The sequence below is a fragment of the Actinomadura sp. 21ATH genome, assembly GCF_041951345.1.
Classification (GTDB): Bacteria; Actinomycetota; Actinomycetes; order Streptosporangiales; family Streptosporangiaceae; genus Spirillospora.
The window spans coordinates 112,273-222,859 of the sequence record NZ_JBGNUR010000010.1 but is presented as its reverse complement, the minus strand read 5'-3'; the positions used below and the strand labels follow the sequence as shown (position 1 = coordinate 222,859).

General features: G+C 73.7%; 107 protein-coding genes (1 of these 107 cut by a window edge). 37 read left to right on the top strand and 70 right to left on the bottom strand.

The annotated features are described in order from the left end of the window. Positions 1–85 precede the first annotated feature (85 nt). The 7 genes from ACA361_RS27205 to ACA361_RS27175 form a co-directional block, all read right to left on the bottom strand. Positions 86–1,234 carry an epoxide hydrolase family protein gene (locus tag ACA361_RS27205; RefSeq protein ID WP_375016371.1) on the bottom strand — a complete coding sequence of 383 codons (1,149 nt, stop codon included), beginning with the start codon at positions 1,232–1,234 and terminating at the stop codon, positions 86–88. Between the two features lie 163 nt (positions 1,235–1,397). After that, positions 1,398–2,288, bottom strand: coding sequence for an alpha/beta fold hydrolase (locus ACA361_RS27200; protein WP_375016369.1), 891 nt, complete (start codon positions 2,286–2,288; stop codon positions 1,398–1,400). Between the two features lie 71 nt (positions 2,289–2,359). After that, entirely contained in the window at positions 2,360–3,151 is a 792-nt protein-coding gene (locus ACA361_RS27195; RefSeq protein ID WP_375016367.1) for a GntR family transcriptional regulator, read from the bottom strand. A 16-nt stretch (positions 3,152–3,167) separates the two neighbouring features. Beyond that, positions 3,168–3,680, bottom strand: coding sequence for a cupin domain-containing protein (locus tag ACA361_RS27190; RefSeq protein ID WP_375016365.1), 513 nt, complete (start codon positions 3,678–3,680; stop codon positions 3,168–3,170). Beyond that, the gene (add, locus tag ACA361_RS27185) at positions 3,677–4,687 is read right to left on the bottom strand and encodes an adenosine deaminase (RefSeq protein WP_375016363.1); all 1,011 of its coding nucleotides are present in this window, start codon (positions 4,685–4,687) and stop codon (positions 3,677–3,679) included. The genes ACA361_RS27190 and add overlap by 4 nt, the downstream gene beginning before the upstream one ends. A gap of 223 nt (positions 4,688–4,910) precedes the next feature. Further along, a complete protein-coding gene (locus ACA361_RS27180; protein WP_375016361.1) occupies positions 4,911–5,549 on the bottom strand; it encodes a LysE family translocator in 639 nt (212 codons plus the stop codon). A 155-nt stretch (positions 5,550–5,704) separates the two neighbouring features. Next, positions 5,705–6,310 carry an NADPH-dependent FMN reductase gene (locus ACA361_RS27175; RefSeq protein WP_375016359.1) on the bottom strand — a complete coding sequence of 202 codons (606 nt, stop codon included), beginning with the start codon at positions 6,308–6,310 and terminating at the stop codon, positions 5,705–5,707. 193 nt (positions 6,311–6,503) lie between these two features. Between ACA361_RS27175 and ACA361_RS27170 the strand changes: the two genes are divergently transcribed. Next, positions 6,504–7,118 carry a TetR/AcrR family transcriptional regulator gene (locus ACA361_RS27170; RefSeq protein WP_375016356.1) on the top strand — a complete coding sequence of 205 codons (615 nt, stop codon included), beginning with the start codon at positions 6,504–6,506 and terminating at the stop codon, positions 7,116–7,118. Positions 7,119–7,385: 267 nt separating this feature from the next. Here the strand turns inward: ACA361_RS27170 and ACA361_RS27165 are convergent, their stop codons facing one another. From ACA361_RS27165 to ACA361_RS27145, 5 genes are all read right to left on the bottom strand, one after another. After that, entirely contained in the window at positions 7,386–7,733 is a 348-nt protein-coding gene (locus ACA361_RS27165; protein WP_375016354.1) for a DUF1330 domain-containing protein, read from the bottom strand. A 77-nt stretch (positions 7,734–7,810) separates the two neighbouring features. Further along, on the bottom strand, positions 7,811–8,179 hold the full coding sequence (locus tag ACA361_RS27160; protein ID WP_375016352.1) for a nuclear transport factor 2 family protein: 369 nt from the start codon (positions 8,177–8,179) through the stop codon (positions 7,811–7,813). A 292-nt stretch (positions 8,180–8,471) separates the two neighbouring features. Further along, positions 8,472–9,098 (bottom strand): DJ-1/PfpI family protein, encoded by a 627-nt coding sequence (locus ACA361_RS27155; RefSeq protein WP_375016351.1) that lies wholly within the window; start codon positions 9,096–9,098, stop codon positions 8,472–8,474. Positions 9,099–9,148: 50 nt separating this feature from the next. Then, complete coding sequence (locus ACA361_RS27150; protein ID WP_375016350.1) at positions 9,149–10,105, bottom strand: GlxA family transcriptional regulator; 957 nt, start codon at positions 10,103–10,105, stop codon at positions 9,149–9,151. Between the two features lie 243 nt (positions 10,106–10,348). Next, positions 10,349–10,699, bottom strand: coding sequence for a MerR family transcriptional regulator (locus ACA361_RS27145; protein WP_375016348.1), 351 nt, complete (start codon positions 10,697–10,699; stop codon positions 10,349–10,351). A 65-nt stretch (positions 10,700–10,764) separates the two neighbouring features. On the opposite strand from ACA361_RS27145, the gene ACA361_RS27140 reads away from it, so the two are divergent. After that, the gene (locus tag ACA361_RS27140; protein ID WP_375016346.1) at positions 10,765–11,082 is read left to right on the top strand and encodes a putative quinol monooxygenase; all 318 of its coding nucleotides are present in this window, start codon (positions 10,765–10,767) and stop codon (positions 11,080–11,082) included. A 335-nt stretch (positions 11,083–11,417) separates the two neighbouring features. Here the strand turns inward: ACA361_RS27140 and ACA361_RS27135 are convergent, their stop codons facing one another. The 9 genes from ACA361_RS27135 to ACA361_RS27095 form a co-directional block, all read right to left on the bottom strand. After that, positions 11,418–12,986: a multicopper oxidase family protein gene (locus ACA361_RS27135; protein WP_375016344.1), complete on the bottom strand. Its 1,569-nt coding sequence runs from the start codon at positions 12,984–12,986 to the stop codon at positions 11,418–11,420. After that, positions 12,983–13,354 (bottom strand): hypothetical protein, encoded by a 372-nt coding sequence (locus ACA361_RS27130; RefSeq protein WP_375016342.1) that lies wholly within the window; start codon positions 13,352–13,354, stop codon positions 12,983–12,985. The genes ACA361_RS27135 and ACA361_RS27130 overlap by 4 nt, the downstream gene beginning before the upstream one ends. Beyond that, positions 13,354–13,596 carry a hypothetical protein gene (locus tag ACA361_RS27125; protein ID WP_375016340.1) on the bottom strand — a complete coding sequence of 81 codons (243 nt, stop codon included), beginning with the start codon at positions 13,594–13,596 and terminating at the stop codon, positions 13,354–13,356. The genes ACA361_RS27130 and ACA361_RS27125 overlap by 1 nt, the downstream gene beginning before the upstream one ends. Before the next feature lie 85 nt (positions 13,597–13,681). Further along, a complete protein-coding gene (locus ACA361_RS27120) occupies positions 13,682–15,079 on the bottom strand; it encodes a carotenoid oxygenase family protein (protein ID WP_375016339.1) in 1,398 nt (465 codons plus the stop codon). Further along, the gene (locus ACA361_RS27115; protein ID WP_375016337.1) at positions 15,076–16,920 is read right to left on the bottom strand and encodes an MFS transporter; all 1,845 of its coding nucleotides are present in this window, start codon (positions 16,918–16,920) and stop codon (positions 15,076–15,078) included. Before ACA361_RS27115 ends, ACA361_RS27120 begins: the two co-directional genes overlap by 4 nt. A 103-nt stretch (positions 16,921–17,023) precedes the next feature. After that, positions 17,024–17,590, bottom strand: a complete 567-nt coding sequence (locus ACA361_RS27110; protein ID WP_375016336.1) for a TetR/AcrR family transcriptional regulator — start codon at positions 17,588–17,590, stop codon at positions 17,024–17,026. A gap of 553 nt (positions 17,591–18,143) precedes the next feature. Then, positions 18,144–18,848, bottom strand: coding sequence for a type 1 glutamine amidotransferase domain-containing protein (locus ACA361_RS27105; protein ID WP_375016335.1), 705 nt, complete (start codon positions 18,846–18,848; stop codon positions 18,144–18,146). 114 nt (positions 18,849–18,962) lie between these two features. Then, entirely contained in the window at positions 18,963–19,997 is a 1,035-nt protein-coding gene (locus tag ACA361_RS27100; protein ID WP_375016334.1) for a hypothetical protein, read from the bottom strand. Positions 19,998–20,289: 292 nt separating this feature from the next. Continuing rightward, on the bottom strand, positions 20,290–22,356 hold the full coding sequence (locus tag ACA361_RS27095; RefSeq protein WP_375016332.1) for an ATP-binding protein: 2,067 nt from the start codon (positions 22,354–22,356) through the stop codon (positions 20,290–20,292). 142 nt (positions 22,357–22,498) lie between these two features. On the opposite strand from ACA361_RS27095, the gene ACA361_RS27090 reads away from it, so the two are divergent. Then, on the top strand, positions 22,499–23,425 hold the full coding sequence (locus ACA361_RS27090; protein ID WP_375016330.1) for a LysR family transcriptional regulator: 927 nt from the start codon (positions 22,499–22,501) through the stop codon (positions 23,423–23,425). A gap of 106 nt (positions 23,426–23,531) precedes the next feature. On the opposite strand, the gene ACA361_RS27085 is transcribed toward ACA361_RS27090, so the two are convergent. From ACA361_RS27085 to ACA361_RS27075, 3 genes are all read right to left on the bottom strand, one after another. After that, a complete protein-coding gene (locus ACA361_RS27085; protein WP_375016475.1) occupies positions 23,532–23,918 on the bottom strand; it encodes a MerR family transcriptional regulator in 387 nt (128 codons plus the stop codon). 638 nt (positions 23,919–24,556) lie between these two features. Further along, positions 24,557–25,801: an alpha/beta hydrolase family protein gene (locus ACA361_RS27080; protein WP_375016327.1), complete on the bottom strand. Its 1,245-nt coding sequence runs from the start codon at positions 25,799–25,801 to the stop codon at positions 24,557–24,559. Between the two features lie 292 nt (positions 25,802–26,093). Next, a complete protein-coding gene (locus tag ACA361_RS27075; RefSeq protein ID WP_375016325.1) occupies positions 26,094–26,834 on the bottom strand; it encodes a hypothetical protein in 741 nt (246 codons plus the stop codon). A 326-nt stretch (positions 26,835–27,160) separates the two neighbouring features. On the opposite strand from ACA361_RS27075, the gene ACA361_RS27070 reads away from it, so the two are divergent. After that, the gene (locus ACA361_RS27070) at positions 27,161–27,985 is read left to right on the top strand and encodes an NAD(P)H-binding protein (RefSeq protein WP_375016323.1); all 825 of its coding nucleotides are present in this window, start codon (positions 27,161–27,163) and stop codon (positions 27,983–27,985) included. Between the two features lie 15 nt (positions 27,986–28,000). Further along, a complete protein-coding gene (locus ACA361_RS27065; RefSeq protein ID WP_375016321.1) occupies positions 28,001–28,504 on the top strand; it encodes a DUF1772 domain-containing protein in 504 nt (167 codons plus the stop codon). 98 nt (positions 28,505–28,602) lie between these two features. On the opposite strand, the gene ACA361_RS27060 is transcribed toward ACA361_RS27065, so the two are convergent. From ACA361_RS27060 to ACA361_RS27040, 5 genes are all read right to left on the bottom strand, one after another. After that, the gene (locus tag ACA361_RS27060) at positions 28,603–29,541 is read right to left on the bottom strand and encodes a superoxide dismutase (RefSeq protein WP_375016319.1); all 939 of its coding nucleotides are present in this window, start codon (positions 29,539–29,541) and stop codon (positions 28,603–28,605) included. Between the two features lie 102 nt (positions 29,542–29,643). Next, positions 29,644–30,564, bottom strand: coding sequence for an ADP-ribosylglycohydrolase family protein (locus ACA361_RS27055; protein WP_375016317.1), 921 nt, complete (start codon positions 30,562–30,564; stop codon positions 29,644–29,646). A 178-nt stretch (positions 30,565–30,742) separates the two neighbouring features. Next, the gene (locus ACA361_RS27050) at positions 30,743–31,249 is read right to left on the bottom strand and encodes an HPP family protein (protein ID WP_375016315.1); all 507 of its coding nucleotides are present in this window, start codon (positions 31,247–31,249) and stop codon (positions 30,743–30,745) included. Further along, positions 31,246–32,154: a pyridoxamine 5'-phosphate oxidase family protein gene (locus tag ACA361_RS27045; RefSeq protein ID WP_375016313.1), complete on the bottom strand. Its 909-nt coding sequence runs from the start codon at positions 32,152–32,154 to the stop codon at positions 31,246–31,248. The genes ACA361_RS27050 and ACA361_RS27045 overlap by 4 nt, the downstream gene beginning before the upstream one ends. 33 nt (positions 32,155–32,187) lie before the next feature. Next, on the bottom strand, positions 32,188–32,649 hold the full coding sequence (locus ACA361_RS27040; protein WP_375016311.1) for a VOC family protein: 462 nt from the start codon (positions 32,647–32,649) through the stop codon (positions 32,188–32,190). Between the two features lie 119 nt (positions 32,650–32,768). Here ACA361_RS27040 and ACA361_RS27035 point away from each other — a divergent pair, with 119 nt between their 5' ends. Then, positions 32,769–33,341, top strand: a complete 573-nt coding sequence (locus tag ACA361_RS27035) for a CGNR zinc finger domain-containing protein (RefSeq protein ID WP_375016310.1) — start codon at positions 32,769–32,771, stop codon at positions 33,339–33,341. A 56-nt stretch (positions 33,342–33,397) separates the two neighbouring features. Here ACA361_RS27035 and ACA361_RS27030 read toward each other — a convergent pair whose 3' ends face one another. Together ACA361_RS27030 and ACA361_RS27025 are read right to left on the bottom strand one after the other, a co-directional pair. Continuing rightward, positions 33,398–34,294, bottom strand: a complete 897-nt coding sequence (locus tag ACA361_RS27030; protein ID WP_375016309.1) for a virginiamycin B lyase — start codon at positions 34,292–34,294, stop codon at positions 33,398–33,400. Between the two features lie 126 nt (positions 34,295–34,420). After that, positions 34,421–34,804 (bottom strand): DUF5997 family protein, encoded by a 384-nt coding sequence (locus ACA361_RS27025; protein ID WP_375016307.1) that lies wholly within the window; start codon positions 34,802–34,804, stop codon positions 34,421–34,423. A 55-nt stretch (positions 34,805–34,859) separates the two neighbouring features. Here ACA361_RS27025 and ACA361_RS27020 point away from each other — a divergent pair, with 55 nt between their 5' ends. The 3 genes from ACA361_RS27020 to ACA361_RS27010 all read left to right on the top strand — a co-directional run bounded on the left by ACA361_RS27020 (position 34,860) and on the right by ACA361_RS27010 (position 36,719). Then, on the top strand, positions 34,860–35,546 hold the full coding sequence (locus tag ACA361_RS27020) for a LysR family transcriptional regulator substrate-binding protein (RefSeq protein ID WP_375016305.1): 687 nt from the start codon (positions 34,860–34,862) through the stop codon (positions 35,544–35,546). A 64-nt stretch (positions 35,547–35,610) separates the two neighbouring features. After that, complete coding sequence (locus ACA361_RS27015; protein ID WP_375016303.1) at positions 35,611–36,159, top strand: YciI family protein; 549 nt, start codon at positions 35,611–35,613, stop codon at positions 36,157–36,159. After that, the gene (locus tag ACA361_RS27010) at positions 36,156–36,719 is read left to right on the top strand and encodes a GNAT family N-acetyltransferase (protein WP_375016301.1); all 564 of its coding nucleotides are present in this window, start codon (positions 36,156–36,158) and stop codon (positions 36,717–36,719) included. Before ACA361_RS27015 ends, ACA361_RS27010 begins: the two co-directional genes overlap by 4 nt. 22 nt (positions 36,720–36,741) lie before the next feature. Here the strand turns inward: ACA361_RS27010 and ACA361_RS27005 are convergent, their stop codons facing one another. Next, entirely contained in the window at positions 36,742–37,965 is a 1,224-nt protein-coding gene (locus tag ACA361_RS27005; protein ID WP_375016299.1) for an ankyrin repeat domain-containing protein, read from the bottom strand. A gap of 75 nt (positions 37,966–38,040) precedes the next feature. Continuing rightward, positions 38,041–38,730, bottom strand: coding sequence for a sigma-70 family RNA polymerase sigma factor (locus tag ACA361_RS27000; protein ID WP_375016473.1), 690 nt, complete (start codon positions 38,728–38,730; stop codon positions 38,041–38,043). Positions 38,731–38,879: 149 nt separating this feature from the next. Here ACA361_RS27000 and ACA361_RS26995 point away from each other — a divergent pair, with 149 nt between their 5' ends. Continuing rightward, complete coding sequence (locus tag ACA361_RS26995; RefSeq protein WP_375016297.1) at positions 38,880–39,770, top strand: LysR family transcriptional regulator; 891 nt, start codon at positions 38,880–38,882, stop codon at positions 39,768–39,770. 12 nt (positions 39,771–39,782) lie between these two features. On the opposite strand, the gene ACA361_RS26990 is transcribed toward ACA361_RS26995, so the two are convergent. Beyond that, a complete protein-coding gene (locus ACA361_RS26990; RefSeq protein WP_375016296.1) occupies positions 39,783–40,661 on the bottom strand; it encodes a sigma-70 family RNA polymerase sigma factor in 879 nt (292 codons plus the stop codon). A 72-nt stretch (positions 40,662–40,733) separates the two neighbouring features. Here ACA361_RS26990 and ACA361_RS26985 point away from each other — a divergent pair, with 72 nt between their 5' ends. From ACA361_RS26985 to ACA361_RS26970, 4 genes are all read left to right on the top strand, one after another. Continuing rightward, positions 40,734–41,501, top strand: a complete 768-nt coding sequence (locus ACA361_RS26985; RefSeq protein ID WP_375016294.1) for an SDR family oxidoreductase — start codon at positions 40,734–40,736, stop codon at positions 41,499–41,501. Positions 41,502–41,632: 131 nt separating this feature from the next. Then, on the top strand, positions 41,633–42,286 hold the full coding sequence (locus ACA361_RS26980) for a hypothetical protein (protein WP_375016292.1): 654 nt from the start codon (positions 41,633–41,635) through the stop codon (positions 42,284–42,286). Positions 42,287–42,372: 86 nt separating this feature from the next. Further along, on the top strand, positions 42,373–44,148 hold the full coding sequence (locus ACA361_RS26975; protein ID WP_375016290.1) for a DUF6745 domain-containing protein: 1,776 nt from the start codon (positions 42,373–42,375) through the stop codon (positions 44,146–44,148). A 59-nt stretch (positions 44,149–44,207) separates the two neighbouring features. Further along, on the top strand, positions 44,208–44,624 hold the full coding sequence (locus ACA361_RS26970) for a DUF2809 domain-containing protein (protein ID WP_375016288.1): 417 nt from the start codon (positions 44,208–44,210) through the stop codon (positions 44,622–44,624). A 19-nt stretch (positions 44,625–44,643) separates the two neighbouring features. Here ACA361_RS26970 and ACA361_RS26965 read toward each other — a convergent pair whose 3' ends face one another. From ACA361_RS26965 to ACA361_RS26955, 3 genes are read right to left on the bottom strand one after another with little or no spacing between them, the layout of a single operon-like run. After that, positions 44,644–44,928 (bottom strand): hypothetical protein, encoded by a 285-nt coding sequence (locus tag ACA361_RS26965; protein ID WP_375016286.1) that lies wholly within the window; start codon positions 44,926–44,928, stop codon positions 44,644–44,646. Then, a complete protein-coding gene (locus tag ACA361_RS26960; protein WP_375016283.1) occupies positions 44,880–45,170 on the bottom strand; it encodes an NUDIX hydrolase in 291 nt (96 codons plus the stop codon). The genes ACA361_RS26965 and ACA361_RS26960 overlap by 49 nt, the downstream gene beginning before the upstream one ends. 30 nt (positions 45,171–45,200) lie before the next feature. After that, positions 45,201–45,773 (bottom strand): DUF4240 domain-containing protein, encoded by a 573-nt coding sequence (locus ACA361_RS26955; RefSeq protein WP_375016281.1) that lies wholly within the window; start codon positions 45,771–45,773, stop codon positions 45,201–45,203. 124 nt (positions 45,774–45,897) lie between these two features. Here ACA361_RS26955 and ACA361_RS26950 point away from each other — a divergent pair, with 124 nt between their 5' ends. Together ACA361_RS26950 and ACA361_RS26945 are read left to right on the top strand one after the other, a co-directional pair. Further along, positions 45,898–48,681, top strand: a complete 2,784-nt coding sequence (locus ACA361_RS26950) for an AAA family ATPase (protein WP_375016278.1) — start codon at positions 45,898–45,900, stop codon at positions 48,679–48,681. A gap of 31 nt (positions 48,682–48,712) precedes the next feature. Then, positions 48,713–49,975, top strand: coding sequence for a hypothetical protein (locus ACA361_RS26945; protein WP_375016276.1), 1,263 nt, complete (start codon positions 48,713–48,715; stop codon positions 49,973–49,975). Here the strand turns inward: ACA361_RS26945 and ACA361_RS26940 are convergent. From ACA361_RS26940 to ACA361_RS26930, 3 genes are all read right to left on the bottom strand, one after another. Continuing rightward, the gene (locus ACA361_RS26940; RefSeq protein ID WP_375016274.1) at positions 49,932–50,834 is read right to left on the bottom strand and encodes a hypothetical protein; all 903 of its coding nucleotides are present in this window, start codon (positions 50,832–50,834) and stop codon (positions 49,932–49,934) included. The genes ACA361_RS26945 and ACA361_RS26940 overlap by 44 nt on opposite strands. 167 nt (positions 50,835–51,001) lie before the next feature. Beyond that, on the bottom strand, positions 51,002–52,267 hold the full coding sequence (locus tag ACA361_RS26935) for an SGNH/GDSL hydrolase family protein (RefSeq protein WP_375016272.1): 1,266 nt from the start codon (positions 52,265–52,267) through the stop codon (positions 51,002–51,004). Positions 52,268–52,841: 574 nt separating this feature from the next. Continuing rightward, positions 52,842–53,357: a carboxymuconolactone decarboxylase family protein gene (locus tag ACA361_RS26930; protein ID WP_375016270.1), complete on the bottom strand. Its 516-nt coding sequence runs from the start codon at positions 53,355–53,357 to the stop codon at positions 52,842–52,844. A 205-nt stretch (positions 53,358–53,562) separates the two neighbouring features. On the opposite strand from ACA361_RS26930, the gene ACA361_RS26925 reads away from it, so the two are divergent. Together ACA361_RS26925 and ACA361_RS26920 are read left to right on the top strand one after the other, a co-directional pair. Then, a complete protein-coding gene (locus tag ACA361_RS26925; protein ID WP_375016269.1) occupies positions 53,563–54,150 on the top strand; it encodes a TetR/AcrR family transcriptional regulator in 588 nt (195 codons plus the stop codon). A gap of 105 nt (positions 54,151–54,255) precedes the next feature. Continuing rightward, positions 54,256–54,633, top strand: a complete 378-nt coding sequence (locus ACA361_RS26920) for a hypothetical protein (RefSeq protein WP_375016267.1) — start codon at positions 54,256–54,258, stop codon at positions 54,631–54,633. 12 nt (positions 54,634–54,645) lie between these two features. Here ACA361_RS26920 and ACA361_RS26915 read toward each other — a convergent pair whose 3' ends face one another. Next, positions 54,646–57,369: a DUF4132 domain-containing protein gene (locus ACA361_RS26915; RefSeq protein WP_375016265.1), complete on the bottom strand. Its 2,724-nt coding sequence runs from the start codon at positions 57,367–57,369 to the stop codon at positions 54,646–54,648. A gap of 123 nt (positions 57,370–57,492) precedes the next feature. After that, the gene (locus ACA361_RS26910) at positions 57,493–58,107 is read right to left on the bottom strand and encodes a TetR/AcrR family transcriptional regulator (RefSeq protein WP_375016263.1); all 615 of its coding nucleotides are present in this window, start codon (positions 58,105–58,107) and stop codon (positions 57,493–57,495) included. Positions 58,108–58,233: 126 nt separating this feature from the next. Here ACA361_RS26910 and ACA361_RS26905 point away from each other — a divergent pair, with 126 nt between their 5' ends. After that, on the top strand, positions 58,234–58,842 hold the full coding sequence (locus ACA361_RS26905) for a CatB-related O-acetyltransferase (protein ID WP_375016471.1): 609 nt from the start codon (positions 58,234–58,236) through the stop codon (positions 58,840–58,842). Between the two features lie 119 nt (positions 58,843–58,961). Next, positions 58,962–59,600 (top strand): TetR/AcrR family transcriptional regulator, encoded by a 639-nt coding sequence (locus ACA361_RS26900; RefSeq protein ID WP_375016261.1) that lies wholly within the window; start codon positions 58,962–58,964, stop codon positions 59,598–59,600. A gap of 51 nt (positions 59,601–59,651) precedes the next feature. On the opposite strand, the gene paaE is transcribed toward ACA361_RS26900, so the two are convergent. The 5 genes from paaE to paaA are packed head-to-tail and all read right to left on the bottom strand — an operon-like array spanning position 59,652 to position 63,463. Beyond that, positions 59,652–60,740, bottom strand: a complete 1,089-nt coding sequence (paaE, locus tag ACA361_RS26895) for a 1,2-phenylacetyl-CoA epoxidase subunit PaaE (protein WP_375016259.1) — start codon at positions 60,738–60,740, stop codon at positions 59,652–59,654. Beyond that, complete coding sequence (gene paaD, locus ACA361_RS26890) at positions 60,741–61,253, bottom strand: 1,2-phenylacetyl-CoA epoxidase subunit PaaD (protein ID WP_375016257.1); 513 nt, start codon at positions 61,251–61,253, stop codon at positions 60,741–60,743. Beyond that, positions 61,250–62,161, bottom strand: coding sequence for a 1,2-phenylacetyl-CoA epoxidase subunit PaaC (gene paaC, locus ACA361_RS26885; protein ID WP_375016255.1), 912 nt, complete (start codon positions 62,159–62,161; stop codon positions 61,250–61,252). The genes paaD and paaC overlap by 4 nt, the downstream gene beginning before the upstream one ends. Positions 62,162–62,174: 13 nt before the next feature. Beyond that, positions 62,175–62,480, bottom strand: coding sequence for a 1,2-phenylacetyl-CoA epoxidase subunit PaaB (gene paaB / locus ACA361_RS26880; protein ID WP_375016253.1), 306 nt, complete (start codon positions 62,478–62,480; stop codon positions 62,175–62,177). Beyond that, positions 62,477–63,463 (bottom strand): 1,2-phenylacetyl-CoA epoxidase subunit PaaA, encoded by a 987-nt coding sequence (paaA, locus tag ACA361_RS26875; protein ID WP_375016251.1) that lies wholly within the window; start codon positions 63,461–63,463, stop codon positions 62,477–62,479. The genes paaB and paaA overlap by 4 nt, the downstream gene beginning before the upstream one ends. Positions 63,464–63,571: 108 nt before the next feature. Here paaA and paaZ point away from each other — a divergent pair, with 108 nt between their 5' ends. Together paaZ and ACA361_RS26865 are read left to right on the top strand one after the other, a co-directional pair. After that, entirely contained in the window at positions 63,572–65,632 is a 2,061-nt protein-coding gene (gene paaZ, locus ACA361_RS26870; protein ID WP_375016249.1) for a phenylacetic acid degradation bifunctional protein PaaZ, read from the top strand. Between the two features lies 1 nt (position 65,633). After that, positions 65,634–65,939, top strand: a complete 306-nt coding sequence (locus ACA361_RS26865) for an EthD family reductase (RefSeq protein WP_375016247.1) — start codon at positions 65,634–65,636, stop codon at positions 65,937–65,939. A gap of 25 nt (positions 65,940–65,964) precedes the next feature. On the opposite strand, the gene ACA361_RS26860 is transcribed toward ACA361_RS26865, so the two are convergent. Then, the gene (locus ACA361_RS26860; RefSeq protein WP_375016245.1) at positions 65,965–66,486 is read right to left on the bottom strand and encodes an Lrp/AsnC family transcriptional regulator; all 522 of its coding nucleotides are present in this window, start codon (positions 66,484–66,486) and stop codon (positions 65,965–65,967) included. A gap of 120 nt (positions 66,487–66,606) precedes the next feature. Between ACA361_RS26860 and pdhA the strand changes: the two genes are divergently transcribed. Genes pdhA through ACA361_RS26845 form a run of 3 tightly spaced genes read left to right on the top strand, consistent with a single transcriptional unit; the run spans position 66,607 to position 70,017 of the window. Then, positions 66,607–67,713, top strand: coding sequence for a pyruvate dehydrogenase (acetyl-transferring) E1 component subunit alpha (gene pdhA / locus ACA361_RS26855; RefSeq protein ID WP_375016243.1), 1,107 nt, complete (start codon positions 66,607–66,609; stop codon positions 67,711–67,713). A gap of 1 nt (position 67,714) precedes the next feature. After that, entirely contained in the window at positions 67,715–68,764 is a 1,050-nt protein-coding gene (locus tag ACA361_RS26850; protein WP_375016241.1) for an alpha-ketoacid dehydrogenase subunit beta, read from the top strand. Continuing rightward, positions 68,761–70,017, top strand: coding sequence for a dihydrolipoamide acetyltransferase family protein (locus ACA361_RS26845; RefSeq protein WP_375016239.1), 1,257 nt, complete (start codon positions 68,761–68,763; stop codon positions 70,015–70,017). The genes ACA361_RS26850 and ACA361_RS26845 overlap by 4 nt, the downstream gene beginning before the upstream one ends. A 32-nt stretch (positions 70,018–70,049) precedes the next feature. On the opposite strand, the gene sigJ is transcribed toward ACA361_RS26845, so the two are convergent. The 4 genes from sigJ to ACA361_RS26825 form a co-directional block, all read right to left on the bottom strand. Beyond that, complete coding sequence (gene sigJ, locus ACA361_RS26840) at positions 70,050–70,937, bottom strand: RNA polymerase sigma factor SigJ (RefSeq protein ID WP_375016237.1); 888 nt, start codon at positions 70,935–70,937, stop codon at positions 70,050–70,052. Positions 70,938–71,015: 78 nt separating this feature from the next. Continuing rightward, entirely contained in the window at positions 71,016–71,675 is a 660-nt protein-coding gene (locus tag ACA361_RS26835; protein WP_375016235.1) for a response regulator, read from the bottom strand. Further along, positions 71,672–72,826: a sensor histidine kinase gene (locus ACA361_RS26830; RefSeq protein WP_375016233.1), complete on the bottom strand. Its 1,155-nt coding sequence runs from the start codon at positions 72,824–72,826 to the stop codon at positions 71,672–71,674. Before ACA361_RS26830 ends, ACA361_RS26835 begins: the two co-directional genes overlap by 4 nt. Continuing rightward, on the bottom strand, positions 72,823–73,656 hold the full coding sequence (locus tag ACA361_RS26825) for a lysostaphin resistance A-like protein (protein ID WP_375016231.1): 834 nt from the start codon (positions 73,654–73,656) through the stop codon (positions 72,823–72,825). Before ACA361_RS26825 ends, ACA361_RS26830 begins: the two co-directional genes overlap by 4 nt. A 197-nt stretch (positions 73,657–73,853) precedes the next feature. On the opposite strand from ACA361_RS26825, the gene ACA361_RS26820 reads away from it, so the two are divergent. Next, complete coding sequence (locus ACA361_RS26820; protein WP_375016229.1) at positions 73,854–74,576, top strand: CAP domain-containing protein; 723 nt, start codon at positions 73,854–73,856, stop codon at positions 74,574–74,576. A gap of 30 nt (positions 74,577–74,606) precedes the next feature. On the opposite strand, the gene ACA361_RS26815 is transcribed toward ACA361_RS26820, so the two are convergent. From ACA361_RS26815 to ACA361_RS26805, 3 genes are all read right to left on the bottom strand, one after another. Then, a complete protein-coding gene (locus ACA361_RS26815; RefSeq protein WP_375016227.1) occupies positions 74,607–76,097 on the bottom strand; it encodes a sigma-70 family RNA polymerase sigma factor in 1,491 nt (496 codons plus the stop codon). A gap of 137 nt (positions 76,098–76,234) precedes the next feature. After that, the gene (locus ACA361_RS26810; protein ID WP_375016225.1) at positions 76,235–79,630 is read right to left on the bottom strand and encodes a DUF4132 domain-containing protein; all 3,396 of its coding nucleotides are present in this window, start codon (positions 79,628–79,630) and stop codon (positions 76,235–76,237) included. A 49-nt stretch (positions 79,631–79,679) separates the two neighbouring features. Further along, the gene (locus ACA361_RS26805; RefSeq protein WP_375016224.1) at positions 79,680–80,762 is read right to left on the bottom strand and encodes a Clp protease N-terminal domain-containing protein; all 1,083 of its coding nucleotides are present in this window, start codon (positions 80,760–80,762) and stop codon (positions 79,680–79,682) included. A gap of 129 nt (positions 80,763–80,891) precedes the next feature. Between ACA361_RS26805 and ACA361_RS26800 the strand changes: the two genes are divergently transcribed. The 5 genes from ACA361_RS26800 (at position 80,892) to ACA361_RS26780 (ending at position 85,056) form a co-directional block, all read left to right on the top strand. After that, a complete protein-coding gene (locus ACA361_RS26800) occupies positions 80,892–82,250 on the top strand; it encodes a sensor histidine kinase (protein ID WP_375016222.1) in 1,359 nt (452 codons plus the stop codon). A 4-nt stretch (positions 82,251–82,254) separates the two neighbouring features. Continuing rightward, complete coding sequence (locus ACA361_RS26795; protein WP_375016221.1) at positions 82,255–82,905, top strand: response regulator; 651 nt, start codon at positions 82,255–82,257, stop codon at positions 82,903–82,905. Positions 82,906–82,948: 43 nt separating this feature from the next. After that, positions 82,949–83,569: a 5,6-dimethylbenzimidazole synthase gene (bluB, locus tag ACA361_RS26790; protein WP_375016219.1), complete on the top strand. Its 621-nt coding sequence runs from the start codon at positions 82,949–82,951 to the stop codon at positions 83,567–83,569. Positions 83,570–83,645: 76 nt separating this feature from the next. Then, on the top strand, positions 83,646–84,323 hold the full coding sequence (locus ACA361_RS26785; protein ID WP_375016217.1) for a DUF899 domain-containing protein: 678 nt from the start codon (positions 83,646–83,648) through the stop codon (positions 84,321–84,323). Between the two features lie 223 nt (positions 84,324–84,546). Continuing rightward, the gene (locus ACA361_RS26780) at positions 84,547–85,056 is read left to right on the top strand and encodes a hypothetical protein (protein WP_375016215.1); all 510 of its coding nucleotides are present in this window, start codon (positions 84,547–84,549) and stop codon (positions 85,054–85,056) included. 22 nt (positions 85,057–85,078) lie between these two features. Here ACA361_RS26780 and ACA361_RS26775 read toward each other — a convergent pair whose 3' ends face one another. Beyond that, the gene (locus ACA361_RS26775) at positions 85,079–86,707 is read right to left on the bottom strand and encodes a TerD family protein (RefSeq protein WP_375016213.1); all 1,629 of its coding nucleotides are present in this window, start codon (positions 86,705–86,707) and stop codon (positions 85,079–85,081) included. A 6-nt stretch (positions 86,708–86,713) separates the two neighbouring features. Beyond that, complete coding sequence (locus tag ACA361_RS26770; RefSeq protein WP_375016212.1) at positions 86,714–87,283, bottom strand: TerD family protein; 570 nt, start codon at positions 87,281–87,283, stop codon at positions 86,714–86,716. Between the two features lie 295 nt (positions 87,284–87,578). Here ACA361_RS26770 and ACA361_RS26765 point away from each other — a divergent pair, with 295 nt between their 5' ends. After that, the gene (locus ACA361_RS26765) at positions 87,579–89,162 is read left to right on the top strand and encodes a protein kinase (RefSeq protein WP_375016210.1); all 1,584 of its coding nucleotides are present in this window, start codon (positions 87,579–87,581) and stop codon (positions 89,160–89,162) included. Positions 89,163–89,177: 15 nt separating this feature from the next. Here the strand turns inward: ACA361_RS26765 and ACA361_RS26760 are convergent, their stop codons facing one another. The 8 genes from ACA361_RS26760 to ACA361_RS26725 all read right to left on the bottom strand — a co-directional run bounded on the left by ACA361_RS26760 (position 89,178) and on the right by ACA361_RS26725 (position 101,867). After that, positions 89,178–89,624: a hypothetical protein gene (locus ACA361_RS26760; protein ID WP_375016208.1), complete on the bottom strand. Its 447-nt coding sequence runs from the start codon at positions 89,622–89,624 to the stop codon at positions 89,178–89,180. Then, positions 89,614–90,141: a cation:proton antiporter regulatory subunit gene (locus ACA361_RS26755; protein ID WP_375016206.1), complete on the bottom strand. Its 528-nt coding sequence runs from the start codon at positions 90,139–90,141 to the stop codon at positions 89,614–89,616. The genes ACA361_RS26760 and ACA361_RS26755 overlap by 11 nt, the downstream gene beginning before the upstream one ends. Positions 90,142–90,489: 348 nt before the next feature. Then, entirely contained in the window at positions 90,490–94,251 is a 3,762-nt protein-coding gene (locus ACA361_RS26750; RefSeq protein WP_375016204.1) for a multicopper oxidase domain-containing protein, read from the bottom strand. 261 nt (positions 94,252–94,512) lie between these two features. Continuing rightward, positions 94,513–97,320, bottom strand: coding sequence for a hypothetical protein (locus ACA361_RS26745; protein WP_375016202.1), 2,808 nt, complete (start codon positions 97,318–97,320; stop codon positions 94,513–94,515). Continuing rightward, on the bottom strand, positions 97,317–98,432 hold the full coding sequence (locus tag ACA361_RS26740; RefSeq protein WP_375016200.1) for an AAA family ATPase: 1,116 nt from the start codon (positions 98,430–98,432) through the stop codon (positions 97,317–97,319). Before ACA361_RS26740 ends, ACA361_RS26745 begins: the two co-directional genes overlap by 4 nt. A 95-nt stretch (positions 98,433–98,527) precedes the next feature. After that, the gene (locus ACA361_RS26735) at positions 98,528–99,976 is read right to left on the bottom strand and encodes a VWA domain-containing protein (protein ID WP_375016198.1); all 1,449 of its coding nucleotides are present in this window, start codon (positions 99,974–99,976) and stop codon (positions 98,528–98,530) included. Then, positions 99,973–101,373 carry a hypothetical protein gene (locus tag ACA361_RS26730; protein WP_375016197.1) on the bottom strand — a complete coding sequence of 467 codons (1,401 nt, stop codon included), beginning with the start codon at positions 101,371–101,373 and terminating at the stop codon, positions 99,973–99,975. The genes ACA361_RS26735 and ACA361_RS26730 overlap by 4 nt, the downstream gene beginning before the upstream one ends. After that, positions 101,373–101,867, bottom strand: coding sequence for a hypothetical protein (locus ACA361_RS26725; RefSeq protein WP_375016195.1), 495 nt, complete (start codon positions 101,865–101,867; stop codon positions 101,373–101,375). Before ACA361_RS26725 ends, ACA361_RS26730 begins: the two co-directional genes overlap by 1 nt. Before the next feature lie 192 nt (positions 101,868–102,059). Here ACA361_RS26725 and ACA361_RS26720 point away from each other — a divergent pair, with 192 nt between their 5' ends. Then, positions 102,060–103,517 carry a sialidase family protein gene (locus ACA361_RS26720; protein ID WP_375016193.1) on the top strand — a complete coding sequence of 486 codons (1,458 nt, stop codon included), beginning with the start codon at positions 102,060–102,062 and terminating at the stop codon, positions 103,515–103,517. 9 nt (positions 103,518–103,526) lie between these two features. On the opposite strand, the gene ACA361_RS26715 is transcribed toward ACA361_RS26720, so the two are convergent. Further along, positions 103,527–103,898: a DUF4267 domain-containing protein gene (locus ACA361_RS26715; RefSeq protein ID WP_375016191.1), complete on the bottom strand. Its 372-nt coding sequence runs from the start codon at positions 103,896–103,898 to the stop codon at positions 103,527–103,529. Positions 103,899–103,988: 90 nt separating this feature from the next. Between ACA361_RS26715 and ACA361_RS26710 the strand changes: the two genes are divergently transcribed. From ACA361_RS26710 to ACA361_RS26700, 3 genes are all read left to right on the top strand, one after another. Next, positions 103,989–104,588, top strand: a complete 600-nt coding sequence (locus ACA361_RS26710) for a TetR/AcrR family transcriptional regulator (RefSeq protein ID WP_375016189.1) — start codon at positions 103,989–103,991, stop codon at positions 104,586–104,588. Between the two features lie 199 nt (positions 104,589–104,787). Beyond that, entirely contained in the window at positions 104,788–106,161 is a 1,374-nt protein-coding gene (locus tag ACA361_RS26705; RefSeq protein WP_375016187.1) for a hemolysin family protein, read from the top strand. Continuing rightward, positions 106,158–107,189: a CNNM domain-containing protein gene (locus ACA361_RS26700; protein ID WP_375016185.1), complete on the top strand. Its 1,032-nt coding sequence runs from the start codon at positions 106,158–106,160 to the stop codon at positions 107,187–107,189. Before ACA361_RS26705 ends, ACA361_RS26700 begins: the two co-directional genes overlap by 4 nt. A gap of 47 nt (positions 107,190–107,236) precedes the next feature. Here ACA361_RS26700 and ACA361_RS26695 read toward each other — a convergent pair whose 3' ends face one another. The 4 genes from ACA361_RS26695 to ACA361_RS26680 all read right to left on the bottom strand — a co-directional run bounded on the left by ACA361_RS26695 (position 107,237) and on the right by ACA361_RS26680 (position 110,236). Next, positions 107,237–107,602 carry an STAS domain-containing protein gene (locus ACA361_RS26695; RefSeq protein ID WP_375016183.1) on the bottom strand — a complete coding sequence of 122 codons (366 nt, stop codon included), beginning with the start codon at positions 107,600–107,602 and terminating at the stop codon, positions 107,237–107,239. 75 nt (positions 107,603–107,677) lie between these two features. Continuing rightward, positions 107,678–108,511: a cytochrome c oxidase assembly protein gene (locus ACA361_RS26690; RefSeq protein ID WP_375016182.1), complete on the bottom strand. Its 834-nt coding sequence runs from the start codon at positions 108,509–108,511 to the stop codon at positions 107,678–107,680. After that, entirely contained in the window at positions 108,511–109,080 is a 570-nt protein-coding gene (locus tag ACA361_RS26685; protein ID WP_375016180.1) for a DUF2243 domain-containing protein, read from the bottom strand. The genes ACA361_RS26690 and ACA361_RS26685 overlap by 1 nt, the downstream gene beginning before the upstream one ends. 28 nt (positions 109,081–109,108) lie before the next feature. Then, positions 109,109–110,236 carry a CaiB/BaiF CoA transferase family protein gene (locus ACA361_RS26680; protein WP_375016178.1) on the bottom strand — a complete coding sequence of 376 codons (1,128 nt, stop codon included), beginning with the start codon at positions 110,234–110,236 and terminating at the stop codon, positions 109,109–109,111. Positions 110,237–110,347: 111 nt separating this feature from the next. Between ACA361_RS26680 and ACA361_RS26675 the strand changes: the two genes are divergently transcribed. Then, positions 110,348–110,587, top strand: partial view of an acyl-CoA dehydrogenase family protein gene (locus tag ACA361_RS26675; RefSeq protein ID WP_375016176.1) — the beginning only. It continues 936 nt past the right edge of the window; the window shows 240 of its 1,176 coding nt (coding positions 1–240); the start codon lies at positions 110,348–110,350; the stop codon falls past the right edge of the window.

Genomic DNA, 110,587 nt, shown 5'->3' with positions numbered 1-110,587 from the left:
TATCGACCAGGAAGAACCGACACCGGAGACCTCCCGCGCCTGCACCCCTTCGTCTCCGTTCCGGGGAAATGGCGGGACCGTGGTGTCAGGCGGCGCGCAGCCCGTTGAAGAACGTGCGGATGTCTGCGGTGACCTCGCCGGGGGCCTCCATCGCGGCGAAGTGACCTGCCTTGGGGAACTCGCTCCAGTGGACGATGTTGGTGTTGTCGCGTGCGGCCAGGGACCTGATGGTCTGGAAGTCGTCGGCGAAGACCGCGACGCCCGTGGGGGCGGTGTTCACCGCGGGTTCGGCGTCCGCGCGGGCCTCTTCGTAGTAGTACCGGCTGGCGGTGGCCTGGGTGTTGGTGAACCAGTACAGGGATACCTGGAGCAGGATCTGGTCGATGGTGACGAGGCTGGTGCCGTTGCCGAAGGAGTTGAGCAGTTCGCTGTAGGCGAGCTGCCCGACGGGCGAGTCGGCGATCGCCGCGCCGATGGTCTGGGGCCGGGCGGCGTTCATGGCGTTGTAGCCGCCGACCGACTGGAACCACTGCATGTGCTCCAGCGCGGCGTGTTCCTTGGGGCCGAACCCGTCGAACTCGGCGGGGTCGCCGGAGGGGAAGGAGAACAGCTGCAGCACGTGCATGCCGAGGAATCCAGGCGGGTTGCGCAGGCCCAGTTCACGGCAGAGCATCGCGCCCATGTCGCTGCCGTGCGCGCCGTAGGAGTGGTAGCCCAGGCGGCGCATCAGGGTGTCGAAGACGCCGGCGACCCTGGCCTGGGTCCAGCCGCCGCCGTTGACCGGGGTGCTGAAGCCGAAGCCGGGGATCGACGGGACGACCACCGAGAACGCGTCCTCGGCCTGGCCGCCGTGGGCGACGGGGTCGGTGAGCGGGCCGATCATGTCGAGGAAGTCGGCGAACGAGCCGGGATAGGTGTGCAGCAACAGCAGCGGCGTGGCGTCCGCCTCCGGCGACGGCACGTGGACGAAGTGGATCCGCTGGCCGTCGATCTCGGTGAGGTAGTGCGGGAACGCGTTGATCCGCGCCTCTGCCGCGCGCCAGTCAAAGGAGGTGCGCCAGTACTCGACGGTCTCACGCAGGTAGCCGTTGGGGGTGCCCAGCGTCCAGTCGTCGCTCGCCGCGGGCCGGGGCAGCCGGGTGCGAGCCAGCCGCGCGCGCAGGTCGTCCAGCTCGGCCTGCTCGATCGCGACGGTGAAGGGACGGATCTCGGTGGACTGCCGCGTGTTCGTCATGTCCCTCACACTAGAGGGCGAATAGGCAGACCCCATTCCTATATGTCCCGGATGCTGAAGCAGTGTTGGACGTCCGCGCGCCGCAGCCGCAGTGCGGTCCCGCAGCCCCGCCCTGCGCTCGTCCTCGTTGTGGTCAGCTGCGTGTCAGGACGGTCCAGAGACCTCACCCTTGTGCGGGCGGATCGAGGTTGAGGCCGTCGAGGAAGATTCCCATCGCATCGGCGAGTTCGGCGGGTGCTTCCTCGGCCATGTGATGGCCGGAGTCGATGGGGTGGCCGCGCAGATCGGGCGCCCATGCGCGCCAGATCTCCCGGGGGTCGCCGTACAGGTCCTCCAGATCGTCCTTTTGTGACCACAGCACGAGCGTGGGGCACTGGACGCGGCGTCCCGCCGCGCGATCGGCCTCGTCGTGGCGCCGGTCGATGCCGAGTCCCGCCCGGTAGTCCTCCAGCATCCCGTGGACGGTCTCCGGGTCGTGCAGCGCGTTCTGCAGGTCGGCCCACGCCTCGGGGGCCATGTGCTCGTCCGTCGCGGTGTACCAGACGTCCGGGTCGGCGTTGATGATCCGCTCGGCGGGCTTGTCGGACTGCCCGAAGAAGAACCAGTGCCACCAAGCGGCCGCGAACCGGGCATCGCAGCGCTCCAGGTGCTCGACGACGGGCAGGCCGTCCATCGCCACCAGCGCGGTGACCTTCTCCGGGTGGTCCATCGCCGTCCGGAACGCCGCGAGGGCGCCCCGGTCGTGGCCGGCCACCGCGAACCGGTCATGTCCGAGCGTGCGCATGAGCGCGACGAAGTCGCGGGCCATCGCGCGTTTGGAGTACGGGGTGTGCTCGGCGTCCGTCACAGGCTTTGACGACTGTCCATATCCCCGCAGGTCCGGGCAGACCACGGTGTAGCGTTCGGCCAGGAGGGGCGCGACCTTGTGCCAGGTCGCGTGCGTCCGCGGATGCCCGTGCAAGAGCAGCACAGCCGCGCCCGCGCCGCCGTGCCGGACACGCAGCTCGGCCTCGCCGACATCGACACGATCCAGCGTGAACCCTTCGAAGAACATGGCCGCGCAATACCCGCAAACCCACCGGAGAACCAACGCCACGCGAGGTGGCCGCCCACGCCACCGGCCGGTCAGTGCTCGGCCAGGGCGATGTCGTGTCCGGCTGCCGGGTGGTCCGGGGTGGCGCGGGTCAGGTGCAGGCCGATGCCGTAACCGGTGATGACCGTCAGGGTGTAGGCGTCGTTGGGGACGCCGCCGGCGTCGTAAGCGACGCCGGTGATGGCCAGGGCCGGGTCGCCGGGGGACGCGCCGCAGCGTTCGGCGTCGGTGGCGTCCAGGACGGCGGGTTCCAGGCGCTGAAGGCTCTCGGTGACCCGGCTGCCGGCCAGCGCCAGCGCGTCCACGATGGTCGGGCTGGCGGCGAGCACCTCGGCGGTGATGCGGTCGGCCACCGGCCGGGGGACGATGTCGGTCGCGATCCCGTAGGGCTCGCCGTCGCGCAGCCGGGTGGCGCGGTACCGGACCACGGGTGCGCCCACCGGGATCTTCAGGCGTGCGGCCAGGTCCCGGTCGGCCGGGAGGTCCTCCTGGGTGCGCCCGAGTTCGCGGACGTGGTGGGCCTCGTTGTCCAGGTCGTCCAGGAACCCGGTGTAGACCGGTCCCGACCGCGGGGACAGCGGCTCGATGGGGAGCCGGTCGGCGACGTAGCTTCCCGAGCCGCGGCGGCTGGTGACATAGCCGGCCTCGCGGAGTTCGCCCAGCGCCTGGCGGATGGTGCTGCGGCTGGCCGCCATGGCCGCGGCGAGGTCGTCCTCGCTGGGCAGCCGCTGGCCGGGGGTGTAGTGCCCGGCCAGGATCCGGCTCTTGAGCGACATCGCGATGCGGACGTACAGCGGGCGGTCGGGTCTGGCCGGGCGGGTCATCCCCCGAACTTACCGGTCACAGGCCAGGCGGCATGGCCAGCTCGCCGCCGGGCCGGGTGAGCGCGGTGATGCGCTCGGCGGCGTCCGGCCAGCCGGCGGTCAGCTCGGCACGCTCGCCGCCCTCGTACAGGCCGCTGTGGAACCCGGGGGCCAGGGTGTTGCCGAACAGCGCGAAGCGTCCGCCCGGGGCCAGCGACGCCCCGAACCAGTACCCGGCGGGGACGACGAACTGGACGTGCTGCCCGCCCAGCACGTCCTGCCCCAGCCGGGGCGTCGAGTGCGTCCCGTCGGGGTGCAGCAGCAGCAGGTCGACGGGGTCGCCGAGGTAGAAGTGCCAGATCTCGTCGACCGGCAGCCGGTGCATCGCGGAGAAGGAGTCCGGGTCGTCGGTCAGCGCGGCGTAGGTCGCGGTGCCGGCCGGGGCGCCGCCCGGGTCGCTGCGCCAGGTCTGGACGAACAGCCCGCCTTCGACCGGCAGGGGACCCAGGCCGAGCCGGGTGATGATGGCGTCGGGGTCGAGGTGGTTCATGGGGTGATCTCCTTGAGTTCGCGGCGGATGGCGGTCTTCGTCGCGGCGGGGGCGTAGCAGGCGTCCAGTGCGGCCGCCTGGGTGTCCAGCAGTGCCCGGCGGTCGAGGCCGTGCAGGTCGTGGGCGGCGCGCAGCTCGTCGTTCAGCGTGGTCTGGAAGTAGGCCGGATCGTCGGTGTTGATCGTCACCACCAGCCCCGCACGGACGAGTTCGCCCAGCATGTGGCTCTGCCGGTCCGGGACGAGCTTGAGCGCGACGTTGGAGGTGGGCGACACCTCCAACGGGATCCGCCGCTCGGCCAGGTACGCGACCAGGGCGGGATCGTCCAGGCAGCGGATGCCGTGCCCGATCCGGTCGGCGCGCAGCGCCCGGAGCGCGCCCCAGACGCTGTCGGCGCCAGCGGTCTCCCCGGCGTGCGGCAGCGCGGCCAGCCCGTTGGCCTTGGCCTTGGCGAACGAGGAGGCGAACGGCTCGGGCGGGAAGCCGTGCTCGATTCCGCCCAGCCCCAGCCCGACCACCCCTTCGGGGGCCGTTCGGCCGAGCAGGAAGTCCACGGTGAAATGGGACTGCGGGTCCTCGCTCTCCCGGGAGATGTCGCAGATCCAGCCGATCTGCACCACGTGCTCGTCTCGGGCACGCCGCCGTCCCTCGTCGAGGCCGGCCGCGTAGTCCTCCAGCGCGACGCCGCGCCGGTGGTGCTGGAGCGGGGTGGTGGTGACCTCCGCGTACCGGACGTTCTGCGCCGCCAGCTCGGCGGCGAGCGCGGCGGTCGCGTCGGCGAAGTCCTCGGCGTCGCGCAGCACGTCCAGCCCGGCCAGAAACAGCCAGGCGAAGTCGTCGAAGCTGTCGAACCTGTACAGGTCGCCCAGCTCTTCCGCGCTCGCCGCACCCAGCGCGACGTCGTGCCGTTGCGCCAGCGAGAAGAGCGTCGCCGGCCGCAGTGAGCCCTCCAGATGCAGGTGCAACTCCACCTTGGGCAGCCCTTGGATCCAGTCCTCGATGTTCATCGGCCTCCAATCTGTATGGCCAACCATACAGCTTAATCTGTATGCCTGGCCATGCAGATTCGGAGCGTGGTCGAGCTCGAAGGACGGCCCCGCCATCCCGGGAAGCGACCGTTCACTTGGTGGCTCACAGTCCCCAGAGCAGGACGAGGCGGTCGAGGAAGACCGCCTCGCCAGGGAAAGGCATCAGCGGGCGCCGCCGCTGGTCGCGATGGATCGTCCGGAGTCAGTCCCGCACAGCCAGCGCGACGCCCAGGCCGATCAGTCCTGCGCCCGACAGCCCGGCGATGCCCTGCCGGAAACGCGGACGACGCAGCAGGATCTCGATCCGGGCCAGGAGCAATAGCACCAGCGCGTACCAGACCAGGGCCAGGAACCAGAAGAGTGCGGCCAGCAGGGTGTGCTCCACTGCCGGGGCCAGGCCCGGCAGGGTGAACTGCGGGAAGAGCGACAGGTAGAAGGCCGCCACCTTGGGGTTCAGGAGGTTGCTGATCAGCCCCTGCCGGAAGGAGACCCGCGCGCTGCGTGGTGCGGGATCGGCCTGGCGGCGCGGCTGAGCGTCCGCGGCACCGGTTCGGCGCAGGTGGACGAAGTCAGACAGGGCCCGAATCCCGAGGTAGACGAGGTAGACGGCACCCGCGACACGGAGGGCCGCATAGCCGAGTTCCGAGGCGGTCAGCAGGGCCGTGAGGCCGGCCACCGCGGCCGCCGCCAGCAGCGCGTTGCCCAGCATGATCCCCGTCACGGTGGCCATGCCCGCGCGCCGCCCCGCACGGGCCGTGTTGGCCAGCAGCAGGGCCAGGTCCGGGCCCGGCACCACGATGATGACCAAGGATACGACGGCAAAGGCGACCAGTTCCGACATGGATTCCTTTCCTTCAGGGGTAAGCGGCGCGCGGGCTGAGGGCAGGCACCGCTCCCTGCGGTCTCGCCCGCACGCACTGGGAAACGGGATCGGCAAGGTACACGTTCGGTCGGAGCACCCTCCACGACCTCCCGGTACGAACTGGTCAACAAGGATCAGGCGTTCTGGGGAGCAGCCTCGGCCGGGACCGCGGTCCTCAGGCGGGCGGCCTCCAGAAGCAGCGCGTCCAGCACGGCCAGGACCTGCTTCTGCCGGGACTCGCGCGGTGTGAACACAGAGAAGTTCTCGAAGTCCGCGGGGAGGGCCAGTTCGACGGTCGGCTCCACCCCGCGCACCTTCAGGTCGCCCAGGACGTCTCGCAGGTGGGCGACCGCCCGCGTCCCGCCCTCCATGCCGTAGCCGACGAAGCCTGCGGCTTTGCCGCCCCACTCCGCGCCCAGGTAGTCGATGGCGTTCTTGAGTACGCCGGGGACGGAGGCGTTGTATTCCGGGGTCACGAAGACGAACGCGTCGAAGGAGGCGATCTTCTCCGCCCAGGCTTGGGTGTGCGGCCTGGAGTACTCACCGGTGAGCGCCGGCATGGGCTCGTCGAGGTGAGGCAGGCCGAAGTCGGCGATGTCCACGACCTCGTAGACCGCGTCCTCCCTGCCAGCGGCGATGGCGTGCACCCAGCGGGCGACGGTGTCGGCCTTGCGGCCCGGACGTGTGGTGCCAACGATGATCGCGACCTTGAGCGGGGTCTGCTGGGCCGATGCGGTCATGGTGGTACTGCCCTTTCAAGCGAGTGTCGGTCATTTTGCGGGGGCTGCCCGGGTGTCGTTCGGTGGCGCGAGCGGCCGGTCAGCAGGGCGGCCGTCTCAAGGCCGGCGCGTCATCGTGGCGCGTCTCTCGCATCATTTAGGGTAACACTGTGTCTTTCGGAATACAGCTTGTCAAGTGAAGTAGCATGCTGCCATGGCAACCCGGAAGTACGAGCAGCGCCTGCGCGCCGAGGCGGCACAGGAGACCCGGCGCCGGATCCTCGACGCGGTCTACGACCAGCTTCGGACCACGCCGTCCAAGCCGGTCAGCATCGACCGGATCGCTCAGGCGGCGAAGGTGGCGCGCCCCACCGTGTACCTGGTCTTCGGTTCGCGTGCCGGCCTATTCGACGCCGTCGGGGCGGACCTGCTGCAGCGCGGCGGGTTCGAGTCCATGATCGAGAAGTCGGACCATCCTGACGCTCGCGAAGGCCTGCGGGGCGGCATCCGCGGCGTGGTCGAGATGTACGCCGCGAACCGGGACGTGCTCCGTGTGCTGTCCTCCATGGCGACGCTCGACTCGGCCGCCGTCGGCGGGGCGATCGAACGGCTCGAACAGGGCCGTGCGGCCGGCATGGCGCACCTGGCCGAGCGCCTGGACGAGCAGGGCGTGCTGCGCCCGGACACCACCGTCGACCGGGCCGCCGACGCGCTGTGGCTGCTGACCGGCTTCGACAGCTTCGACCTGCTGTACACCGGCCGCAGTGCCTCCGTCGACCATGTCGTCGACATCCTGGTGACGACCGCCGAGCGCAGCCTGTGCCGGTGACCCAGCGGGCTGACGCATTGAAGCTCGGCACTTCGCGGATGGGTGGCCGGCCGGGCAACCGGGTCGGCGGGTGGCCAGGTCCCGGCGACGTGGCGCCGGTACGCCGCGGCCGCGCCGTCAGGCCATGGACCCGCCCCGGGAGGGTTCGAGAGGAAACCCGTCCACCCGCCTGAAGGCGCAGCGGCTTCGATCAGAAGCCTTGGAGACCGGCGCCGCTCAGTCGGCCGTGATGAGCAGGTTGCGCAGCCCGCCTGCCCCGCCTGCGAGCTACCCGGCGGCCATCGACTCCCGCATGGCCTTGGCGGTGGCGGCCGGGTCGTAGCCGTCGGGGACGCCCTCGACCATGATGATGTCGCCCTCGATGTGCCGCGAGCGCAGCGGCGCGATCTCCTGGTACTCGGGCGAGTCCCACCAGGCCCGCGCCTCGGCGATCCCGGGGAAGCCGATCATCACGACGCTGCCGGGCCAGTGGCCCTCCTTCACCTCGTGCGGCGTGACGTGCACGAGGAAGCGGCCGCCGTACGGCTCGAAGGTGGTGGGCATGCGCTCGATGTACTCGGCGATCTCCGGGTGCGGGGCGGCGTCCCGCAGCTTCCCGATGACGTACGCGGTCATGGTTCCTCCTGTATTCCAAGGGATCGTATTCCAGGGACGGTGGGGGGCAGACGGACGGTCCGCCCCCCCGGGGACGTTCAGACTCCGGTCGGCACCTTGTCCAGGAAGCCGAGCACCTGCCGGATCCGCCCGTCGTCGCCGACCACCGCCACATCGAAGCCGACCACGACCGGCTCGCCGCCCTCGGGCCCCAGGTGCCAGGTGAAGCGCGCGATGTCATGGTGGGCGTCCACGGGCCCGCCGAGACTGAACACCAGCCCGCCGAACTGCGCCTGGACGGCCGCGATCGTGGCGTCCAGACCGTCCCTGCCCTGCACCGAGACCAGCGGGTCGGTGTACACCGCGTCCTCGGCGAAGACCTCCGCCAGGACCGCCTGCCGCGCGGCGGCGCCGGTCTCGTTCCACGCGGCGAGGTAGCGCTCGACCAGGTCGTTCATGTCACTCATGTCCGTCTCCCCAGTAGCCGTGCTCTTTTGTGCTTTCACCCAAACCGAAGGCAGCCCTGGACGCCCCTGGCGCCCTCGGTGACCTGCCGCGGAGCACCGCGCCCCTTCTCGACCGGCGGCTGATCCACCTCACCCCGACGGACACGACCAGCAGACCTGCCAAGCCGGGTGCTGCGACTGCGGGCCGCCGTCGCAACGCCTGGACCAAACCAGCCCGGCCGGGCGCGGTGCGTTCCGGATACGGAACGCGTCCTCGACCCTGTGTTCGCCGTTGGCGTCTTGTGGTGTCGTTCTACACGCCCGTCAACAGGGCCTTCGCCGTGGCGACCGTTTCGGGTGCGGCCTTGTCCGGGGAGCCGCTGTCGAACGGCGGCCGGGGATCGTATTCGAGGGCGAGCTGGATCGTCTTGGCCGTCGGTTCACCCCACAGGTCGGCGGCGAGGGTCAGGGCCATGTCGATGCCGGCCGAGACCCCGGCGCAGGTGATCACGTCCTGGTCGACGACCACCCGTTCGGTCCGGACGATCGCGCCGTATGCGGCGAGGTCGTCCCGCGCCGCCCAGTGGGTGGTCGCGGGCCGCCCGTTCAGGAGCCCCGCCTTGGCCAGCAGCGTGGAGCCCGTGCAGACCGATACGGTGCGTTCGGCCGTCGGGCAGGTGGCGGCCAGCCAGGCGATGAGGGTCTCGTCCTCCAGAGCCCTGCCCCAGCGTGAGCTGCCGGGCACGATGACGAGCTCGGGGCTGGGCACCTCCTCGAAGCCGACGTCGGCATGGAGTGTGAGCCCGTTGTCGCAGCTGATCCCGCCGGCTTTAGCGGCAGCGAAACAGGGACGCACCTGTGGATGACCGGCCAGCACCTCGTAGGGGCCGATGATGTCGAGAGCGGTCATCTGGTCATAAAGAACGAAGACCACATTCATCAGGAGATCTCCTCGTCGTCGGTATGAGCGCCTGGCGGCCCGCGGTGCGGTCAGAGCACTGCGGTGGTGCCGGTGAAGCGGTCACGGTAGGCACGGGGTGGGATGCCGATCTCCCTGATGAAGGCCCGGCGCATGTTCTCGGCGGTTCCGAAGCCGCACCGTCGGGCGATGCCGTCCACTGCGTCACGGCCGGTCTCCAGCATGACCCGGGCCGCCTCGACGCGGGCGCGCTCCACATACCGGCCAGGAGTCATGCCGACCTGACGGGTGAACAGGCGGCTGACGTGACGCTCGCTCACCGAGAGCCGCTCGGCCAGCGCCGCGACCGAGTGATCGGCCCCAGGGTCGGCGGCGATCTCCGCGAGCAGCCGACGGAGCGTCCCGCCCTCCGGCGCGCGGGACCGCGACCAGTGGCTGAACTGCGACTGCCCGCCCGGTCTCTGCAGGAACACCACCAGCCACCTGGCCACCCGGCGAGCCACGTCCGGTCCGTGATCCTCCTCGATCAGCGCGAGCGCCAGATCCAGCCCGGAGGTGACCCCGGCGGCGGTGCCGATGTTCCCGTCGCGGACGAAGATCGCATCCGGTTCCATGGTCACCGCCGGGTAGGCCGCGGCCAGCTCGGCGCAGTACGCCCAGTGCGTCGTGGCCCGCCGCCCGTCCAGCAGCCCGGTCTCGGCCAGCACGAACGCCCCCGTGCACACCGAGACGGTCCGGCGGGCCCGGGCGGACAACCGCCGCACCCGGTCGACCAGCTCACGATCGCCGGCCGCGTCGGCGTAGCCCCAGCCGCCCGCCACGAGCAGCGTGTCCAGCGGCCTCTCCACATCCGCCAGGTCGGTCTCGACCCCCAGACGCACGCCGGACGACGTGACCACATCCCGACCGCCGAGCGAGGCCAGCCGCACCAGGTACGACCCCGGCACGGCCCGAGCCGCTCCGTCGAACGCCTCCACCGGGCCCGTCACGTCGAGCAGTTGGACACCGTCATAGACCACCACCAGCACCTCAGCGCCGTTCATGGATCAAGCATGAACCGGCCGATGCAATGTCTGCAATGACAGGTATCCCACCGATACGGACCTCATGAGAGCGACAACGCGCGCCAACTGGTCGCGCAGGTCCGAGCGGGCGCGCCCTTCAAAGCGGCAGGCGTTCGCACCGCCGTAAACGGAACCATGCTCGGCCGTCCACCGGCGGGGTCGTATCTGGGTTCCCGGCCGGGAACTGGGCCGCAGGACGGGGTCCGCCTAATACGAGCTGAGCGGGGGTGCGGAGGCGATGAGAGCCGTCACGGTGGTGCGGGCCTTGGCCAGGTCGGCCATGCGGGCCTCCAGATCGGCCAGGTGGCCGGTCAGGTGGTCCTGGACGCAGGGCTGCAGGGCGTCGCCGTCGAAGCAGGGCATCAGGTCACGGATCGTCCGCGTGGGAAAGCCCGCGGACAGCAGGCGGCGGATGCGGGCGACGGTGGCGGGGGCGTCCGGGGCGTAGACGCGATGGCCGCCTTCCGTGCGTTCAGAGGCGAGAAGTCCCTGGGACTCGTAGTAGCGCAGCAGACGGACGGCGACGCCCGTCTCGCGGGACAGCCGGCCGATCTTCATGTGACCCACGCCACCGCGATCAAGAGTTGAAACTGACACCGATGTCACGTCCTAACCTCAGTCGCATGACAACTACGGCAGTACAAGCACCGGTTTCGCTCTATGGATTCCTCACCCCCAAGTCCGGCCACGCAGATGAGCTGCGGAGGCTGCTGGTCGATCTCGTCGAACCCTCGCGCGCGCACGAAGGCAACCTGGAGTACCACCTGCACGAGCAGGAGGACGGGCGGTTCTTCCTGTACGAGGTGTGGCGCTCCCAGGAGGACCTGGACCGGCACAACGCCACGGACGTGCTGAAGGCGTTCATGAAGGCCGTGCCCGAGCACCTGGAAGCGGCGCCGGAGGCCTATTTCGGGACGATGAGGAGCCGCTACCCCAGGTGAGCGCCCATCGCCGCCCACCAGCCTCGGCGCAGGCCCCCTCCACCGGAGCTGCTCCCCGCGTACGCGGGGATGGTTACGTAACGATGCCCGCCGACCTTGTCGGCTCGGTCTGCGCAGCGGCCGGGCGCAAGTACCGGGAAGTCTGCCCATGACCAACGCCACGATGGCCGCGGCCGCCGCGGTCCGTGCCGACTCAACGAGAATCCCGGGCGGGGATGGTCCCCGGAGCTCGCGGTTTCCCTCTGAAGGGCAGTCGACGGCCGCCCGGTGAAGATCGCGCCGCCCCGGACATCGAACTGTCCGCCTACGGGAGGCCCAGTGCGGGACTCTCCGAGCTATCCGACCTGGAGGGTGGCCATCATGGCCATGTCCTCGTGTTCGAGGTTGTGGCAGTGGGCGAGGTAGCGGCCTCGGTAGGCGTCGAAGCGGACGGCGAGGTGGAGTTCGGCGCCCGGGGCCATCTCCACGGTGTCCTTCCACCCCGCGTCGTAGGGGCCGGGACCGGCGGAGCCTCGGCCGAGGACTTGGAAGAACGCGCCGTGAAGGTGGAAGGGATGGCGTTCGACGCTGAGGATCGTCCAGCGTTCGGTGACGCCGAAGGCCGGTCGCAGGTGGGGAGTCGCCGGGTCGAAGGGCTTGCCGTTGATCTGCCACTGGGAGCCGTTGCGGGAGAAGACGAGTTGCCTGCGCGCTCCGTCGGGCATGAGCGCGGGGATGTCGGACAGCCGATCGGGGATTCTCGAGTCGTCGGTCGCCTTACGGACGACCTGGAAGCGCATGATCTTTCCGGCGCCGCCGGTGTCGGCGAGGTTGACGAGGGTGACGGCGGAACCGACCGGGTAGCGGGAGAAGTCGACGACGACGTCGAAACGTTCGGCCGGTGACATTCGCAGGGTGGTGTGGCGGACGGGCGTTGCCAGGAGGCCGCCGTCCCCGCCGATCTGCGTGAGAACGCTGTCGGCCGGGCCGTCGAGGCGGAGTTCGTACCTGCGGGCGTTCGAGCCGTTGACGAGGCGGAGCCGGTAGCGGGCGGCGTCGACTTCCAGGTAGGGCCAGGGCGTGCCGTTGACGAGGATGACGTCGCCTCGGGCACCGCCCATGATGGATTCGTCCATGCCGGGGGCGCCGAGCAGGCTGGCGTCGGTGGCGGGGTAGGCGAGCTGCCCGTCCGCGTCGAAGGCCCGGTCGCAGATGAGCAGGGGGATCTCGCGGTCGCCACGCGGCAGCGGGAGCGCGTCCTCTCGGTCGTCGCGGACGACGCACAGGCCGGCGAGGCCCTTCCAGACCTGGGCTCCGGTGAAGTCCATGCGGTGGTCGTGGTACCAGAGGGTGGCGGCGCGCTGCCGCATGGGGAAGGCGTAGGTGCGCTGGTGGACGCTGACCTGGGCGTGCGGGTCATGCATCGCGGCGTGGCCGCCGTGCCCGGCGTGGCCGCCGTGCGCCGTGTGGCCGGAGGCGAGGTGGGCGAGACCGCGGGGGTAGAGCAGGTCGGTGGGGAAGCCGTCCTGCGACGGCGGGGTGATCCCGCCGTGCAGGTGGGTGGCGGCGGGGACGGGCAGCAGGTTGGTCTGGCGGATGATCAGCGGGGTGCCGGAGCGGGCTTCCAGGTAGGTGCCGGGAAAGGTTCCGTCGTACCCCCAGATGGTGGTGGAGTAGCCGGGCAGGATCTCGGCGGCGCTCTCCTTGAGGGTCATGTCGTAGTGGTCGCCGTCGGCTCCGGAGCGGGCGGGCTTGGCGGGGACGGGGATCGGCAGGGGCAGCGTGTACGGCTGGGGCAGCCGTGCGGCGCTGGTGAGGGTTCCGGGCCCGACCGTCCCGCCGTTGCCCGCGCAGGCGGTGAGCGCGGCGGGGGCCAGGGCGAGGCCGGCGAGCTTGAACAGGTCGCGGCGGGTGGGGCCGGTCATGCGGAGTTCTCCTGGGTGGGCGGGGCGGCGAAGAGGAGCGGCAGCGTGGCGGTCACGGCGGCGAACAGGCCGACGCCCAGCGGGATGTGCAGCCACATGCGGTGATCCATGCCGGCGGTCAGCTGGACGATCTCCAGGACGAAGATCGCGGCCGTGAGCGGCAGGACCCGCGGCCCGACGAGGCGTCTGCGGCGGGCGACGGCGGTCATGACGGTCAGGGCGAGCGCGATCGTGGAGACGATGGCGGCGTTGTCTCCGTGGCTGCCGATGGCGTTGTCGCGGCCGGACAGGAACATGCCCGCGAGGATCGGCTGGAGGGCGAACGCGAGGGCGTGGCCGATGGCGGTGACGCGCAGGGCGATGAGCATCAGCGGGCTCCGGTCGGGCTCGGGTCGCGGCGGGCGGTGAGCTTGGCGGCGGCCAGGGAGCCGAGCCTGCCCCACACGCCGAAGGCGGCGGAGGCGGTCAGGGCCTTGAGACCTTCCCTGGCGTGGGCGGTCGTGGTGGCGCCCCGGAGGGCCAGGACGCCGATCCAGTCGGTGATCACGCTGGCGACGATGGTGAGGGCGGCGGCCACGTGGACGGCCAGGAGGATCCCGTTGAGGGGCATCGGATCGGTCCTTACTTGCGTGCAAGGGCGTGATGGCTGAGCGGGGCGGGCGGGGGGGCCCTCATGGGGCGCCCCGGAGGGTGGGCTAGCGGGTGGTGTCGGGGATCCAGGAGCCGTGGATGCCGCCGGTGACGCGGCGCGGGAGCTGGACCGCGGCGATCTGGTCGAGTCCGGAGGCGTCCAGGACCAGCAGGCGGGAGGAGTCCTGCTTGAGGTCGGAGACGACGGTCAGGAGGTAGCCGTCGTCCTCGTTCGCGGCGTCTTCGGCGGGGACGAAGACCGCTTCGCTGGGCAGGCGGGCGTCGCCGGCCTGGTGGACGCGGCGGGCTCCGGTGGCGCGGTCGTACTTGACGACGCCGTAGCCGCCTCTGCCGTCCTGGTCGGGGAAGGAGATGGCATAGGTGTAGCGGTTCTCGGCGCCGAGGTAGTCCTCGTTGAGCGTCGGGAACTCCACGGCGAGGTCGTCGATGACCTGCTCGTCCACCGACCCGCGCTCCAGGTCGATCCGCCAGCGGCGGGTGTAGGAGCGGGTGTTGGGCTCGGTGCCTCGGCCGGGCGCGCCGACCCACCAGTTCCAGGACAGCTGGAAGCCTTCGCGGTCGACGGACGGGCCTTCCAGGACGATGCCGCCGCCTTGCAGGTCCTCGTAGGCGTTGGAGGCGTGGAGCATGTTGCCGGGCTCGATGGCGAACCAGCGGATCTTCGTGGCGCCGTCGGCGGTGCGGGGCATGACACCGATCCGGGAGGGCTGCTCGTCGCTCCAGCCGTAGGGGATGCCGGAGTGCTCGCTCGGGTCGAAGGTGACCGAGCCCTCGATGAACACGATGTGCTGGCGGGTGATGGCGAAGTCGTGCTTGAGGGAGGCGGTCGCGCCGGGGATCTCCGCGCTGTGGACGATCCGGCCCTTGGCGTCGGCGATGTAGTAGATGAGGTAGGGCGGGAACGGCGAGGAGCCGAAGAAGTGCAGTTCGCCGGTGGCGGGGTCGGTCTTGGGGTGGGCGGTCATGGCGCTGCGCAGCTTGCCGTCGAAGTCGTAGGCGCCCACGGTCTCCAGGTCGGAGTCGAGCTCGAACGGGAGGTTCGCCTCGCACAGCGCCAGCAGCCGGCCCGCGTGCTCGATGACATGGGTGCCCGCGGTGCTCGCGGTCAGGTCCACGCCGCGCTCGGTCATGTAGGGGGCGCCTTCGAGGGCGGGCGTGCGGACCCAGCGGTTGCGGTACCACTCGGCCCGGCCGTCCCGGAGCCGGATGCCGTGGACCATGCCGCTGCCCTTGAACCAGTGGGTGGGGGTGACCCCCGGCTTGGGGTTGTGGCTGTTGCGGACGAGCCGTCCGTTCAGCTCCGGCGGCAGGTGGCCTTCGACGGTGAGGCCGGTCGCGGTGATCTCGTCGACGGCGGGGGTGTAGTGGCCGGTCAGGTACGGCTTGGCGGTCATGGCGGAGTCCTGTTCTTCGATGTGGTGCGTGGTGGGAGGGGTCGTCATCGGGCGGGCTGCTCGGCGCGGTCCTTGAGGGCCGCAAGCCAGGATTCGAGCGACTGCCGGAGGGCCTGGCCGAGTTGTTCGGCGGCGGCGTCGACGGGTGCCCCGGCCCAGGACTCCTCGGTGCGGACGGTGACGCGGTCGCCGTCGGCGGCGAAGGTCCAGACGTGCACGCCGTCGATGCCGCCGGCCGGGCCGCCCCACACGATCCGCTCGCCGGGCACGACCTCGTAGACCGTCGAGGTGATGTCCAGGCCGTGCGTCGTCCAGCGGAAGGAGCCGCCGGGCTCGACGGGGCCGTCCGAGACGGCGCTGTCGATGTCGCCGTTCCAGGCCGGCCAGGCGTCGATGCCGGTGTGCAGCGCCCAGACCCGCTCAAGCGGGGCGTCGATCGTGGTGGACAGGCGGACGATCACAGGGGCGGTCTCGTCGATGGTGCGCATCTCGTGGTTCCTTCCGGAGGTACGGGTGGTGCGGGTCAGGTAGGCGGCCAGGACGGCCGTGGCGATGAGGACGGCGGCCGAGGCGGCGAAGGCCGCGCGGTAGCCGTCGGTCAGGGCCTGGACGTGAGGAGGGGACGAGCGGGCGGTGAGCGATCCGGCGAGGGTGGCCAGGACGGCCAGGCCCACGGCCCCGCCCACCTGCCGGGTGGTGTTGACGAGGCCGCCCGCGGTGCCGGAGTCGGCCTTGGCGACACCGTCCATGGACAGGTCGGTGAGCTGGATGAAGGCGACGCTCAGGCCGAGCCCGATCAGGACGCTCGGGCCGAGCACGTCGGCGAGGTAGGAGCCGTCGGCGCTGATCCGCGACAGCCACAGCAGTCCGGCGGCCTCTGTGACCAGGGCGGCGAGCAGAGCTCGGGACGCGCCGATCCGGGCGGTGATCCGGGGCGACAGGGCGGAGCCGAGCATGATCGCGCCGGCGAGGGGGAGCTGCCCGAGTCCGGTGAGCAGCGGCCCTTCGCCCAGGACCTCCTGCTGGTAGAGCGGCAGGAAGAAGAACAGGGCGATCCACACCGACCCGAACAGGGCCATCAGCGTGTTGGCCGCGGCCACCCGGCCGCCCTGGAACAGCCGCGGCGGGACCAGCGGGTCGGGGTGGCGGCGTTCGGCGAGGACGAACAGCGCTCCGAAGACGAGGGCGCCGGTGAGCGCGCCCAGGACGCGGGGGTCGGTCCAGCCCTGCTCGCGGGCCGTGGTCAGCCCCCACACCAGGCCCGTCAGGGACAGGGTGATCGTGACGGTGCCGAGCAGGTCGAACCGGCCGGTGCCGCGTTCGGCGGACCGCGGCGCCGAGGCCGTGACGGCCGCCAGCACGGCGAAGGTCCCCGCGGCGACGGTGAGGAACAGCGCCCGCCAGCCCCACGCCTGGGTCAGGAGACCTCCCAGAAGGACTCCGGCGGCGCCTCCGGCCCCCGAGACCGCGCCCCACACCCCCAGCGCCCTGCCGCGCCCGGGGCCCGGCGGGAACAGGCCCATCACCACCGCCAGCGCGGCCGGTGCGACGGCCGCCGCGCCCATGCCCTGCACGGCCCGCGCCGCGATCAGCGGGCCCGCCGACGAGGCCAGCCCGGCCACCGCCGAGGCCGTTCCGAACATCGCCAGGCCGCCGAGCAGCACGCGGCGGTGGCCCAGGAGGTCCGCGGCCCGCCCGCCGGCCAGCAGCAGCGCGCCGAAGACCAGTCCGTAGGCGTTGACGACCCAGGTCGTGCCGCCGTCCGTCAGCCCGGCGCCCTCGCGGATCTGCGGGAGCGCCACGTTCACGATCGAATTGCCGAGCACGACGAGGAACTGCGCCGCGGCCAGCCCCGCGAGCGCGGGGCCCGTGGCTGTCTTACGCATCATCGACTCCAGATATGTGTGTGGTTGACCACTCACTCTTGCCGGGGAAAGAAGGCGGGGCCTGGGCCCCGCCGACGCGACCCCGGGCGGAACGCCCGGGATGGGCTCAGTAGTGCGTGATCCCCGCCGCGAGCGTCCGCGTCCAGGGCGCCTCGACCTCGTCGGCACCCGTGGACACCAGCAGGTGGCAGAGCATTCCGCGGGCGAAGAAGTCCTGGACCTGCGGCTCGCTGCCGCCCGAGGCGCCGCGCACGTACTCCACGAGCCGGGCATAGCCCTGCCGGACCGCCTCGCGGACGGCCTCCTCCGAGACGGCGGCGGCCTGGGCGTGCAGCTGGATCAGCATGAGGTCGTTGTCGCTGATCAACCGCGCGTAGGCGTCGCCCATTGCGCGCAGGACCACCTCGGCCGAGCTGCCCGCCGCCGCGGCGACGGCCTGCTCCAACGCGCCGCGCACCTGGACGAAGCATCGCTCGACGACGGCCACGAACAGCGACTCCTTGCTCGGGAACAGCCGGTAGACGTAAGCCTGGGAGATCCCGGCGGCCTTGGCCACCTCCGTCGTGGTGGTGCCCCAGTAGCCGCGCGCCGCGAAGGCGCCGATCGCGGTGGCGAGCACCGTCTCCCGGCGCTCGTCCGCGGTGGACAGCTGTCGCCCTCGGTTCGTCGTCATGTGAGTAATAAACCACTCACACTTCCGAATGTCAACCGGAGGGCCGCGCACCGCCCCCGGAGACCGAGGGCCAGCGCGGAGGTGATCTCTGCATGAAGCCACAGTGCCGCGGATCGGCGCCCAGTTCCCAGACCAACCACTGCCCACAATCTGCTCAGCGCCGCCAGGCACACAGCTTCCCTGGTCGGCGTCGACCTCCCATGGCGCAGCCCGGCTACCGCGGCCAAGCTTCTGGTCATCTTGGACGGCGCGCAGGTCCTGGCGGCCGCCATGGGCTCAACGGAGCCTGGTGAGCACATGGTCGAGTTGGCGCAGCAACTCCTGGACTCCAGGCTGCCGGTCCGCGTCTGACTTCAGCCCCGTCCCGCCCACCGGCTTCGCGCATCAGGAAGATGGCCGGGCCCGCTTCTCCGGCGCGACCAAGAGGCCCATGAGAGGCATGAGCATCTTCTTCTGGGCGAGCCTGTGGGGCCCCTCTGGTCCGGAACGGGGACGGAATGGTGGGAAGGGGGCCGGCGGGGTGCGGGAGGCCGGGCCTCCCGCGCCCGTTCGGTCACCTGCCGTCGAGGGCCTTGAGGACGGCCTGCGCGGTGGAGGCGCTCGACTGCGGATTCTGGCCGGTGATGAGGTCGCCGTCGCGCACGACCGTGTCGCTCCATGCGGCACCGGTCCGGAGCAGCGCTCCGCGTTCGCGCAGACGGCTCTCCACCAGGTACGGGGAGGTCTCGCCGAGGCCGCCCTGGTACTCCTCCTCGTCGGTGAAGGACGTGATCGCCCGTCCGGCGAAGGTGAAGGAGCCGTCCCGGGCGGTGGCGCTCAGCAGGCCCGCCACCCCGTGGCACAGCGCGGCCACGACCTTGCCGCCGGCGTGCGCGGTGTTCAGCAGCCGGCCGAGGTCGGCGTCGCGGTCGAGGTCGGCCATCGGCCCGTGCCCGCCGGGCAGGTAGATCGCGTCGTAGTCCTCGGCGTTCGCCTGCGCCAGCGCGAGCGGGTGCGCCAACCGGTCGGCGAGCCCGTCGAGGTACGAGCGGTACGTCTGCGCGGCCTTGGCGGGGACGCCGCCGCGCTCGTCCAGACTGAGCACGTCGACGGTCGGCCGTACGCCGCCCGGCGTCGCGAACACGACCTCGGCGCCCGCTTCGGTGAGGATCCGGTGGGACTCGGCGACCTCCTCGGCCCAGTACCCGGTCGGGTGGGAGGAGCCGTCGGCCAGGGTCAGCGTGCTCGCGCCCGAGATGACCATCAGGATTTTCGGCATGGTGAGAACTCCTTGTCAGTGCTGATGCGATGAGTGAGGAATCGGGAAGCGCCGCTCATGGCCACGGGCGAGCGCGGCGGGAACCGCTCGCCGGCCGGCGGCCGTGCCCGGTCGTCATTCCAGGTAGGCGATGCCGTGGGCTCTCTGGTTCCTGTCCGGCTGCTCCGGGTCGATGTCCAGGGTGCGGATCTCGGTTCCGGATTCCAGGTCGACGACGGTGACGGTCCCGGAGCGCAGGTTGGCGACGAAGGCGCGGTCGCCGGCCGGGGTCGTTCGGATGGTGATCGGGCTTCTGCCCGTCGGCACGCTGTATTGGAGAAGGTGGGCGTCCGGGGAGTAGACGGCCAGCCGGCCGTCAGCGGGGCCGCCGTCGCGATCCGTCCGGACCAGACCGACCAGGACGCGGCCGTCCGGCGCGACGTGGACCGGGCGGCCCGGCGCCTCGAGGGGGATGCGGTCGACGACCTCGTCGGTGGCCGTGTCGATCACGATGAGCATCGCCGCGCCGGAGGGCGCGGTCCGCCTGTTCCGCAGGGCGGGCCCGGCCACGTAGGCGTACCGCCCGTCCCTGGAGATGGCGACCTCTTCCGTGCCGAACGGGGCCGGAATACGGCCGACGAGCCTGCCGCCGGCGAGGTCGACGACGGAGATGAAGGGGTCGGCCTTGTTGGTGGCGTAGCCCTTGCGGCCGTCCGGCGTGGCGGCGAACCAGTGCGGCCGGCCTGCTCCGACGTCGATGCGCCCGACCGGCCTGCGGCTGACCGTGTCCAATGCGACCACCGCCCCGTTGCCGACGGGGCCTTCTTCCACCGTGGTGTAGAGGCGGTGCCGCCTGGCGTCGAGGGCCAGCCCGTGAGGCGCTTCCTGCGGAGCGAGAGACACCACTTCGAGAAGTTCCCGCCTGAACGGGTCGGCCACGGAGATCTCGTGAGCCTTCTCGCCCGGCTCGGTGTAGATGCCGGAGCGGTAGGTGTGCGAGATGTACAGCAGTCCTTCGGCCGTGTCGGCGGCGAGTTCGTGCGGCTGGGCCGTGACCTGCAGGTCGCCGATCGGGTCGTAGGTGAGGCCGTCGAAGAGGTGGATGGCGTTGCCCGCTGATGTCGCGACGGCCAGGACAGGCCGGCGGTGGCTAAGCGCGGACCGCGACATGGCCCGAACCCTGGTCGAGAACAACATCCGGCATGGCTCTTCCTTCGTGTCAGCAGGCCCGGCACGGGCGCGTCGGGAGATCGGGGCGGCGAACGTGCGACGAGGCATCGCGGTCAGCGCCGCACCGCATGATGATCTTTCGGTCTGGTTTCACCCGAAAACTCGCGCCATAAGTTTCCTTATGGCCTTGGGCGCCCGGTCCGCTGATATCCCCAGGTCTTCGCCCCCTAGGGCACACACTCTGCCGAGGGCGGGCGCTCATCCGCGAGACCAGCGAACGCTCAACCCTCGCTCAACCGGCGCCGCTCATCTCCTTCATGCGCGAGAGTGCCGGATGATCGGAGGTCTCCCGCCTCCACAGGGCGTCGCACAGGCGTTCGTGCGCCCGCTGGAGGTATCTCCGGTAGGTGCTGTAGGGCAGGCCAAGCCGCTCGGCGGCGGCCATCTGGTTGGGCACCCGGTGGAAGTAGGTCGTGGCCATCACCCCGTGTATCCGCGTTTCACGCGGATCGGCACGCAGCCCGTCGATGACGTCGACGAGCATCTCGCGCAGGATCTCGGGCGACTGCTCCGCGGTGAAGCCCGGCCTGCTAGTGATCATTCTCGCCCGGAGCAGCGGGTTGGCGGCGAACTCGTCCTCCCGGTGCCAGTCACGCAGGGCGGCGCGCACCGCGGTGTCGAACTCCTCTCGGGTGAGCGGGAGGAACGAGTTGACCTGCGCCACGGCGGGCGGTTCTTCGTTGAGCGCGCCGGGCTGCGTCCGGTCGAACCAGACCGAGAGCGGGGTGGCCCGCCAGTCGCAGGCGAACACCGTGTAGGTGTACCCGTTGGGCCACGGCGTGTCCGTGGCCCTCGTGTGGCCGAGGTGCCGCATCAGGGGGTCCCACAGATCGCCGAACGGGCTGAGAAGGAACGACCATGCCAGGCCGGCGGATCGGATCCAGTCACTGCAGATGCGCAGCTGCATCAGGTGCTGCACGGGCGAGATCTCGCCGTAGGCGGGAGGGTAGACGAAGAACCGGGCCATGAGCAGGTGCTCTCCGGGGCGCAGCGGATTGGTGCGCTGTGCGTACTCCCATGCTCGGGCGAGGATCGGGTCGGCGGCGAGCTCGTCGGGAAGGGGTGCCGACATCCGCAGCCACGTCATGAACGCGGCGGGCTCTCCGGTCATCGAGTCGCGGTAGATCCAGAACGCTTCGGGCTGCCTGCGCAGCCAGAAGTCGACGATCGTCCCCGATTCCGGCCCTTCGGCCTCAGCGATCAGGCGCCGTACGGCCTCGTGGTCGCCAGGGCGAAGGACGTCCTCGTGGAAGTCGCCTTCCCTGCGCATCTGGAAGAACTCGCCCATCGGGCCGTAGCGTTTGAGGTAGGTGAGCTCGCGTATCGCGACCATCGCATCGGCCGGTGACGCGGTGCGCGCCTGCTCGAGAAGGATGTGGCCGAGACGGCGGTGCATCTCCTCGTACGCCTGCGGGTCGCGCCAGCGCAGGTCGGCGTCGATCGCGTCGCTGACCAGATCGTGCAGGAACACGCCTTGGCGGCCCCAGTCGGCGATCGGCAGGCGGCGCAGCCAGGTGAACATCTCGGCACCCTGGTCAGGCCCGAGCATCGCGCGCAGCAGACCTTCAGTGGTGGTCATCGCATGCGCGGCCACCTCCAGGGTGAGCCGGTGCGCGGGCGAGGGGATCTCCCCCACCATCTGGGAGAGCAGAACGGTCAGGACATCGGGGGTGGGAGCCCAGTCCGCGCCTCCGCCGTCCATCGCGACGCTGGCGGCGAGGCTGAGCGCGAGAGGGTGGCCGCCGGCGAAGTCGAGGATCCGGTGGCGCAGACCCGACGTCACGCCGCGCAGCTCCAGCAGCCTCTCGGCCTCCGCGGGGTCGAGGTCGCCCAGCGGTACGACGGCCAGGAGCTCGCTCCACGCGACGTCCGCGGTCCAGGTCGGACTCGGTGCTTCCCTGCCGGCCAGCACCACCAGCGTCTCCGGTGACAGTGAGGGAAGGAAGCGGTCGACCAGCCATCCTTCGAGCCCCTGGCAGTGATCAAGAGCGTCGATCAGCAGGACGGCATCCGGTGCGATGCCCGCGACCTCCGCTTCCACCCCGGAGGGCGAGGGGTCGATGAGCCGACCGTTCACCTCGATCGCCGGCCTGCCCGCGTCCCGGCTCTCGTCGGCGAACCGCCGCAGCAGCGTCGACTTGCCCACCCCTCCGGGGCCGTGAACGTAGATGACGGCAGGGGCTCCCCCGGTTCCTTCGAGGGCTTCACGGAACACCGCCAGCTCTTCGGCTCGCCCGACGAAGGCGCGCTCGCGCGCCCATCTCAACCGCTCCGCAAAGCTCTTGGCTTCTGGTTTCATGCGCCCAAAATGACATATTCCGGACAGGCTGGGTTCATGGTCGCGCTTATGGCTGGTGGTTCCGCTTATAGCCGTCATTGAGACCCGGTTCGCCGAGTCCTGATGACTGAGGAGGGCTCCGGCGCCGTGCTTTGCTGTGCGGATGGTGCACGACAAGCGCAGCGGTGCGTCGAGCCTCGACCTGCTGGCGACGTTCCTGGAGGTCTACCGGGCCGGTTCGCTGTCGGCCGCTTCGCGCCGCCTCGGAGTCACCCAGCCCGCGGTGAGCGGACAGCTCGCCCGCCTGGAGGAGCAGATCGGCGAGCGCCTGTTCGTACGCACCTCCCGAGGCGTGACGCCGACGCCACGGGCGGCGGCGCTGGCCTCACGTGTCAGTGGCCATGTCGAAGGCCTGCTCAGGGCCATGGAGTCGTCCGACGACCCCTCCTTCGGTGGCACCGTGCGCGTAGGCGCCGCCGCCGAGTTCATGACCCTTCGCGTCACTCCGGTGCTGACCGGGCTCACCAGGCAGGGTGTCGAGGTCCACGCCACGCTCGGCCTGGCCGACGACTTGCTGTCCGCACTGGCCACTGACCGGCTGGACCTGGTGATCTCCTCGGTACGTCCGAAACACGCGGCCCTGCAGGCGGAGCCCTTCATCGACGAGGAGTTCGTCCTCATCGCCCCGCCCGCGATGGCCGAGACCGTCGACGTCGAACGCCTGGCGACCGAACCGGTGGCGGCGCTGGCCCACCTTCCGCTCGTGGCCTACGCCGAGGAGCTGCCGATCATACGTCGCTACTGGCGCAGCGAGTTCGGCCGACGCCCGCCGAATCCGGTCGTGCTCGTCGTCTCCGATCTGCGGGCGGTCCTCGAGGCGGTGGTGACGGGTGCCGGCATCTCGGTCCTGCCGCGCTACATCGCCGAGCCCGCGCTGGGGACCGGAAGAGTCGTGCAACTGCACGAGCCGGAGGCGGCACCCTTGAACACCCTCTACCTCGCCACCCGACGCGGCGCTCCAGCGAATTCCGCCGTGACCGTTCTGCGTGACGCGCTTTGGCAGGCCGCACGCCGCTGGGGCGGCCTGTAAGAGGTCCGCACAGAATCGGCGCACGAGGCGTCGTCGGCAGAAGCCCAGGTACGGGCGGTGCCCGTCCTACCGGCGCGCCCGCCCCGGGGTGAACCGATCTCCGGTGTCAGCCGGGACGCTGTTGGTCCTGGCCGGGCGGGTCCTGGCGGGGCGGGCGTTCCCGGCGGAGCTGGGCGTTGAGGCGCTGGGCCTCGGCGAGCTGGTCTTCCAGGATGATGATGCGGCAGGCCGCCTCCACCGCGGTGCCCTGGTCGACCAGGTCGCGGGCGCGCTGGGCCAGGCGCAGCTGGTAGCGCGAGTAGCGGCGGTGCCCGCCGGCCGAGCGCTGCGGGACGATCAGCTTGCCGGCGTCCAGGCTGCGCAGGAACGCCGGGGTGACTCCCAGCATGTCGGCGGCACGGCCCATGCTGTAGGCCGGGTAGTCCTCGTCGTCGAACTTGTCGTCGAGGGTGTCGTCGCAGTCGCCCTGCCGGGCGGGGTCGTCGCCGGTCATCTCCGGCTGGGTTGCTTGCACAAGACCTTCCGTGTCATTCGGAAACGGTGGCAGTGAGGTAAGCAACGGGGGCCCCGGCGCCAAACCGCGGCGCCGGGGCCCAGAGGTACAACACCATCTATCCGGCCGTGAGGCCGGGCTTGTTCCGCGCCGGCCGCCCGATCGAGGGGCGGGGACGCAGGGATCGCGGTTGCGTGACCGTAGACCACCGTCCAATCTGGGCAGCTGCGGTACCCGCGCGACGTGACTGGAGCCGCTGGCGGGCGATCCCGATGGCGCCGATTCCTCCTTTCCTCGACATCACTACCTGTACTGGGTGGTGCGGTACTGCGTGTTCTTCTTGCCACCACGGCCCGTTGGCCGCGGGGCGGACCGGCTGCCGGAGCCCCTTGCCTTGCGTTGGCCCCAGCACGCCCGGTCCGCTCATCCATCGCTTCGGGCAGTTCGTCCTCTACCCGCTTCTCATGGACTCGTTCGTCTTCGATGACAGGAACACTACCCGGGCTCGCTTCGAAAATCTACCTCGATCACTACAGAGTTTCGTAGATCACACCACCCGGATCACGCCCGCGCCGTCGCGACGGCGGAGAGCCGTCGGCGGCCGCGGCCCGGCGTCCGGCGGTGGCTCCGCGTTCTGGTCAGTACACGAAGCGGAAGTCGGGATGCCGCGGTGACGGCCGGTTCAGCAGCGGTGCCGGCCGGTGTCGCAGGTGGCGGTCGAAGAAGGCCGTGACGTAGGCGCGCTGCGAGGCGGTGACCCGGTCCGGGTGGACGGTGCCGATGAAGTCGCGCCGCGCCTGGGCCGGGATGTCCAGCCGCTCGTCCAGCTGGGGCAGCACGGTCTGCAGGTCGGTGAAGGTGTAGTGGCTGCCGGCCGGCACGTACAGATCGCGCTTCCAGCCTGTCGAGCTGCTCCAGAACGCCTTCCAGGACGGGCTGGTGCGATGAGTCTGCGGTCGCCCTCCGGTGGCCGCGCCCATCAGCATGAACGGGCGGGACAGCCCTTCCTCGGCGACCGGGACGAGGTCGTCGTCGGCGTACTGCATGGCGCCGTCCATGTTGATCCCGGCGTCGACACGCCGGTCGGTCCGCATGGCCTCGGCGGCCTGGATACCGCCCGCGGAGTGTCCGAACATGCCGACCCTGGACAGGTCGAGCATGCGGCCGAGCCCGGCGGGCAGCCGGCGGCCTTCGGCGTCGGGGTTGCGGCCCGCCCGCAGCGCCGCGAGCCGGTCCAGCACGAGCCCGGTGTCCCGGACGCGGGCGTCCAGCGCCGTCCTGAGCCGCTCCGGACCGCCTTCGGGCAGCCGCTGCCCCTCGACCCGGCCGCCGGGGAACTCCACCGGTCCGCTCTCGTAGGTGTGGTCCATGGTCACCACCACGTACCCCCGGCTCACCAGTTCCTCGGCGAGGGTCGTGCCCAGGGCGCGGGGGACGCCGAAGCCGGGCGAGTAGAGCACCACCGGGCGGGCCCCGCCGCCCGCGGCCGGCGCGGACTCGGCGGCGTGGGTGCGCGCCCCCGCCCAGTCCACCTCGCCGGGCTTGAAGATCCCCAGCGCACCGGACCGGTCGAGCAGGCCGGCCACCCCGGGCCGCAGGTAGGGAGCGGTCCGCGCGGCGGCCGTACGGCGGGCCGGGTACCACACGCTGACCATCAGCTCGCGGGTCCGGCCCTCGACCCAAGGGTCGGTACGGCCATGGTCGACCAGGTGCAGCTCGGTCGTCCCGATCGGCTGCCGCCCGGTCGGCTCGGGCAGGGTGAAACCCGCCGCCCCGGCCGGCCCGGCCGCCGCCGACAGCGCGGCCGGGCCGGTGCTCGTGCCACAGGCCGCAGGCAGGCAGGCGGCCGCGGCCAGTGCGGTGATCCGTATCGCTGATCGCATGCCCCGATGGTGGTGCCGCCGCCACCCGCGCCACCATGCCCGTTCGTCACCCCCGCCCCCCACTTTCGCCAGGGCCCCACGCACCACGGACACCGACCATCTCGCGGACCACTACGCGCTCCCCACCCCACCGATCGCGTCGTCGCCCGGGAGATGCCGGCCCGGCTGCCGCTGACGCATCCCGCACCCGCCTGCGCCTGCGCCGGAACCGCGGTGACCTGGGCGCACGGCTTCCTCAAACCTGACGGTGCCCCTCGTCGCCCGTCCGGCGCGGCGTGACCAGGTCATGGGTTCAGGAAGGGTCGGTCAGCTCGCTGTCGATGACCGCCTGATCGCGGTCCTGCTGCGCACACCGCCGGTCCTGGAGGGCCTCGTCGCGGTCGGCGCCGGCGGACGCGCGGTCCTGGGCGGCCGCTTGACGGTCCACGCCGCTGGACCGGCGGCCGGCAGCGGCCGCGCGCCGCCGCTGGATCACCGCCGTCATCAGTTCACGCAGCACCATGCGGTCCTCGGCGTTGCGTTCACGGTCCGCCGCGGCCATCTCCCGGTCCAGCTCCACCTGCTGCCGCATCGCCAGCACCACCGCCGGGTCCGGCTCCATCGCCTCAGCCTGCCGGTTCCAGACCTCGGCCGCCGCTCGATCGCGCTCCTCCGCCGCTCGATCCCGCAGCTCAGCCGCCCGCAGCACCTCGGACAGCCGCCGCTCCTCGGCGGCCGCCGCCTGGTCGGCGTTCTCGGCATCGGTGTCCCGGTCCCTGGCGCGCGAGTCGCGGTCCTGGGCCCGCCGATCGCGCCGCACCGCCGCCTGGTCCCGGTCCCGGGCGGCCCCATCCCGAACGTCACCGGCGTCACGCCGCGCCGCCAGCTTCCCCTGCGCATCGTCACCGCCGGGTCGCGCACCGCCGGCGGAGGCCACCCGTTCACGCAGCACCGCCGCCATCCTCCCGGCCGCGGCCTGCGTGCCCAGGCCATCGCGGTGCGCCAGTCCCTCAAGCAGTTCCGCTACCAGCCGGGCCTCGGCTTCGTTCAGCATCGCCGACCTCGTCTCCACAGCAGACAAGGGGGAACTGCCCAGCCAGCACCTTCCCACGCCATACGCCGGCCACCTCCAAGATCGCCATGCGGAAGACAGGCTCCGGGAGGACGGCGATCGCGGAAACACGGCGACGATTCCGTTCCTCGCGCAGGCGGGATGGCCCCTGCCGGTTTCGCCGATACCGCACCGAACCGTACGAGCCGGGCGTACGGGTGAACGCCGTTGCGCCTCGGGAGGGGTCATCGCCGGACGTAGACGCTCGCGTATGGGGTTCGGTCTCTCGACGATGTTCGCGCGGGCCGCGCCCCGGTTGACTCATGGGCATGACGAACGAAACGAAGAAGCTGATCGTGGGTGGGACGGGCAAGACGGGCCGGCGCATCGTGGCGCGGCTGGAGGAGCGCGGCGTTCCGGTACGGGTGGGCTCGCGGTCGGGCGAGCCGCGGTTCGACTGGAAGGACCGGTCGACGTGGAGCGCGGTACTGGAGGGCGTGGACGCGATCTACCTCGCCTACTACCCGGACCTGACCGTCCCGGGGGCCGCCGAGGACATCGGCGCGTTCGGTGCGGCGGCGGTGGAGGCCGGGATCGACCGGATCGTGCTGCTGTCGGGCCGGGGTGAGCCTGAGGCCGCGGTGGCCGAGCAGGCGCTGAAGGACAGTGGCGCAGAGTGGACGGTGCTGCGGTGCAGCTGGTTCGCGCAGAACTTCAGCGAGGACTACCTGCTGGACGCGGTGCTGTCGGGCGAGGTGGCGGTGCCGGCCGGGGAGGTGCCCGAGCCGTTCGCCGACGCCGACGACATCGCGGACGTGGCGGTCGCGGCGCTGACCGAGGACGGCCACGCGGGCCGCACGTACGAGATCACCGGTGCCCGCGCGCTGACCTTCGCCGAGGCGGTCGCCGAGATCGCCGGCGCCGCCGGCCGTGAGGTCCGCTTCACCTCGGTGCCGGCGGAGGGGTACGCGGCCGCGCTGCGCGATCATGGTGTGCCCGACGACGTGACCGACCTGCTGATCTACCTGTTCACCACCGTCCTGGACGGGCGCAACGCGCGCCCGGCCGACGGCGTGCGACGCGCCCTGGACCGCGAGCCCAGGGACTTCGCCGACTTCGCCCGCGACACCGCCGCCACCGGCGTGTGGGCCTGAGAGAGGAAACCCATCATGAAGTTCACCCTGGCCGCGTCGGCGGCGACGATCGCGGTGCTGCTCACCGGCGGAGTCACGGGCGTCTTTCTCGCCTTCTCGGTCGCGGTGATGCCCGGGCTGGACGCCACCAAGGCGAGTACGGCGATCGCGGCGATGCAGAGCATGAACCAGAAGATCCAGAACCCGGTGTTCCTGGGCCACTTCACCGGCGCGCCGCTGCTGGCCCTGGTCACCGGCGCGGCGCTGCTGCTCCTCGGGCAGCGCTCGGCGGCGGTCCTGTTCTTCGTCGCCGCGGGGATCTACCTGCTGGGCACGTTCCTGCCGACCGTGATCGTGAACGTGCCGCTGAACGAGAAGCTGGACGCCAGCAAGATCCCGGCCGACATGGCCGAGGCGGCGAAGCTCTGGAACGACTACTCCTCGCGCTGGACGCCCTGGAACACGCTGCGGGCGGTGTCGAGCGTGCTCAGCCTGCTGGTGATGGCCCTGGGCCTGTACGTCTGGGGCCGCAACCACTGACCCGGGACACGGAAGGCGCGGACGGCGAAGGACGCCGCCCGCGCCGTCCGCGCGTTCAGGAGGCGAGCGCGCCGAGTGTTCGCCCCGGGTAGCGCGGGCTACTGGCGGGGGATCGCGACGACGGTGTACGGCGTCCGCGGGGTCGGCGGGGTGTCGAACCGGGCGTTCGGCAGGTACAGCCGTGAACCGAAGGCCGCCACGGTCGCCGGGACGTCGAACCGCTCGCTGCGCAACCGGCGCACCACATGTCCTTGCGTGCCCTCCGCGTTAAGCCGCAGGACGGCCACGGCGTTCCACCGGTTCTGCACGGCGTACAGTGTCCGGCCGCGCAGCAGCAGGCCGTCGCCCTCGACCAGGGTCTCGCCGTGCAGGTTCACGCGACGGGTCTCGCCGGAGGGCTCGACGCGGAACAGGTCGCCGGTGTTCGACTGCACGACGAGCAGGGCCCGGCCGTCCGGGGTCGCGGTGATCCCGTTGGCGTTGAAGCCGGAGCCGTACCTCATGTCGCCGGTGAGCGGGATGCGGACGGGCGGGCCGGGCGGGCGGTCGCCGCGCAGCGGCATCTTGTAGAGGACCGGGTTGGTGGAGTCGGTGATCCATGCGGCGCCCTGGCTGAGGGCGATGTCGTTGACGAACGCCGGCCCGGTCGTCAGCCGGTGGGTCGCCAGCTTCCGTCCGGTGCGGGCGTCCAGGATCCGCAGGTCGCCGCCCGTGCCACCCGCCACGAACAGGTGACCGCGCCCGTCGGCGCGCAGGCCGAGCGCCGGGGTGCCGGGACCCCGGCTGAACACCGCGCCGCGTCCGGTGCGCAGATCGGCGCGGTAGATCGAGCCGTCGGCCATGGAACCGACGTAGGCGTACGGGCCGGGGCCCGTCACGATGCCCTCGGGGCGGAACCCGTCCGGAAGGCGGATGGTGCTCGGGAAAGCGGACGCGTGGGCGGGCGCGCCCGTCGAGGCGATCACGCCGAGCGCGACCAGCACGGAGGTGAGCCGACGGTCGCCCGCGGTCCGCTGGACCGGGACGAGCAGGACCATCTCGCCGCGACCCTGCGGACCCTGCTGCTCAGCCTCGGCGACGAGGCGCCGACCGCCCCGGACCGGTAGAGACGCGCCCCGGCCCGCCGGCGGCATGTGGCATCAGGAGCGTCGAGCCGTCGGGTGGTCTTTCACCCAGGCGGGAAGGGGTTCGCGGGCGTCGAGCCAGTCCGGCGGGATGCCGTCGATCCCCGTCCTGGTGGCGATGATGCCGCCGACGATCGCGGCGGTGGTGTCCATGTCCCCGCCGGCCGTGACGCAGGCTCGGACCCCGGCCGGGTAGTCGCCGAGGTGCCGGGTGGCCGCCCAGAGCGCGAACGGCACGGTGTCCTGGGCGGTGATGCGTGAACCGTTGCCCAGGGCCTGCGCCGCCTCTTCAGGTGTCGCCTTCGCTAGGCCGCGAGCGCGCTGGAGTCCTTGCCGGACGTAGGTTCCGGGGACGTGGTCGAGGGCCGCCTCGATCAGGTCTCCGGCGGTGCCGGTCGCAGCGAGGGAGGCGGCGACGGCGACCGCGACGGCACCCGCGATCCCTTCGGTGTGGGCGTGGGTGATCTCGGCCTGGAGGGCGGCCTCGGCGGCGGCGCGTGCCGGGTCGCCGGTGTAGTAGGCGCCCAGCGGGGCGACGCGCATGGCCGCGCCGTTGCCGAAGGAGCCGTTGCCGCCGAAGGACCCGGCCGAGGCGGCCCGCCATGGGTGCCCGTCGCGGATGCGTTCGAGGAGTTCCAGGGCCCCGGCGCCGTAGCGGCGGCCGGTGTCCATGCGGGTGGCGAAGGAGGTGGCGAGGACGTCCTGGTCGACGCGGCCGTGATCGTGCAGGCAGGCGACGACCGAGCAGGCCATCTCGGTGTCGTCGCTCCACTCCCACGGCGGTGGAGGAAGGTCCGCGGCGGTGAGACGGCGGTTGGCGAGCAGGAAGAACTGGTCCCCGAACGCGTCGCCGACCGACAATCCGGCCAGGGAGGCGTGCATGAGTGCGGCGGCGCGTTCAGGGGGCTGAGCGAGGCCGCGGGCGTCGTCGTTCACGGCAATGATCCCGGCTGGCGTGAGTGCGGTGGGCTGCGCTTCCCGGGCACCCTATCCGGAGTCGAGATCTTCAGGCCGGCTCCCGTCCCGGCTGACTCCACCGACATGGGTGTCTCGGTCATGGCGTCGAGCCTGGTGGCGGGCTCGTGGTGCTGCCAGGTACGGGCCGTACCTGTTCTCACCACCAGTAGGACGGATAGCCGCGGCGGGTGGCGATGACGCCGACGGCCACGATGACGGATGTCGCCAGTACAAGAAGGAGCAGGAACGTCACGGGTTCCGGCCCGGTCAGCACGACGATGACCGCGGTCGCGGCGGCGGGGGAATGCGGGGTACGGGCGAGGGCCATGGCGCCGATGGCGAGGGCGCCGGCGACGGCCGCCGTCCAGAGCGTCCGGCCGCCGGCGGCGACGGCGCAGAAACCGACCAGCGCGGAGACGAACTGGCCGCCGATGACGTTGCGGGGCTGCGCCAGCGGCAGGGTCGGCGCGGCGAACACCAGGGCGGCGCTGGCGGCCAAGGGCGGCACCAGGACCGGACGGTGCAGGAGGTGACCGATCGCGACCAGGAGGGTGAGCGCGACGGCACCGGCAGCGGTCGCGGACGCGATGGCGGGCGCGGCGGGACGCGCCGGCGCCTTGCCGATGAGCGCCTGGGCGACGTCGTTGCGGTCGGTGGGGATCACGGCGCTTCCTCGGGAGGGGGTACGGGCGGATTGAAGCGGGACAGGACCGGTTCGCTCCACCTCAGCGGGACGGCGTCCGGGATCTCGATGACGTCGGTGACGGTGAACTCGACCAGCCGCTCGGCGGTGCCGCGCGCGGGTTCCCAGTCGGTGCGCGCGGTTCCGGTGAGCTGCAGGACGGCGCCGGTGCGCCAGTCGGGGAACAGCAGCCCGGCCCGGGGCTGGACCTCCAGGTTGCCCAGGGTGTTGAACATGGCGTTGCCGACGTAGTCGGGCCAGCGCAGCATCGTCGGCGACGGCACCTCCACGAAGCCCGGGTTTCCGCCGCGGTGGGAGGCGTCGGCGTTGCCCTCGCGGTCGGCGGTGGCGATGAAGAAGGTGTCGGCGCCGGTGATCCGCGCTCGCTGCTCGGCGCTCAGCGAGCGAGACCGTCGCGGCCGGCCGGGAGAGGCCGGCTCCCAGCGCGGTTCGCGCTTCTGGATGTACTTGGGGCAGTTGGAGTACACCTGGTCGAGCGAGACGCGCAGGCCGCCGGCGGTCGGGACGGCGCGGCCGTTCATCCGCATCCGCCTGTGCCGGGACGGCTCGATCGCGAGCAGGCCGACCGGTGCCGGTTCGGCGAGCCGGTCGTGCAGCGGGTCGTGCGGTCCCGGGCGGGCGTCGATCGTGATGGTGCGGGCGTCGTCGGCGCGCAGGAACCCGGGCGGTCCGGTGAGCGGCGCCGCCCACATCCGTCCGTCGCCGTCGGCGGCGCCGAGCACCACCATCGGCTGCTGGGCGAGGAACCTGCGCGCCACGTCGGGGATCTCCGCGCGGATGGCGCGGCCGGAGAACGCGCCCTGGTCCAGCAGGCCGGCGCGCCGCTGGGCGGCTCGTTCGCCTTCGTGGTAGACGTCGGCCGCCACAGCGGCCTCCTTTCGTCGAGGGATCGCCGGAGGCTAGAAGAACCCGCAGGTGGGGGCGGATCCGCTCGGGGCGGGAGCGGTGTCGGCCCCGGCGGGCGCGTAGATCTCCAGCCGGATCCCGTCGGGGTCGGTGAAGAAGATCCCGCCGGAGGAGACGCCTTCGCCGTGCGGGACGACCCCGTCGTGGGCGAACTCCGCGCCCAGCTCGCGCAGCACCCGCTCGGCGGCCTTCACCTCCTCGATCGTCTCGACCTGGAACGACAGGTGGTGCAGGCCCGCCGCCCGGGTCTGGAAGGCGGCGTCGCTCTGCTGCCACAGGGCCACCACCAGCCGCCCGTCCCGTCCCAGGAAGGCCCAGCGGCGGCCGTCCTCCTTGCCCTCGGCCTGCACCTCGAGCCCGAAGACGCGCTCGTAGAAGGGCAGGGACCGATCGACGTCGGTCACGTTCACGCCCACGTGCCCCGTCCGCAGGGTCTTGATGGCGACCGTCTCCATGACACACCTCGCAGTCCCGGGCGTTCCCGCCCGAATCGACCTAACTTGCTAAAGAAAGATAGAGGGTTAGAAGGTGATCGTCAACCGGCTAAGTTGCGATAGCCGGGTAGAATGACGGCGTGCAGGCGAACCATGGATCCGAAGGGCGGGTCGCGGCGGACCCGCGCCCGCTCGTCGGCGAGCCGCTGTGCCTCGATCTGATCAATACGCGGTGGGTGGACGGCGGCGCCCGCCACGATCTGCTCGACTCCACCGGCGGGCTGGCCGTCTGGCTGCGCTCGGCCGGGCTGGACGGCCGCGCGACCGCCGACCGGGCGACGCTCGACGCCACCGTCGAGACTCGCGACGTCCTTCTCGCACTCCTGGAGCAGCGCTCGTCCCCCGAGGCGACGGAGGCGCTCAACCGGATCCTCGCGCGCGGGGCGCTGCACCACAGGCTCGGTTCCGACGGCCCCGAGGACCATGCGCGGACCGACGACCCCGCGTGGCTGCCGTCCTGGCTCGCCGCCGCCGACTACCTACGGCTCCTGGCCGACAGCCCCGGCCGCGTCAAGCCCTGCTCGCACCCCGACTGCATCCTGTACTTCCACGACACCACCAAGAACGGCACCCGCCGCTGGTGCTCCATGGCCATCTGCGGCAACCGCGCCAAGGCCGCCCGCCACTACGAACGCAGCAAGACCGGCCCGTGAACGCGTGAAAGCCGGCCATCGCCATGGCGATGACCGGCTGCCGGAGCGTGCGGGGCTTACGGGGCCAGCCGGGCGGCCGCTCCGGTCTCCAGGGCGGTCCACACGGCGCTGTCCGGGCCGATGGCGATGCCGTGGGGTTCCGATGACGGGGTGGGCAGGTCGTACTCGGTGATCGTCCCGGCGGGGGTGACGCGTCCGACGCGGTTGGCGCCCCATTCGGTGAACCAGAACTCTCCGGAGGGCGCCGCGGCGATGGCGTGGGGCTTGACGTCCCGGTCGGGCAGCGGGAACTCCTGGATCGTGCCGTCCACACCGATCCTGCCGATCTGTCCCGCGGCGATCTCCACGAACCACACCGCATCGTCCGCCCCGCACGCGATGCCCACCGGTGCCGCGCCGGCGGTGGGCACCTGGTGGAGCGTCACCCCGCCGTCGAGGCCGATACGGCCGACGGCGTCGGCCTGGTTCAGGGTGAACCACAGCGCCTCGTCGGGACCGGCGGTGATCATCGAGGGGAACGCGCCCTGGACGGGCAGCGGGAAATGGGTGATCCGGCCGTCGGTGGTGACGCGGCCGATCCGGTCGGTGTTCATCTCGGTGAACCACAGGGCGCCGTCCGGGCCCGCGCAGATCCCGAAGGGACCGCTACCGGACTCCGGCAACGCGAACGCCGTGAGGGTCCCATCAGTGGCGATCCGGCCGATGTGGTGATCGGCGGACCGGGTGAACCACAGCGCCCCGTCCGGGCCGGCGGTGATGATGCTCGGCCTGCACTCCGCCGGTCCCGCGGGATACCGGCTGAGTTCGCCGTCCACGGCCAGGCGGGCGATCTCGCCGCTGTGGACGAGGGTGAGCCACAGCGCGCCGTCGGGACCGGCCGTGATGCCGTAGGGGCCCGCCTTCGCGTCCGCGACCGGGAACTCCCGGATCGGTGAGTGAGCAGACTGCTGCATCGTTGCGCTCTTTCCAGTGCCGGGGCGCTCACCGGTGTCGGGAGCGCGGCGGGTCGTGTGCGGCGGAGCAACTCGTTAACGCGGCGGGCGAGCTCTGCCGGCGGCCGGCCGGGAAGGCCGCGCGGGTCAGCCCTTGGGGCGTTGCTGCTTGAGGCGGAGTTCCTCTTCGCGGACCTCGGCCCGGATGGCCTGCTCACGCTGCAGCCAGTCGGGGTTCTCGGCCTTCAGGTCCTCGATCTCGGCCGTGGTGAGCGGGCCCGTGATGCCGGCGCGGGTCAGGCCCGAGATGGAGACCCGGAGCTTGGCGGCGACGACCTGGCGGGGATGGGGACCCTCGCGGCGCAGGTCGGCGAGCCAGGCGGGCGGGTCGGCTTGGAGCGCGTTCAGCTCGTCCCGGGACACAGGACCTTCCTGGAACTCGGCGGGCGCCGCAGACAGCAGGATCCCCAGCTTCTTGGCCGCGGTCGCCGGCTTCATGGTCTGCGAGGTCTTCGCCTTGGACGTGCTCATGACCTCAAGAGTAGCCAGCGGGAGGGAGCGGCCCGGACGTCACTAGGCTGAGGAGGTGACCAATGGTGAGTTCCGGCTGGCCTACGTACCGGGAGTGACGCCCGCGAAGTGGGCCGGGGTGTGGGCCGAGCGGGTACGGGACGTGCCGCTCCGGCTGGTGCAGACGCCCGCCGCCGACGCCGTCCCCCTGCTGCGGAACGGTGACGTGGACGCGGCGTTCGTACGCCTGCCCGTCGACCGCGAGGGACTCCACGTGATCCCGCTCTACCTGGAGACGACCGTGGCGGTGGTCCCGAAGGACCATGTGGTGGCGGCGGTGGAGGAGGTGGAGCTCGCCGATCTCGCCGACGAGGACGTGTTCGAGCCGCTCGACGAGGTCCTGGTCTGGGACGAACGCCCCGGGGAGCCCGCGTTCACCCGTCCCGAGAGCACCGCCGCCGCGATCGAGCTGGTGGCGTCGGGGGCCGGCATCGTCCTGCTCCCCCAGTCCCTGGCCCGCCTCCACCACCGCAAGGACCTCACCTACCGCCCGGTGACCGACGCCCCCCAGTCCCAGATCGGCCTGGCCTGGCTCGCGCCCGAGACGTCCGACCTCATGGAGGAACTGATCGGCATCGTCCGCGGCCGCACCCCCAACAGCTCCCGCGGGCGCAACGCCCAGCAGCAGCCCGCCACCCGCAAGAAGCCCCAGCGCCAGCGCTCCGCCCCCAAGCGCCGCCCCCAGAAGCGCCGCCGGACGTGAGCCCTGGCCTCACGCCGGTGCCGCCGTCTCCGGCGCGTACGGGGAAGGTGTAGGAACAGCGATCATGGAGTTCTTCTGCTACCACCGTGACCGGCCCGGCTCCCTGGCGCTGCGCGAGGAGCTGATCGAGGCGCACTGGGCCTACATGGACCGGTACGAGCGGGAGCTGATCGCCCGCGGGCCGACGTTCGCCGCCGACGGCCGGACGCCCACCGGCAGCGTCCACATCGTCGACCTGCCCGATCCCGCCGCGGCCCGCGCGTTCGCCTTCGACGAGCCCAACCACCAGGCCGGCGCGTACCGGGACGTACTACTGCGGCGCTGGCGCGACCTGCTCGGACGCACCATGTGGGACTTCACCGGCGAACCGAACGCCGGCGCCCACTACCTGGTGCTCGGCCTCGGCTCCGGACCGGCCGCCGACCTCACCCCACCGGCACCCCAGGACCGGCTGATCGCCTACGGGCCGCTGCTGGCCGACGACGGCACCACCTGGCTGGGCACGGCGGCGCTGCTCCAGGCGGCCGACCCGGACGCGGCGCGCGCCGTCCTGACCCCCGGCCGGTACGCCGACATCGAGGTCCACCCCTGGGAGTTCGGCGGCCGCCGATGACCTCCGGAGCCGCGCTGCGCATCGCCGCCTGCCGGCGAGAGGATCTGGACGCGCTGGAAGAGCACCTGCCCTCACCGAGCGCCACCTCGTACCACGCTCGGCGATTCGCCCGGCAGGCGGCGGGGGCCGGCACGTACCTGGTGGCCTGGCTGGACGGCCGGCCGGCCGGAAACTGCGAGGTCCGCTGGAACGGCTGCGCGGCACCGGAAGTGCGGGCCGTCACGGCGGGCTGCCCGGAGGTGAACGGCCTGCACGTCGTCGATGCGCTCCGATCACGCGGGATAGGCACCGCGCTGATCCGGCGCGCCGAACGGCTGGCGGCCCGGCGAGGCGCGCGGCTCATCGGGCTGGGCGTCGACGATCACGGCAATCCGCGGGCCGCGGCGCTCTACGCGCGCCTGGGGTACCGGCCCACCGTCCGCTATCTGGACCGCTACTCCTACACCGACGACGCCGGCGTTGAGCATCCGGTCGAGGACCCCTGCGTCTTCCTGGTCAAGGACCTCGTTCCCGACCCTGATCAGGACCGGCCGGCGCCCTCCGCCGGCGGCACGGAGTGACGGCCCGCGCCGGGGGGCGGGCTCATGTGCGGTGGTTCCGGTCGAAACGGTCCGCGAGTTCCGTGAGCACCGCGGAACGGTGCGGGTCCTGCCCGGCCTGGACGGCCAGCGTCCGGAGCCGTGGCACGAGCCGCGCGAGCTCGTCGTCCGGCTGCACGGCACGCGACAGCACTCGGACGACCTCGACGTCCTGGTTGGCGAGCGCCTGCGAGAGCGCGCACGCGTCGACCGTCGCGCCTCGATCGATGAGGTCGCGGGCAAGGCCGGCGTCGACGGCGTGCGCGCCGGCCAGCAGGCCGTTCTCCACCGGAACGCCCTGGTCGAGCAGCCACCGGACGGCCGCGGTGGCTCCGCCGCGCAGGGCCACGTCGATCGGGGTCATTCCGTTGCCGACCTCCTCCGCCGGATCGCATCCCAGCTCCACCAGCCGCGCGAGCAGTTCCACGTCGTCGGCGGCCGCCGCCCGGTCCAGGGCCAGCCGCCGGAGCCGGCGCCGCTTCGCCAGCGTGCCCTGCTCCAGTGCGCCCCGCCAGTCGAGCACGGTCGCCCGGACGAGCCGGCGCAGCTTCTCCGCGGCCGTCCGCGCGTGCGGGTCCGCGCGGCCCGCCAGCTCGTCGACGGCGTCACGGAGGTCCGTGCCCGCCTCGACGGCGTCGTCCTCCAGCGTCCAGGGGTCGTGCTCCAGCACCAGTCGCCCGAAGAGCGCGCGCAGGTCATCGGCCAGCCGCCCGACCCGGTCGCCCGTCTGCAACTCCCATCCCGGCGGCAATCCCTGCCGCCAGCAGTCCACGGCACCGTGGTCGGGGCCGGTGGCGGTGTCCACGTAGACGCGTTCGAGGTACTCGAAGCCGCCGATCGGCAGGTGAGCGAGCCGGCCGGACCAGCCGGACCGGTGCTCTTCGGCCAGAGCGCACTCGTGATCGATCCAGCCCCACAGGTCGTGGTAGCCGTCGCTGCCGGGGTGGAACAGCTCGCTGAACGACACCGCGACGTCCTGGCCGCCGATGTCGCCGCGCAGGTCGTAGTCGAGCCGGCCGCCGAACGTGATGCGCCACAGCGCGACGAGCGCTTCGGGCAGCGGCCCGGCACAGCGTTCGGCCACCGCGGCGAGCGCCGCGTCGTCGATCGGCGGCTGCGCGTCCAGCACCAGCCGCCCGGCGAACAGGGCGATGCCGGCCTCGCCGAGAAGCCGGAGTTCGCCGGCGGAGAACAGATCGGGCGGCACGCCGTCCGGTACGACCGTCATCGGCGCAGTCTAGAGGCCGACGCGCCCCCGCACGTCCCGGCCTCGCACTTCACGCGGGCGGCTCCGTACCGCGGTTCATCTTCCGGTCGTGGGATCACTGATCTCGCTGTTCGACCTGGCGGACGACCGCCGGATCTGGACGCCCGGCTCCGGTGTCGTGCCCGGCCTGGTCGTGGCCGGGTCCAGGAGGGTCAGCAGGTCGGCGAAGTCGCCGCCGCGGGCGGCGGTCAGGAAGGCGTCCACCATCCGGTGCCGCTGGAGGCGGCCGGGGTCCGGGGGCGGGGTCGCGCCCCGGACCCGACGGCGTGCCCGGCTGGCCAGCTTCTTCGCGGTCGCCGGGGTACGGTCGACGATCGGCGCGATCTCGTCGAACGGGACCGCGAACATGTCGTGCAGAACGAACGCCAGCCGTTCCGCCGGGCTGAGCGACTCCAGCACCACCAGCAGCGCCCGCCCGACCGAATCGGCCGCGAGCATCCGCTGTTCGGGGTCGGCTCCGTCGATCTGGCCGATCCGTTCCTGCAATGGTTCCTCGCCGCGCCGTTCGCGTGTGCGGAGCATGTCGAGGCAGATCCGCCCGATCACTTTGGTCAGCCAGCCGCCGAGGTTCTCTATTCGCTCGCCCTCGGTCCGGGCGAGCCGCAACCACGTTTCCTGGATCGCGTCATCGGCCTCGGCCCGCGAGCCGAGCATTCGGTAGGCGACCGCCTTGAGATGGGGGCGGTGTTGCTCGAATCGAACAGCCAGGAATTCCGGTGAATGCACCGCATCGAAAGCGTCCGCATATTTTTCGTGAGTTCGCACGTCGTTTCCCCGATCCGTTCTCGACGGAATCACTTTCCTCTGGGCCGGAGGGGCGATCAATGCGCACTTGTGCAAGGATCGTGAAGCCACACTTAACGACGGGGGCGTTCATGCTGGAGCGACACGAGCTGGAGGCGTTCCTCACGCTGGCCGAGGAGCTGCACTTCGGGCGTACGGCCGAGCGGCTGCACGTGTCCACCGCCCGCATCAGCCAGACCATCGCCAAGCTGGAACGCCGGGCGAACGTGCCGCTGTTCGACCGCACCAGCAGGCGGGTGGAGCTGTCGACGGCGGGGCGGCAGCTCTATGAGGAGGTCCGCCCCGCCTGGGATCAGATCACCGCCGCGTTCGAGCGGACGATCGACACCGGCCGCGGCATCTCCGGCACCCTCCGGGTCGCCTTCGTCGCGGCGGCCAGCGGGCAGCTGCTCGTCCGGGCCGCCGACCTGTTCCGCGAGCGCCACCCCGAATGCGACGTCCAGCTCCGCGAGGCGCAGATCATCGACCCCATACCGTGGCTGCGCGACGGCGAGATCGACATCGTCCTGGGCACCCTTCCGGTCGATGAGCCCGGCATCACCAGCGGCCCGGTGCTGCTGTCCGAGCCGCGCCTGCTCGCCGTCTCCACCGCCCACCCCTTCGCCCGCCGCGAGTCGGTGGGCATGGAGGACCTGGCGAGGGTCAGGCTCATCCAGCTGCCGGAGAGCCTTCCCGCCACGATGCGCGCGGACCGTACCCCGCGCACCACCCCCGCCGGACGCCCGATCGAACCCGGCCCGAAGGCCGCCACCTTCAACGAGGTGCTCACCCTCATAGGCGCCGGGCGCGGCGCCTTCACGGTCGGCGCGCAGGCCCCGCGCTACTACCCGCGCCCCGACGTCGCCTACGTCCCGTTCAGCGACGCGCCGCCGCTGCGCTGGAGCCTGCACTGGCGGACGGACCGCACCACGGCCAGCGTGCGCGCCTTCGTGCAGGCCGCCCACGACCTCACCGGCCGCTGACCGCCCGCGCCGTCAGCCCAGGGTGATGTCGAAGGCGCGGAGGCGGTCCGGGGCGGCGGTGATGTCGATCGCGGTGATCGCGGAGCCGGCGAAGGTGAAGCGGATGACCACCGAGAGCCGGCCGAGCGGGGCCATGATCAGCGCCGGGTCGCCGTCCACCACGGCCGGGACGGTGAAGCGGGCGCGGGCGGCCGAGGCGACGGCGCTCCTGGCCACGACCAGGGCGCCCTGGAGGGTGAGCGGCCTGGCGGCGCCGGTGACCTCCGGGTCGGCGCGCAGCTCGACCTGGGGATCGAGCAGCGTCAGCAGCGCCTCGAAGTCCCCGGTACGGGTCGCCGCCAGGTACGCCCGCACCGCGTGGTCGCGGCGGCCCGCGTCCGCGGTCTCCGTCCCTCCGCCGCGCCGGACCTTCGCGCGGGCCCGGCTGGCCAGCTGCCGGACCGCCGCCGTGTTGCGCTCCATCATGTGCGCGATGTCGTCGAAGGCCACGTCGAACATGTCGTGCAGGACGAACGCGACCCGCTCCGCCGGGCTCAGCCGGTCGAGGACGACCAGCAGCGCCAGCCCGATCGAGTCGGCCAGCTCGGCCTCCTCCTGCGGGACGCGGTCGTGGTCGGCCGCGCCGAGCCAGTCGGCGGTGAAGCCGTCCAGCGACTCCTCGCGCCGGGTCTGCCGGGCCCGCAGCAGGTTGAGGCAGACCCGGGTGACCACCGTGGTCAGCCAGGCCGCCGGGTTCCGCACCTCCGCCAGGTCGGTGCGGTCGTACCGCAGCCAGGCCTCCTGGACGGCGTCGTCGGCCTCGGCGGCGGAGCCGAGCATCCGGTAGGCCAGCGCCCGCAGCCGGGGCCGCTCGGCCTCGAATCTGTCCAGGGCCGAAGAATTTCGAATCACCGTGTCACGTTCCTGCGCCGGGCCGGGTCGTAGCCGTGTTGCACCGTCAACCTACAAGAGGGAGATCGGCCCATGTCCTCCACCATCCTCGTCACCGGCGGCACCGGCGTTCTGGGCGCGCGGGTCGTTACGCTCCTGCGGCGGGCCGGGCACCCGGTCCGGGTGCTGAGCCGGCACGACCGCGAGCCCGCCGACGGCGTCCAGTACGTGGCGGTCGACCTGATGACCGGCGAGGGCCTGGACGCGGCGCTGGAAGGGGTACGGACCGTGCTGCACCTGGCGGGCGGCCCCAAGGGCGACGACGTCAGCACCCGCAACCTCGTCCAGGCCGCCCAGCGCGCCGGCACCGTGGAGCACCTGCTGCTGATCTCGGTGGTCGGTGCCGACGCGGTGCCGGTCGGCTACTTCGCCCGCAAGGCCGAGGCGGAGAAGATCGTGGCCGCCTCCGGGATCCCGTACACGATCCTGCGGGCCGCGCAGTTCCACGAGCTGACGCTGAAGACCGTGCGGGCGATGGCCAAGGCGCCGGTGCTGCCGGCGCCCGGCGGGATCCGCTGGCAGCCGGTCGCCTCCGGCGACGTGGCGGAACGGCTGGCCGAGCTGGCGCTGGGCGCCCCGGCGGGGCGCGTCCCGGACCTGGTCGGGCCGCGCGTGTACACGCTGGAGGAGCTGCAGCGCGCCTACCTGGCCACGGTGGGAAAGCGCCGGATGAGGTTCCCGGTCCGCGTCCCCGGCAAGATCGGCAAGGCGTACCGGTCCGGGGCCAACCTCAGCCTGGACGCCCCCACCGGCACGCACACGTGGGAGGAGTTCCTGCGCGCCCAGACCGCCGGCTCCTAGGCGCCCCGTCCGAGCGGTCCGCGGGCCGGATCCGAACGAGGGCCCGCGCCTCTCCCCTGCTCCGGCCCGCCCTGGAACAGATCGTTCCCGGCCTGCGTCGGATGGCGAACCCAGTGATCGGAGAGGACGACGTGACGCACGACGGAGTGCCGCCGCCGCTGGCCGACCCACCGTGGAGGCGGCGGCTGCGGGAACACGAGGCGGCGGTGGCGGCGCGGCGCAGGGCCCGCGGAGGCGTCCCGCGGGTGGACGGTCTGGAGGCGCCCGGCGGACGCCTGATCGTCTGGGCCCCCGGGGAGCGGCGGACGTGGCTGGCCCCGTTCGAGCGCCCGGCCGCGGTCGACGGCGGCTGGGAGGAGGCCGTCCGGAGGTACGTGGACGGGGAGCTCACCGACGCGCGGAGCCAGGCGGCCGTGTTCGGGCTGGCGCCCGAGGAACTCGTCCGCCCGCTGCTGCCGGACTGGCGGCCGGCGCTCACCGAGGAGACCGGGAAGGCGCTGGCGGCGCGCTTCGGGACCGATGTCCATCACATCGTGTTCGCGAACGCGAAGGCCAAACCCTACCGGCTGGGGCCCGTCCTCATGCCGTTCCGGGACGTCGAGGTCGCGCGGCTGATGGCGGACTGGCTCCACCGGCTCAAGTCGGCCCGCGACATCGCCCGCGAATGGCTGCTCCGGCACGTCCATCGGCACGCCCGCCAGCCCGGGCGGCGCGACGCCGCCGCGGACCGGCTCGCGCACGCGGCCCGGTCGCGCGGCCTGGCGCTGCCCCCGGAGGAGTCATGACCCGCGGGCCGGCGGCTTCGGCGACCCGGTCACGATCTCGGAGGTCCTGGTGGACCTCGCGGCCCTGACGTAATCGCGATCAGCGGATGGACGAGCATGTGGAGGCATCCTTGACGGCGCACGACGAGCATCGGCGCGCGGTGGACGAGCTGTGCGCGGGATGGGCGGACCGGGCCGCCCGGGCGGACCGGGGCGAGGCCGAGCGCGGCGTGTCCGAGCTGTACCGGGACGCCGGGCTCAGGCCGCCCGAGGTGTTCGTCTGGCTGGACTCCCCCGTCGCGGGCGCGGTGGCGGCGTGGACGCTCGCGCACGGCCACGCGCACCCGCGCCTCGCCGGGCTTCCGGGGGCGCGCACGGCATGGGCCGAGGCGGGCGCGGCCCCGCGCGGAACACCGCTCGGCAGCGGCCCGGACGCATACGACCTCGCCGAAGAGGCCGCGAGGCGCATCGGCCGGGAATCGTGGCACCGGCTCCAGGACGGCATCGCGCGGCAGGTCACCCGGCCCACCTGGGCCATGTCCAGCGGCGTCGTCCAGCAGTGGCGGCTGCAGGCGGCCGGCGCGGGCGATCCCGCGTACCTCGAACGGGTGCGCGCCGACGTCGCCGCGCGGCTCATCGAGGACCTGCCGCCACTGTTCCCCGCGAGCGAACGGGACGCCGTGCGCGGCGCGCTCCGGCCGCACGGCGCCGCGCCGCGTCCCACCGCCGGGCAGTGGGAGGAGGTCTGGCGGTCGGCGCGCCGGCCCGGCGACCCCGCGCCGATCATCTCGGCGGCCCTGCTGGCGACGCTCGGCGCCACGATCCCCGAACCGGTCGGCGCGCTGGCGCGGATCGTCCCGGCCGCCGGATGGTGGTGGGCGCTCGACGGCGCGGCGATCCTCACGCCGCCTCCGGCCGAGCTGCACCTCGACGCCCGCGGGGTGCCGCACCGCGCGGACGGCCCGGCGGTACGGTTCGCGGACGGCCTCGCGCACCACTTCTGGCATGGCCACCTGGTGCCGTCCGACCTGATCGTCCCCGGGTGGAGCGCCGCCGACATCGCGGCGGCCTCGGACGGCGAGCTCCAGGAGAGGGCCGCGCGGCGGCTGGGTCCCGAGTCGTACACCGGGCGGCTGCCCGCCCGGCACGTGGTCCCGGACCTGCGGCGCTGCGCCGCCGAGCGGATGGGCTGGGGCCGGTTCGCCGCCGAGGCCGCGCTGCCCCGGGTGGCGGGCCCCGTCGCCGTTCCGGACGAGCCGGGCGCGACGCTGGCGCTGTACGACGTCCCCGAAGCGGTGTTCGGCCGCCCGGCCCGCGTCGTGGTCCACTCCGACGGGACCGGGCGGCCCGTCCCCGCGGACGCCGGCGACCCGGTGGCGGCCGCGGCATGGCTCGGCGACGGTTCCGGCGCCGCGCCCGAGCCGGCGCTGCTCCGCCGGATCCGGCAGGACCCCGGGCTGACCGACCTCATGGCGGGCCTGGACTTCGACCTCGCCCGCGACGAGCACGTGGAGGAGGTCCACCTGGCCTGCGGCGCCCGGCTGGAGCCGATCGGCGGCCACGGCACCGGCGGCACCTACTTCCTGTGCGGCGACGCTCCCCGGCGCCCGGTGCTGTACGCCGATTCCGAGGGCGGCGCGGAGGTGCTCGGCCGCGACCTGGCCGAGGCCCTGGAACTGATCGTCAGCGCCCATCCCGACGGCCGCGACCCCGAGGAGGCCGACGAGGAGGCGGCCGACGCGCTCGGCCTGACTCCGCTGGGACCGGAGGAGTACCGGGCCCGCCGGCAGGCCGGCCACGCCCTGGCGGCCGCCCTCACCCTGATCATGACCGTGGAGGGCAACGCCTACGAGTACCGCCCCGGCACCTGGTTCCGCTGCTGACGGACGGCCCCGTTCCCGCACCGACATGACGGGCCACGCCGGCGCCTTATGATTGCGCGATGTCGCTCGCAGCGCGCTGGACCCGGCTGCTGATGGTCGTGTCGGCGGCCGGCTTCGCCGGCGCGGCCTACGCCATTCGCGCCATGATGGACGGGCCCGTCGAACAGTACTCAGGCGCCGCCCTGTCCGCGGCCATCGTCTACGCGATAGCGGTCTTCGTCTGGCCGCCGGTCTCTCCCCTGGTCGCCGGCGGTGCCACGATCGCGTACTGCTGGTTCATCGAGTTCGCGCAGCTCACCCCCGTACCGGCGGCGATCTCCCAGCGCAGCTGGTTCGCGCGCCAGCTGCTGGGCGCCCAGTTCGACCTCGTCGACGTCCTCTGGTACCCCGCCGGCGCCATCGCGCTGGCCGCCGCGCATCGGTACGTGCGTGCCCGCGGCCGTTCCCGGGCACGGCCTTCACTCGCCGAGTCCTGAGGGCCGGGCCGGGCCACGGTCACACCCACACGTAGTTGTCGTCGGTGACGGCGGGCAGGGCGGCATCGGCGAGTGCGGCGGACGGGCTGGAGAGCGCGGCGAGCGCCGTACCGATCGGCGGGTAGATCGGCAGGTCGGCCGTCGCGCGGTGGTCGATCCACTGGATCAGGCCGACCTCGTGACCGCCGGGGACCTCGTCGTACTCCCGGGTGGTCAGCCCGGCGCGGACCTCGGGGGTGACGTGGATCCGGTAGATCAGGTGCAGCTTGCGCGGCGGCGGGGTGGCCCCGGGGCGGGTGACCATCTGGTCGACGACCCAGAGCAGCTCCGGCCGGCCTGCGAGGGGGCGAGGTCGAGTTCCTCGGCCAGCTCGCGCCGCAGCGCCGCCAGCAGGTCCTCACCGTGCTCGACATTGCCGCCGGGCGGGCTGAAGTGGGTCGACCCGGGCCGGTCGCGGCGGATCAGAGCGACCTCGTCCCCGCAGAACACCAGCGCGCCGACACGGATCTTGATGCGGGCGAACGGCGACGCCGTGGATGCTGCCATGGCATCAGTATCGGCCCCGCTGATCGGTTCTCAGTCGAGGAAGAGGGCGGCGAGGCGCGGGAGGTGGCGGCGCATCGCGTCGTCGTCCTCGACGTCCCAGCCCTCGCCGGCCGGCTCGTCGGGACGGTTCATCGCGCGCACGCCGGCCTCCACGGCCGCGTCGAAGGCGGCGGTCTCGCCCTGCGATCTCCGGTACGCGTCCTCGATCGGGTAGCCCAGCGACTCGAAGCCCACCCAGCCGCTCTCCTCGCGGCTCATCCGGACGACCACCGGCAGGTCCGCGAGCGAGTCGGGGTCGACCACGGCCCGGGTGAACGTGTCCCGGCCGAGCAGGATCAGGCCGTCGCGGAAGTCCATGAAGCCGTCGTCCCCGCAGCCGCCCTCGATGAGGTAGGCGGCGTTCCACAGCGGGCGCCGGTACGCGGAGTCGGCCACCTCGACCGCCTTCAACCGGAAGTCGATGATCTCCACCGGCTCCAGCGCGGCGAGGACGTCCGTCAGCGCGCCGGGCAGGGGGTCGTCGGGACGGTTCCGGTCATCGGCCCGCTCACCGACCGCGGTGCGCGCCCGCTCGATGAGGTCCCACCAGTCGTCGATCCGCATGGCCAGGGAGCCTAGCCCCGGCCCGGAGGACGGGCGCGCGACTTTCGCTCGGCGATCGTTTGGGACACGATTAGGCAGACCTAACATGCGTCCGAACAGGGCACCGGACGCGATGAAGGCGGTCATGGTGCGACAGATCAGGCGCGGCGCGGGGCACGAAGAGAACGCCGCGCTCCTCGGACGGGACGCGGAGCGCTCAGTCGTCGATCAGAATCTCGCGGCCGTCGGCACCGGCGAGAGCCGCGTGCTCGTGATGCACGGCGCCCCGGGAGTCGGGAAGTCGGCGCTCCTCGGGTACGCGGAGGGCGCGGCGGCCGGCATGCGCGTACTCCGCGCGGTCGGCGTCGAGTCGGAGATGGAGCTGCCGTACGCCACGCTGCACCAGCTGTGCGCGCCGCTGCTGGACCGGCTGGAGCACCTTCCGGCGCCGCAGCGCGCCGCGCTGGAGACGGTGTTCGGGCTGCGGGCGCAGGCGCCTCCCGAACGGTTCCTGGTCGGGCTGGCGGTGCTCAGCCTGCTGTCGGACGCCTCGGAGCAGCGGCCGCTGCTGTGCGTCGTCGATGACGCGCAGTGGGTCGACCACGCCTCGTTGCAGGTCCTGGGTTTCGTGGCCCGCCGGCTGCTGGCGGAGTCGGTCCTGCTTCTCTTCGGGACGCGGGAGCGCTCCCAGGCACTGCTCGGCCTCCCCGAGCTGGAGATCACCGGCCTCAGCGACGCCGACGCGCACACGCTGCTGGACTCGGTCACGTTCGGCCGCCTCGACCAGCACGTGCGCGCTCGGATCGTCACCGAGACCAGGGGCAATCCCCTGGCCCTGCTGGAACTGCCGCGCGGGCTGACCGTGACGCAGCTGGCGGGCGGGTTCGGGCTGCTGCGCGCGGACACGCTGCCGAGCCGGATCGAGGAGAGCTTCCTGACCCGCATCGCCGGCCTGCCCGAGCAGGCCCGGCTGCTCCTGCTGATCGCCGCGGCCGAACCGGTCGGCGACCCCGCCCTGGTCTGGGGGGCCGCCGGGCGGTTCGGCGTGACGCCGGCGGAGGCGCTCGTCGACGGTACGCGGGAGTGGCTGACGCTGGACACGAACGTGACGTTCCGGCATCCGCTCGTGCGGTCGGCGGTGTACCGGTCGGCGGCCAAGGAGGAGCGCCGGGCCGTGCACCTGGCGCTGGCGGAGGTCACCGACCCGCGGAACGAGCCCGACCGCCGCGCCTGGCACCTGGCGGCCGCGGCGGCCGCGCCCGACGAGTCGGTGGCCACGGAACTGGAGCGCTCCGCCGACCGGGCGCAGGCGCGCGGCGGGCTGGCCGCGGCGGCGGCGTTCCGGCAGCGCTGCGCGGCGCTGACCGTCGACGCGTCCCGCCGGGCCGAGCGCGCGCTGGCGGCCGCGGACGCCACGCTCCAGGCCGGCGACCTGGAGACCGCGCGCCGGTACACCGAGGTCGCCGACCGTACCGCCCGGGACGAGTTCCAGCGCGTCCGGGCGCAGCTGCTGCGGAGCCACATCACGTTCGCGGCCGGCCTCAACCAGGAGGCGCCGCCGCTGCTGCTGGCCGCCGCGCGGCGGCTCGAACCCTTCGACATGGACCTGGCGCGCGAGACGTACCTGATCGCGTGGGGCACCGCGGGGCTGATCGCCGCGCACTCCGACAGCCTGATGGCGATCTCCAAGGCGATGCGGGCGCTCCCGCCTCCGGCGGGGACCCCGCACGCCCTCGACCTGGTGCTCGAAGGCTACGCGCTGCTCGTCACCGAGAGCCGGGCCGCGGCCGTGCCCGTACTCCAGCGGGCGGTGGCGGCGCTCGCGGACCTTCCGGTGCGCGAGGTCCTGAAGTGGGGCTGGGTGGCCAACGCCGTCAGCGCGGCCGTCTGGGACGACCGGGCCATGCGCGTCATCGTCGGCCGGGTCGTCGAGGGGGTGCGCGCCGCCGGCGCCCTGACCGAGCTGCCGTTCTGCCTGACGTCGCTGGGGATCGCGGTCTCCTGGACCGGGGACTTCACCGCCGCGGACGCGATCGTCGCGGAGATCGAGGACGTCTCGGCGGCGACGGGCGTCCCCATCGCGCCGCACGTCGAGCTGAGGCTGAGCGCGCTGCGGGGGCGGGCCGCCGAGGCCGAGGCGCTGATCGCCGCCACGATCGAGGAGGCCGGCGCGGGCGGCCAGCTGATGGGGGTCACGGTCGCCCAGTGGGCGGCCGCGGTCCTCTACAACGGCCTCGGCCGCTACGAGCAGGCGCTGGCGGCGGCCCAGGTATGCACCCGGATGGCCGAACTGTGGGTGTCGGTCTGGGCGCTGCCCGAACTCGTCGAGGCGGCGGTGCGCGCCGGCGACGACGCGGCCGCCCGCGCGGCGCTCGACGACCTGGCGGACGCGGCGGAGTCGGCCGGCACGGACTGGGCGCTCGGCGTCCTCGCCCGTTCCCGCGCCCTGCTGAGCGACGGCACCGCCGCGCGGGAACTCCACCGCGAGGCGATCGAGCGGCTGAGCCGCACGGAGCTGCGCCCGGAGGTCGCGCGCGCCCACCTGCTGTACGGCGAGTGGCTGCGCCGGGACCGGCAGCGCGCCCAGGCGCGCGAACACCTGCGGACCGCGCACGACCTGTTCCTGTCGATCGGGATGGAGGCGTTCGCCGAACGGGCCCAGCGCGAGCTGCTCGCCACGGGCGAGAACGTCCGCGCCCGCACCGCGAGGCCGCAGTCCGGCGAGGAGCTGACACCGCAGGAACGGCAGATCGCGCTGCTCGTCAGCGACGGCCTGTCCAATCCGGAGGTCGGCAGCCGGCTCTTCCTCAGCCCGCGTACGGTCGAGTGGCACCTGCGCAACATCTTCGCCAAGCTCTCGATCAGCTCCCGCGTGCAACTGCGCGACGTCGTGGCGACGACGGCGCCAACGAAGAACGGCCCGTCTTGACCGGGCGTCCGGCTGGAGGAGCACCGCCCCCATGAGCGGGCCGACGCGGGTGCCAGATGACGAGCATGTTCGGCTGGACCGGATCGTCGGCAAGCTGGCGGTGGCGAGGGCGAGTCCGGTGGCCGCCGAGGCGTTCGGCGCGTGGGCGCACGGGTTCGAGCTCGGGGCGCCGCTGCCGGAGGCCGTGGTGGGCGGGTTCGAGGAGCGGCACGGCGTCGCGCTTCCCCGCGGGTATCGGCTGTTCGTCACCGAGCTGGGCGACGGCGGCGCCGGGCCCGGTACCGGGATCTACCGCCTGAACGCCTCGTGCTGCGCGTACCGGCGGTCGGGACACCTCGCGCGGCCCAGCCCGTACCGCCCGGGACCGCGCCGCCTCGGCGACTGGGAGCAGCGGCACGAGGACCCGCCGGGACCCGATCGGACCTTCCTGCCCGGCACGCTGGAGATCGCCGGCCACGGATGCTCCCTCGCCACCCGGCTCATCGTGACCGGACCGGCACGGGGACGGCTGATCAACCTCGATCACGACGGACCGCTCGGCCCGTACGTGGTCGAGGACGCCGGCTTCCTGGCCTGGTACGAACGGTGGCTGGACGAGGCCATCGCCGGCTACGACGTCGGCTGGTTCGGCGAGCGTCTCCCGCTGGGGGAAGCCGAGCTGGTCACCGTTCTCAAGGAGGATCCGAGCCCCGAGCGGCGGGCACGCGCCGGTGAGTCGCTGCTGGGATCGCCGGCCGTCGGCGATGACTGCTGGGCTGCGCTGACCGAGGCCATGACCGCCGACGTGGACCCTGCCGTGCGCGCCAAGATGTGGGAACTGCTGCGTTGGCCGAGGCACCAGGACCGGCACCCTCTCGCCGGCGCCGAGACGATCGCGGACGACATCGCGCGGTACGCCAGGGCGCGTACACCTCCGGCTCTCGACGCGCTCGCCCTCCTGCGGAGGCTGACCCTTGACGACGTGCTGCCGGAACTGGAACGCGGGGATATAGAACGGCGCAGGCGAGCGGCCGACCGCCTCACCTGGTGCCTCGGGCAGGAGGACTCCCGGCAGGACCTGCTGGAGGAGGTGACCGGAAGGCTGCTGGACGACCCGGACGCGCTCGTTCGTTCGCACGGCGTCGCCGTGGCCGACCGGTTCGGCCTCGTCCGGCTGCACCCGCGGCTGCGCGAACTACAGGATTCCGATCCTGATCCCTGGGTGCGGCACCGCGTTCACTCGTGCCTTTCCGAGCAACGGCCCGGCTTCCTCAGCCCAGCGGCCCCGGAGTGGATCGACGAGCCTCCGTTCTGACGAGTTCGGCGCGCAGCTCGCCGTAGGTGGGAGCGAGGGCGCGCAGGGAGCCGGCGGCGGCGGGGAAGTCGCCGGTGACCAGGGAGTACTGGAGCGAGCCGATCAGCCGGGCCTGGCGGGACATGACGGCCGCCGCGGCGGCATGCCCGATCCGCTGGAGGCAGGTGGCCGCGTCCGTCACGCGCCTTGCGCCGACGCGGACCGCGAAGTGGACGAGATGCTCGCGCCATTCCTCACCGCGACCGGATTCGAGCAGCGCGGCAAGGGCGGCAGCGGCAGCGGCATTGCCGAGGCTGCCCGGCGGCATGGGGTGGCCAGAGTCGGCGCCGAGCCAATCGATGGCGCCGGGAATGGACGCGCCGATGACGTCCTCGACGCCGACCGACGCGACCTGGATGAAATTCGTACGCATGGTGTACGGCTCGCCGTAGTCGATGCCGTCTCCCCGCCATGCCTCCATGAAATCGGCCACCGGAAGCTGCGCGTAGGGATACCCCTGAGGGTCGTGCAGCAGCACGCGCTCGCCGTCGACGCCGAGGACGAGAGCGTAATGGTCCGCGCCGATCGGCCCGGTCTTGCCCGGCTGGTAGCGCAGGTACCCCATCTCGACGGGGCCGACCATGACCGGGCCGTCCCCCAGGGCCGAGGTGAGGCGGTCGAGCGCCGCGCCAAAGCCGCCCCCGCTGTTTTTCTCGGCGGTCCAACCGAGACTGGCCAACGCCCTCTCGATACCGATCTCAGGGTTCCATCCATAAGGGTCGAAGAAAGGCATCGTACCGCCGACCATTTGCATACCGAACGGGCTGCCGGTCGCGACCTCGATGACCGCCGCCGGAGGAGCACCATCGCCCATCATCATCGCGAGAGAATTGGAGTAGCAATACGGCCCTGAGCCCACATAAGAAAAACTCGCCACCGCATGACCATCCCATTTTTCAGCGAAATATGCCAACTGCGCGCCGGATAGGCGCGGTTCCGTCGGCCCGGCCCCTCCCCTGCCGGAGGGCAGGGGAGGGAGAGCCGAGGTCAGCGCCTCAGATCGCCCAGGTCGACGGCATCCGCCATGGCCTCATAACCGGCGGGACTCGGGTGGATGAGGTCGCCCATGTGCAGGCCGTCCGGGATGCGGCCGGTGCCGGTCGGATCGAGCGCGCGGTCGAAGTCGGCGACGGCGTCGTACGCGCCGCTGGTACGGATCCAGTGGTTGACCTGCCGGCGGATCTCCTCACCGCCGGCCGTCCAGCCCGCCGATCCCCGGTACGGGGTGAGGGTGCCGCCGATGACCTTGACGCCGCGGGCTCGGGCGGCGCTGATCAGCGTGCGGTGGCCGTCGATGAGGCGCTTCGCGGTGACCGGCGGGTCGTCGCGGTCGACGCCGCACATCCGGTCGTCGGGAAGCTGGATGTCGTTGATGCCGATCAGCACGATCGCGGTGCCGAGGCGCGGCTGCCCGAGAACGTCCCGGGCGAACCGGGAGACTCCGGCGTCGCCACCGCAGGCCGAGTCGCTGAGCAGCTTGTTGGAGCCGATCCCGGCGTTCAGCACCGGGTGAGGGCGTCCGGCGGCGAGCAGGCGCTCGGCGAGCGCGTCGGGGTAGCGGTCGTCGCCGTCGATGGTCGCCCCGAACCCATCGGTGATCGAATCCCCGAACGCGACGACGGCGCGCGGCTGAGGACGTCCGCCGGACGTCTCCACGCCCTCCAGGTAGTACCAGGAGCCGAAACCCGGCTCGATCCTGTCGGTGTACGCGGCGCCGGCCGTGTCGCGGTGATGGTCGCCGGCCGCGCGGTAGGTGGTGGTCATCGACAGCTGGTGGTGCGTGGTCGGACCGGTGGCCCCCTTGAAATACAGCGTGATCGTGAGCTGTTCGCGGGCCTTGGTCGGGAGGGTGACCGGGTCGCTGACAGTCCGTCCGCGCGCGGGAATCGTCGTGGACGTGGAGCCGTCGAAGCGCAGCGGCCGGATCGTACCCGGCCGGACGGCCGCACCGGTGGCGGTACGACCCACGCTGGCACCGGTGATGCGCAGGGGCGCGGCGCCATAGGCGTTGGACAGCCGGATCCGCACCTTGGCGCCGCCGGAGCCGACGCGGACGATCTGCCGTACCGACTGGTCGGCGAAGCCCTGCTCGGCCCAGGTGGCGAACCAGGGGGAGCCGGACGGCCGCATCGCCGCCGCCGTCCACGCGCCGTTCCAGGTGGTGCGCGTCTCAGCGGTCGCGGGCGGCGCCGCGGCCAGGGACGCGGCCGCAGCGGCCGCGACCACGGACGCGCGAACCTTGGGTGAGGACATGATCGAACGCTCCTTATTTCCAAGTGGTCGAGTAGTCGGAACGGGAACCGGTGGACGTGGAGCCCTGGACGACTCACCACCCCCATGACCAATGGGCCCTGTGGCGCTGGAGGCGGCCATGCAGGCCGAGAACGGCACGAGCCCACCCCCGCGACGCCGCCAAGCGAGCAGGTCCGGTGCCGCTAGGGCAGAGCACCGACGAACAGGCCGCCGCAGTGCCCCGGCAACAGAGCAACGCGAGCTGACGAACGCGACGCCCTAGCAGCAGAGCGACCGCGAGAAAGCCGACGTGGTGCTCTGACAACAGCACGCCGACGAGCACGCCGACGAGCACGCCGACGCAGTGGTCTCGCGACGAGTAGGCCGACGCGGTGCCCTCGCATCAGGGCGGCTGCAGGAAGCCGACGCGGTGCGCTTCAAGTCGGGCGGCGGTAAGGAAGTCGCTGCTCGCGTGCGTCCAGGCCAGTCGGCCGCCGTCTCGGGGCGCCCCCGGGTTGACTCGTGGCGTGTCGCGTGTTTCTTGCGGCCGCTGGAGGTGGACACGCCACGAGTCAACTGGTGGGGGCATGCGCGGTCAGGCGGCGGGGGTCGTGCGCCACTGGTCGGCGGGGGAGACTCCGGGCAGCGGCCGGCCGATGAGGGCGAGCGGGATGAAGAAGTTGACCTGCCCGATCACCATGGCCAGCGTGGCCAGCGCCGCGGGGTCGTAGTGCTCGGTCGCCCGCGCGTACAGGTCGTCGGAGACGCCCTTGCCGCGCGAGGCGGGCGCCAGCACGGCCTCCACCAGTTCCAGCGCCACCCGCTCGGCGTCGCTGAAGTAGGGGGCGTCCTTCCAGGACGCCACGGCGGTGATCTTCTCCTCCGACACGCCCGCGCGGCGCAGGTTGCCGGTGTGCAGGACCGTCAGGTAGGTGTTCTCCACCAGCTGCCCGGCCCGCAGGTGGACCAGGCCGACGGTGCTCCGCGCGACCGCGCCGTTCCCGACGAGCTTGAACAGGGCGGCGGCGACATCGCCGAGCTCGGGAACCAGCTGCTGGGGGTCGGAGAACCGGGAGGTGACGGCGTCGAGGTCGATGGCGGTCTCGCTCATGGAAGTGGTCCCTTCGGTGCGGCGGGCCGTTCGCGCCCGCCTTATCGGCTCGTTCACCGCACTGACGGCTCGGACGGCGCCGACGTGACCGGTCGAGACGGATTTCTTCGCAGATTTTGGGCCGGCCTTGTTCTGCAGCCAGTGATCTGGACCCCGTCCACTGTGTACGGTACGGTTTCGTTTCGGATACGGGGGGGGTGGCGGCATGGTGGGGAATCGCGGTACGGCGCGGGAGGAGGCGATCCTCCACGCCACGCTCGAACTGCTGGCCGAGGTCGGCTACGACCGGATGACGATGGACGCGGTCGCCGCCCGCGCCAAGGCGAGCAAGGCGACGATCTACCGGCGGTGGCCCGACAAGGCCGGCCTCGTCGTGGCGGCGGTGCGGCGGCACGCGGGGACCGCCGCGCGGGCGCCGGCCGACACCGGGTCGCTGCGCGGCGACGTGCTGGCGGTGCTGGAGGTCATGCGGGCGAGCCTGACCGGGCAGGACGCCGCGCTGCTGCTCGGCCTGATCGCCGCGATGCGCCGCGACGCCGAGCTGGCGCGGACGGTGCGCGGCCAGGTCCTCGACGACAAGCAGGAGGTCTTCGGCCAGGTGCTGGAGCGCGCGGTGGAGCGCGGCGAGCTGGCGCCCGGGGCCGGCCACGGCATGTTCGCCGAGATCGTGTCGGCGCTGCTGTTCTCGCGGCTGTTCATCACCGGGGAGCCGCTGGACGGGGCGTTCCTGACCCACCTGGCCGACGACGTGCTGCTCCCCCTGCTCGACCACCACCGTTCGGCTCGACGCTAGGGGCGCGGCCGGGAGCCAGGAGGACGCGCCGACCGTCTTAAATACATGGTCTGGAGAACCCCCCTCGTGCCCCGGCTCCTGAACTGCGTGCTGGGAGTGGTCCTGATGCTCGCGAGCTTGTCCCTGTTCGCGCCCAGGGCGCTGGCCGCCGATCCCGACGCGAGCAGCGCCGTGCCCGCCGCGCTCGGCGTACTGCTCTTCCTGGCGGGCGTCACCCTCGCCGTGCGCGCCTACCGGCTGGGTGTGGAGATACGGGACGGCCAGGTCGTCCTGAGAGGCGTGCTCAGGACGACCCGGATCCCGCGCGAGGCGGTCACGCACGTCGACGTCCACGAGGCAACGCTGGTGTGGCGGCGGCCGGACGGGACGGTGCGCCGGACCAAGGTCGCCGCGTTCACCGCCCGGGAGAACAGCCCGTCCGACGTGCGCGAGTTCAACCAGCGGACCATGAAGGAGATCCGGAAGGCGATCAAGGGACGCTGATCCCGCGCCCCCTCAGCCGCCCGGCACCGCCTCGCAGAGTTCGGCCAGCACCTCGGAGGCGCTGACCGGGTCGAGGTCGCCGAACGGCAGGGCGCCGTGCGGCTCCGGCCGGAAGTCGCCGGCGGCCTGCGCGGCCAGCCAGATCTCCTCCAGCCGCGTGCCCTCGACGGCCCCGATCGGGATCCCGCCCTCCAGCCTGATGTTGACGAGCAGGCCGCCGGGGAGTTCGCGGTAGAGGGCGTGCTGGAGGCCGGCGTCCATGGGGCTCGTGCGGCGCCAGCCGTGCCGTTCGAGCGCGTGCACGGCCGCGCCGGGGATGGAGGCGCCCTGGAACCTGTCCAGGCGGCGGCTCGCGCGTTCGGCGGCGGTCAGCGCGTGCACCGCGCGGTCGAGCTGCCGGAACGGCTGGACGATCTCGTAGTCGGCCAGCACCGCGGACCACGCGCCGAGGTCGGCGCCCGCCGGTTCCGCGGGGTGGAGGACGCCGATGGCGGCGGACTCCGGCAGCGTCAGCACGCCGTCGCCGGCGTCGGCGAACGTGCGGTCCTCGGCGACGCGGAACGCGGTGCTCTTGCCGCCGTCCTCGGCGATCCAGACCAGCCGCCGCGCGATGTGCCAGATCAGCGGATGCTCGGCGAACAGGCGCCGGAACTCGCCGGCCGTCCAGCGGCGCCGCGCCACCATCGCCGCCTCCAGGCGCCCGATCTGGAGGGCGGCCACCGTCCGCACGTCCTTCTTCAGTGCGGCGAACCTCTTGTACGCGGCGGGCGCCAGCTCCGGGTCGTCCTTGGCGCCCGGCTTGGGGAGCGCCTTGCGGCGGGTGCCGTCCTCGTCGGACACGTACGGCCGGAGCGCCTCGTCGAAGCCGACGTGGAAGCGGCGCGGCCCGTAGTCCAGGACGAGCCCGCCGCCGGCGTCCAGGCCGAAGTGGGGGACGAGCCGGTCGGCGAGCTGGTCGGCGGTCAGGCCCAGCCGGTCCGCGACCTCCTGGATCTTCTCCTGGGCCCGTGCCTTGAGCCCCTTGAACCGCGCCTTCTGCGCGATGCCGTGCAGGCGCGTCAGGGCCATGTCCGTGCCGATGGCCGCGAGGACGTCCAGGCCGGCGACCGCCCTGCGGTGGCCGCCCTCGCCCGGCCACGCGTTGATGCGGGGGGTGAGCCGGGAGACGGTCGAGTCGTCGCCGAGCCAGCCGAGCTGCGCCAGCGCCCAGCCGCCCTTGGCCGGGGCCCCGTTCCCGTCCCACTGGAGGAACAGCGCCCAGGCGAACTCGGTCAGCGACTCGGGGTCGCACGCCTCCTTGACGAGCTCGACGCCCGCGTACACGGCGCCGTGCTCGGACATGGCCAGCATCGTCAGCAGGTGCCGTACGGCGCCGGCGGGGACGGCGTCCTCCCGGCCGCGGAGCCGGATCTGCGGGAGCGTGCGGGCGTCGGCCCAGTCGCCCACGGCCGGTATGCGGGCGGGCAGGGCCTCCAGCGGGTCCGCCGGGTCCGCGGCCGGGCGGCGCTCGCCGCGGCGCAGCCACGGCGGGTCGGCCAGCGGCCGCGGCAGGGCGTCCGCCGGAGCGTCCGGCAGCAGGTCGTGGCCGGGGATCAGCGCGCCGACGACCGCGGCCGTCTCGGGCGGCAGGCTCGGCAGCAGCTCCGCCGCCGTCCCGGGGTCGGCGCGCACGTGCTCGGCCAGCCGGCCGGCCAGCTCCGCGTTTCCGGCGGCCGCCGGCGCCAGCAGCCGGAACGCCCGGGCGGGGAAGCGCTTCATCGCCGCGGGCAGCGCCGGCCGGACGTGCTTCTCCCCGGCGTGGTCCAGCAGGGCCTGGAACGCTCCGTCGTCCGGCAGGAACGCCAGGACCTCCGGGACGTTCTTGCGGATGGCCTGCTCGCCGGCGCCGACCTCCAGCGCCCTGGCGAGCAGCGGCGCGACGGCCGTGCCCGCCCCGTCCACCATGGTGACCAGGAGCGGCCGGTCCCACCACCACAGCAGGTACCGGTGGGCGGTGATGGACGCGGTGGCCTGGTCGACCTGCGCGGGCGTGGCCAGCGAGGCGTACATCAGCTGCCAGAAGTCCCACTCGTGGCCGGCGTCCGGCGGGGCGGCGAAGCAGTCGTCCACCCAGTCGTGCCGGGTCGGCACCAGGAAGGAGACGGCCGCGCGCTGCGTCGCGGTCCGGCGGTGCTCCGCCAGCGCGTCCACCGCCTCCGTGTACTCGTCATCGCCGGCGGCGGCCAGGAGCGCCCGCAGCCGCGCGCCGGCCTTCACCATCTTCGTCGAGGCGGCCGTCGAGCGGCCCTGGGCCCGCGAGTCGGGGTCCTCGATGGGCCGGAGGCCGGGGAAGCCCCAGGTGATCTGGCTGAGCTCGGCGAACGCGCGGGCGGCGAAGGCGAGCCCGTGCTCGGTCACCCAGGAGTCCGCCAGCGGCGCCGCGAGCCTGTCGACGCTCCGGTGGCCGGCGTCCTGGGCCAGGAGCGCGGCGACGACGGCGGCGCCGTGGGGGTTCGCGCCGCCGGCGAGGTGGTCGCGCGCCGCCTCGGCCGAGTCCGGCCCGACGCCGGCGTGCTCGGCGAGCGGGGTCGTCGCCTCCAGTTCGCCGAAGCGCTCGCGTACGGCCGCGACCGCGGAGCCGTCGACCTTGATCCGGGGGCCCGGCCGGCCGCCGCGCCGGGGATGCAGCCCGCGGAACCATGCGCCCGGGACGGCCAGGGCGTCCTCGTCCGGTGCCGATGGGAACTGCTCGTCCATGGGGGCCTCGCTCCAGAGTCGGTCGGCGCGCCCGGAGCGCGGTCCGATCCGGAACAGGTTAGGGAGATCATCTCCGTAGCGCGATCCGTCCTCCCCGCCGCCGGCGGGCCCGTCCCCCAGCGGTCAGGTGAAGGCGCCGGCGGCCGCGGCGAGGGCGGCGGCCCTGGCCGCGTGGCCGGGCAGGAGCGGGTCCGGGGGCGTGCGGAGCAGCACCAGCTGGTGGTACAGCGGCGCGGTGGCGGCGATGAGCAGCCGCCGGGCGTCGGTGCCCGGCGGGAGCTCGCCGCGCCGCACGGCCCGGCCGACGACGATCTCGCAGCGGGCGTACCGGTCCTCCCAGAGGCGCCGCTGGGCCTGAGCGGCCTTCTCGGAGCGGAACGAGGCGGCGATCAGGGCGGCCATGATCGACGGCTCGGCGGCCATGGCGTCCTGGATCTCCTGGTTGAGCGCCGCCAGGTCGCCTTCCAGCGAGGCGGTGTCCGGCGGCCGCCAGTCGTCGTCGCCCGCCGCGTCGAGGACGTCGGCGAGCAGGCCGCCGACGTCGCCCCACCGCCGGTAGACGGTCGCGCGGTGGACGCCGGCGCGGGCGGCGACGGCGTCCATGGTGAGCCCGTCGAAGCCGTGCTCGCCGAGCTCCGCGCGGACCGCTTCGAGCACCTGCGCGCGGACGCGGGCGGTACGGCCGCCGGGCCGGCGGCGCCGGTCGGGCGGCTCCCCGCCGCCCTCGCCGGAGGTCATCGCGGCCCGTCCGGTTGCCCGGGGATCGTCTTCATGGCAGCATCTTAATGCATCACATGTCGCAATAGTGAAGAGAAGTGATTCGTGACCGCTCCCGTTCCCGCCGATCCGACCGTCGTGCACCCGATGCCCGGGCAGCCGCGGGTGGTGCTGCTCAAGCCGCTCGTCACCTCGCCGCTCATCGAGGTCGGGGAGTTCTCGTACTACGACGACCCGGACGACCCGACCGCGTTCGAGACCCGCAACGTGCTGTACCACTACGGGCCGGAACGGCTGGTGATCGGGAAGTTCTGCGCGCTGGGCGAGGGCGTGCGGTTCATCATGAACGGCGCCAACCACCGGATGGACGGCCCCTCGACGTTCCCGTTCCCGATCATGGGCGGCTCCTGGACGGAGCACATGGACCTGATCACCGGCCTGCCCGGGCGGGGCGACACCGTGCTCGGCAACGACGTCTGGCTCGGCTACCGGACGCTGGTCATGCCCGGCGTCCGCATCGGCCACGGCGCGATCGTCGCCTCCGGCTCGGTCGTCGTGGACGACGTCCCCGACTACGCCATCGCGGGCGGCAACCCGGCCCGCGTCATCCGCCGCCGCTACAGCGACGAGGACATCGCCCGCCTGCTGGCCGTGGCCTGGTGGGACTGGCCGCTGGAGCACATCACCGCGCACATCCGCACGATCATGTCCGGCGACATCGGCGAACTCGAGAACGCCGGCGGGATGCGTTCATGACCTTCACTAGGGCCGAACTCGACGACCTGGCCACGGTCGGTCCGCGCGAGCCAACGCCACCATCAGCGGCCGCCCGGCCGCGGCCGGATCGGCCGCCGGGTGTGTGAGATGCTGCACGGATGACGACGACCGGGCCCGCCGAACCGGCGCCGCGCCGCCGGCGCGGCCGTCCCGGCTACGACCAGCCGGCGATCCTGCGCGCCGCGGTGGAACTGTTCAACCGCAAGGGGTACGACGCGACGAGCGTGGGGGACCTGGCCAAGGAGCTGGGGCTGACCAAGCCGGCGATCTACCACCATGTGACCAGCAAGGAGCAGCTGCTCGGGCAGGCGCTGGACGACGCGCTCGACGAGCTCACCGCCGTCGTGACCGAGGCGTCCGGCGAGAACGCCGGGGACACGGGGGACACCGCCTACGGCCGCCTGCGGGAGGTGGTGCGGCGCAGCGTGGAGGTGCTCGTGGCGCACCAGCCGTCCGTCACGCTGCTGCTGCGGGTGCGCGGCAACAGCGAGGTGGAACTGGCGGCGCTGGAGCGGCGCCGCTGGCTCGACGACCGCCTCGCCGCGCTCGTCGCGGACGCGGTCGCGGAGGGCGCGCTGCGCGACGACGTGCCGCCGGCCCTGGTGAGCCGGCTGCTGTTCGGGATGGTGAACTCGCTGGTGGAGTGGTACCGCGCGGACGGCGCGTACGACACCGCGACGGTCGCCGGCGCGATCACCGCGATCGCGTTCGACGGGCTGGCGCGGCACGAGCGCTGAGCCGGCCGCTCCCCACGATCCGCGCCGCTCCAGGAACGCCGTCAGGCGTCCTCAGGCGTCGAAGTCGATGGTCACCCGGTCGCCGACCGGGAACGTCTGGCAGGAGAGGACGAACCCGGCGGCCACCTCCGCCGGTTCCAGGGCGTGGTTGCGGCGCATGTCGACCTCGCCCTCGCGGACCATGGCGCGGCACGTCCCGCAGACGCCGCCCCTGCAGGCGAACGGCGGGTCGGCGCGGACGGACCGGGCGCCGTCGAGGAGCGTCGCCTCGCGGGAGACGGCGGCGGTCGTGCGGAGGCCGTCGAGCACGGTGGTCAGCTCGCTCGTCGCGCCGGGCGGCGGCCGGTTCTCGCGGCGCGGCTCGGGCGGCGGGGCGTCCACGTAGAACAGCTCGACGTGGACGCGGTCCGCGGGGACGCCGAGGTCGGCGAGGACCACGCGGGCGTCCTCCACCATCGCCAGCGGCCCGCAGAGCCAGACGTGGTCGAACACCTCGGCCGGGACCAGGCCGGTCAGCAGGCGGCGCAGCCGGTCGCCGTCGAGCCGGCCGGAGAGCAGCTCGGCGTCGCGCGGCTCGCGGGAGAGCACGTGGACGGTCTGGAGCCGGGGCCCGTACCGGTTCTTGAGGTCCCCGAGCTCCTCGGTGAACATCACGGTGCGGCTGGTCCGGTTGCCGTACAGGAGCGAGACCTGCGCGCGGGGGTGGGTGAGGACGGTGGACGCGACCGACAGCATCGGGGTGATCCCGGAGCCGGCCGCGACGCACAGGTGCCGTTCGCCCCGTGCCGGGTCGGCCCGCCAGGACCCGGTGGGGAGTCCCACCTCGATCCGCGTGCCGGGCCGCACCTCGCGGACGAGCCAGGACGAGAACAGCCCGCCGGGGATCTCGCGGACGCCGATGCGCGGCGCCTCCCCCGCCGGCGCGCAGATCGAGTACGACCGGCGCTCCTCCCGCCCGCCGACGGTGCGGCGGAGGGTGAGCGACTGCCCGGCCCGGAACGCGTACGCCTCGCGCAGCTCGCCGGGCACCGCGAACGTGATCGCGGCGGCGTCCTCGCACAGCCGGTCCACGGCCGCCACGGTCAGCGGGTGGAACGCGGCGGACCGGGCCGGCGCGGCGCGGGGCGCGAGCGTGGTCATTCAGATCTCCTTGACGTGCTCGAACGGTTCGAGGCAGCCGGTGCAGCGGTAGAGGGCCTTGCAGGCGGTGGAGCCGAACTCGGAGGTCGGCCGGGTGTCGGCCGAGCCGCACCGGGGGCAGGACGGGGCGCGCCTGGCGGGCCCGAGCGTGAGCGGCACGGGTCCGGCGGCCGGGCGGGGCGCGGGCCCGGGCGGCGACAGCCCGGCCGCACGGAGGGCTGCCCGGCCGCGCTCGGAGATCCAGTCGCTGGACCAGGGCGGGGAGAGGACGACGCGCACCTCCACGCGCGGGAACCCGGCGGCGTTGAGCCGGTGGACGAGGTCGTCCCGCATGGTGGCCATGGCGGGGCAGCCGGTGTACGTCGGCGTGATCGAGACGATGACGGTGCCGCCGTCCGCTGTGTCCTTGACCTCGACGGCGCGCAGGACGCCGAGGTCGGCGAGGGTGAGCATCGGCATCTCCGGGTCGCGCACCCGCGCGGCGACCTCGGCCGCCCGGTCCCGGGCGTTCACCAGCGCCCGCCCGGGTGGGCCCGCGCGACCACCTGCATCTCGGCGAGGAGCCGGCCGAGGTCGCCGGTGTGCGCGCCGTCCCGGCCCCCGCCCGCAGGCCATGGGCGGTCCTCCGGGCGGTCCACGCCGCTCACGGCGAGCACCTGGTCCAGGACGGCGTCCGCCTCATCGCGGAAGGAGGCCGGATCGACACCGGCACCGGCCCTGGCCAGCGACAGCTCCACGGGATGCGCGGTGAACAGCTCCTCGCGGAGCGGCCACAGTTCACCGAGGGCCGCGAGGAGGCGGCGGCGCGACTCGTCCGTGCCGCGCGCCAGGGTGAGGAACCAGCGGCCCGCCCAGTCGCGGTGGTAGGCGACCTCCTTGACGCCCTTGGCTGCCACGGCGGCGAGCACGCCGTCACGGCTCGCGAGGAGCCGCTCGAACAGGGCGAGCCGGGCCACCGAGAACAGCAGCAGCCGGACGACGGCGTGCGCGAAGTCACCGTTCGGCACCTCGGCGAGCCGCACGTTCCGGAACGCTCCGGCGTCCCGGAAGAAGGCGAGCGCGTCCTCCGGCGGCACCGGCGAGCCCTCCGGCAGGCCGGGCACGGCGCCGGGGTCGGCCGCGGCGGCGCGGGCGAGCAGCAGGCGCGCCTGGCCGAGGAGGTCGAGGGCCGTGTTCGCCAGCGCGATGTCCTCTTCGAGGTCGGGGGCGCGGCTGCACCACTCCGCCAGCCGCTGCGACATGATCAGGGCGTCGTCGCCGAGCATCAGGCAGTACGCGGCCAGCTCGGCGCGGTCGGTACCGGCCGGCACCGCGGTGTCCACGCCGGCCAGCGGGTCCTCGAAGTCGGTGCCGAACGCCCACTGCCCGGTGTCCCCGCCCTCGATCAGGCCGTCGAAGACGCTCTCGCGGTCGTCGCTCATCGGGGCCCGCCTCTCACATGTGGGGGACGTTCTCGGGGATCTCGTAGAACGTCGGGTGCCGGTAGACCTTGTCGCCGTTCGGCGCGAACAGGGGGTCCTTCTCGTCGGGGCTGGACGCGGTGATCGCGTCGGCCCGCACGACCCAGATGCTCACGCCCTCGTTGCGCCGGGTGTAGACGTCGCGGGCGTGCCGCAGCGCCATCGCGTCGTCGGGGGCGTGCAGCGACCCGGCGTGGACGTGGTTGAGCCCGCGCTTGCCGCGGACGAACACCTCGTACAGCGGCCACTCCGCCCGGCCCGCGCTCTTCGGCTCGTTCATCGGACCGCCTCCTGCCGCCCGGCCCGCGCGGACCGTTCGGCGAACGCGGTGGCGGCCTCGCGCACCCACGCGCCGTCCTCGTGGGCGGCCCGGCGGTGCGCGAGCCGCTCCGCGTTGCAGGGGCCGTCGCCGCGGATGACGGCGGCGAGCTCGTCCCAGTCGGGCTCGCCGAAGTCGTGGTGGCCGCGCTCCTCGTTCCAGCGCAGCTCCGGGTCGGGGAGCGTGACCCCGAGCGCCTCGGCCTGCGGGACGGTCATGTCGACGAACCGCTGCCGCAGCTCGTCGTTGGAGTTCCGCTTGACGCCCCACGCCATCGATCGCGCGCTGTTGGGTGACGCGCCGTCGGGCGGGCCGAACATCATCAGGGACGGCCACCAGAACCGGTCGACCGACTCCTGGACCATGGCGCGCTGCTCGTCGGTGCCGCGCATCATCGTCATCAGCAGCTCGTAGCCCTGCCGCTGGTGGAACGACTCCTCCTTGCAGATGCGGATCATCGCGCGGCCGTACGGGCCGTAGGAGGTGCGGCAGAGCGGGACCTGGTTGCAGATCGCGGCGCCGTCGACGAGCCAGCCGATCGTGCCGACGTCGGCGTACGACGGCGTCGGGTAGTTGAAGATCGACGAGTACTTCTGCTTCCCCGCGAGCAGCAGTTCGGTCAGCTCGGCGCGGGAGACGCCGAGGGTCTCGCACGCCGAGTACAGGTAGAGCCCGTGCCCGGCCTCGTCCTGGACCTTGGCCAGCAGGATCGCCTTGCGCCGCAGGGATGGGGCGCGGCCGATCCAGGCGCCCTCGGGCTGCATGCCGATGATCTCGGAGTGGGCGTGCTGGGCGATCTGGCGGACGAGCGTCCGGCGGTAGGCGTCGGGCATCCAGTCGCGCGGCTCGATGCGGTCGTTGCGCGCGATGGTGGCGTCGAAGGCGGCCTGCAGCCGCGCCTCCCTCGAAGCGTGCCGGGCGGGCTCCGCCGGTGTCGTGGTCATCGTCCCTCCGGACCGTCGGGCTTATTTACTTATCGCTCGGTCAGTAATACCGTGACACGGGAGGACGCTCCCGCGCAACACCCGATGGCGACCGATGGAGGAGGCCACGTGAGCGAGCTGCTGGAGAGCTATGCCGCCGGACGATGGTTCCGGGCGGCCGGCGGCGGTGATCCGCTGCTCGACGCGGCCACCGGCGAGGAGGTGGCGCGCGTCTCCGCCCAGGGCCTGGACGTCCCCGCGATGGTCCGGCACGCCCGCGAGACCGGCGGTCCCGCGCTGCGGTCGCTGACCTTCCACGAGCGGGCCGCGCTCCTGAAGGCGCTGGCCAAGCACCTGACGGCGGGCAAGGACGAGCTGTACGCGCTGTCCACCCGGACCGGCGCCACCGCGCGCGACACGGCCGTCGACGTCGACGGCGGCATCGGCACCCTCTTCAGCTACGCGAGCAAGGGCGTGCGCGAGCTGCCGAACGACACCATCGTCCTGGACGGCGGCCCGGAGCGCCTCGGCAAGGGCGGCACGTTCGCCGGGCAGCACGTCTACACCTCCAGGCCGGGCGTCGCCGTCCAGATCAACGCCTTCAACTTCCCCGTCTGGGGGATGCTGGAGAAGCTGGCCCCGGCCTTCCTCGCCGGGCTGCCGACGATCGTCAAGCCCGCGAGCCAGACCGCGTACGTGACCGCGGCGGCCGTCCGGCAGATCATCGAGTCGGGGATCCTGCCCGAGGGCACGCTCCAGCTCCTCGCGGGCGGCGCGGGCGGGCTGCTGGACGCGCTGACCGTCCAGGACTCCGTCGCGTTCACCGGCTCCGCGCACACCGCGGGCATCCTGCGCCGCCACCCGAACGTGCTGGACGGCGGCGTCGTCCTCGGCGTCGAGGCCGACTCCCTCAACTGCTCGGTCCTCGGCCCCGACGTCCGCCCGGACGACCCCGAGTTCGACCTGTTCGTCAAGGGCGTCGTGACCGAGATGACGGTCAAGGCGGGGCAGAAGTGCACCGCCATCCGCCGGGTGCTCGTCCCCGAGGCGATGGCCGGGCCGGTGACCGACGCGCTCGCCGACCGCCTCGCGAAGGTGACCGTGGGCGACCCGCGCAACCAGGACGTGCGGATGGGGCCGCTCGCCAGCCTCGGCCAGCGCGACGAGGTCCGCAAGGCCGTCGAGGCGCTGCGGGCGAGCGCCGACGTCGTCATCGGCGACCCGGCCGGCGGGACCGGCGCGGCCCTCCTCGACGGCGACGCCGAGCGCGGCGCGTTCATGGCCCCGCTCGTGCTGCGCGCGCGGCCCGGCGCCGCCGAACCGCACGACGTGGAGCCGTTCGGGCCGGTCAGCACCGTCCTCACGTACGGCGGCCTGGACGAGGCGGTCGCGCTGGCGGCCCGCGGGAAGGGCAGCCTCGTCGCGTCCGTCGTCACCCACGACCCGGACGTCGCGCGGTCCGTCGTGCTCGGGCTCGCGCCGTGGCACGGCCGCGTCCTCGTCCTGGACCGCGACGACGCCGAGGAGTCCACCGGGCACGGCTCGCCGCTGCCCGTCCTCGTCCACGGCGGGCCGGGACGCGCCGGCGGTGGCGAGGAGCTCGGCGGCGTCCGCGGGGTGCTGCGCCACATGCAGCGCACCGCCGTCCAGGCGTCCCCCGACCTGCTCACCGCCGTCACCGGGCGCTGGACGGCGGGCGCGGCGCGCACCGGGACGGACGTCCACCCGTTCCGCAAGTCCCTCGCCGAGCTGCGGATCGGCGACACGATCGCCTCCGCGAAGCGGACGGTCACGCTGGACGACATCGGCCACTTCGCCGAGTTCACCGGCGACACGTTCTACGCGCACACCGACCCCGAGGCCGCCGCCCGCAACCCGCTGTTCGGCGGCATCGTCGCGCACGGCTACCTCGTCGTGTCGCTCGCCGCCGGCCTCTTCGTCGACCCGGCGCCCGGGCCCGTCCTGGCCAACTTCGGCGTGGACGCGCTGCGCTTCCTGACACCGGTCAAGGCGGGTGACACGATCGACGTGACCCTGACCGTCAAGCAGATCACCCCGCGCGGCGGCGCGGACTACGGGGAGGTCCGCTGGGACGCCGTGGTGGCCAACCAGGAGGGCGCGGCGGTCGCCACCTACGATGTGCTCACCCTCGTGGCCAAGACCTGGCCCGCCGAGTCAACGGAGACCTGACATGCACCGTCTCACCGTCCAGTACTTCTCCCCCGCCGACCCGGCGACCTTCGACGAGCGCTACGAGGCCGTGCACGTGCCGCTCGTCCGTGCCCTGCCGGGGATCAGGTCGTTCACGCTGACGCGGCCGAAGGCGCTCGGCGGCGCCGGCCCGTACCTCGTCGCGGAGCTGTGGTTCGACGACGCCGACGCCCTCGACGCCGCGCTCGGCAGCCCGGAGATGAAGGCGGCGGGCGAGGACGCGGCGACCTACGAGGTCGCGTCCGTGGTCATGTTCTCCGGCGAGGTCCACGAGAAGCTCGCCTGACTCCTCCCCACCCCCTACCCGACCCCTACTCTCCCCGCCGCTCCGGCCGCGGCGCCCAGTCCGCGCCGCGGCCGCGGGCCTCGTCGAACACCAGCCAGGTACGGGTGGCGCGGACGCCGGGGATGTCCTGGATGCGTTCCAGCACCACGTGCCGGAGCGCCGCGTTGTCCGGCGCCCGCACCTGGACCAGGACGTCGTAGTCGCCGCCGACCATCGCGAAGTGCTCGACGTACCGGATCTCCTGGAGCCGCGCCGACACCGCGCGCCAGGAGTTCTGCTCGATGGTGACCGAGACGTACGCGCTCGTGCCGAGGCCCGCCCGCTCCGGCGCCAGCTCGGCGGTGAAGCCGGTGATCACCCCGTCGCCGGTCAGCCGGGTGAGGCGCGCGTACGCGTTGGCGCGGGAGATGTGGACGCGCTCGGCGAGGGCCCGCACCGAGATGCGGCCGTCGCGCAGCAGCTCCGCGATGATCGCGCGGTCCACCTCGTCCAGGCGGCCGGCAGAACGTCCCGGCCAGCCCCCGTCCGGGCCCTCGTCGATCGACATATGGCCTCCTCGAAGCCCGCCCGAAGGCCGTCCGTCGCTCATTGTGCCGGGAGTCTTGAACGCTTGGCGAGCAGAGCGGACGCTTCTCGTGACAAACGTCCAGAGAAAGCGAGCGCCGCCATGCCCGTGCGGACAGATCGCCAGGTGGCCGACGGTCTCCTCCCGTCGCCCGTACCGGTCCGCTTCGTCGCCGAGGACGGCACCGCCGTCGAACCGCCCGCCGGCTACCCGGCGCCCGAGGACGGGCGGCTCCTGGACGCCTACCGGCGGATGGTCACCGGCCGCCGCTTCGACCGGCAGGCGACCGCGCTGACCAGGCAGGGCCGGCTCGCCGTCTACCCGTCCAGCCGCGGGCAGGAGGCGTGCCAGATCGCCGGCGTGCTCGCCCTCCGCGCGGACGACTGGCTGTTCCCGACGTACCGCGACTCGGTCGCCCTCGTCGCCCGCGGCCTCGACCCCGTCGAGGTGCTGACGCTGCTGCGGGGCGACTGGCACTGCGGGTACGACCCCGCCGCCGCCCGCGTCGCGCCCCAGTGCACCCCGCTGGCCACCCAGACGGTCCACGCGGTCGGGATGGCCGAGGCGCTGCGCCGCAAGGGCGAGGACGCCGTGGTCATGGCGTTCGTCGGCGACGGCGGGACGAGCGAGGGCGACTTCCACGAGGCGCTCAACTACGCCGCCGTCCTCAACGCGCCCGTCGTGTTCCTCGTCCAGAACAACAGGTACGCGATCTCGGTCCCGCTGGCGAAGCAGACCGCCGCGCCCGCGCTCGCCTACAAGGGGATCGGGTACGGCGTCCGGTCCGAGCAGGTGGACGGCAACGACCTGGTCGCGGTGCTGGCCGTCCTCGACACGGCCGTGCGGCGCGCGCGGGAGGGCGGCGGGCCGTTCCTGGTGGAGGCGCACACCTACCGCATGGACGCGCACACCAACGCCGACGACCCCACCCGCTACCGGCCCGCCGGGGAGGTCGAGGAGTGGGAGTCGGCCGATCCGCTCGCCCGGCTGGAGGCGTACCTGCGCGGCCGCGGGCTGCTCGGCGCGGACGGCGCCGCCGCGGCGCGCGAGGCCGCCGAGGAGTTCGCCGCCCGGCTCCGGGACGCGATGAGCGCCGAGCCGGCCACGGACCCGTACGAGATGTTCGACCACGTCTTCGCCGACCCGACGCCGCAGCTGCGCGAGCAGCGCGACCTGCTCGCGGCCGAGCTGGCCGCCCGGGAGGACTGACATGACCGCGATGACGATGGCGGGGGCGCTCAACGCCGCGCTGCGGGACGCGCTGCGCGAGGACGAGCGGGTCCTCGTCTTCGGCGAGGACGTCGGCCCGCTCGGCGGCGTCTTCCGCGTCACCGACGGGCTCACCGCCGAGTTCGGCGAGGACCGCTGCTTCGACACCCCGCTCGCCGAGGCCGGGATCGTCGGCCTCGCCGTGGGCATGGCGATGGGCGGCTTCCGGCCCGTGGTCGAGATGCAGTTCGACGCGTTCGCGTACCCGGCGTTCGAGCAGATCGCCTCGCACGTGGCCAAGATGCGCAACCGCACCCGCGGCCGGATGCCGCTGCCGATGGTGATCCGGATCCCGTACGCGGGCGGCATCGGCGGCGTCGAGCACCACTGCGACTCCAGCGAGGCGTACTACGCCCACACCCCGGGCCTGAAGGTCGTCACGCCCGCCACGCCCGACGACGCGTACTGGCTGCTCCGCGACGCGATCGCCGACCCCGACCCGGTCGTGTTCATGGAGCCGAAGCGGCTCTACTGGTCCAAGGGCGAGACCGCCGCCGGCGAGCGGCGCGCGGCGGGCTTCGGCCGGGCCGCGGTACGGCGGGCCGGCGGCGACGCGACGCTGGTCGCGTACGGGCCGGGGGTCCCGGTCGCGCTCCAGGCCGCCGAGGCCGCGGCCCGGGACGGCCTCGACCTGGAGGTCGTGGACCTGCGGACGATCGTCCCGTTCGACGACGAGACCGTGGTGGCCTCGGTGCGGCGGACGGGGCGCTGCGTGGTCGTCCAGGAGGCGCAGGGGTTCGCGGGCGTGGGTGCGGAGATCGCGGCGCGCGTCCAGGAGCGCTGCTTCCACTCGCTCGCCGCGCCCGTGCTGCGCGTCACGGGCTTCGACATCCCGTACCCGCCGCCGAAGCTGGAGCACTCCCATCTGCCGGACGCCGACCGGATCCTCGACGCGGTCGACCGGCTCCAGTTCGACGACGAGCCCGACGTCCGCCATCTGGCCCCCTTCTCCGTCGCCGGCGGGCCGTCGCCCCGCGAGGAGGCGTCATGACGGCGGCGGCTCCCGCCGGGCAGGTGTTCCGGCTGCCCGACCTCGGCGAGGGACTCACCGAGGCCGAGATCGTCGAGTGGAAGGTCGCGGTCGGCGACACGGTCGAGATCGACCAGATCGTGGTGGAGGTCGAGACGGCCAAGGCGGCCGTGGAGGTGCCCGTCCCGTACGCCGGCACGGTCCTGGAGCTGCACGCGGCGGCCGGCACCGTCCTCGCGGTCGGCGCGCCCCTCATCGAGGTCGGCGGGCGCGCGGACCCGGCCGCGGCCCGGTACCGCGAGGAGGAGCGGGCCGGCTCCGGCAACGTCCTGATCGGCTACGGCACCGGCGCCGCGCCGGAGCCGCGCAGGAGGCGCCGCGGCGCCGCCCGTACCCGGCCGGCGCGGGCACCGCGCGTGATCTCCCCGCTCGTCCGCCGGATCGCCGCCGAGCACGGCGTGGACCTCGCCGCCGTCACCCCCACCGGCCCGCGCGGGGTGATCCTGCGCCGCGACGTGGAGCGGGCCATCACCACCCGCGCGCCCGAGCCCCCGGCCCCCTCGGCGCCCCCGGCGCTCGCGGACGAGCGGATCCCGCTGCGGGGCGTCCGCCGGGCGGTGGCCGACAAGCTGAGCCGCAGCCGCCGCGAGATCCCCGACGCCACGACCTGGGTGGACGTCGACGCCACCGGCCTGCTCGCCGCCAGGGACGAGCTGCGCCGGTCCTGCCCCGACCTCGGCATCGGGGTGCTCGCTCTCCTGGCCCGCATCTGCGTGGACGGCCTGCGCCGGTTCCCGGAGCTGAACGCGTCCGTCGACACCGGCCGCGCGGAGATCGTCCGGTACGGGCACGTCGGCCTCGGCTTCGCGGCGCAGACCGACCGCGGCCTCGTCGTCCCGGTCGTCAGGGACGCCCACCTCATGACGACCGCCCGGCTCGCCGCCGAACTGGCCCGCCTCACCGGCCTCGCCCGCTCGGGCTCGCTGCCGCCCGCGGCGCTCACCGGCGGGACGTTCACGCTCAACAACTACGGGGTCTTCGGCGTGGACGGCTCCACCCCGATCATCAACCACCCGGAGGCGGCGCTGCTCGGCGTCGGCCGCATCGCCGACCGGCCCTGGGTCACCACCGGCGGCGCGGTCGTCGCGCGCAAGGTCGTCCAGCTCTCGCTGACCTTCGACCACCGGGTCTGCGACGGCGGCACGGCCGGCGGCTTCCTGCGCCACGTGGCCGACCGCGTCGAGAACCCGTCCGTCCTGCTCGCCCACACGTAGGACGTGCGGGACGCGCGGGACGGGCGCGGTGGTCAGGGTTCCAGGGCGGTGAGGTCGAGGCGGGCGAGGCGGTCCGGGTCGGAGAGGATGTCGATCGCGGTGATCCTCTCCTCGGTGACGGTGAAGCTGATGATCGAGATGAGCCGGCCGTCGATGGTGTTGACCAGGCCCGCCGCCCCGTTGACCAGGACGGGACGGGCCTCCGCGGCGGTGGCCATGCGCCGGAACGTGGCGGCCTGGCCGGACACCGCCTCCACGCCGCGCAGCACCCGCATGCCGCCGGGGAGCGCCCGGCCGCTGTCGGCGCGCAGCACGACGTCCGGGTCCAGGATGGCGACCAGGCCCTCCAGGTCGCCGCCGCGCGCGGCGGTCAGGAAGGCGTCGACCACCCGCCGCTGGGCGACCGGGTCCGGGTCGGGCTCGGGGGCCGCGCCCCGGACCCGCTGGCGGGCGCGGCTGGCGAGCTTGCGGGCCGCGGCCGGGGTGCGGTCCACGATCGGGGCGATCTCCTCGAACGGCATGCCGAACATGTCGTGCAGGACGAACGCCAGCCGCTCGGCCGGGTTCAGCGACTCCAGCACCACCAGCAGCGCCAGCCCGACCGAGTCGGCCATGAGCACCTCGTGCTCGGGGTCGGCGGCCTGCTCCCGGACGACCGGGTCCGGCAGCCGCGACTCCAGCGGCGTCTCGCCCCGCAGCCGGCGCGAGCGCAGCATGTCCAGGCACACCCGGCCGACGACGGTGGTCAGCCAGCCGCCGAGGTTGTCGATGGCGGCGGTGTCGGAGCGCGCGAGCCTGAACCACGCCTCCTGGACGGCGTCGTCGGCCTCGGCCAGCGAGCCCAGCATCCGGTACGCCACCGCCTTCAGGTGCGTGCGGTGCTCCTCGAACAGCTCGCCCAGGAAATCACGCTCGTTCATGCCGGTACCTCCGTCGCTCCATGGTCACAGGCATGACGTGCGGGACGGCGCGGATGTGACCGGACGGCGGGCACGGGGTCAGGTGACCAGGCCGGTGCGGTAGGCGTAGACGACCGCCTGGACGCGGTCGCGCAGGTCGAGCTTGGTCAGGATGCGCGACACGTACGTCTTGACCGTCTCCGGGCTGATGACCAGCGTCGTGGCGATCTCGGCGTTCGACAGGCCGTTGGCGATGAGGCGCAGGACCTCCAGCTCGCGCGGGGTCAGCGCGATGCCGTCCGGCGTGCTCTCGGCGGGCCGGATCCGCGCCGCGTACCGGCCGACGAGCTGCCGCGTCACCTCGGGGGCCAGCAGCGCGGCGCCGGTCGCGACGGTGCGGATGCCGTGCAGGAGCTGCGCCGGCGGGGCGTCCTTGAGCAGGAAGCCGCTCGCGCCGGCGCGCAGCGCCTCGTACACGTACTCGTCCAGGTTGAACGTCGTCACGACGAGCACCTTGACGGGGTCCGCGACGCCGGCGCCGGCCAGCAGCCGGGTCGCCTCGATGCCGTCGAGCACCGGCATCCGGACGTCCATCACCACCATGTCCGGCTCCAGCCGGCGGGCGAGGTCGACGGCGGCGCGGCCGTCGCCGCACTCGCCCACGACCTCCAGGTCGGGCTGGGCGTCGATGATCGTCGAGAAGCCGGTGCGGATCAGCGCCTGGTCGTCGGCGACCAGGACCCGGACGGGCGCGGTCACGACGGGTTCCCGGCGGGGATCCGGGCGCGGACGGCGAAGCCGCCGTCCGGCCGCGGGTCGGCGCCGAACTCGCCGCCCAGCGCCTCCACCCGCTCGCCGAGCCCGGCCAGGCCGCGCCCGCTCCCGCCGGGGGACGCGGTCCCCGAGCCGGACCCGTCGTTGCTGACCTCCACGCTGATCTCCTTCGCGCCGTAGCGGACGTGCACCACGGTGCGGCTGCCGTGGGCGTACTTGAGGGCGTTCGTCAGGGCCTCCTGCACGACCCGGTAGGTCGTGAGCTCGGCGCTGCCGCCCGACTCCGCCGGCTCGCCCTCCCGGGTGAACTCCACCGGCTGCCCGGCCCGGCGCGTCTGGTCGACGAGCGCGCCGAGGTCGCCGGCGGACGGCGTCCGGTCGCCGGTGCCGTGGTCGGGGTTGAGCAGGTCGAGCAGGTGCCGCAGGTCGGTGATGGCCCGCCGGCCGGTGTCGGTGACGGCGGTCAGGGTCGCGTCGAGGCGGTCGGGCGCGGCGGTCAGGTACCGGGCCGCCTCCGCCTGGACGACCATCGCCGTCACGTGGTGGGTCACGACGTCGTGCAGCTCGCGGGCGATGCGGGTGCGCTCGGCGGTACGGGTGGCCTCGGCGACGCGGCGGCGGCGCTCGGCCTCGGCGGTCCGGGTGGAGCGCAGCCAGGCCCCGATGCCCCACGCGAGGGCCAGCGCGAGGCCGAACGTCACGAAGTCCTCGACCCCGTCGCCGGTGCCGGGCCGGTCGAGGGCGATCGCCAGCGGTACGTACGCCAGGGCGAAGAGGGCCCCGATGACGTACCGGTGGCGTTCCAGGTGCGCGCCCGCGCTGATCAGCGCGAGGGGCAGCGCGGTGCCCGCGAAGGCGTGGTAGCCGGAGAGCTGGTCGATGGCGAAGCCGAGCGCCACCAGGGCGAGGGAGGCGGCGGGCCACCGGCGCCGCCCGGCGAGCGGGGCGCACTGGAGGGCGACCGCCACGACGGCCAGGGCGTCGTAGGGGCGGGTCGGCACGTCACCGATGTGCGTCCCGAATCCGTGCAGTGCCGGGACGAGCGATCCGGCCAGCAGGAACAGCGCCATCGGGGCGTCCCGGACCGTGACGTCGCACCGCCGCCAGAGGTCCGGGGCCCGCCGAAGATCGATCACTGGGCGAGGGTAGCGGTCGCGGCGGCCCGGTCGCGGCGCCGTACGGGAACCACGTTGCCGCGCCGGTGGGCCAGCCACAGGAACACGACCGTCAGCAGCGCGCCGAACAGCACGGCGTACGGGCTCCCCTCCGGGCCGAAGTCACCGCCGGTGATCAGGGACGATCCGGACGTCACGCCGTCCAGCAGGCCCTCGGCGCCGTTCTTGCCGGAGATGGCGGTACCGAAGATCCCGGCGCCCGCGAAGTTCCAGGCGAAGTGCAGGCCGATCGGCAGCCACAGGCTGCGGGTGGCGGCGTACGCGGCGGCGAGCATGGCGCCGGCCTCGATGGCGATGGCGATGGCGCCCCACAGGCTGGCGTTCTCGTTGCCCAGGTGCGAGAGGCCGAACAGGACGCTGGTCAGCCCCAGCGCCACGTACGTGCCGACGCGTTCCTCAAGGATCCTGAAGAGGATGCCGCGGAAGAGCAGTTCCTCCGTCACCGCGGCGGCGGCCATGAAGCCGAGCAGCGCGAGCGGGCCGACCGCCGAGCCGAAGCCGTCGACGCGGTAGTGGCCGAGGAAGGCGAGGTTCGCGATGACCGCACCGAACATCCCGGTACCGATCAGCATCCCGCGCCCGAGGCCGCCGGCGGCGCCCTTCGTCGCGACCTCCGCCGGCTCGCGGCGCTCGGTCCGCCGTACCACCCAGGCGTACGTGAGCAGCGCCAGCACGGCGGACGCGAGGCCGAGGAGCAGGGTGAGGACCGCGTTCCCCTCGACCGCGCCGACGGCGGCGCTCCCGGCGAACGCGACCACCCCGACGGCCACGAGCTGCTTCAGAAAACGCATATCGACCCTTCCACCAGATCTCGCGGCCTAGTACCGCGAACCGGGGATAACGCTATGGATCCGGGCGGTTCGAAATCGTCACCGTCCGGTGGACACTTGCCGGTAGCTCTCTCGGGGGACGGCGCGCATCGGGCGGGCCTCAACGGAAATTTCCGGAGTTTCGGTAATCGTGCTCCGGGGGCGGGGTCTCCCAGGGCATGGATCACAACGCAACGCCGTCCCGCCGGCGGAACGGCGGCCGCGGAACGGCCACCGCGCGATGGGCGGTCGCCCCGCTGGCCGCGGTCGCCATCGCCGCCGCCGGCTGCGGCACCGAACCGTCCTCCGGGTCCACGGCAGCGGCGGCGGACCGGACGGAGCGGCCGGCCCCCGCGGCCACGGACCCCGCCACGGCTCCCGAGCCGGCCGCGTCCTCGCCCGCTCCCGAGCCGAAGCCGAAGAAGAGGACCGCCAAGACGTCCGAGAAGAAGGCGGCGAAGACCGCTCCGCGCAGGACGCGCGCCACGTCACGGTCGCCGGGGTCGGCGGCGGCCGCGCCCTCGTCCGAGGCCGGGCAGGTCGTGGCGCTGACCAACGCCGAGCGCCGCAAGAAGGGCTGCGCCGCCCTGACCGTCGACAGCAGGCTGCGGACCGCGGCCCAGCGGCACTCGGCCGACATGGTCGCCCGCGGCTACTTCAGCCACAGCAGCCCCGGCGGCAAGGGCCCGGGCGACCGGATCACCGCCGCCGGGTACCGCTGGTCCACCTACGGCGAGAACATCGCCGCCGGGCAGCGGACGCCGGCCAGCGTCGTCTCGTCCTGGATGAACAGCTCCGGGCACCGGGCGAACATCCTCAACTGCTCGTTCAAGAACATCGGGATCGGCCTGGCCCGCAAGGGCGGCACCCCGTACTGGACGCAAGTCTTCGGAGCCCGCTGAGCCTTCCGCACTCGCCGCCCCGCCGCCTGTTCAGCGCGGGGCGGCGAAGACCTGGGTCCAGTACGGCCCGCCCGGGCCGGCGGCGCGCCCGACGCCGGCCCGGCTGAACCGGCAGTTCACGATGTTGGACCTGTGCCCGGGGCTCTCCATCCACGACGTCGTCACGGCGGACGCGGACCGCTGGCCCTTGGCGATGTTCTCGGCCCAGGCGCTCCAGCGGAACCCGGTCGCGTCGATCCGTTCGCCCGGGCCCGGGCCGCCGGGGCCGGTGTGGCCGAAGTAGCCGCGGCCGGCCATGTCCGCCGAGTGGCGGCGGGCGGCCGCGGTCAGCCGCCGGTCGGCCCGCAGCGGAGCGCAGCCCCGCCGGACCCGCTGGACGTTCACCAGCCTGATCACGTCGGCCTCCGGGTTCGGCCCGGCGGCGGGCGGCCGGGTCCGCCGCGGCGTCTCGCGGGGAGTCGGCTTGCTCGCCTTCGGTGCCGGCCTCCTGGACGGGGCCGCGGTGGTCGCCCGGCTCGCGTCCGGTACGGGCGGCACCGCGACCGCCCGCTCCGGCTCGTCCGGCCAGGCGATGACGGTGACGGCCGCGAGCGCGAGCACGGCGGCCGCGCCGAGGGCCGCCACCGTACGGCCGCCGCCGGGCGGCCGGAGCCCATGCCCGCCGGAGCCCCCGGGGCCGCCGAGCGCTCCGCCGGAGACGTCCGCGGGCAGATCCGGCAGGGACGACGCCGCCGCCACCAGTTCGCGCGGCGCCGTCCCGGCCACCGCCGGGACGAGGGGCACCAGGGCGAGGCCGGCCAGCAGCGCCTCGGCGGGCACCAGCCCCTTCCGCCGCCCGCGGCAGGCCCGGCAGTCCCGGACGTGCCGGGCGATGCGCTTGCGCCACAGCGGCGCCGGCACGCCGTCCCACGGGCCCGTCACCGCCGCCAGCCCGGCGCAGGCCGGCTCGGCCGCCAGGGCCCGGACGATCATCCGGCCGGTGTCGAGCCGCTCCTTCATCCGCTTCACGCGCACGGCCGCGTGCCGGGCCGGCAGCCCGGCCGCCTCGGCCAGCTCCGCCCTGGTCAGGAGCCCGGCCGCCTCCTGCCACCACAGCGCCAGCAGCTCGCGGTCGGACCCGTCCAGCCAGCGGGTGGCCGCGGCGACCTCCCGGCGCTGCCCGGTCAGCCCGAGCCGGGCGATCGTCGTCTCGGCGAAGTCGGGCACCGGGTCCATCGCCCGCGCGGCCGCGTCGTCCAAAGCGAGCACGGGCCGCTCCCGCTGGGTGCGCCACCGCCGGCGGACCTGGTTCATCGCGATGGCGATCAGCCACGGCCGGAACCGCGCCGGGTCGTACAGGCCGCCCAGCCCGCGCAGCGCCCGGACCATGGTGTCCTGGACGACGTCGTCGACGTCGGCGTGCCCGTCGAGCGCGCGGCCGACCACGTTGTAGACCAGCGGCAGGTACTCGTGGACGAGCCGTTCGCGCGCCGCCGCGTCCCCGGCCCGCGCGGCCGCCACGAGCCGATCGAGGTCCTCCACGCCCACCTCCGCCCACCTCTCCTCCCGGTCCCCTGGGCACCGGGTGCGTCCGGCCGCCTCGCAGGAGACCCGCCGGCCGCGTGCGGATTACAGAAAGCCGCCACACTCTCCCAAATCCCCACATCCGGCGCAGCGGATCAGGGCGCGGCGGTGAGCGCGGCGAGGTCGGCGACGATCTCCGAGGCGGTCACCGGGTCCAGATCGCCGAAGCCGCCCCCGGGGACCAGCCGGACGGAGCCGAGGCGCTGCTCGGGCTCGTCGTCCGGACGGCCGGAGCCGAGGCCCGGGTCCAGGTCGAGCACGGCGCGGCCGCCGGCGGGGAGCGCGCGGGACATCTCGGCGTAGCCGGTGCGCTCCCAGCCGCGGTGGCGCAGGGCGAGGACCCGTACCGTGCGGACGTCCAGGCCCTCGAACCGGGTGAGGCCCGGGCCGCCGCGCTCCTCCGCGGAGAGCGCGTACGTCGCCCGCTCGACCTGCGGGAACGGCTGCATGATCTCGTAGTCCTCCAGCGCCTCCCGCCAGGCCGCGAGGTCCGCGCCCAGGTCCAGCGGGTGCGCGATGCCGACCGAGGCGGTGGCGGGCGGCGTGAACGCGTCGTCGCGCAGGTCGGCGAACGTCCTGTCCTCCGCGACCCGGAACGCCGTCGTGGCGCCGTCCGCCTCGGCCAGCCAGACGAGGCGGCGGGCGATGTGCCAGACCAGGGGATGCGCGACGAACAGCTCCCGGAACTCGGCCGCGGACCACCGCCGCAGCATGACCATGGCCCGCTCCAGCCGCCTGATCTGGTCCGCGGCGGCGGCCCTGGCCATCTTCTTGACCGAGGCGAAGCGCTCGTGGGCGGCCGGGGCCAGGTCGGGATCGTCCGCCGCCCCGGGACGCGGCAGCGCCTTGCGCCGCCGCCCGTCCGCGTCGAGGACGAACGGGACGAGCGCCTCGTCGAAGCCGACCGTGAACCGGCGCGGCCCGTAGTCGAGCACCATGCTCCCGTCGCCGTCCAGCCCGAAGTCCGGGACCATCCGGTCGGCGAGCCGCTCGGGCGTCAGCCCGCGGTCCGCCGCGATCTCCGCGATCCGGGCCCGGGCCTGGGTCTTGAGCCCCTTGAACCTGACCCGGCGGGCGATGCCGTCCAGATGCATGAGCGCCACGTCGGTGCCGATCCCGGCGAGGACGTCCAGCCCCTTCACCGCCTTCTGGTGGCCGCCGTCGCCGGGCCACTCGACGATCGCGGCGGCGAGCGCGCGGACCGTCCCGTCGTCGCCGAGCCAGGCGAGCTGGTCCAGCGCCCAGCCGTCCGCGGCGGGCGCGCCGTGCGCCTCCCACCGTTCGAACAGCGCCCACGAGAACGCGGCCAGCGAGCGCGCGTCGCACAGCTCGCGCACCACGCCGATCCCCGGGTACGCCTCGCCCGGCCGCGACGCCGCCAGCATCGTGATCAGGTGGCCGGCCGCCGCGGCCGGCAGCGCCCGGTCCCGGCCGCGAAGGAGGATCTGCGGGAGCGCGCCGGGCGCGGCCCACTCCCCCACGGACGGCATCCTGCCCGGCAGGTATCCCAGCGGGTCGGACACCAGCGCCTCGACCGCGGCCGCCGCCGCGTCGCCGAACTCCCGCGCGGCCGCCGCGACCGGCTCCGCGCCGATCCGGCCGGCCAGCAGCCGCAGCGCCCGCTCGGCCCGCCCGCGCTCGCGGCCCGCCGCGCCGAGCGCCGCCGGGACGAGCAGCCGGGCGGCGGCGGCGCCGTGCCGGCCGAACCAGGCGAGCGCGGTGCGGCGGGCGGCCTTCCTCCGGTCCAGCCAGCCGGCCATCAGCGCGGCGACCTCGGCGTCCAGGTACGGGAGGAGGAGGCCCGCGCAGGCGTCGGGGTCGTCCTGGGCGGCGCTCAGCGCCACTCCCCGGGCGTCCGGGCCGAACCGGCCCACCACGCACTTCATCCAGGGGACGTCGCCGTCGTCCAGCGAGGTGCGGCCCGCCCAGCCGGCGAGCAGCGGCCGGATCACCTCGTCGGGTCCCAGCATCAGCGGCTCGGCGTGCTGGGCCCAGATGAGGCCGCGGACCCGGATCCGGTGGACCACGTCCCCCCAGTCGGCACGCACCGGGTCGAAGTCCGACGGGTAGGGGGCGGGAACGGGAGCGGACCATGCCTCCCGCTCGCCCTCCTTCCAGGCCATGCGCCGCGCGGCGGGCGGGTCCAGCCCGGCGACGGCGGCGGGCCCCGCCGCCTTCCGCCCGCGGGTCCACGGCGGCCGGGCCAGCGGCTCCGGCAGCTCGTCCGGGCCGGCCTCCGGAACGCGCGGCTCGGCCGCGACGACCGTCTCGACGGCCGTCCGGGACGCGTCCGGGAGGCCGGGAAGCAGCGCGGCGGCCAGCTCCGGGCGGGCCCGCACGTGGTCGGCGAGCCGGTCGGGGTCGCCCGCCGCGGCCAGCAGCCGCAGCGCCCGCGCCGGAAACCTGGTCGCGGCCTCGTTCAGCGCGCGCTCCGCGTGCCGGTCGTCGGCGGCGAGGTCGAGCAGCAGCCGGAACGCCCCGTCGGAGGGCAGCAGGCCGATCACCTTGAGCAGCCGCTTGCGCTCGGCCGGGTCGTGGGCGCGTTCGAGGCCCCGCGCGAGCACCGGAAGAGCGCCGGCGCCGGCGGAATCGGCCAGCGTGACGAGCAGGTCCAGGCGGTGGTCCTCGTAGCTCAGCGCGTCCGCGACCGCCTGCCGCTCCGGGTCGCCGATCACGGCGCAGAGCCATTCCGTCCGGTACGAGCGGTCGTCCAGCCATTCCTGGCTCTCGTCCCGCCAGTCCGGCCGCGTCGGCAGCAGGTACGACACCACGGCCTTCTGCCGGAGCGTCCGGCGGTGCTCCGCCAGCCGCTCCTCGGCTTCCCGGTAGTCGCCGTCACCGGCCGCGGCCAGCAGGGAACGCATGCGCCGCGCGGCCTCCTCGTCGAGCCAGAGCTGCGCGCCGGCCCGCAGCCGGATCCGCCCGCCGGCGACCCACAGCGCCTCCAGGGTGCTCAGCTCGACCAGCGCGCACGCCGCGAACGCCACGCCATGCTCCGCGCTCCAGGCGTCCACGAGCCCGCGCTGCGGCTCCACCGCCTCGTCGGGAGCGACGGTGCCCTTGGACCAGCCGTACCGGCTCCGGATCCAGTCGTGCTCGGCCTCGCCCATCTCCACGGCGGGGGCGCCGTCCTTGCGCGCCCAGGCGCCGTCCTTCCAGATCCAGTCGTCCGGGTAACCGGCGCCGGGCGCCGTCCGCTCCATCTTCCACGGGAGCAGGGCGGTCACCGCCGCGCCCGCCGGGTCGGCCGCGCCGCCGAGGTAGCGGCGGGCGGCGTCCGCCCACTCCGGGCCGGGCACCGCCCTGGCGAGCAGGGGCTCGGGGTCGCTCCACCGCTCCGCGCGCTCCTGCCGCAGCCGCTCCGCCGCGTCCGCCGCGATCCTGACCACCGGGCCGGGGTGGCCGCCCCGCCGCGGATGCAGCCGCCGCCGCAGATCGGCCGGCAGCACCAGAACGTCCTCGGCCCGCGACCCGTCGCGCTGATCACTCATGCGACGCAAACGTAGGGCAGCCGCCCGACAAAAGCCGCCGAAACGGGCTTCACACGGCGAGCGTCCGGCGGAGTTCCGCGGTGTCCACGCCGGCCGAGGCCAGCAGGGGCCCGCACGGGTCGTCGGGGTCGTCCAGCAGCGCGGCCAGCAGGTGGACGGTCCCGGTGGACGCGTCGCCGCGCTCCTTGGACAGCAGCCGCGCACGGGTCACCGCCCTCCAGGCGGGGCCGCCCCCGGCCGTCGCGGCGGCCGCCGCCACGGCCGCGGAGGTGACGCCCCGCTCGCGCAGCAGCGCGGCCGCGCCGTTGAACCGGAGCAGCCCGTCGCGGAGCCGGTCGCCGGACGCCGCGAGCTGCTCGTCCAGGACGAGCATCGCCACCAGCAGGTGCACGGTCGTCACGTCGGGATGGCCGAGCCGTGCGGCCTGGCGGTCCGCTTCCAGCCGGACGCTGGGCACCACCGGCGAACCGAGGCCGCCGCCGGCCAGCTTGGCGGCGAGCCCGCCCCAGTACTTGCCGCGCCCGGTCAGCAGGCCCATGTTGCGCAGGCCGTCGACGGCGGGCGCGTGCGGGGTGCCCTCCTCGCGGGCGCTCGGGTGGACGGCGAGCCGGGCGAGGACCTCCTCCCTGCCCAGCCCCCGCTCTAGCAGGGCCTCGCTCGCCCGGTTGCCGGGGTCGTGCAGCAGCCCCATCAGGAGGTGGGCGGGGCCGGCCCGCCCGACGCCGAGCTCGCGGGCGGCCCGGAGCGCGCGATCGACCGCCGCGGCGAGCGCCCCGGACGGCGGGACGCCCGGCCGATCGTCCTTCCCGCGCGCCTCGCGGCGCTCGCGCGCCGACCACTCCGCCTCGCGCAGCAGTGCCGCGGCCTCGGGGGCCGGGGTGCCCGCGCCGCCGTCCGCGCTGAGCCAGTGGTCGGGGCCCTTGCCCGCGATGACGCCCATCAGCGCGCCCTTGGCACCCGCCTTGGGGGCCAGCACGCCGATCGCCGCGGACTCGCCCTTGAGGAGCGCGAAGAGCAGGTGCTCGGTCCCCACGCCCGGCAGGCCGAGCCGGAAGGCCCGGTCGAACGTCCGCACCAGCGGCTCCAGCAACTCGCGGGAGGCGTCGGCGGCGAGGCACGGTTCCGGCCGCATGTCGGTCCCTTCTCTCGGTGATCGGGCGTTTCGCAGCCTAGGAACGCCCCCGGCGCCGGGGCATGTGCCGATCGGCCAGACCCCCTGGCCGATCGGCCATCATGGGCGGGAAGGTCGTCCCCCTGGCAGATGAGGTGTCCGCACATTTCCCCGCTGGTCGAACGGGCCCGTTCCCTCGCCGCCCGCGAGGCGGCGCTCACCGCGCTGGCCCTCGCCGCCGGGCTCGTCCAGCTCGCGCCCGGATCCCCGTCGCCGGGCCGGATCGCCGTGAACGCGGCGGTCGCGTGCTGGACGGCGCTGCTCGTCCCCGCCCGCGGGCGCCGGCCCGCCGCGACGCTGCTGGCGACGGCGCCGGTGCTCGCCGCCGACAACATCGGGGCGATGGCCGTCCTGCCGTTCGTCGCCTTCTCGGCGGCGCGGCGCGCCCGTCCCGCCCGGCGCCTGTGGGCGGCGGTGGCGGCGGCCACGGGCGCCGGCCTGCTGCTCCTGCTCGCCGCCGGGACGGACGAGCCGTACGGGTGGGCCGGGCTGCTCGCGGCCCACGCGCTGAACGCCGTACTCCTGCTCGTCCTCCCCGCGCTCTCCGGAAGCCTCCTGGGGCGCCGCCGGCCGCTGGTCCGCCTGCTGCGGGAACGCAACGACTACCTGGAACGCGCGCAGGAGCTCACCGCCGAGAAGGCCCGCATGCAGGAACGCGCGCGCATCGCCGCCGAGATGCACGACATGCTCGGGCACCGGCTCAGCCTGATCTCGATGCACGCGGGAGCGCTGGAACTCGGCGCGGCGAAGGACGCGCCCCGCCTCAGCGGCCAGGCCGAACTCCTGCGCACCACGGCCGCGACCGCGATGTCCGAGCTGCGCGACATCCTGGGCGTCCTGCGCGACACCCTGGAGACCGGTTCCGGCGACCCTGACGCGGGCACCGGGACCCGTTCCGACATCGCCGGTCTCGTGGAGGAGTCGCGGCGCGCGGGCGTCGGCGTCGAGCTGGCCTGGACCGGGCCGGACCTGGACGGCGCCGACCCGCGCACCCGGCACGCCCTGCACCGGGTCGTCCGGGAAGGGCTGACGAACGTCCACAAGCACGCCCCGGCCGCGCGCGCCCGGGTGGAGGTGGCGGGGGACGGCGACCGCGTCCGGGTCCTGGTGGTCAACGGCCCGGTGCCGGGCGCGCGCCGCCCGCGGCCGCCCGGCACCCGCCGGGGGCTCGTCGGCCTGGACGAGCGCGTCGCGCTGATCCGCGGCACGCTCGCCACCGGCCCCACACCTGAGGGCGGGTTCCGCGTCGCGGCCGACCTGCCCCGCCATCCGCCCGTGCCGGTGCCGGTGCCGGAGCCCAGCCCCGCGCGGGAGGAGCCCGCGCCCCCGCTGGACGCCGAGGCGCTCACGCTGCCCCGCGCGCTCGGCGCCGGCTGCCTGGGACTGCTGGCGCTGGTCCCGGTCGCCGGCGGGCTGGCACTGCTGGCCGCCACGGCGCTCCTACAATGACCGGATGATCCGGACCCTCATCGCCGATGACGAGCGGCTCATGCGAGCGGGCGTCCGCCTCATCCTCGACCACGCCGACGACATCGAGGTGGTGGCCGAGGTCCCGGACGGGCCCGCCGCCGTCCGCGCCTGCCGGGAGCGCACGGTCGACGTCGCCCTGCTGGACGTGCACATGCCCGGCGGGGACGGGCTCGCCGCCGTCGCCGAGATCGTCCGCGCGTCCCCGCGGACCAGCGTCGCGATGCTCACCTCGTTCGGCGACGACCGCAACGTCGCCGAGGCGCTGCGGGCCGGCGCGGTCGGGTTCCTGCTCAAGGACACCGGGCCCGCCGACCTCATCCAGGCCGTGCGGATCGCCGCCACCGGCGAGTCGATCCTGGCGCCGCGGATCACCCGCCGGCTGATCGAGCGCCACCTGCTGTCCGGCGCCGGGGCCGAGGCCGCGCGCCGGATCGAGCGGCTCACCGCCACCGAACGCGAGGTGCTCGCGCAGGTCGCGGCCGGGTCGTCGAACGCGGAGATCGCCGAGCGGCTCTACATGAGCACGGGCACCGCGAAGGCGCACATCAGCCGCATCCTCACCAAGCTGGACTGCGCCAACCGCGTCCAGGCCGCCATCCTGGCGCACGACGCGGGCCTGACCGCGGACCACTGAACCCGTCCGCCTCCGCGGCGGCCCGAACCGGCGGGAGCCTGCCATGAGCGCCAACCTGTACGAGACCATCCGGCGCCGCCGGGACGTGCGCGCCGAGTTCACCGGCGAGCCGGTCCCCGACGAGGTCCTGCACCGGATCCTGGCGGCCGCGCACGCCGCGCCCAGCGTCGGCCTGTCCCAGCCGTGGGACTTCGTCGTCGTCCGCGACCCGGCCGTCCGCCGCGACTTCCACCGGCACGTGCGGCACGAGCGGGACGTCTTCGCGGCGTCCCTCGACCCGGCCGCCGCGGAGCGGTTCGGCCGCATCAAGATCGACGGGGTGCTGGAGGCGGGCCTGTCGATCGTGGTGACCTACGATCCCGCCCGCGGCGGCCCGGCCGTGCTCGGCCGGCACGCGATCGCCGACGCGGGCCTCTACTCGGTCTGCCTGGCCATCCAGAACCTGTGGCTCGCCGCCACCGCCGAGGACCTGGGCGTCGGCTGGGTGTCGTTCTACCGCGAGCCGTTCCTGCGCGACCTGCTCGGCATCCCCGAGGGGATCCGGCCGGTCGCCTGGCTGTGCGTGGGCCCCGTCGCCCGCCTCCAGGACGTGCCGGACCTCGAACGGCACGGCTGGAGCCGGCGCCGCCCGCTCGGCGCCGTCCTCCACCACGACCGCTGGTGAGACCCCGGCGCCGATGAGTTTCGCTCCCCCGCCCGGTCTGCATGGAACGAGGACCGTAGTGAGGAGAGATGCCAAGATGACCTCCAAGCCACTGCCGCCCGTCGTCGACGCGGAGACCTGGCGCGCCCGGCTCGACGAGCTGCGCGCCCGCGAGAAGGCCGCCACGAGGGAGCTCGACGCCATCGCCGCCGAGCGCCGCCGGCTGCCCATGGTGCGGCTGCCGGAGTACACCCTCCAGGGCCCGTCCGGCCCCGTCCGGCTCGCCGACGTCTTCGGCGGGAAGAGCCAGCTGATCACCTACCACCACATGTGGAACCCCGGCCAGAAGTGGCAGTGCCCGGGATGCACCGGGTTCACGTCCCAGTTCTGGAAGCTGGAGTTCCTCGACGAGTACGACGCCCGCTTCGTCATCGTCACCCAGGGCGAGATCGGGGAGGCCCTGGAGTACAAGCGGCGCGTCGGCAACGCGATGGACTGGTACTCGACCGCCGGCAGCCCGTTCGGCGCGGACATGGGCGCCCCGCCCGGCGCCGGCTTCGCCGTCAACGTCTTCCTGCGCGACGGCGACACCGTCTACCGCACCTGGCACACCGACGGCCGCGGCACCGAGCAGCTGAGCCACACGTTCCCGCTGATCGACCTGCTCCCGTACGGCCGCCAGGAGGAGTGGCAGGACGTCCCGGAGGGCTGGCCGCAGGCCCCGACGTACAGCCACTGGTGGCCGTCGGAGCAGTACGCCCGCTACGGCGAATGACCTGGGACGCCCGCGGCGGCTCCCAGTACGCCTGGATCCGGTAGCCGCCCGGGTCCGCGCACTCGAACGCGACGTACGGCGGCATTCAAGGCGGTTTCCTGTAATTTCCACCAATGGCCACTGTGTTCTGCAGCAGGTTCGCGGTCCGGTAAGGCCGCGTTCTGGCATGATGTGCGCCGAGTTCTTCGCGTACGGAGATGGCCGGCGGTTGAGGGGTCGCATCATGCGGAGTCGCGAGTTCAAGGGGCGTGCCAGGGTCGTCGCGGCCGTGGCGGCGATCGGGCTGCTCGGATCCGGCTGCTCGCTGGACGGGCTGAACCCGGTCGCCGAGGAGCCCACCCGGGCGGTGGAGGTACCGCCCGAACCGGCCGAACCGTCGGTGCCGAACATCGCGACCAGGTCCCTGAGCGGCATCTGGGAGGGCACCTATACCTGCAACCAGGGCCTCACGCGGCTGCGCCTCACGCTCAGCCAGCAGTCGACCGGCCAGATCACCGGCGTCCTGCGCTTCTCGGCCGATCCGAGCAACCCGTCGGTGCCCACGGGCTCCTACACCGTGAAGGGCGCCCTCAGCGGCGACACGCTGCGGCTCCAGGGCGACTCGTGGATCTCGCGGCCGGGCGACTACGTGATGGTCTCGCTGGACGCGCAGCTCTCGGCCACCGACCCCGACCAGATCCAGGGCGCGATCGACGGCAGCGGCTGCTCGACCTTCACCGTCCGGCGGAACTGAGGCGGGCCGCGCCCCGGCCGGCTCAGTCGTACGACGCGATCGCGCGCGCGTGCGCGTCGAGCACGTGCGCGAGCAGGGCGGGGGCGCGGGTGCCGTCGCCGCCGTCCGGGAGCACCTCCGGGGTGAGCGTCCAGTCCATGCCCACCCACGAGTCGCCGACCGTGCCCCGGGCGGACGGCAGGTTGTTGCACGACTGCTGGATCCGGATCGCGCGGACGGAGTCGCCGACCGGGGTGTCGGTCTCGACCAGCAGCACCGGGACGCCGACCATCGGGCCGTCCTCCACGAGCCGCAGCAGCCGATGGGCGTCCTCGCCGTCGAGCGCCGCCCCCGCGTCCATGATCACCACGAGCCGCACCGGGGGGCCGCCGTCGCCCGCGTCGCCGTCCGGACCGCCGATCCGGCGCAGGTCGACCAGGTCGAGCAGGCGGCGGAGCCGGTCGGCCGCGGCGGGTCCGGTGGCCACCCCGCCGCCCAGCAGCCCGGCGCCGCCGGCCGGGCCCAGCGCGTTCAGCCAGCCGGCGCCCGACAGGCCCATCGCGTCGATCACCTCCAGCCCGGCGAGCCCGGGCGGGACGGCGGCCAGGAACCGGGTCACCAGCGACCAGGCGTACGCGGCCGCGTCTCCGGGCACCGTGCCGCGCCCGATCCACACGGCGCGCCGCCACGGCACCCGCAGGACGAGCGGCACCCGCAGGTCCGGCAGCTCCGCGGTGGACAGCCGCCCCAGCAGGATGCCCTCGGCCAGGTCGGCGCGGGGCCGCCAGGTCAGCCAGGACGGCGCGTCGAACGGCGCCGCCTCGGCGGTCACGTGCGGCTCCACCCGGGCCAGTTCCGCGCGGAGCTGCGCGGCGTCGCCCCGCAGCCGCTCGTCGGCCGCCGCCATGAGCTGGTCGAACCGGCCGCGCGGCACCCGCCCGGTGACCTCGTCGTTGCGGATGTCGAGCGCGTGCTCGGTGGCCGCGCGGAACGCCGCCATCGAACGGCTCGCGTCCTCCCAGACCAGCCAGCACCGTTCGAGGTAGCCGACCTCGCCGGAGGACGGCGGCGGCGCGGGCGCCTCCTGCGGCGGTGGCGGCGGCGACGGCGGCCCGGGGGGCGCACCGACGGCGGGCCCGGGCGGCGGGGCGCCCATGCCGGCCTCGGCCTCGCCCGGGTCGTCGACCTCGACGCCGTGCGCCTCGACCAGCTCGGAGAGCCCGCCGGCGTACCCCTGCCCGACGGCGCGGACCTTCCACCGGTCCGCCCGGCGGTACAGCTCCAGCCCGATGATCGCCTTCTCCGGGCCGAGCCCGGCGACCGTGAACAGCGCCATCGGGTCGCCGCTCGCCGCGGAGAGCTGGACCTGCGGCGGCGGCACCGCCCCGAACGAGATCCCGCCCGCGGACAGGCTGACCGCGATCAGCACCGCCTGCGCGTCCGCGGGGACGGCGTCGAGATCGAGGTCGACGCGCTGCCGGCCGCCGCCGTCCGTCCAGCGGACGCCCGGCGCCTCGGGCGCGTTGAAGAAGACCAGGTCGGCGTCGGAGCGCACGCGCAGGTCGGCGCCCACCAGCAGGGCGCTGACGTCCACGGGTACGGCACAGGACACGGTCGCGGTGAGCCGGCGGGCCGGCAGCGGGGTGTTGGCGCCGCGCGCGAGTTCGAGCATCGCCGGTCAGGCCAGGCCGGCGATCGTCGGCAGCATGTCCTCGAAGGTGCGGCCGTGGCACGGCTCGCCGATCGCGTTCATCTTCCACGCGCCGCCGTGCCGGTAGAGCCGGGCCATCACCATGGCGGTGTGGGCGCCGCCGCCGGACAGCGTGTACCGGGCCAGCTCGCCGCCGCCCGTCTCGTCGACCAGCCGGCAGAAGGCGTTCTCGACCTCGTCGAACGTCTGCCCGTTGAACGAGCTGACGGTGAACACCAGCGAGCTGACGTGCACCGGCAGCCGCGCCAGATCGACGATCACCGACTCGTCGTCGCCGTCGCCCGCGCCGGTCAGGTTGTCGCCGGTGTGCCGCACGGAGCCGTCGTCGCTGACCAGCTTGCTGAAGAAGACGACGTCGGCGATGCGGCCGTCGGCGAAGAGCACGCAGGAGGCGTCGAGGTCGATCTCCCGCTGCCGGGAGCCGAAGAAGCCCTGTTTGCGCACCGCGTCCCAGCCCAGGCCCATCCGGACCATGCGCAGCGTTCCGCCCGGCTTCTCCAGCGAGATCCGCTGGCCCTTCACCATCGAGACGGTCACGGCCGTCGCCTCCTCGTGTCCCCTTCGCCGCGCGCTCTCCGGGAGCGCGCCGGCCGGCGGCATCCCGCCCGCCGCGAGGCGGGCCACGAGGCGGGCCGCGGGGCGGGCGAGGTGCGGCAGAAGCCTTGCAGCCCGGCGGCCCGGTTGTCACCCCGTTCGGCGGCGGGCCGCGGAACGGGCCGACCCTCCCGCGTCTCAGATGTACGACCATGGCCATCTGAACGGACCGGTCCGGCGGCATGTCGTAGCGTTGGACGCCGTCGGCCTGATCACGCCTATGTACGGAAGGTGACGGATGATCGATCCGGGGCGAGTGCTGGCGGGACGTTACCGGCTGGTCGAGGCACTGGGCGCGGGCGGGTTCGGCGAGGTCTGGCGGGGCGTGGACGAGCGCCTGGAGCGGGACGTGGCGGTGAAGATCCTCCTCGGCACCGTGGACGGGGACCCGCAGGCCGTCCGGCTCTTCGAGCGCGAGGCCAAGCTCGGGGCGCGGCTGGCCCATCCGGGGATCACCGTGGTGCACGACTTCGGGATCGACTCCTCGTACCGGTACGTGGTGATGGAACTCCTCCCCGGCCGCAACCTGGCGGCGGTGCTGGCGGAGCATCCGCAGGGCCTCGACACGGCCGAGGTCGCGGACCTGGGCGCGCAGGTGGCCGAGGCGCTCGCAGCGGCGCACGCCGCGGGGATCGTCCACCGGGACGTCAAGCCCGCCAACCTGATGCTCCTGGACGGCCGCCGCGTCAAGGTCTGCGACTTCGGCATCGCGCGCGCCGCCGGGGCCACCGCCAGCGTGACCGCGCAGGGCTTCGCCTCCCTGGCGTACGCGGCGCCCGAGCAGCTCTCGAACGAGCCGGTGGACGGCCGCGCGGACCTGTACTCGCTGGGCTGCACGCTGTACCACCTGCTCACCGGGAGCCCGCCGTTCACCGGGGAGACGCACCTGGCGGTCCTGGCGGGGCACCTGTCCAGGACGCCCGACCCGCCGAGCGCGCTGCGCGGCGGGATCCCGCCCGAGCTGGACGGGATCCTCATGGAGCTGCTGGCCAAGAGCCCCGCCCAGCGCCCGGACGACGCCGCGGCGGTCGCCGCCCGGCTGCGCGCCGCGACCGCCGCCTCCGGGGAGGACCCGCCGGGGCGGACGCGGACGCGGCGCATGGAGCCCGAGGACGCGCGGCCTCCGGGGGACCCGGATGCGGTCTTCCTCGGCACCGCGGACTGGAGCGCCACGGCGACCGCGTTCCGCGGCCGCCACCACGAGTCGTTCACCTTCGTCTTCCCGCCCGGCGGGAGCCGCTCCGGCGCCGGGAGCGTCTGGGGGGACGGCGTCTACACCGACGACTCCTCCATCGGCCTCGCCGCCGTCCACGCCGGCGTGATCACGCTGCGGGACGGCGGCCCGGTGACGTTCAGGCCCGGTCCCGGCCGGCTGCACTACGGCTCGCGCGAACGCAACGGCGTCAGGAGCGGCAGCTGGGGCCCCTGGCGGGGCAGCTTCACCTTCCCCGAGCACCAGTTCCGCGAGCACCGGGGCCGGGCACGGCCGGCACCTCCGCCCGGGGAGCCGATCCTCCTCGGCCCGGCGGACTGGAGCGCCACGGCCGCGGCCTTCCGCGGCCGCGACCACGAGCGCTTCACCTTCGTCTTCCCGCCCGGCGGGAAGCACCACAAGGCCGGGAAGGTCTGGGGGGACGGCGTCTACACCGACGACTCCTCGATCGGCCTCGCCGCCGTCCACGCCGGCCTCATCACCCTGAAGAACGGCGGCCCCGTCACCTTCGAGATCCGCCCCGGCCAGGGCGGCTACGGCTCGGCGCGGCGCAACGGCGTCAAGTCCTCCAGATGGGGCGAGTGGCTGGGCAGCTTCGTCTTCCCCTGATCGCCGCGCCCGGCGTCAGAGGGCGCGGGTGGCGGTCCCGGCGCGGGTGGCGGCGCGTACGCCCTGGTAGCGGCCGGGGTGCTCGGCCAGCCAGACGTGGCCGCCGAGGAGCACCGGCTGCGGCCGGTGGAGGCGGGCGGGGCGCCAGGGGCGCTGCTGGAGGAACGCGACGTTCACCCGGTCGCCGCCGGTCATGCCGTACGCCAGGGTGATCGTTCCCACCGCGGACGGGCCGAAGGGGCGGGCGAGGCCGATGTGGTGGCCGCCCAGGACGAGGCCGTCCGGGCCCGTCGGGCCGTGCAGGGCGTGGGTCACGGGGGTGCCGGCGGCCGGGTCCAGGACGAGGCGGGTGGGGTGGCCGTCCTGGTGGTAGAGGCGGGCGGTCCAGCCGGTGAGGGGCAGGGTCACCGTGTCGAGCAGGCTGTCGTGGTGGTGGTCGCGATCGGTCAGGTTACGGGTCATCGGTGTCTCCGGTCGGCGGGTTCGCGGGGTGCGGGGCGGGTGCGAGGAGGGCGCGCAGCGCGGCGGTCGCGGTGGCGTCGCCCACGGCCACGAGCTCGTCGCCCGGCCGCAGGCGGAGGCCGGCACCGGGCGAGGTGATGGTCCTGCCGGCGCGCTGGACCGCCACGATCGGCGCGGGCGTGCGGAGGTCGCCCAGCGTCCGGCCGGCGTAGGGCGAGGCGGCGCCCAGCGGGACGCGGACCGCCCGCAGGCCCGTGACGCGCAGCTCGTCCAGGGCGCGGGCCAGGTCCGGGACGTGGTCGGCGACGGCCGGCGGCCCGAGCAGCTCGGCGACCGTGCGGGGTTCGGTGCCGGTCAGCTCCACGGTGCAGCGGACGCTGTCGTGGTCGTGCGGGTCGTACAGCACCAGGTCGCGGCGGCCGTCCCGGTGCGCGACCACGCCGGCGCGCCGGCCCGCGGTGGTGGTGAAGGCGTACAAGAAGCCGACCTTGGGCAGGACCGTCCTGTCCAGGAGCATCGACTGTCCCTTCTGTCGTGGCGTCGGTCCTCGGTCGGGCCCCGTACGGCGGGCGCGCGTGCCCTCGGGGTGGCGGCGTAATGCCCGAAATCGGGGTGTTTAAAGGTGCGCCACCGGTGGCGGGCCGCGGGACCGGTCGTGGCGGGACCTCGGGCGAGTGCGAGTCCTCCCTTGACTCTCCTCCACTATGAGCGCCGGGAGCGGCGGTCACCATCGGGCCCGTCACTCATTTTCGGGACGGCGGACGTGTACGTCCGGCCGCGGCGCCCGGTAGTACCCGCACTACCAGGCGCCGCCCCCGGTCCTCGCCCGGCCGGGGGTCACCCGCGGGTAACCCCCGGGTGGCCGTCAGCGCACGCGGATCAGACCCCACAGCCCCTCGGTCAGCGCCCAGCGCCACACGCCCGTCCGGTACGCGTAGTCGCCGCGCGCCCCGGCCCGGAACGTCAGCGACCGCACGGTGCCGTTGGTCAGGCCGCCGATCGCACCCACGCGCGGCCCGTCCAGGTGCTCCTCCATGGGCCACGTCTGGCCGTGCACATGGAACGTGTGGTTGCGCGGCCGGTCGGCCGCCACCACCAGATGAACCCGGACGAGGTCGCCGCGGCGGCAGCGCAGCACCGGCGTGCCCGGGTCCGGGTCCGCCAGGGACGGGCTCGGCGGGAACAGGTGGGCGCTCCGGTAGTTGAACGCCTTCTGCCCCGAGTCCTCGGGCTCGTCCTCCAGGTCGGTCACCGGCTGCGTCGGGTCGCCGTGGTGGTACTGGCGGATCCCGTCCTGGAGCACCAGGACCAGCTCGTGGACGTCCTCGCCGCCCGGGCTCCGGACGACCGCCTGAGCGCCCGTCCAGCCGTCGCCGGTGGAGTCCGCCGGGTACGGGGTGGCGCCGGCGGGCTCCACCACGAGGGCGCCGACCAGGCCGCGGTGCCGGTGGGTGCGCAGGTCGGCGCGGTCCTCCAGGACGACGGCGCCCGGGGTGTCGGCGTACCAGCGGTACGTCGCCGTGCCGCCCGGCTTGACCGTCCCGTCCGGGTTGCGGCCCACGTTGGCGCCGTCGCTCGTCCGGACGTCGTAGCGGAGCGGGCCGGACGGGTGCAGCGACACCCGCGCCGACACCTCCCGGTCCGCCGGGTCGTCCAGGGCCGGCAGCGGCGGGTCGTGCGGCGTCGGCTCGGGCGGCGCGTCCAGCTCGTTGGCGAGCGTCAGCTCGACCCACTCGCCCGCCCGGCAGCGGATGATCAGCGGGCCGTCCGGGTCGTCCGTGCCGTCGAGGACGTAGGCCAGGCCGAACGGGTCGCTGCGCCGGTCGCTGTAGTGGATCTCGCGAGCGACCGCCCGGACGCGGTACCGGCGCGCCGTGCGCGGATCGAACGGCGGCGGCCCGCCCGCCGGGCCCGCCGGGGCCGCGGGGTCCAGAAGGGCGCCGGGCAGCGGCGGCAGGTCCGGCCGCTCCTCCTCGTGCAGGCGGAACAGGCCCCAGGAGCCCAGCCAGGTGTCGTCGATGGCCGAGAACGCCCACAGGTAGTCGCCGGGGCCGTGCGGCTCGTCGATGTGCAGGCTGAACGCCTCGGAGATCCCGATCGTCTGCTGCGTGCGCAGCGGGGACGACGGGTCGTCCCGCCAGGCGCGCCAGCGCATCCCGTGCACGGTGAAGCCGTGCTGCTCCTCGTGCGAGCCCTGGTAGAGCCGCACGCGCAGCCGCTCCCCGGGGTAGCCGCGCAGCAGCGGCGTGCCCGGGTCGCCGTGCGCGGCGCTGGAGAACCAGTCGGCCGGGTCGCCGGGCCGCTCGTGCAGCGGCGCGCAGCGGTAGCCGACGGCCATCGTGCCCTGGTCGTCGAGCGAGCCGGGGAACGCCGGCGGGTTGATCGGGTTCCCGGTCTCGCCGGCGCCGTGCTCGAACAGCGGGACGAAGTCCGCCACCGGCACCACCTGCTCGCGGAACGCGCTCCCATCGGGCAGCCGCACCACGGCCCGCGCCGCGTTGCGGACCTCCCGGCCGTGGTCGTGCGGATCGACCCACACCGCCCCCGCCGGCTCGGCGATCATGGCGCCGAACAGGCCGTGCCGCTGCCGCTCGTTGGCCAGGAGGTGGTCGTGGAAGAACACGACGCCGAACTCCTCGTCGCAGTACCACCGGTAGACCCAGGAGCCGTAGCGGGCACGGTCCTCCTCGCCCGCGTCGGACGTGGCCGTCCCGGACAGGTAGTTCCAGCCGACGCTGGCGCCGTCGGCCACCAGCGGGTCGAACTTCACCAGGTGGACGTGCAGCCCGCACTCCGGCTGGAACGGCAGCACCGGGTCGAACGCGGTCTCCTCGTGGCAGCCGGGCGGCAGCTCGTTGGTCAGGGTGAGTTCGAGGATCTCGCCCTCGCGCGCCCGGATCGCGATCGGCTCGATCTTCCGGGTGCCCGCCGCCAGCTCGCGCTGGAAGGCCGCGACGCCGCCGGCGGCGTCGATCTCCTCCTTGAGCACGTAGAACACGCCGCGGTGGTCGTGCCACGTGTCATGGTGCCCGCCGCCGTGGCCGCCGCTCTCGTAGTAGTGCAGCGTCCCCTGGAGGACGACGAGGTGGTAGCGGCGCACCGGCGCGTCCGGGTCCAGGGTCACCCTGGTGAACGCCTCGCCCGGTCGCGGGTCCGGCACGAACGCGGCCCGCTCCAGCTCGGACGGCTCCCGCCCCATCCCCTCCGGCATTCCCGGAGTGCGCGGCGGGCGGGGCGACTTCTGCGGGAACGTCCCGTCCAGGAACGCCGGGAAGCCCGGCCGCTCGGCGGTGGGGACGGGCGGCGCGGCCTGCCCGGGCAGCGGGCGGAGCGGCGCGATCGGCGTGCCGTCCGGGTACGCGCCGGCGCCCTCCTGGAGGACGTCGAAGACCCGCCACATCCCCCACATGCCGGAGTGGAAGTGCGGATACAGGTGGCAGTGGAAGATGATGTCCCCGGTCGCCCGCTGCACCGACCCCGCGCCGCCGATCGGCTCGATCGTGAACGCCTGCTGCGGGCCGATGGTGATCGAGTCGATGATCGGCGACTCGTCGTGCCCCGGGACCGCCCGCCACTGGTGCAGGTGCAGGTGGAAGACATGGGTCTCCTTCACCCCTGCGTGCACCACCCGGATCCGGGCCGGGTCGCCGCGGTACGCGCGGAAGATCGGGGTCGCCGGGTCGCCGAACAGCCAGGAGCTGTGGTGCTGCTCCTCGCCGACGACCGCGTCCCGCACCGGGTCGATCGCGCCGTCCTCCAGGAGCCGCTCGTACGCGAGCGCGCGCCAGCCCATCGGCTCGGTGCGGTAGCTCATGAGCATCATCGAGGCGGCGTGCTCGTTCTCGCCGTGCTCCCCGTGCTCCCCGCCCTCCCCGTGATCGTCGTCGTGGTCGGGGAAGAAGACCGGCGCGATCCGCTCGCCACCGGCCGCGGGCGAATGCGTGTGCGGCCGGGGGCGGTCGCACTCGTACAGCGGGTGCGGCGGCAGGACCGGGTTGTGGTTGGGGGTCTCGTCCTGCATGAACAGCGCGTACTCGCGGAAGCTCGGCTCCCCCGGAACGTGCACGTCGGCGTACAGCCCGTCCAGCAGCGGGGCGCCGGTCACCGGATCGGTCCAGGTGGCGCCCGCCGGCTCCACGACGAGCGCGCCGAACAGGCCGTGCGCCTGGGAGCCGTGCTCGTCGCCGCGCAGGTCGGCGAGATCGCCGAAGAAGAAGACGCCCTCCTCCGCGGCGTCCCACTCGTACGTGACGGTGCCGCCCGGCTCGACCGCCGAGTCCGGGTTGCGGCCGACCGCCCCGCCGTCGGCCTCCGTGACCCGGTACCCGACGCCCTGGGCGTGGATCCCGGCGCGCCGCCGCAGCTCGTTGCGGAACCGTACGGCGACCTTCTCGCCGGCGCGGGCCCGCAGGACCAGCGGGCGCACCAGCGGATGCGGGTGCGGGAGCCGCTCCGGCTCGGTCAGCGGGTCCGGGAAGGGCCGCGGGAAGCCGCCCCGGACCTCGGTCAGCGCGGCCTCGTGCGCCGCCAGCGTGAAGATCATCCCATCGCGGTCGTGGTCCCCGTGCGCGTCGTAGACGATGGGGACGTGCATCGCGACGACGTCGTACTCCCTCTTCTCACCCATGAATTTCCCCCTGGAAACTCCCGATCTCCGGCGGCCGTCCGCTCGTGGACGGCCCCGCCCTGGCTGCGGGGTGCGTGCGGCGGGGTGCTCGTGCGGCGGGGTTTCGCGGGGTGCGCGGGGTGGTTCGCGCGAGGTACTAGTGAGTAAGACCTACGGGAGGTACCGCAAAGTTCCGGCCGGATCCGGTCATGGAGCGAACTTTGCGGAACGGAGCCCCGGACCGGCCGGGCGGCGGCGGTCCGGGGCTCCGCCGGTCCTCGTTCAGGCGAGGAGGGCGGCGACCGCGTCGGCGGTGGCCGGGTGCTCGGCCAGGAGAGCCGAGCCCCGGGCCGCACCCGCCCCCGTCCCGGCCCCCGCCGCCGCGGCCGGCCACTCGGGCGGGAGGCCCAGCAGGGCCGTGACCGCGTCGCAGGCGGCCGGGTGGGCGGCCAGGAGATCACCGGCCGGGCCGCCGTCCACGGCGGCGGGCGCGGCGGACGGCGGCGGGGCCGTCCAGGGCGGGGTCCAGGAGTCCAGCGCCGGCAGGGTGGCCGGGAACGTGCGGCCCGCCTCCCTGATCAGCACCGGCACCATCTCCGCCGCGTGGTCCTTCAGCGTGGTGATCAGCTTCGGCAGCCACGGCAGCAGCACCATGTCCGGCAGCCGGGCGAACGCCTTCGACAGCACCTCCACCACCAGCGACGCGAGCGCCGGGGCGGGCTCCAGGGCCTGCACGAACCCGCTCAGGTAGAGCGGGAACGACGGGACGACCAGCGGGTTGTCCAGCAGCTCGTCGCACCGGCGCCGCAGCTCGTCCAGCGGCAGCAGCCCGAGCTGGGTCTGCGCCGCCCACAGCAGCGCGATCTTGGCCGGCGACTCCGGATGCGACTGCTGGACGGCCAGCTCCAGCTGGGTGTGGTCGCAGCCGAGGGACAGCGCCAGGCTCTCCATCCCGAGCAGGAACCCCAGCATCGCCGCCACCTGCCGGACGCCGGTGTCGTCGTCGGTGAACGCGGTCGGCAGCAGCGTGCAGTAGTGCGCGTACCCGGCGGTGACGAAGTCCTGGCACCAGCCCGGCAGCTCGGGCTCGGTCACCTGGTAGTGGGTCAGCAGCCGCCGGACGCGGCGCAGCACCTCGGGCGCGTCGTCCACCGTGCGCTCGGCGGCGAGCAGCTCGACCGCGCGGGCGCCCAGCTCGTCGGTGAGCCGCCGGGTGCCCAGGTAGAGGATGGCGTCCTCCACCGCGGCGAGCGCCCCGGCGGCGGTCGCCCGCGGACCGTGCACCGCCTTGCGCAGCCGCTGCTCGAGGACCTGCTCGATCGTGACGCCCTCGTAGCCCAGCTCGACGATCGAGCGCATGTTCCGGCCGATCGCCAGGTCCCAGCTCTCCTGGATGGACCGCTCGCCCAGCCGCCGCGAACCCATGATCGGCCGGACCGCGTCGTCCGGCACCAGCCGGCGCAGGATCCAGAGCAGGTCCGAGCACGGCCGCAGGTGCGGATCGGCGTCCAGGTTCAGCAGCGCCCGCTGGATCGTGCGCTTCTCCAGGTCCAGGCCCAGCGGCGCCAGCCGGTCGAGGACGTCGCGGGCCAGCGGCGGCAGCGCGTCGTACCCGACCTCGCCCACCCGGTCGCCGCCGAGCAGGATCTCGCACAGCCGCGCGATGTCGCGGCGGCCCGGCACCGCGTCCTTCTCGATGCAGGTGACCGCCGCGTCCTGGAAGTCGTACGGCGTCGGCCGCCGCCGCCCGCGTACCCCCGCCAGCAGGATCGACGTCTCGTACACCGCGATCGCGTCGGCGGTGCTGGACGCGTAGCCGTTCCTGCGGGCCAGCCGGACGATGTCGACGCACCAGCCGAGCAGCTCCTGCTCGTCCAGGCCGTCCGGCGCCGGCGCGGCCGTCAGGAAGCCCGACAGCCGGTCGGCCACCGGCGCGGCGGGCGCGGGCGGCGCCTTCTTCAGCGCCGCCTTCCCGCCCAGCCGGAACGGCTTGAGGCCGCTGCGCCGCAGCGCCTTCGCCCACGTCGCGGCGGCGATCGACACCGAGCCGGGCGCCAGCCCGAACTGCGCCTCGATCGCCGAGTGGCTGGACGGGATCAGCCCGTACTGCCACTTCGTGGCCGTGCGCGGCGCGATCTCGAACGAGCCCGCCGTGCCGTGCAGCCCGAACTCCTCCACCCGGCTCGCCGCGTGGAACGCGCCGCACACGTACAGGCAGTCGTCCGGATCGGCGCCGGACGACGCCAGGTGCTCGCGCATCCGCGTCCACATGTAGCGCTCGCGGTCCTCGTCCACGGCGGTGCGGTCCGCGCCCTCCGGCCGCAGCCGCCGGAACAGGCTGCCGATCAGCACCATGACCTGGCGGTACGTGTCGTGGTCGGCGTCGACGAGCGGCTGCTCGACGTACTGGTCCCACCACTCCGACCAGTGCCGCACCTTGCCGTGGTGCAGCAGGTGCTCCTCCAGCTCGGCGAACCGCGGCCGGAGGTCGCCGATCTCGACGCCGACCGCGTCGCCGTGCAGCGCCGACTCGTCGTCCTCGGCGGCCTTGCCCGCGCCGCCCGCTTCGTCGTCCTGCGCCTCGCCGTCCTCGCGCGGCGCCCACTGGAAGACGTGGTCGGTCGACCGGTCCACCAGGACCAGCTCCACGCCGGGCGTGGTGAGCGCGTACGAGATCGCCTGGTACTCCGCGGACGCCTCGGTGATCGGCGCGACCACGCTCAGCGGTGCCCACTTCGCCGGGAAGCCGTCGATGTCGGTCGCGAACGACTGCAGCGCCACCGGGAGCTTGCAGTTGTGCAGCTCGTCGAGCAGCGGGCGCATGTCCTCGCACAGCTCCAGGTAGACGACCTTCGGCCGCTTCTCCCGCAGCCGGCGGGCCATCGCCGTCGCCGAGGACGGCGAGTGGTGGCACACCGGGAAGATCTCCAGCGGCTCGCGCAGCGCCCGGTCGACGTCCGCGACCAGCCCCTCCAGGATCTCCGTCAGGGGGCCGGCCCCGAACCGCTCCGCCGCCCCGAGCAGTTGCTCGCGCAACCCGCCGAACGGCCCGGCGGCCACGCCCTCCAGATCGGTCGCGGGCGCCGTCACGACAGCTTCGCCAGCGCTTCGCGGCCGCCCTCCAGGAAGCCCTGCCACGCGCCCTCCTCCTTCTTGCTGCGCGGCTCGACGACGCCGTGCCAGAACTTGTTCAGGATGGCCAGGTCCTCGGGCGTGCGGCGGGCCAGCGAGCCGACCAGCGAGGACGCCAGCGTCTCGGCGCGCAGCTCGCGCTCGCCGAAGAACTGGCTGTGCAGGATCGCGTCCTCCAGCACGCCGATCTGCTCGGCCGTCGACAGCGCCGACTCCAGCTTCTCGTCGTCGCTGCTCGCGGACGCGGCGGCGGCGCGCAGGTCGGCGAAGCTCTGCAGCAGCACCTCCAGCAGCGACGGCGCCACCTCCAGCTCCATCCGGTGCCGCTTCAGCAGCTCGGTGGTCCGGAACCGGACGATCTCCGACTCGGCCTTCTTGCTGGTCACCACCGGGATGCGGACGAAGTTGAAGCGCCGCTTGAGCGCCGAGGACAGGTCGTTGACGCCCCGGTCACGGCTGTTGGCCGTCGCGATGATGGAGAAGCCCGGCTGCGCGAACACGGTGTTGTCGGTGTCCAGCTCGGGGATGGAGACGTACTTCTCCGAGAGGATCGAGATCAGCGCGTCCTGCACGTCGCTGGTGGAACGGGTCAGCTCCTCGAACCGCCCGATCACGCCGCGCTCCATCGCGGTCATGATCGGGGACGGGATCATCGACTCCCGGGACTGCCCCTTGGCGATCACCATGGAGACGTTCCAGGAGTACTTGATGTGGTCCTCGGTGGTGCCGGCGGTGCCCTGGACGACCAGCGTCGAGTTGCGGCTGATCGCCGCCGACAGCAGCTCGGCCAGCCAGGACTTGCCGGTGCCGGGGTCGCCGATCAGCAGCAGCCCGCGGTCGGACGCGAGCGTGACGATCGCGCGCTCGACGAACGTCCGGTCGCCGAACCACTTCTGCGGGATCTCCCGGTCGAGGCCGTCGGAGCGCTCGGACCCCAGGACGAACGTGCGCACCATCCGCGGGCTCAGCCGCCACGAGAACGGCTTGGGCGTGTCGTCGATCGACTCCAGGTAGTCCAGCTCGTCGGCGTACTTGACCTCGGCGGGGGCGCGCAGCATGTCATCGGTCATGTCGGGGGAACTCCTAGATGTCCAGGGTGAGTGACGTCTGCCGGATCAGGCCCGGTCGGGCCGGGCCGGGCCGGGTCGGGTCGGGTCGGGCGAGATCAGGCGAGGAAGGTCTTGAGCTCGAAGACGAGCTTGTCGATGTGGCCGGAGATGACGGGCGTGCCCATCTCCTTGAAGCGCTGCCGGAACCAGGGCTCCACGTTCTGCTGCCCGGAGCTGTTGACCGAGCCGACCGGGATGAACTTCGTCCCGGCTCCGTGCACGGCCTTGATCCCCTCCAGCAGCGGGCGGGACCGGTCGAACTCGTAGAAGTCCGAGATCCACACCATCACGGTGTTGCGCGGGTCGGAGATCTTCGGGCGGGCCATGGCCATCGCGACCGGCCCGTCGTTGCCGCCGCCGAGGTTGGTGCGCAGCAGCACCTCGAACGGGTCGTTCACCCACGGGGTGAGGTCGATCGCGCGGGTGTCGTACGCGATCAGGTGCACGTCCACCTTGGGCAGCCCGGCGAAGATGGACGCCAGGATGGTGCAGTTGACCATCGAGTCGACCATCGACCCGGACTGGTCCACCACCACGATCATGCGGGCGGGCGTGCTGCGCTTCGCGGTGTGCTTGTAGAAGAGCTGGTCGACGTAGAGCCGCTGGTCGTCGGGGTTGTAGTTGACCAGGTTCTTCCAGATCGTGCGGTCGAGGTCGAGGTTGCGGTACACCCGCTTGGGCGGCACGCTCCGGTCGATCTTCCCGGCGCTGGAGTGCTCCACCCGGGTTCGCAGCACCTCGGCGATCTCGTCGACGTACCGCCGGATCAGGCCCTTGGCGTTGGCCAGCGCCACCCCGGACAGGTTGTGCTTGTCGCGCAGCAGCTGCTCGACCAGCGACATGCTCGGGGTGAGCTGCCGGGCCAGCGCGGGGTCGGCCAGCACCTCGCGCAGCCGCATCCGGGAGACCAGGTCGCCTTCCAGCTCGCCGAGGATCCGGTTGAGCTCGTCCTCGTTGACGTCGAAGCCCATCCCGGCGCCGCCGCCCTCGCCGCGGCCGGGGTCGGGCCGCCGCCGCCCGGTCGCCGGCGACCCGTCGCCCGCTCCCTCGCCTCCGGTTCCGCCGCCCGCGCCCATGCCCATGGCCGTGCCGGTGCCGGTGCCGGGTCCGCCGCCGGCGCAGGCGCCGAGTGCGCGCCGCAGCCATTCCGCGTCGCGCTGCCACGCCGAAAGCCGCGCCGCGCTGACGCTCCCGCCGCCGGTGGCGAACGCGTTCAGCAGCAGTTTCGACATCAGCGCCGTGCGCCGCACCCGGTCGCCGCCGTCGCCGTCCGCCAGCGGGTCGAGCAGCTCCGGCTCCAGCTCGGGGAACCGCTGCACGACCGTGTCGACCGACACGCCCGGGTCGAGCAGCGCGGCGGGCAGCCCGCGCTCCTGCACGACCGCCATGCTCGCCGTCTCCAGCGCGGGCTGCTCCTCGGCCTGGAACACCCGGCCCAGCAGCCGCCACAGCAGCACCTGCCGCCGGACGTCGTCGCCCTCGTTCCCGGTCCCGTTCTCGCTCATCTGCGCAGCAGCCTTCCCGCGCGTTCGGTCAGGACGGCGACCGCGTCACCGGCCCGCGCCTGGGCCTTCACGACCTTCGGGTCGGTGGGGCCGAGCGCCCAGTCGCCGTTGTGCGCCTCGACGGGCGCCTTCTTCACGGTGCTCCGGACGGCGAGCGGCTGGAGCGTCCAGCGACCGGCGTCCCAGCGGAGCAGGCCGACGCAGGCGGTGGACGCCTTCACGAGCTGCTCGGTCAGCGGGCCGCTCGGCGGCAGCCGGTCGAGGTCGACGGCGAGGGTCTCGCCGTCCAGGTCGAACGTGCCGTCGCGCTTGGCCTGGTAGCCCTCCACCAGCACCGGCTCGGCGATCCGGACCGGGTGGCGGTCGAGCGGCGGCACGGCCGGGGCCTCGGCGGCGGGCAGCCGGACGCGGGCCGTCGCGAACGGGTCGGCGGGCTCGCCGGCGGTCGCGCGCTCCTCGTCCCAGAGCAGGTCGCCGCCCGCGGTCAGCGGCATGCCGTCGATGTCGGCGGCGCGGTGCCCGGCGAGGACCGCGAGCAGCGTCGGGTACCCCTCCAGGAGCTTCCAGACCGCGGGGCCGACGATCGTGTCGACCTTCGCGGCGGCGACGGCGGTGCGGACGAGCCGTACCGGCCCGCCGTCCGCGGGCTCCAGGACCGCGTGCAGCTGCGCCTGGACGGCCGTCCCGTGCTCCTGGACGTCGACGCCCAGCGGCAGCAGCCGCCCGGAGACGGCGGTGGCCGCGCCGCCCGTCCAGCTTCCCGCGTGGGCGAGCAGCACGGCGCGCGTCCACAGGTCGGCCCAGCGGCGTTCCGGGACGCGTTCCATCGTGGCGACCGGGCAGGAGGCGCGCAGCTCGGCGGCCAGGCCGTCCATCAGCACGGCGAGGCGGCGCAGCCGCGGCTCGGCCCACAGCGCCTCGAGCGCCTGGTCGGCGGCCGACACCAGCGCGTCGTCGACGCCGCGCCAGCCCGCGATGGCCAGCTCCTGGAGCCAGGACCGGGCGCCGGCGAGCAGGTTGCCGGGCGCGGGCTCGTCCCCGGCGGGGGCGTCCGCCTCCTCTTTCCACGCGGTACGGGACCGGCCGAGCGCGCCGTCGAGCCCGCCGAGCAGCGCGTCGTGCACGGCGCCGAGCAGCGCGGCGCGGGCCCCGGCCGGCGCGGCGAGCTCGGTGGCGCCGATCGAGCCGGCGGCGAGCTTGCCGGACGCATCCGCCATCGCGGTGCCGAGCGGGGACGCGCCCACGGCACCGGCGAGCGCGCCGACGGCCTCGGCGTGCTGCGGGCCGAGGCGGGCGAGGCCCCCGGTCAGGGCGGCGTCGAACCCGGCGACCGCGTCCAGCGCCTCCGCGACGCCCGGGACCTCGGCGGGCAGCCCGGCGAGCTGTACTCCCTGCATCAGCGGACCGCCCCCAGCGCCGGGAACCAGTGCATCTCGGTGAGGGGCTCCGGGCTCGCCGGAACCTCCAGGTAGGTCAGGTGCCGCAGGAACCGGCTGAACACCATCGCGGCGGGCGCCTTCTCCTGGGCGCCCTGGAGCAGGCGGTCGAGGTCGTCGCCCTCCGCCGCGTCGACCTTCAGGTAGCGGGCGACGCGTTCGAGGCCGTACTGCTTGACCGCCTCGTCGATGAGCGCCTTGAGGTGCTTGCAGCGGTACGAGCCCCCGGCCCCGCCGCACGGCCGGTTGTTGTTGGTGCTGCAGCTGAACGCGTGCGTCTCGGCGGCGATCGACGAGACGTACACGCGGGCGATGTCCGAACCGCTCGACACGACCCCTTGCAGCCGGCCCTCCGCCAGCTCCACGAACGGCACCTTGACCAGTTTTCGCGGTTGGACGGGCGGCACCACGCGCGCCGCGCTCCGTTCCTCCCACCCCGGCTCGCCGGAACTCATCGGTAACGACCTCCACCCCTCGCGGCCCGTCGGACGACCACAGATCTACCGGTCTCCTCCGACAGAATCCGCCGCTTCCGGAAAGGCGCGCCGGCTACCCCACCGGGAGTACGGGACATTGCGCCGACCGTGGGACGACCAGGGCGAAACCCGGCCCGGACGATGGCGTCCACCGACTCGAAGGAGTGGACCATGCGTCGTTCCCTCACCGTCCTCACGGCCGTCCTGGCGCCGGCGCTGATCGTGCCCGCGCTCCCGGCCGCCGCGGCCCCCGACCCCGGGCAGCGGCGGCTGTCCGGGGCGAGCCCGTTCGCCGGCTGCGAGCCGAGGGGCCTGGATCCCCACCTGGCCGAAGGCGCCGTCGAACCGGTGCTGGCCGTCCACCCCGCCGACCCGCGCCGCGTCGCCGCCGTGTGGCCCCAGGACCACCAGCGCGGCGCGGTCCTCGCCGTCACCCGCGACGGCGGCCGGCACTGGACCCGTTCGGTCGTGCCCGGCCTCACCCGCTGCTCGGGCGGCCGCTACGACTACGTCGACGACCCCATGGTGACGTTCACCCGCGACGGCGGGCTCGTGGTGACGGGCGGCGTCTTCATGGACGACTACGGCTCGTCCGCGGCGCTGGCGGTCCGCTCCGGCGACGGCGGCCGGACGTGGGGGCGGCCCGCGGTCGTCGCCGAGGAGACCGATCCGGCGCAGGGCGGGCTGCTGGCCGGGCGGGCCGTGCCGGACCCGCGCCGCCCGAACGTCCTGTACATCGCGGGGCCGCGCTTCCCGGCCGAGCAGCGCACCCGCAACGAGGGCTGGATCAGCCGCAGCACCGACGGCGGCCGGACCTGGGCCCCGCCCCGCACGACCGTGACGGCGGACGAGGGCACCATGGTCACCGGGCACCGGCTGGCGGTGCTGAACGACGGCTCGCTGCTGGACGTCCACACCCATGTCAGGTTCGGGGGCGGGCCGGGCCTGTCGGAGTACACGGTGCGGTCCGTGCGTTCCACGGACGGCGGCGCGACCTGGTCGGCCCCGCGGAAGGTGGGCGACTTCGACACGAGGATCGCCATCCAGGATCCCGAGTCGGGCGAGCACGTCTCGCACACCACGAGCATCCTGTCCGACGTGGCGATCGACCGGCGCACCGGCCGGTTGTACGCCGCCTGGCAGGACGCGCGGTTCAGCGGCGGCGCCGCCGACGGTGTCGCGCTGACCAGCTCCGCGGACGGCGGCCGCACCTGGTCCGACCCGGTGAAGGTGAACCGGACGCCCACCACCGTCCCGGCGCCGAACCAGCAGACCTTCACCGTCGCGCTCGCCGTGGGCCGCGGCGGCACGGTCGCCGTCTCCTACTCCGACTTCCGTCACAACGACGCGGCCGCGCCGCTGCTCACCGACCGCTGGCTGGCCGCCTGCCGCCCGTCCCCGCCCGCGGCGTCCTGCGCGGACCCGGCGGCGAAGTGGCGCGAGACCCGGCTGACGAAGGCGCCGTTCGACATGCGCCGGGCTCCGCGCATCCCCGACGAGGACAGCCCGCGGGGCTACTTCCTGGGCGAGCAGATGGGCCTCGCCGCGGCGGGCGGCGGCTTCGTCACCGCCTGGTCCATGCCGGACGCTCCCGGCCGCGCCGCCGCGTACGCCGCCACGGTCCGCTAGCCGCCGGTTTCAGAGGGCGAAGAGCAGTGCGGCACTGAGGAGGACCGCCAGGGCGGTCGCGAAGTGGACGCCCCACGCGACCGCCTTGGGGCCGCCGTTGCGGAGCACGACGGCCGTGTCGCCCAGCGGGTTGATCGCGACGACGAGCATGTACCAGGCGGCGGCCTCGGCGCCGGCGAAGGCCAGCAGCGCCAGGCCGAGCAGGCCGTAGGAGCCGTCCCGCAGCCCCTTGATCGTCAGGTACGCGGTGTCGCCGTCGTCCTTGAGCGGGACGCCGTACCCGGCGGCGGAGGCGCGCGGGGCGAGCAGGAAGCGGGCCCCGATGAAGACGCAGAACAGGCTGAGGACGGCGGCGAATCCGTAGGCGACCGGCGTGAGCATGACTCTCTCCCAATTTTGCTAGCACTGCTAGAAGCAAGAATGACGCTAACAGAGCAATGACAAAAGCGCTAGCGCTGCTAGAATCGGGTCATGTCGATCCAGGAGCGCCGGCGGCGCGAGCGCGCGGAACGCGAGAAGCTGATCATCACGGCGGCCCGGGAGCTGGCCGAGGCCGAGGGCTGGGACGCGGTGACGACCCGGCGGCTGGCCGAGCGGATCGAGTACAGCCAGCCGGTCCTGTACAGCCACTTCAAGGGCAAGGACGCGATCATGGCGGCCGTCGCCGTGGAAGGGTGCGCCGAGCTGGCCGTGGAGCTGCGCGCGGCCAGGACGGCCGCGCCGGACGCGGCGGGCGGCCTCGCCGGGGTCTGCGCGGCGTACGGGGCGTTCGCCGGCCGGCACCCGGCCCTCTACGACGCGATCTTCAGCCGCAACGTGGACCTGCCGTTCGCCACCCCGGAGGCGCCCCCGGCCCTCCAGGCGGCGTTCGGCGAGCTGGTCGAGGCGGTCCGACCGCACGCGGGCGGCGACGACCTCCCGCTGCTGACCGAGACGTTCTGGGCCGCGCTGCACGGCCTGGTGACGCTGACGCGCGACGGCAGGCTGCCCCGCGAGCACCACGAACGCAGGCTCGCGCTCCTCGTGGGCCGGTTCACCCGCGCGGAGGGCGCCGCCGCACGCGCCGGCTGACACGCCGCCGCGGAGATCATCAGGGCGGGCTCGCCTATGATGCACTTGACCTGCGAATTCGACGGCGCACAGCGAACGGGAACTCATCGATTACATCTGTCGTTGTCGCTGGTGATCCCGTTCGACCCAAGAGAGCCATGGAACACGATTTACTGACCACGGCACGGCCCCACCCCACTGACCCCGCGGCGGTCCACCGATGACCACCGTGCTCTCCCTGCTGCTGGGCATCGCGGTGGTCCTGGTGATCACCGCGGCGACGGGCTACTTCGTCGCCCAGGAGTTCGCGTACATGGCCGTGGACAGGTCCCGGCTGAACGCCCGCGCGGACGGCGGCGACGGCGCCGCCGGGCGCGCCCTCGCGGTCACCCGGCGCACCTCGTTCATGCTCTCCGGCGCCCAGCTCGGCATCACGGTGACCGGCCTGCTCGTCGGGTACGTCGCCGAACCGCTGATCGGCCGCGCGCTCGGCGACATCCTCGGCGTCACCGGCGTCCCGGCGGGCACCGGCGTCGCGATCGGCACCGTCCTCGCGCTGGCGCTGTCCACGCTGGTGCAGATGCTGTTCGGCGAGCTGTTCCCCAAGAACCTGGCGATCGCCCGGCCGGAGCCCGTCGCGCGGCGGCTGTCGCGCTCCACGCTCGTCTACCTGAAGGTGTTCGGCCGGCTGATCTGGGTGTTCGACCAGTCGTCCAACCTGCTGCTGCGGCTGCTGCGCATCGAACCGGTGCACGACGTCGAGCACGCGGCCACCGAACGCGACCTGGAGCACATCGTCGCCGACTCCCGGCGCAGCGGCGACCTGCCGCCCGACCTGTCGATGCTGCTGGACCGGATCCTGGACTTCCCCCGCCGGGACGTCGAGCACGCGATGATCCCCCGGGCCCGCGTCGACACCGTCGACGCGCACGAGACGGTCGGGGACGTCCGGCGCGAGATGAGCACCGGCCACTCCCGCTACCCCGTGCTCGACGAGGACGAGCACGTGGTCGGGGTGGTGCACCTGGACGAGGTGCTGGCCGCCGCCGACCCGGCCCGGCCGGTGTCGACGATCATGCGTCCCGCCACCGTGCTGCCGACGCTGATGACGCTGCCCGACGCGCTGGACCGGCTGGCCGGCGAGCACCAGCAGCTGGCCTGCGTGATCGACGAGTTCGGCGGCTTCGCCGGCATCCTCACCCTGGAGGACCTGGCCGAGGAGCTGGTCGGCGAGATCACCGACGAGCACGACACCGGCGAGGCCGAGCCCACCGCCACCGCCGTCGGCGACGCCTGGATCATCCCCGGCGAGTTCCACATCGACGAGGTCGAGCGCACCATCGACCACCGGCTGCCCGAAGGCGACTACGAGACCATCGCCGGCCTGGTGATCGCCGCGTACGGGGCGCTGCCCGCCCCCGGCACCGAGCTGGACATCCGGCTGCCCGCCGACCCCGCGGACCTCGCGCACACCGACGACCCGCCCGCCCGGTACGTCCGCGTGCGGGTGCTGGAGGTCGACAACCACGTGCCCTCGTCCATCCGGCTCCAGGTGGCGGCGGAACCGCGGGACGCGGACGGGGAGGAACGATGAGCAACCCCTGGGTCGTGCTCGCCGCGACCGTCGCGATCATCGGGGCGAGCGCGTTCTTCGTCGCCATCGAGTTCGCGCTCATCGCCGCCAAGCGGCACCGGCTGGAGGACGCCGCGCCCACCAGCCGCGCGGCCCGCGCCGCGCTGCGCAGCTCGGCCGAGCTGACCGTGCTGCTGGCCGGCGCGCAGCTCGGCATCACCGTGTGCACGCTGGCGCTGGGCGCGATCACCAAGCCCGCCGTCCACCACTGGCTGACCCCGGTGCTGGAGAGCGCGGGGCTGCCGCTGTGGGCGGCGGACGTGGCGGGCTTCGTGCTGGCGCTGGTCATCGCCACGTTCCTGCACCTGGTGATCGGCGAGATGGCGCCCAAGTCCTGGGCCATCGCCCACCCGGAGCGGTCCGCGACGCTGCTGGCGCTGCCGATGCGGGCGTTCATGTGGCTGACCCGCCCGCTGCTGCGCGGGCTGAACCGGGCCGCGAACTGGTGCCTGCACCGGGTCGGCGTCGAACCGGCCGACCAGGTCGCCGCGGGCCAGGACCCGGCCGCGCTGCGCCACCTGGTCGAGCACTCGGCGAACGTCGGCGCGCTGGACGCCGCGTACTCGACCCAGCTGTCCAAGGCGCTGGAGCTGGAGGACCTGCGCATCGGCGACCTGGTCCCCGAGCGCCGCGCGCTCACGGCCGTCCCCGGTGACGCGACCGTCGCCGACGTCCAGGAGGCCGGGCGGTCCTCCGGGCACCTGCGCATCCTGGTGACCGGCGCCGGTACGGCCTGGAACGTCGTCCACGTCCGCGACACCCTCACCGAGCCGGAGACCGCCGGGATCGCCCACCTGGCGCGGCCGGCGTTCCGGCTCGCCGCGGACACGACCGTCTACAGCGCGCTGGCCCAGCTCCGCGAGACCAGCAACCAGCTGGCGCTCATCACCCGGGACGGGGAGATCATCGGCGTCGTCACGATCACCGACATCCTCCGCCGGCTCTTCACCCGGTCCGGGACCGCGGCGGCACCGCCGGCCGGCCGCTGAGAACGGGCCGGCCGGGCGGGCCGGGCGGGCGGGCCGGGCGGGCGCCGTCAGTCGTCGCGCGCCCGGTCCGCCATGTGCGCGAGCACGGCCATCTCCACCGAACGGTAGATCGGGAACAGCCGGGTCAGGGCGGTGATCCGCAGGACCTCGCGCAGGTGCGGGCTGACGCCGACCAGCGTGATCGTCCCGTCCAGGGGTTCGAGTACGCGGTGCAGGGCGGTCAGCACCTGCAGGCCGGTGGAGTCGATGAAGGAGATCGCGGTCAGGTCCAGGACCAGGTGCCGCGCCCCGCCGGCGATCAGGCTCGCCAAGCGGTCGCGCAGCCCCGGGCTGGTGACGGCGTCGACCTGCCCCGCCAGCGTCACCACGACGACACCCTCGGGTGCCCGAACCTCCACTGCCAGATCCAGCACTCGCCCTCCATGGCCGGGTCGTCCAGATACCCGGCAGCCTGCCCCACAATCGTCCCTACCGCCGAACCGCCCCGCTCACGGCGTCGACTCGTGGCGTGTCCGTCCCCGGGCGCGGGGCCCGAGCAGGGACACGCCACGAGTCGACGCGGTGGGGCGCCAGGTGGCCACCAGCGCGGCGGCCAGGAGCAGCTCCGCTATGTCGCCGCCGTAGTACATGATCTCCGCTGCGCCTTGTAGCTGGGCCACGGGGGCTTGCATGTCCACGAGGAAGCCGCCGTACATGAGCTGGGAGAGGACGGCGTGGCCGGCGATCGCGGCGCCGAGCACCAGGAGGCGGGCGGGCACGCCGGGACGGGCGGGCGCGGGGTCGGGCCCGGCGATGGCCCAGGCGAACAGGCACCCCGAGGCGAGGAAGTGGGCGTGCACGAGCCAGTGCAGGCCCGGGTGGGCGGCGGTGGCGTCGTACAGCGGCGTGAAGTACAGCACGCCCAGGCCGCCCGTGGTCAGCACCAGCGCGGTGACCGGATGGGCGAGCAGCGCGGCGGGACGGCTGCGCAGGACGGCGGTCAGCCGCCGCGCCCGGGCGGCCGGCAGGGCGCGCAGCAGCACGGTGACCGGGGCGCCGAGCACCAGTGCCAGGGGCGCGTACATGCCGATGAGCAGGTGCTGGAGCATGTGGCCGCGGAAGTCGTGGTGGGCGAACGGCGCCACCGGCGGGAGCAGGGCCGCCGCGAGGAGCGCGCATCCGGTGAGGAACGACGCCGTCCGCAGGCGCGGATGGCGCCTGCCCCCGCCGCCGGTCCCGGCGCGCACGAGCAGCAGGTAGGCGGCGGCCAGCAGCAGGACTCCGGCGGCGGGCAGCACCACCGCCCACGGGACGCCGCCACCGCCGCCGCCGTGGTCGTGCATCAGTGCGCCCCGGCGTCGGCCTCGCGACCGGGACCGGTTTCGGTGTCGGTGTCGACGAATCCGCCGCCGCGCTGGAGCAGGTACCCGGCGGCGACCAGCACCGCGCCCAGGACGAGGAAGCCGATGTCCCACCACGTCTGGTTCGGCCCGCCGCGGACGTGGTGGATGCCCAGGATGTGATGGTCGACGACGCCCTCGACGAGGTTGAACAGGCCCCAGCCCGCCAGCACCCAGCCCCACAGCACGCGCGAGCCCCACACCCGCCGGCGCCGCCGCGTCACCCGCGCGTACAGGAGGGCGAGCCCGCCCAGCACCGACAGCCAGCAGACGACGTGGAAGAGGCCGTCCCACACCGTGTTCATCTCCAGGCCGGAGACGGTGCGGGGCGAGTAGTACCGGACCCCGATGTTGTCGGTGTCGGTGCTCGTGAGCATGTGGTGCCACTGGAGGAGCTGGTGCAGCAGGATGCCGTCGACGAAACCGCCCAGGCCCACTCCCAGCACGATGCCCGGCAGGCGCAGGCTCACCGGCCGGGACGCCACCGCGGCCGGACGCTCGGTTGCGGTCATGGCGTCCTTCTAACCGGAGCGGCCCGGCCTAACCCTGGAGGGGGCGCTCGTCCAGCCCCGGCGGGGCCGACCGGTACGTGGCTGGCGTCGCCGACAGCCCGATCGGGTTGCGGGTCAGGCGGGCCGCCGTCCCGTCCGGCCGGGGGACGTCCACGACGGGGTCGAGGCCGAGGGACTCGGCCAGCGCGAAGGCGCCCGCGATGTCGTTCACCCGCCCGGCCGGCACGCGCGCCGCGGTGAGCCGGTCGACCCAGACGGCGGCGGTCTCGGCGGACAGCGCGGCGACCAGGAGGAGGCGCAGCTCGTCGCGGTGGGCGATGCGCGCGGCGTTGGTCGCGAAGCGCGGGTCGGCGGCCAGCTCCGGGCGTCCGATGATCTCCGCGAGCGCGCCGAACTGGCGGTCGTTGCCGACGGCCAGGACGAGGTCGCCGCCGCCGGTGGGGAGCAGCTCGTACGGGGCGACGCTCGGGTGCGCGTTGCCCATCCGGCCCGCGACGCTGCCGGCGAGGGTGTACGCCGAGCCCTGGTTGGCGAGCGCGGCCAGCAGGCAGGACAGCAGGTTCACCTCGACGCGCTGGCCCTCGCCGGTGCGCTCGCGGTGGCGGACGGCGGCCAGGATGCCCACGCTCGCGAACAGGCCGCTGATCACGTCGACCAGCGCGACGCCGGCCTTCTGCGGTTCCCCGGCGGGGTCGCCGGTGATGCTCATGAGCCCGCCGAGCGCCTGGATGAGCAGGTCGTAGCCGGGCAGCGCGGCCCCGGCGCCGGTACCGAAGCCGGTGATCGAGCAGTAGACGAGGCCGGGCGACTCCGCGCTCAGCGCGCCGTAGCCGAGGCCGAGGCGGTCCATGACGCCGGGGCGGAAGTTCTCCACGACGACGTCGGCGGCGGCGGCCAGCTCGCGGGCGCGGGCGGCGCCGTCCTCGGTCCCCAGGTCCAGGACGACGCTGTCCTTGTTGCGGTTGGCGGCCTGGTAGTAGGTCGACGTCCCGTACTCGTCGTACGGCGGGCCCCAGGCCCTGGTGTCGTCGCCGGTGCCCGGGCGCTCGATCTTGGTCACGGTCGCGCCGAGGTCGGCGAGGACCATCGTCGCGAGCGGTCCGGCGAGTACGCGCGAGAAGTCGACTATGCGCAGATCGTCCAGGGCATGAGGCATGTATGTGGGCCCTTTGTCAGCTCTAGGCAGTATGTGCGAGTATCGAGTTTAGATTTTCGAAGATCCACCCGCAATGGCACCGCAAGGTCACCCGAACGAGAGGCGGCGGCGATGAGCGAGCCCGGCCCCCTGGCGCCCCTGGACTTCCTGGACATCGACCACTCCCTGTCCGACGAGGAGCGCGACATCCGCGCCACCGTCCGGGCGTTCGTCGCCGACCGCGTCGTACCGAACGCCGGCGACTGGTTCGACGAGGCCCGGATCCCCCGCGAGCTGCCGCGCGAGCTGGGCAAGCTCGGCGTGTACGGGATGCACCTGGAGGGCTACGGCTGCGCCGGCACCAGCGCCACC

Coding starts and splice junctions, on each gene's coding strand:
- ACA361_RS26800 (WP_375016222.1), top strand. CDS start 80,892: ATGAGGTGTCCGCACATTTCCCCGCTGGTCGAACGGGCCCGTTCCCTC.
- ACA361_RS27085 (WP_375016475.1), bottom strand. CDS start 23,918: ATGACCGGCGACGACCCCGCCCGGCAGGGCGACTGCGACGACACCCTC.
- ACA361_RS27205 (WP_375016371.1), bottom strand. CDS start 1,234: ATGACGAACACGCGGCAGTCCACCGAGATCCGTCCCTTCACCGTCGCG.
- ACA361_RS27090 (WP_375016330.1), top strand. CDS start 22,499: ATGGTGCACGACAAGCGCAGCGGTGCGTCGAGCCTCGACCTGCTGGCG.
- ACA361_RS27135 (WP_375016344.1), bottom strand. CDS start 12,986: ATGACCGGCCCCACCCGCCGCGACCTGTTCAAGCTCGCCGGCCTCGCC.
- ACA361_RS26900 (WP_375016261.1), top strand. CDS start 58,962: ATGACGACGACCGGGCCCGCCGAACCGGCGCCGCGCCGCCGGCGCGGC.
- ACA361_RS26935 (WP_375016272.1), bottom strand. CDS start 52,267: ATGTCCTCACCCAAGGTTCGCGCGTCCGTGGTCGCGGCCGCTGCGGCC.
- ACA361_RS26685 (WP_375016180.1), bottom strand. CDS start 109,080: ATGACCGCAACCGAGCGTCCGGCCGCGGTGGCGTCCCGGCCGGTGAGC.
- ACA361_RS26795 (WP_375016221.1), top strand. CDS start 82,255: ATGATCCGGACCCTCATCGCCGATGACGAGCGGCTCATGCGAGCGGGC.
- ACA361_RS27015 (WP_375016303.1), top strand. CDS start 35,611: ATGGAGTTCTTCTGCTACCACCGTGACCGGCCCGGCTCCCTGGCGCTG.
- ACA361_RS26680 (WP_375016178.1), bottom strand. CDS start 110,236: ATGCCTCATGCCCTGGACGATCTGCGCATAGTCGACTTCTCGCGCGTA.
- ACA361_RS26910 (WP_375016263.1), bottom strand. CDS start 58,107: ATGACCTCCGGCGAGGGCGGCGGGGAGCCGCCCGACCGGCGCCGCCGG.
- ACA361_RS27075 (WP_375016325.1), bottom strand. CDS start 26,834: ATGCTGAACGAAGCCGAGGCCCGGCTGGTAGCGGAACTGCTTGAGGGA.
- ACA361_RS26730 (WP_375016197.1), bottom strand. CDS start 101,373: ATGCAGGGAGTACAGCTCGCCGGGCTGCCCGCCGAGGTCCCGGGCGTC.
- ACA361_RS26760 (WP_375016208.1), bottom strand. CDS start 89,624: ATGACCCGTAACCTGACCGATCGCGACCACCACCACGACAGCCTGCTC.
- add (WP_375016363.1), bottom strand. CDS start 4,687: ATGAACATCGAGGACTGGATCCAAGGGCTGCCCAAGGTGGAGTTGCAC.
- ACA361_RS27100 (WP_375016334.1), bottom strand. CDS start 19,997: ATGTCGCGGTCCGCGCTTAGCCACCGCCGGCCTGTCCTGGCCGTCGCG.
- sigJ (WP_375016237.1), bottom strand. CDS start 70,937: ATGAACGAGCGTGATTTCCTGGGCGAGCTGTTCGAGGAGCACCGCACG.
- ACA361_RS26905 (WP_375016471.1), top strand. CDS start 58,234: ATGCCCGGGCAGCCGCGGGTGGTGCTGCTCAAGCCGCTCGTCACCTCG.
- ACA361_RS27025 (WP_375016307.1), bottom strand. CDS start 34,804: ATGAGCACGTCCAAGGCGAAGACCTCGCAGACCATGAAGCCGGCGACC.
- ACA361_RS27125 (WP_375016340.1), bottom strand. CDS start 13,596: ATGCCCCTCAACGGGATCCTCCTGGCCGTCCACGTGGCCGCCGCCCTC.
- ACA361_RS27060 (WP_375016319.1), bottom strand. CDS start 29,541: ATGGTCCTGCTCGTCCCGGTCCAGCGGACCGCGGGCGACCGTCGGCTC.
- ACA361_RS26750 (WP_375016204.1), bottom strand. CDS start 94,251: ATGGGTGAGAAGAGGGAGTACGACGTCGTCGCGATGCACGTCCCCATC.
- ACA361_RS27200 (WP_375016369.1), bottom strand. CDS start 2,288: ATGTTCTTCGAAGGGTTCACGCTGGATCGTGTCGATGTCGGCGAGGCC.
- ACA361_RS26780 (WP_375016215.1), top strand. CDS start 84,547: ATGCGGAGTCGCGAGTTCAAGGGGCGTGCCAGGGTCGTCGCGGCCGTG.
- ACA361_RS26940 (WP_375016274.1), bottom strand. CDS start 50,834: ATGATGATGGGCGATGGTGCTCCTCCGGCGGCGGTCATCGAGGTCGCG.
- ACA361_RS27095 (WP_375016332.1), bottom strand. CDS start 22,356: ATGAAACCAGAAGCCAAGAGCTTTGCGGAGCGGTTGAGATGGGCGCGC.
- ACA361_RS26755 (WP_375016206.1), bottom strand. CDS start 90,141: ATGCTCCTGGACAGGACGGTCCTGCCCAAGGTCGGCTTCTTGTACGCC.
- ACA361_RS26825 (WP_375016231.1), bottom strand. CDS start 73,656: ATGCGTTTTCTGAAGCAGCTCGTGGCCGTCGGGGTGGTCGCGTTCGCC.
- ACA361_RS27010 (WP_375016301.1), top strand. CDS start 36,156: ATGACCTCCGGAGCCGCGCTGCGCATCGCCGCCTGCCGGCGAGAGGAT.
- ACA361_RS26955 (WP_375016281.1), bottom strand. CDS start 45,773: ATGCGGATCGACGACTGGTGGGACCTCATCGAGCGGGCGCGCACCGCG.
- ACA361_RS27130 (WP_375016342.1), bottom strand. CDS start 13,354: ATGCTCATCGCCCTGCGCGTCACCGCCATCGGCCACGCCCTCGCGTTC.
- ACA361_RS27040 (WP_375016311.1), bottom strand. CDS start 32,649: ATGGAGACGGTCGCCATCAAGACCCTGCGGACGGGGCACGTGGGCGTG.
- bluB (WP_375016219.1), top strand. CDS start 82,949: ATGAGCGCCAACCTGTACGAGACCATCCGGCGCCGCCGGGACGTGCGC.
- ACA361_RS26845 (WP_375016239.1), top strand. CDS start 68,761: ATGACGGCGGCGGCTCCCGCCGGGCAGGTGTTCCGGCTGCCCGACCTC.
- pdhA (WP_375016243.1), top strand. CDS start 66,607: ATGCCCGTGCGGACAGATCGCCAGGTGGCCGACGGTCTCCTCCCGTCG.
- ACA361_RS26810 (WP_375016225.1), bottom strand. CDS start 79,630: ATGAGTGATCAGCGCGACGGGTCGCGGGCCGAGGACGTTCTGGTGCTG.
- ACA361_RS26710 (WP_375016189.1), top strand. CDS start 103,989: ATGTCGATCCAGGAGCGCCGGCGGCGCGAGCGCGCGGAACGCGAGAAG.
- ACA361_RS27140 (WP_375016346.1), top strand. CDS start 10,765: ATGACAACTACGGCAGTACAAGCACCGGTTTCGCTCTATGGATTCCTC.
- ACA361_RS26920 (WP_375016267.1), top strand. CDS start 54,256: ATGCTCGCGAGCTTGTCCCTGTTCGCGCCCAGGGCGCTGGCCGCCGAT.
- ACA361_RS27170 (WP_375016356.1), top strand. CDS start 6,504: ATGGCAACCCGGAAGTACGAGCAGCGCCTGCGCGCCGAGGCGGCACAG.
- ACA361_RS27175 (WP_375016359.1), bottom strand. CDS start 6,310: ATGACCGCATCGGCCCAGCAGACCCCGCTCAAGGTCGCGATCATCGTT.
- ACA361_RS27065 (WP_375016321.1), top strand. CDS start 28,001: ATGAAGTTCACCCTGGCCGCGTCGGCGGCGACGATCGCGGTGCTGCTC.
- ACA361_RS26925 (WP_375016269.1), top strand. CDS start 53,563: ATGGTGGGGAATCGCGGTACGGCGCGGGAGGAGGCGATCCTCCACGCC.
- ACA361_RS26865 (WP_375016247.1), top strand. CDS start 65,634: ATGCACCGTCTCACCGTCCAGTACTTCTCCCCCGCCGACCCGGCGACC.
- ACA361_RS27145 (WP_375016348.1), bottom strand. CDS start 10,699: ATGAAGATCGGCCGGCTGTCCCGCGAGACGGGCGTCGCCGTCCGTCTG.
- ACA361_RS26785 (WP_375016217.1), top strand. CDS start 83,646: ATGACCTCCAAGCCACTGCCGCCCGTCGTCGACGCGGAGACCTGGCGC.
- ACA361_RS26700 (WP_375016185.1), top strand. CDS start 106,158: ATGAGCAACCCCTGGGTCGTGCTCGCCGCGACCGTCGCGATCATCGGG.
- ACA361_RS27070 (WP_375016323.1), top strand. CDS start 27,161: ATGACGAACGAAACGAAGAAGCTGATCGTGGGTGGGACGGGCAAGACG.
- ACA361_RS27110 (WP_375016336.1), bottom strand. CDS start 17,590: ATGACGACGAACCGAGGGCGACAGCTGTCCACCGCGGACGAGCGCCGG.
- ACA361_RS27120 (WP_375016339.1), bottom strand. CDS start 15,079: ATGACGACCCCTCCCACCACGCACCACATCGAAGAACAGGACTCCGCC.
- ACA361_RS26945 (WP_375016276.1), top strand. CDS start 48,713: ATGAGCGGGCCGACGCGGGTGCCAGATGACGAGCATGTTCGGCTGGAC.
- ACA361_RS26850 (WP_375016241.1), top strand. CDS start 67,715: ATGACCGCGATGACGATGGCGGGGGCGCTCAACGCCGCGCTGCGGGAC.
- ACA361_RS26970 (WP_375016288.1), top strand. CDS start 44,208: ATGTCGCTCGCAGCGCGCTGGACCCGGCTGCTGATGGTCGTGTCGGCG.
- ACA361_RS26690 (WP_375016182.1), bottom strand. CDS start 108,511: ATGCACGACCACGGCGGCGGCGGTGGCGGCGTCCCGTGGGCGGTGGTG.
- ACA361_RS27005 (WP_375016299.1), bottom strand. CDS start 37,965: ATGACGGTCGTACCGGACGGCGTGCCGCCCGATCTGTTCTCCGCCGGC.
- ACA361_RS26820 (WP_375016229.1), top strand. CDS start 73,854: ATGGATCACAACGCAACGCCGTCCCGCCGGCGGAACGGCGGCCGCGGA.
- ACA361_RS27030 (WP_375016309.1), bottom strand. CDS start 34,294: ATGCAGCAGTCTGCTCACTCACCGATCCGGGAGTTCCCGGTCGCGGAC.
- ACA361_RS27190 (WP_375016365.1), bottom strand. CDS start 3,680: ATGAACCACCTCGACCCCGACGCCATCATCACCCGGCTCGGCCTGGGT.
- ACA361_RS27165 (WP_375016354.1), bottom strand. CDS start 7,733: ATGACCGCGTACGTCATCGGGAAGCTGCGGGACGCCGCCCCGCACCCG.
- ACA361_RS26805 (WP_375016224.1), bottom strand. CDS start 80,762: ATGCGGCCGGAACCGTGCCTCGCCGCCGACGCCTCCCGCGAGTTGCTG.
- ACA361_RS26985 (WP_375016294.1), top strand. CDS start 40,734: ATGTCCTCCACCATCCTCGTCACCGGCGGCACCGGCGTTCTGGGCGCG.
- ACA361_RS27160 (WP_375016352.1), bottom strand. CDS start 8,179: ATGAGTGACATGAACGACCTGGTCGAGCGCTACCTCGCCGCGTGGAAC.
- paaB (WP_375016253.1), bottom strand. CDS start 62,480: ATGAACGAGCCGAAGAGCGCGGGCCGGGCGGAGTGGCCGCTGTACGAG.
- ACA361_RS27080 (WP_375016327.1), bottom strand. CDS start 25,801: ATGCGATCAGCGATACGGATCACCGCACTGGCCGCGGCCGCCTGCCTG.
- ACA361_RS26860 (WP_375016245.1), bottom strand. CDS start 66,486: ATGTCGATCGACGAGGGCCCGGACGGGGGCTGGCCGGGACGTTCTGCC.
- paaA (WP_375016251.1), bottom strand. CDS start 63,463: ATGACCACGACACCGGCGGAGCCCGCCCGGCACGCTTCGAGGGAGGCG.
- ACA361_RS26705 (WP_375016187.1), top strand. CDS start 104,788: ATGACCACCGTGCTCTCCCTGCTGCTGGGCATCGCGGTGGTCCTGGTG.
- ACA361_RS26950 (WP_375016278.1), top strand. CDS start 45,898: ATGGTGCGACAGATCAGGCGCGGCGCGGGGCACGAAGAGAACGCCGCG.
- ACA361_RS26720 (WP_375016193.1), top strand. CDS start 102,060: ATGCGTCGTTCCCTCACCGTCCTCACGGCCGTCCTGGCGCCGGCGCTG.
- ACA361_RS27155 (WP_375016351.1), bottom strand. CDS start 9,098: ATGAATGTGGTCTTCGTTCTTTATGACCAGATGACCGCTCTCGACATC.
- ACA361_RS26960 (WP_375016283.1), bottom strand. CDS start 45,170: ATGGCAGCATCCACGGCGTCGCCGTTCGCCCGCATCAAGATCCGTGTC.
- ACA361_RS26725 (WP_375016195.1), bottom strand. CDS start 101,867: ATGAGTTCCGGCGAGCCGGGGTGGGAGGAACGGAGCGCGGCGCGCGTG.
- ACA361_RS27180 (WP_375016361.1), bottom strand. CDS start 5,549: ATGTCGGAACTGGTCGCCTTTGCCGTCGTATCCTTGGTCATCATCGTG.
- ACA361_RS26715 (WP_375016191.1), bottom strand. CDS start 103,898: ATGCTCACGCCGGTCGCCTACGGATTCGCCGCCGTCCTCAGCCTGTTC.
- ACA361_RS26735 (WP_375016198.1), bottom strand. CDS start 99,976: ATGAGCGAGAACGGGACCGGGAACGAGGGCGACGACGTCCGGCGGCAG.
- paaC (WP_375016255.1), bottom strand. CDS start 62,161: ATGAGCGACGACCGCGAGAGCGTCTTCGACGGCCTGATCGAGGGCGGG.
- ACA361_RS26765 (WP_375016210.1), top strand. CDS start 87,579: ATGATCGATCCGGGGCGAGTGCTGGCGGGACGTTACCGGCTGGTCGAG.
- ACA361_RS27115 (WP_375016337.1), bottom strand. CDS start 16,920: ATGATGCGTAAGACAGCCACGGGCCCCGCGCTCGCGGGGCTGGCCGCG.
- ACA361_RS27195 (WP_375016367.1), bottom strand. CDS start 3,151: ATGACCCGCCCGGCCAGACCCGACCGCCCGCTGTACGTCCGCATCGCG.
- ACA361_RS26915 (WP_375016265.1), bottom strand. CDS start 57,369: ATGGACGAGCAGTTCCCATCGGCACCGGACGAGGACGCCCTGGCCGTC.
- ACA361_RS26740 (WP_375016200.1), bottom strand. CDS start 98,432: ATGACCGATGACATGCTGCGCGCCCCCGCCGAGGTCAAGTACGCCGAC.
- ACA361_RS27105 (WP_375016335.1), bottom strand. CDS start 18,848: ATGCCGAAAATCCTGATGGTCATCTCGGGCGCGAGCACGCTGACCCTG.
- ACA361_RS26775 (WP_375016213.1), bottom strand. CDS start 86,707: ATGCTCGAACTCGCGCGCGGCGCCAACACCCCGCTGCCGGCCCGCCGG.
- ACA361_RS26975 (WP_375016290.1), top strand. CDS start 42,373: ATGGACGAGCATGTGGAGGCATCCTTGACGGCGCACGACGAGCATCGG.
- ACA361_RS26930 (WP_375016270.1), bottom strand. CDS start 53,357: ATGAGCGAGACCGCCATCGACCTCGACGCCGTCACCTCCCGGTTCTCC.
- paaE (WP_375016259.1), bottom strand. CDS start 60,740: ATGACCACGCTCGCGCCCCGCGCCGCGCCGGCCCGGTCCGCCGCGTTC.
- ACA361_RS26965 (WP_375016286.1), bottom strand. CDS start 44,928: ATGGTCACCCGCCCCGGGGCCACCCCGCCGCCGCGCAAGCTGCACCTG.
- ACA361_RS26995 (WP_375016297.1), top strand. CDS start 38,880: ATGCTGGAGCGACACGAGCTGGAGGCGTTCCTCACGCTGGCCGAGGAG.